Below are 115,343 nucleotides of genomic sequence, written 5' to 3' on the forward strand. Positions count from 1 at the left end.
AGCGTTTTCAGACGCGGCGCGACATCCACACCGAGGTCTTCAGGCCTGATCGTTTCGAGCGGCTTTTTCTTCGCCTTCATGATGTTCGGCAGCGTCACATAGCGCGGCTCGTTCAGGCGCAGGTCGGTGGTGACCACTGCGGGCAGCGTGAGCGACAGCGTTTCGGCACCGCCGTCAACTTCGCGCGAAACCGTTGCCTTGCCGTCGGCCACGACCACTTTCGACGCGAACGTTGCCTGCGGCAGGTTAGCCAGTGCGGCAAGCATCTGACCGGTCTGATTCGAATCGTCGTCGATGGCCTGCTTGCCGAGAATCACCAGTTGCGGCTGCTCCTTGTCGACCAGCGCCTTGAGCAGCTTGGCGACCGCCAGCGGCTGCAACTCTTCCGACGACTCGATCAGGATCGCGCGGTCCGCGCCGATGGCGAGCGCTGTGCGCAGCGTTTCCTGCGATTGCGCGACACCGGCCGACACGGCGATGACCTCGGTCGCCACACCGGCTTCTTTCAGACGCACCGCCTCTTCAACCGCGATTTCGTCGAACGGATTCATCGACATCTTCACGTTCGCAATGTCGACGCCCGTGCCGTCCGACTTGACTCGGACCTTCACGTTGTAATCGACCACTCTCTTGACTGGCACCAGGATTTTCATGCACACGCTCCAAAGTTACGAATACGTCAACCCAACGAACATTATAGCGACTGCCTCACTGCAGCCTTATCGCGGGTGTTCTAGCACGAGGATATCGCTCCCCAGTGGCGTGACGGCAATATCGAACGGTCGTTCTATTTTAATCGCAAAAAAACCCGGGTAGCAACCCCGGGTTCTCACTTACGACTCCAGTTCTCATATCGCCGACGTGTTTTGCCGTTTCTGAAGCCGCTCTGCTCACCAGGCGGTGATGACAGCGCCGCCGAACTTGCCCTCGACGAACTGCTTCACTTCCGGCGAATGGTAAGCCGCCACCAGCTTGGCGACCCACGGCTTATTCTTGTCCGCCTCGCGGATTGCGATGATGTTCACGTACGGACCCTTCGGGTCTTCGATCGCGATCGCGTCTTGCTTCGGCTTCAGCCCTGCTTCCATCGCGAAGTTGGTGTTGATCGCCGCCGCATCCACGTCGTTGAGCGAGCGCGGAATCTGCGCGGCGTCGAGTTCGACGATCTTAAGCTTCCGGGGATTGTCGACGATGTCGAGCGGCGTAGCCTTCAGACCCGCGTCGGCACGCAACTTCAGGAGCCCCTGCTTTTGCAGCAGCAAAAGCGCGCGGCCGCCGTTGGTCGGGTCGTTCGGCACCGCGATCTTCGCGCCCTGCTGCAGTTCGGCCAGCGTCTTTACTTTCTTCGAATAGATGCCCATCGGATACGTGACCGTGTCGGCGACACGAATCAGCTTGTAGCCGCGGTCCTTCACCTGCGCCTGCAAATACGGGTCGTGCTGATAGCTGTTCGCGTCGAGGTCGCCGCCGGCGAGCGCCGCGTTCGGCTGCACGTAGTCGGAGAATTCGACGATCTTGATGTTCAGACCGTTCTTTGCCGCGACAGTCTTCACGACTTCCATGATCTGCGCGTGCGGACCGCCGGTGACGCCGACCTTGATCGAGTCTTCAGCGTGAGCCGCGTTGGCGGCGAAGATCGATACGGCACCGAGCGCCGCGGCGAGCTTGAAAATGAAACGACGTTGCATGATGGACCTTTTGATTATTTATGGCTCAGACGACGCACGAGCCAATCCCCGAACGACTGCACCAATTGCACGAAGACGATCAGAATCACGACGACCGTCAACATGACTTCCGGCAGAAACCGCTGATACCCGTACCGAATGCCGAGGTCGCCGAGACCGCCGCCTCCGATCGCGCCCGCCATCGCCGAATACCCGACCAGCGAGACGAACGTGATCGTCAATCCCGCGACAACGCCCGGCAGCGATTCCGGCAACAACACCTTGAATACGATCTGGCTGGTGGTCGCGCCCATTGCTTGCGCCGCCTCGATCAGGCCGCGATCGACTTCGCGCAGCGCGGTCTCGACGAGACGCGCGATGAACGGCGCCGCGGCAATGGTCAGCGGCACAACGGCCGCAGCCGTGCCGATCGACGAGCCGACCACGAGGCGCGTGAACGGAATCACCGCCACGAGCAGGATGATGAACGGCGTAGAGCGAACCGCATTGACGACCACGCCCATCGCACGATTGACTGCGACGTTCTGCAATACGCCTTGACGGTCCGTCAGATACAACAATACGCCGAGCGGCAAACCCACCAGCGCGCCGACCAGTCCGGAAATGCCCACCATGACGAGCGTTTCCCAGAACGACTGGACGAACATATCGAACATTTCACTCAACATACGAGAGTTCCTCCACCACCACACCTTGTTCGCGCAGATAAGTGAGCGCTTGCGCCACCTTGGTCGGCTCGCCGCCCGCGAGCACCGCGAGCGAGCCGAACGCCTGGCCCTGAATCTCGTCGATCTGTCCGTGCAGGATGTTGAAGTCGAGTTCGTAGCGGCGAATCGTCTCCGAGAGAATCGGCTGATCGACGCCCGAACCCGTAAACGCGAGGCGCAGCAGATGACCGCTGCCGGTTTTCAGACGCTCGGCCACACGCGCCTTCATTGCAGGCGGAAGTTCTTGCGCGATCACGTCGCCGATCAGCGCACGCGTGACTTCGTGATGCGGCTGCAGGAACACGTCGATCACCTTGCCCTCTTCGACCACGCGGCCCGCGTCGAGCACGGCGACGCGATCGCAAACCTGCTTGATCACGTCCATCTGATGCGTGATCAACACGATGGTCAGATTCAGTTCGCGATTGATCCGCTTGAGCAGTTCGAGGATCGCGCGCGTGGTTTCGGGATCGAGCGCGGACGTCGCTTCGTCCGAGAGCAGCACCTTCGGCTTGCTAGCGAGCGCTCGCGCGATGCCCACCCGTTGTTTTTGCCCGCCGCTGATTTGCGCCGGGTAGCGGTCCTTCTGAGCGGACAAGCCCACGAGTTCAAGCAGCGGCAGCACGTGCGCCTCGATCTCGTCGCGCTTCATGCCGGCGAGTTCGAGCGGGAGCGCGACGTTCTCATACACCGTGCGCGACGACAGCAGGTTGAAGTGCTGGAAGATCATGCCGATCTCGCGGCGCGCCTCGCGCAATTGCGCAGCGGGCAGCGTGGTGAGATCCCGGCCGTCGACGACGATGTTGCCTTCCGTCGGACGCGTCAGCAGGTTGATGGTCCGCACAAGCGTGCTCTTGCCCGCGCCGCTGCGGCCGATGATGCCGAACACTTCGCCCGCCGGAATCGACAGATTGACGTTGTGCAGTGCCTCGACCCAGCCCCGGGGTCCCGCGAACCGCTGGGAGATATTGCGTATTTCGATCATGGAAAAACGAAACGGCGGGTTTGTCGACGAGCGTCGTGCGCTCTGCGACCAAGCATCCGCCGTCACTTTTATTGGGATTTGAGCCCGCGATTCTACCGTAGGCGGCGTCATTCCCTTTAATAATCAATTACGATTCTTTCATAACTAATCGACATTAGAGGAAGGCGCAAGGCGCGATTTCGCCGGGCGACCTGGCGGCGGTCTATGATCTGCCGGGACCAGAACCCATGGACGCGCCGTCATGCAGACTTCCCAAAACAGCAGCGTTTTCGCCGCCCCGAGCGGCGCAGAGAGCACCGAGCCTTTTCGCTCGTCAGTCTTTGCAGCCGACAACGTCGAATTGCCGCTGTACCGCTGGCCTGTCATAGGAACGCCGCGCGCAACGGTCGCACTCATTCACGGACTGGCTGAACACGCGGGCCGCTATCGGGCGCTGGCCACGAGGCTCAACGCGGCCGGCGTCGAACTGCTGGCAATCGACTTGCGCGGCCATGGCCGGGCACCCGGCAAGCGTGCATACGTCGACCGATTCGACGATTACCTGCTGGACGCACAGGCTTTACTCGATGCCGCATTCCAGGCACGTCCGCATGCACCGCTTTTTCTGATGGGCCATAGCATGGGAGGCGCCGTAGCCGCGCTTTACGCGACCGAGCGCCTCGGCACCGCTCGCGACGACCTCGGCACACGTTTGAGCGGTCTGATCCTGTCGAGCCCCGCGCTGGCGCCAGGGCGCGACGTGCCTCGCTGGATGCTCAAGCTGAGTCAGGTGATCAGCCGCGTCTGGCCAAACTTCCCGGCTATGAAAATCGACGCCGCCCTGCTCTCGCGCGTACCTGCCGTGGTGGACGCGAACCGCAACGACCCGCTCGTGCATCACGGTCCGATCCCCGCGCGCACCGGCGCGGAATTGCTGCTGGCAATGGCACGCATCGAGGTGGGCCGCGCGGCGCTGCGCTTGCCGCTACTCGTCTATCACGGCACCGCCGACAAGCTCACCGAGCCTGAAGGAAGCCGCGACTTTAGCGAGCACGCCGGATCGCCGGACAAGACGCTACGACTGTATGAAGGCAGCTTTCACGAGACGATGAACGATCTGGACGGCGAGCGCGTGATGAGCGAACTGATCGAGTGGATCGATCAGAGACTGGGCGCACGCGCTAACGCTTCCAGTCAGGTGGGCGTTTGTCGATGAACGCCTGAACACCTTCGAGCGCCGAGCCGTCCATCATGTTGCAGGCCATGGTCTGGCCCGCAAGCTGATACGCGGCTTCGATGCCCATTTCAAGCTGCCGGTAGAACAGCCCCTTGCCGGCAGTCACGGCTTCCACGGGCTTTGCGCAAATACTGGTGGCAAGCCTTGCCACCTCCGCATCCAGGGAGTCCGCGGGCACCACGCGATTGACGAGGCCTTGCCGCTTCGCCTCTGCGGCGTCGATGAAATCGCCGGTCAACAGCATTTCGAGCGCGGCCTTGCGAGAGAGGTTGCGCGACAGCGGCACCGACGGCGTCGCGCAAAACAGCCCGAGGTTCACGCCCGAGACGGCAAACCGCGCGGTGTCCGAAGCCACCGCCAGATCGCACATAGCGACGAGCTGGCAGCCGGCCGCCGTCGCAATCCCTTGAACCCGCGCGATCACCGGCTGAGGCAAGCGCTGAATCGTCATCATGAGTTTCGTGCAGCGCGCGAACAGCGTCTGGTAATACTCGAGCGACGGCGCCGAACGCATCTCTTTCAGATCGTGTCCCGCACAGAATGCGCGCCCCGCGCCGGCGATCACCACCACGCGCGCTTGCGACGCAGCGAGTCCGTTCAACGCTTCCTGCAACGCGTCGAGCATCGGCTCCGAGAGTGCGTTGAACGCGTCGGGCCGGTTCATCGTCAGAAGGACGACGCCCGGCACGCCGTACGCGTCGGCCTCCGTCTCGATCAGCGAAGCGCTCAGTGCATCGGCATTCATGGCTCGCTCCCATTTCAATGTCCGGCAACCGCAGCGTATGCGGCGCGGCGACTGCTTAGATTCCGGCAAGCGCGCGCACGTGCGCGACGACGCTGCGCCCAAGAGCAGACAGGTTGTAGCCCCCTTCGAGGCAACTCACGATCCGCCCGCGCGCATATCGGTTTGCGATGTCGCGCATCTGGTCGGTGATCCACGCGTAGTCGTCTTCGACCAGACCCATGTTGCCGAGATCGTCCTCGCGATGCGCGTCGAAGCCTGCCGAAATGAACAGCATCTCAGGCTTGAATTCATGCAGACGAGGCAGCCACAGCATGTCGACCGCCTCGCGCACCGCCATGCCTTTCGAGCGCGCGGGCATCGGCACGTTGCACATATTGGGCGCCTGATTGTCGGCACCGGTGAACGGATAGAACGGATGCTGGAAGATGCTGCACATCAGCACGCGCGAGTCGCCGGAAAACGCCGCCTCGGTACCGTTGCCATGGTGCACGTCGAAGTCGATGATCGCGACGCGCTGCAAGCCGTGCACCTCCAGCGCATGACGGGCGGCAATTGCGACATTGTTGAAGAAACAGAAGCCCATCGCGCGCGCGGGTTCCGCGTGATGACCGGGCGGGCGCACACTGCAGAAGGCGTTGTCGAAGCGGCCTTCGATGACCGCGTCGGTGGCGGCCACTGCGGCGCCGGCTGCGCGTAACGCTGCCTGCAAGGTATGCGGATTCATCGACGTGTCGGGGTCGATTTCAGCCATGCCCTCGGCCGGCGAACGGCTGCGAATGTAATCGATGTGCGCTTGCGTGTGCACACGTAGCAGCGCCGCTTCGTCGGCGAGCGGCGGCGACTCGCGTTCGATCAACGCGTCGATGCGGCTTGCGATCAATTGATCTTCGATGGCCTGCAGCCGTGCAGGGCACTCGGGATGCCATTGCCCCATGTCGTGCAGCAGACAGTCGGCGTGAGAATAGAAGCCTGTTGCCATGATTTTCTTCTGCGGCGCGTGGCCTTCGAGGCGTGCGCGGCGCGTCTCCATCCAGGGGCGCGCGCCCGCGGCGCGCCAACATCGTCAAGTTACCACACGACGTCGCTGTAACGCGTCCGGCACAGTTTCGCGAGAGGCCTCGGGTATACTGCCCCGATCCGTTTTCCTCATGTCTTTGTCCTTTCGCACTGCGCCCCCAGCTCACTATGACCGTCAAGCTTGCTCTGTCTGCACGAAACCGGCTCAGCACCCGAACCATCGCCACCGCACTCTCCATCGCATCGTGCATGTTCATGGCAACCACTCCGGCACGTGCGCAGATCGCCGGAAAAAAACCGCCGACGCTGCTCGCTCAGGCACAACCGCAAACAGCGGTGCCGCAAGGGCAAACCTTCGAAGAAGAAATCATTCCGCAGCGCTACGCGAACAACCCGAATGTCGATGCATTCATCAACGATATGGTGGCGCGCTACGACTTCGACGAGTCGTCGCTGCACTCGCTTTTTGCCGGCGTGAGCTATTCGGCGACCGCGGTCAAGCTGGTGACGCCGTCGGCATCTCCTTCGGTGAAGAACTGGCGCGCGTATCAGTCGCGCTTTCTCGACCAGATTCGCATCAACGCGGGCATTCGCTTCTGGCGCGCGAATCAGGCCACGCTGCAGCGTGCTTACGAGGAGTTCGGCGTGCCGCCGGAGGTGATCGTCGGCATTCTTGGCGTGGAAACGATCTACGGGCGTTTCATGGGCAACTTCCGCGTCCTCGACGCTCTGACTACGCTCAGTTTCGACTACCCGAACACGCCTAATCGCGCCGACCGTCAGGCAACGTTCCGCAAGAATCTCGAAGACTACCTGGTGTGGACGCGCGATTCGCAGATCGACCCGACCACGGTGCTCGGCTCGTACACGGGCGCGATCGGCATTCCGCAGTTCCTGCCGAGCAGCATCACGCAGTACGCGGTGAGCTACGACGGCAACAAGGAAATCGACCTGCGCACGAGCCAGGCGGATGCAATCGGCAGCGTGGCGAACTATCTGCGGCAGAACGGCTGGGAAAACGGCCGGCCGGTGGTATGGAAAATCGGTACGGACGCTGGCAGCCTGGGCGTCGCGCAAGCCGCCGCGGACGGCGCGCCGGAACCGCATTGGCCGCTCGACCAGTTGTTGCGCGCGGGGCTGCTGCTCAATGAGCCGAGCGTGAATATCGCAGCGGAAGCGGGAACGCCTGTCACGGTGGTCGACCTGCCGTCGCCGGGCCGCGGCACGGAATATATGTTGGGCCTGAAAAACTTCTACGTGCTCACGCGCTATAACCGCAGCTTCTTTTATGCACTCGCGGTTTATCAGTTGGGCGAGCGCATCAAGTCGCAGATGCAAGCCAGCGACGCAGCGAGTCCGGGCAATGCTCAGAACAACGCTGCGCCGCCGAGCGCGGCTTCGCAATAGTTCATAGCGCGGACTGCAGGCCGATACCTGCGTGCTATAGATGTAAAAAAAGCGCCTGCTGGCGCTTTTTTTTAACTGGCGCTATCCGATATTGCGCGTGAGCGACACTACCCGCTTACGCCGGAAACACGCCAGTGGACAAGTAACGGTCGCCGCGGTCGCAGACAATGAATACGATGGTCGCGTTTTCGACCTGACGCGCGACGCGCAACGCCACCTCGCACGCTCCGCCCGACGAAATGCCCGCAAAAATGCCTTCGACGGACGCCAAGCGACGCGCCATTGCTTCGGCAGCGGCCTGACTCACGTTCTCGACGCGGTCAACCCGGCTACGGTCGAAGATCTTCGGCATATAAGCCTCTGGCCATTTACGGATGCCGGGAATGCGCGACCCTTCCTCAGGCTGCGCGCCGACGATTTCGATCGCCTGATTCTGCTGCTTCAGATAACTGGACACGCCCATGATGGTGCCCGTCGTGCCCATGGACGACACGAAGTGCGTGATACGCCCTTCGGTATCGCGCCAGATTTCGGGGCCGGTGCCTTCGACGTGCGCCGCCGGATTGTCCGGATTCGCAAATTGATCGAGGATGATGCCCTTGCCGTCGCGCTGCATCTGTTCGGCCAGATCGCGCGCGTATTCCATGCCGCCCGTTACGGGCGTGAGGATGATCTGCGCGCCGTATGCGGCCATGCTTTGACGGCGCTCTACCGACAGGTCTTCCGGCATGATCAGAACCATCTTGTAGCCGCGGATCGCCGCTGCCATGGCGAGCGCGATACCGGTGTTGCCGCTTGTCGATTCGATCAGCGTGTCGCCCGGTTTGATACGGCCGCGCGCTTCCGCTTTTTTGATCATCGACAACGCCGGGCGATCTTTCACCGAGCCAGCGGGATTGTTACCCTCGAGCTTGGCGAGTACCACGTTGTTACGGCTGCGGATCTCGTCGTCGGGGAGCCGGACGAGTTGCACGAGCGGCGTATTGCCGATCGTGTCTTCAATCGTTTTGTAAGCCATATAGGTTCTGGTGCTGTCGATGCGCGAAGTCTTCAATGCTTTGATTCTAAACCACGGTGCCCATGGTTGCCGCGCGGCCCTTCTGCCCGCATGGATGCAACCTCCGCCACGCAAAAAGCCCGCGGCTGAGTACCGCGGGAGCCAGTCATGCGAGTGACGACTTAAGGAGCGCTGCTGCCGGCTCCGACCATGAAGGGAATACGATGGCGAATCGCGCGCGGCACAACCGGTACCGCGCGCCCGACTCGTGTCTGACTCGCGTCAGACTATTTCTTCACCGCCACTGTGGCGCCGCCTTTAGGCGTATTGGCCGGAACGGTCGCGCCTTTGGTCTGTGAAGACGCCGCAACCTGCGAGCCAGCAGCCGCGCCAGCCGGACCGACAGCGAGACCCTCCGCCTGCAGGCGCTCGACGGTATGCCCGCCCATGCCCTTGACCCGCTTGCCGAGATCGCTCGGGTCCTTGAATGGACCATGCGCTGAACGCTCTTCGAGAATGGCTTTCGCTTTGGCAGGACCGATGCCTTTGATGCCGCGCAGTGCGTCCTCGTTAGCCGTGTTGACGTCGACCGACGCATACGCGTGACCGAAAGCGGCGAGCATGGCCGCGGTAACCAGAATTTTTCGAAACATATGGAATCTCCCTCGTACAACCGGTTGGCGACATCACCAACCGGGAGATTCCAGTTTAAAGAGGTATCCGAATTATTTACACCTGGCCGAACAGCCAACGAACGTAGCGATCGACACCTTCCTGCACGCTCAGGAACGGCGCGTCATAACCGGCCGCGCGCAGCTTCGTGAGGTCTGCTTGCGTGAAGCACTGGTACTTGCCGCGTAATGCGTCGGGAAACGGGATGTACTCGATCAGCCCGCGTTGCACCTGATCCGCGAGAGAGAGCGACGGCTCATTGTTCAACGAGCGCAGCGTGTTGACCACCGTGCTGGCAATGTCGTTGAACGGCTGCGCGCGCCCGCTGCCCAGATTGAAGATGCCTGACTTGTCGGGATTGTCGAAGAAGAACAGGTTGACCTTCACCACGTCTTCCACGGAGACGAAGTCGCGTGTCTGTTCGCCCGCGGCGTAGCCGTTGTATTCGCCGAACAGCTTGACCTTGCCCTCGGCCCGGAACTGGTTGAAGTTGTGGAACGCCACCGACGCCATGCGCGCCTTATGCGTTTCGCGCGGACCGTACACGTTGAAGTAGCGAAATCCGGCGATCTGGCTTCTGGCAGTGGGCAGCACGCGGCGAACGACCTGATCGAACAGGAACTTCGAATAGCCGTACACGTTCAACGGCTGCTCGACTTCGCGCTCTTCGACGAAACGGTTCGAGCCGCCATACGTTGCAGCCGAAGACGCGTACAGGAACTGGATGTTCTGCGCGAGGCAGACGTCGAGCACGTCGCGGCTGTAGCGGAAGTTGTTCTCCATCATGTAGCGGCCGTCGGTTTCCATTGTGTCCGAACAGGCGCCTTCGTGGAAAATCGCGCGCACTTTGCCGAAGTCGCCACGCTTGGAGCGCTCGACGAATTCGGTCTTGTCCAGGTAGTCGTCGATTTCACAGTCGACGAGGTTCTTGAACTTGTCGGCGCGCGTCAGATTGTCCACGGCGATGATGCGTTGTTCGCCACGCTCGTTGAGCGCTTTCACGAGGTTGCTGCCGATAAAACCGGCCGCGCCGGTGACGATAAGGGTCATGATGGTCCCGCGGTAATGAGCCTTGTAAGGACTCGCGTGAGCGCTCAGGCGCCAACGCGAATCGTCAGGGTCAGTCGACGTCCCGCCGATCCATTTTGCACGCAGCCCGAAGGCGTGCGGCAACGAATCTGGCGGGCAGCGTCATTGAAAGAGTTCGTCGTAGTCGACGGTGGCGGTGCCGAGTTTGCCGACCACGATGCCGGCCGCGCGATTGGCGAGGCCAACCGCTTCGACCAGCGTGAGACCCGCGCCCAGCATGGCCGCGAGCGTCGCGATCACCGTGTCGCCCGCACCCGAAACATCATACACTTCACGTGCGACAGCCGATGTGTGCAGGATGCCGTCGTTGGAGAACAGCGTCATGCCCTCTTCCGAACGCGTGAGCAACAAAGCCTCGAACTGAAGATCCGCGCGCAGTTTGCTCACGCGCTCGATCAGGTCTTCTTCCGATTTCCACTGACCGACCACTTCGCGCAACTCCGCGCGATTCGGCGTGATCAAGGTAGCGCCGCGATAACGTTCCCAGTCGTCGCCCTTCGGATCGACAAGCACCGGTTTGCCTGCAGCATGCGCTCTCGCGATCATCTGCGTGACGTGGGTCAGGCCGCCCTTTGCGTAATCGGACATCAGGATCACGTCGTGCGAAGGCAGCAATTCGTCGAAGCGAGCAAGACCCGCGAGCAGCACTTCATGCGCGGGCGAGTTCTCGAAATCGACGCGCAGCAGCTGTTGCTGACGCGACAACACACGCAGCTTGATTGTCGTTAGAAGCGCGGGATCGCGTTCGAGATGCGGGTTCACGCCGCTCTCGCCGAGCAACTGCACGATGCGCTCGCCCGGTTCGTCATGTCCGACGACGCACAGGAGGCCCGCTTGCGCACCGAGCGCCGCCGCATTGCGCGCGACGTTCGCCGCGCCGCCAAGCCGGTCTTCCTGGCGCTGCACGTGCACGACCGGCACCGGCGCCTCCGGCGAAATACGATTGACGTCGCCGAACCAGTAGCGGTCCAGCATCACGTCGCCGACCACGAGGACGCGCGCGGCAGCGAGTTGCGCACGCGGCACCACGGTAAGTGCGGGCGACGTCGTGGAGGTGGGCGTGGACGTGGCGGATGCGGGCATGATCTCAGGCATCGGCCGCACGTTTGGAGGGTTGGGCATAAGGACGTCCAATCGAGTGATAGTCGATGCCGAGTTCGTTCATGGCATCCGGCTCGTACAGATTGCGGCCGTCGAAAATCACCGGCGACTTGAGCACGGATTTCAGATACGCGAAGTCGGGGCTCTTGAACTCCTTCCATTCGGTGACGATCACGAGCGCGTCGGCGCCTGTGAGCGTTTCGTCCTGCGTGCTCGTGAAAGTAAGACGCTCGAGTTGTTCCGGCGAATCGTGCAGATCCATCGCGAAAACGCGCCGCGCTTCTGCCACGGCGACCGGATCGTACGCGCGCACGTTGGCGCCGCGCGCCAGCAGCTCCGCGATTACGCGGCGGCTCGGCGCTTCGCGCATGTCGTCGGTGTTCGGCTTGAACGCGAGGCCCCAAACGGCGAACGTGCGGCCAGACAGGTCGTTGCCCCACTTGTGCGCGATCTTCTGCACAAGCACGTCTTTCTGCGTGTAGTTCACTTCCTCGACGGCCTCGAGAATGCGCAGATTGTGGCCGCTTTCGCTGGCAGTGCGAATCAGCGCCTGCACGTCTTTCGGGAAGCACGAGCCGCCGTAGCCGCAACCGGCATACAGGAAGTGATAGCCGATCCGCGGGTCCGAGCCGATGCCGCGGCGCACCGCCTCGATATCCGCTCCGACGCGGTCCGCGAGATTGGACATCTCGTTCATGAACGAGATGCGCGTGGCGAGCATCGCGTTGGCTGCGTACTTGGTGAATTCGGCCGAACGCACGTCCATGTACAACGTGCGTTCGTGATTGCGGTTAAACGGCGCATACAGGCGCTTCATCAGTTCACGCGCGCGCAAGCCGGCTTCGTCTTCGTCGCTGCCGAGCACGATGCGGTCGGGTCGCATGAAGTCGTCTACTGCCGCGCCTTCCTTCAGGAACTCGGGATTCGACACAACCGAAAAGCGGTGCTGTGCGCTACCGGCAAGCCCGCGCTTCTCCAGTTCTTCTTCGATCACCGCGCGCACGCGCTGCGCAGTGCCGACCGGCACCGTCGATTTGTCGACGATCACCTTGAAGCCGTTCATCGTACGGCCAATGTTGCGCGCGGCTTCCAGCACGTATTGCAGGTCGGCCGAGCCGTCTTCGTCGGGCGGCGTGCCGACCGCGATGAATTGCACGTCGCCGTGAGCGACGCTCGCCTCGATGTCCGTCGAAAACGTGATGCGGCCGGCCGCGCGAGTACGCGCGATGATTTCCTGCAAACCCGGCTCGTGAATAGGCACGCCACCGTTGTTGAGGATTTCGATTTTGCGCGGATCGACGTCGAGACAGAACACGTCGTTGCCGATTTCAGCGAGGCACGCGCCAGTGACGAGGCCGACATAGCCGGTGCCGATAATGGTGATTTTCATACGCTTTCCGGTTGAAGGTTCCGGTGATGATTCCCGGCGGTAAAGAGGCCGGTCATCAGCACGATGTCAAATCCGTCCGCGAACTCAGTTCGTCGCGGTGATCGGTTCGACCCGGCGCGGCGCGTAGGTTTCCCAACCGCTGCAACCCGGGCACTGCCAGTAGAAAAGCCGCGCCCTGAAGCCGCAATTCTGGCACGTGTAGCGCGGCAGATTTTTGGTGCGCTGGCGGATCAGCGTGCGCATCAGTTCGAGTTCGCTGCGCCGCGGCTCTTCCGCGACGGCCTGTTGCGCTTCGAGCAGCCGCGTCATACCCGCGAGGTTGGGCGACTTTTGCATCTGCGAGCGTGCGAGCGCGTGCGCCGCATCTGGCCCGCGCAGCGACGCGACGTGGTGGTACGCGACGTCGAGCAGATCATTGCTCGGATAGCGGTCGACCCACGTGGTGAGCAGATCGGCGCCTTCCTGCGCCCGGCCGAGCGCTTCGTACGCCTTCATCAGCTTCTCGGCGACGAGCGGCAGATAGGCAGGGTTCTGTTCCTCGACCCGCCGCCATTGTTCGATCGCCGCTTCCTGTGCGCCGCCGGCCGCGTCGACGTCGCCAAACAGAATCGTGGCGCGCACGTTGGTAGGGTTCGCCTTCAGCGCGAAGCCGAGTTGCCGGCGTGCTTCGTCGGGCTTTTTCTGTTGCAGCGCTTCCTGCGCGAGTTCGCAATGGAACTGCGCGATTTCCTTGTCGAGCGACTCCGCGCCCATCGTTTCGAGATGACGCGCTGTGTCGATCGACTTGATCCAGTCCTTCTCGATTTCGTAGATCGTAAGCAGCGCGCGCTGCGCACCCAACGCGTAGTCGCCGGTTTCGAGCGAACGGAAGGTTTCTTCCGCGCGGTCCAGCAGGCCGGCTTTCAGGAAGTCCTGCCCGAGTTCGAATAGCGCGTGATCACGCTCGCTGACCGGCAGATCCGCACGACTCAGCAGATTCTGATGCACGCGAATGGCGCGGTCCGTTTCTCCGCGGCGCCGGAACAGATTGCCCAGCGCAAAGTGAAGTTCGACAGTTTCAGGATCGAGCTTGACGACTTCGATGAACGCGTCGATCGCCTGATCCGGCTGCTCGTTGAGCAGAAAGTTGAGTCCGCGGAAATAGGAGCGCGGAAGATTGGCGCTTTCTGACAGCAGCGTCTTGAGGTCGTAGCGCGCAGCCATCCAGCCGAACGCAAAAGCGACGGGTATGACGAGCAGCCACCAGAAGTCTAGATCCATGCGATGAATGCAAATGAGCCTGAAGGCGGAAATGGAATGCCGCGCGCTATGAGCGCGGCGAACGACAAAATCAGATCAGCGGCGGCATGGGCGGCTGTTCAACGACGACCGGCGCCTCGCGGGCCACACGCAGTTCTCGCTTGAGGCGGCCATTCTCCATGCGCAGGCGCACGACAGCCGGCATCGACGAAACGAGCCCCGCGAGCAGCCCAACCCCGAAAAACGCGAGTCCAATCAGGATGAGCGGCGCCGACCACGCGTAGCCAGCGAGGAAATTCAGCGTAGCAGGTTGCGTATTGGAGAGTGCGAGCACCAGCAGCAGCACGAACACCAGTACACGGATCAGCCAGACGATAAATTTCATGAATAGATCTCTTGACGGCATTTGCGGGGTGACGCCGGCCTGATGACGCGTCGCGCCACGGTGTTGCCCGCGCCGAAGTGACCCGTATTGTAATTGAAGCCCTCGCGACTGGGCAGGAACTGGCGGATCCTGCGCTTACAGAAAAGCAGCGGTGATGATGCGGGCGGGGTTCCGGTTTGACGCGATCGTTGTGAGCTTAGTGTGGGTGGATGTGTCGCGGGGATTGGGGCTTGGACGGCGGCTTGACGGCGGCTGGGATGGCGGCTGGACGGCAGCTTGAGACTCGACGTACAAGTGGTCTTGAAGTCGACCGAGAACTCGGCGTGGAAACTGCTTGATATCTTGGCTGAAATCGCGGCTATTAAGGCGCCGGACACTGCGGCCGACAACTCAACCGGCACGTGCGTGTCCGCGGAGGTGGACCGAAAATGCGCAGGCGAAAAAAAAGCGCCCGGAGGCGCATTTCTTCTCTTTGCCGACTGGCACTGGCCGCTGACGCTACCAAAGCCACGCTGCCAAATGCACAGCGTATGGCGAAGCATTTACAGATCGTCGTCCGGCTCTTCCGCCTTCAACGGCTCACCCGCGCGACGATCGACGCGCTCGCGCAATTCCTTGCCCGGCTTGAAGTGCGGCACGTACTTCTCAGGCACCAGCACTTTTTCGCCCGACTTCGGATTGCGCCCGACGCGGGAAGGACGGCGGTTCAGGCCGAAGCTGCCGAAACCTCGAATTTCGATGCGATGACCTTTGGCAAGTGCCTCCGACATCGCATCAAGCATCGTCTTCACTGCGAAATCCGCATCTTTCAGGACAAGTTGCGGAAACCGCGTAGCCAGTTGGGCGACCAATTCCGATTTGGTCATACTGCAGCAGACCTCTCAAGAAAACGCCGAGCCGCCCCCAGGTTTTCCCCGCAAAGGGATACCTGCCGCGCAAAGACGGCAGGTTCGGGGGCGTTCCTCAATTACTGGTTCTGACCGTCGAGCTTGGCCTTCAGCAGTGCGCCGAGGTTGGTCGTGCCGGTAGCAGCTGCGCTGGAATCCGACGAAGCCAGGCCGCGGATCGCTTCCTGTTGCTCAGCCGAGTCCTTCGCCTTGATCGACAGGTTGATGCCACGCGACTTGCGATCGATGTTGATGATCATCGCGTTGACCTTGTCGCCTTCCTTCAGCACGTTACGAGCATCTTCCACGCGGTCTTGTGCGATTTCCGAAGCGCGCAGGTAGCCTTCGACTTCAGCCGACAGCTGAACCACTGCACCCTTCGCGTCTACCGTCTTGACCACGCCGTCGACGATCGAGCCCTTGTCGTTCATTGCAACGAAGTTGCTGAACGGGTCGCCTTCGAGCTGCTTGATACCCAGCGAAATGCGTTCCTTCTCGACGTCGATGCCGAGAACAATCGCTTCCACTTCGTCGCCCTTCTTGTACTTGCGAACAGCTTCTTCGCCCGTTTCCGACCACGACAGGTCCGACAGGTGAACCAGACCGTCGATGCCGCCCGGCAGACCGATGAAGACGCCGAAGTCGGTGATCGACTTGATTGCGCCTTGCAGCTTGTCGCCCTTCTTGAAATTGCGGCTGAAGTCGTCCCACGGGTTCGGCTTGCACTGCTTCATGCCGAGGCTGATACGGCGGCGATCTTCGTCGATTTCGAGAACCATGACTTCGACTTCGTCGCCCAACTGAACAACCTTCGACGGTGCAACGTTCTTGTTCGTCCAGTCCATTTCCGACACGTGGACGAGGCCTTCAATGCCCGATTCCACTTCGACGAATGCGCCGTAGTCGGTGATGTTCGTAACCTTACCGAACAGGCGCGTGCCCGACGGGTAACGACGGGAGATGCCTTCCCACGGATCGTCGCCGAGTTGCTTGATGCCCAGCGAAACGCGGTTCTTTTCCTGGTCGAACTTGAGGATCTTCGCGGTGACTTCCTGGCCAACCGACAGCACTTCGCTCGGGTGACGCACACGACGCCATGCGATGTCGGTGATGTGCAGCAGGCCGTCGATACCGCCGAGGTCCACGAACGCGCCGTAGTCGGTGATGTTCTTCACCACGCCTTCAACGATCGCGCCTTCCTTCAGCGTTTCGAGCAGCTTTGCGCGCTCTTCACCCTGGGTCGCTTCGATCACGGCACGGCGCGACAACACGACGTTGTTACGCTTGCGGTCGAGCTTGATGACGCGGAATTCGAGCGTCTTGCCTTCGTACGGGGTCGTGTCCTTGACCGGACGCGTGTCGACCAGCGAACCCGGCAGGAACGCGCGGATGCCGTTGACCATGACGGTCATGCCGCCCTTGACCTTGCCCGTGATCGTGCCGGTCACGAGTTCGTTGTTGTCGAGAGCCTTTTCCAGCGACAGCCACGAAGCCAGACGCTTCGCCTTGTCGCGCGACAGGATCGTGTCGCCATAGCCGTTTTCCAGCGCGTCGATCGCGACGGAAACGAAGTCGCCCGCCTGCACTTCTACCTCGCCCGCGTCGTTCAGGAACTCTTCGAGCGGGATGTAGGCTTCGGACTTGAGACCAGCGTTGACGACCACGAAGTTGTGGTCAACACGCACGACTTCGGCGGAGATCACTTCGCCGGCGCGCATGTCTTGCTTGGTCAGCGACTCTTCGAACAGAGCCGCAAAAGATTCGGTATTCGGGGTAGAGGTTTGCAGGTCGGACATAAAAATCGAAATTTGCATGGTTCTCGCGCTGCCCGGCTGGCCGGACGGTCAGCAACTACGGCAAGAATGCGAATGCCACGCGGGGTTAAAGGGTTAATACAACGCTTCGCGACCATCGCGAAGCACCAACACACAATGGAACTACGACTGCGGCCGCGCATTCATGTGCGACCGATGCTCGATGCATTCCAGTCACGCCTGCGGAACCAAGGCTTCGTACCATTGGACTACCTGCTCGACCGCCTGATCGACCGATAAGGCGGACGTATCGAGCAGCTTTGCATCCGCTGCGGGCTTAAGCGGCGCGGCTGCGCGCTGACTGTCACGCTCGTCGCGCTCACGCAAATCCCGGAGCAAGTTATCTATGTTAGCAGAAAAGCCTTTTTGTATCAATTGCTTATGCCGCCGCGCCGCGCGGGCTTCCACACTGGCGGTCATGAACACCTTGAGCACGGCGTCCTGGAAGATGACCGTCCCCATATCGCGACCGTCCGCGACGAGGCCCGGCTCCTTGCGAAACGCCCGCTGGCGCGCCACCAGCGCGGCCCTCACCGGGGCATGCACGGCGATCGCTGAAGCGCGGCTGCCCACTTCCTCGGCGCGAATGTCCGCCGAAACGTCCACTCCGTCGAGCTGAGCAAGGCCTTCGCGAAACGTGATATGCAGGTCGTCGATCAGCTTTACAAGGGCTTCGACGTCGTCCGCCGCGACGTTGTAGCGAATGCTGGCGAGCGCGGCGAGGCGGTACAGCGCGCCGCTGTCGAGCAGGTGGAAGCCGAGGCTGGCGGCAACCAGCGCGGCCACGGTGCCTTTGCCGGAGGCACTCGGGCCGTCGATCGTAATGACGGGCGTCTGGTGAAAGGGACGGATCAGTTTCATCGAAAGAGTCGCACGTCAGGCGATTCGCACAGGAATCAGGGTTGGGCAAGCGCGGTGAAGCGCTCGAAATAATCGGGAAATGTCTTGCCGACGCACTTCGGGTCGTTGATCCGGACAGGCACGCCGCCGAGACTCACGAGCGAAAAACACATCGCCATGCGGTGATCGTCGTAGGTGTCGATCGACGCGTTCGGAATCAGTTTCTCTGGCGGCGTGACCACCAGGAAGTCTTCGCCCTCCTGCACCTTCGCGCCGACCTTGCGCAGTTCGGTGGCCATCGCCGCGATCCGGTCCGTCTCTTTCACCCGCCAGCTCGCAATGTTGCGCAGCGTGGTCGTGCCGTCGGCGAACAGCGCGGCAACCGCTATGGTCATGGCGGCGTCGGGGATCAGGTTGAAGTCCGTGTCGATCGGCTCGAGCTTGCCGCTGTCGTGGCCGACGCCGCGCACTTCGATCCAGTCCTCGCCCATTTGCAGATTCGCGCCCATCTTGATGAGCGCATCCGCGAAGCCGACGTCGCCCTGAATGCTTGAACGGCCGACGCCCTCCACCTTCAGCGGCCCGCCGCCGAGGGCGCCCGCCGCGAGGAAATAGGACGCCGACGACGCGTCGCCCTCCACCATGATGGTGCCCGGCGATTGGTAACGCTGCCCCGCCGGCACCACGAACTGATGCCAGCCATTGCGCTCGACCTCGATGCCAAAGCGCGCCATCAGCTTGATCGTGATATCGATATACGGCTTGGAAATGAGTTCGCCGTCGACCTGAACGGTGCTCACGCCGCTTTCGGTGCGCAAAAGCGGCAGTGTCATCAGCAGCGAGGTGAGGAACTGGCTGGAGACGTCGCCGCGCACGCGGATCGGCGCCTCGGCGGAAATCTGCGCCGGGCGGATTCGCAGCGGCGGAAAACCTTCGTTTTCTTCGTAGTCGATTTTCGCGCCGATCTGCCGCAATCCATCGACCAGATCGCCGATTGGCCGCTCGTGCATGCGCGGCACGCCGTGAATGCGATAGTCGCCGCCATTCACCGCGAGTGCCGCAGTCAGCGGACGAACCGCCGTACCGGCATTGCCGAGGAACAGATCGGCCGTGCGCGCCGTGAAAGCGCCGCGCGTGCCGGTCACGACGCACGTGTCGCCGTCGCGCTTCAGACGCACGCCCAGCTTTTCGAGCGCGTCGAGCATCACGCGCGTGTCGTCGGAGTCGAGCAGGTTCGTGATTGTCGTTTCGCCTTCGGCGAGCGCCGCGAGCAGCAGCACCCGATTCGAAATGCTCTTCGAGCCAGGCAAACGAACCGTGCCGGACGCACGAGAAAATGGTCCGAGATCGAGGAATTCCATGATTAAGTCCAGTTTCCGGTTATTTGGACGCGTCGCCCGGCGCGCCGCCGCCCGCGCGTTGCTCCTGCCATTCGGTACGCGCGAGGCGCGAGCGGGCGAACACGGCTTCGAGCGCGGCGCCGTCGGCAGCCTCGATAGCCGTGCGCAGGCGCGCCAGCACCGCAGAATAGGCATCGAGTTCGTCAAGCAGTGCAACGCGGTTGGCAATGCAGACGTCGCGCCACATCTCCGGGCTCGACGCGGCAATTCGCGTGAAGTCGCGAAAGCCGCCCGCGGCGAACGAAAATTTCAGTGCGGCATCGGGCGAATTGAGAATCTGCTCGACGAGCGCGAACGACAATACATGCGGCAAATGACTGACCGAAGCGAACACGCGGTCGTGCTGCTCTGGTGCCATGTCGCGCACGAGCGCGCCAGTCGCGCGCCACATCGCCGCGATGCGCTCGACGGTACCCGGCGCATTCTCCGGCAACGGACACAGTACGACATTGCGGCCGACATACAGGTCCGGCAACGCGGCCTCGACGCCGCTCGACTCGCGCCCGGCAATGGGATGCCCTGGCACGAACTGGCCGATGCGCGCGCCCAGTGCGGCACGGGCAGCGGCGACAACGTCGGATTTGGTGCTGCCGGCGTCGGTCACGATCGTATCCGCGCCGAGAAATGGCGCAATGCACTCAAGAAGCGGCTGAGTCTGCGCGACAGGCGCCGCGAGCAGCACGACGTCGGCGTCGGCAAGCGCTTCGCGCAGCGCGGCGTCGTCGGACAATGCCGCCGAACTATCGATCACGCCGAGTTCGACCGCGCGCCCGGTCGACGCAGCCGAGCGGCCCACGCCAATTACCGTGCGCGCGCCGTCCGCTTCGCCGCGCTCGCGCAGTGCGCGCGCAAGCGATCCGCCGATAAGGCCGACACCAAAAATCACCAGCTTGTTAAAAGAAAACGCGGCCACGTCGGTCACACAAAAAGCGCGCCTTTCATATCGACGAGGCGCGTGGGTCAAGGTTCGCCGCCTAGGCGGTGGCGAGGGTTTTTTCGAGTGCGGCGATGAACGCTTCGTTTTCTTCCGGCAGTCCGATCGTGACGCGCAGCCACTGCGGTAATCCGTAGTTGCCGACCGGGCGCACGATCACGCCCTGCTTCAGCAATTCGATGTTCACGCGATTGCCGGCCGCGTCGTCATTGCCGACACGCACCAGTACGAAATTGCCGTCGGACGGTACGTATTCGAGGCCGAGCTTCTCGAACGCTTCGGTCAAACGGCGATAACCCTGCGCGTTGAGCGCCGCGCTTTTCTCCAGGAACGCCTTGTCGTTGAGCGCGGCGATAGCTGCGGCTTGCGCGAGCGTATTCACGTTGAACGGCTGACGCAGACGGTTCAGCAAGTCGGTCAACTCCGGTTGGGCGATCGCGAAGCCGACACGCAAGCCCGCGAGACCGAACGCCTTCGAAAACGTGCGCGACACGAGCAGGCTCGGATAACGGCGCACCCACTCGATGGAGTCGTAGCGCTTTTCCGCAGGCAGATATTCGGTGTACGCCTCGTCCAGAACCACTGCCACGTTGCGCGGCACCTTGTCGAGAAACGCTTCGAGCTTCGAACCTTCGATAAACGTACCGGTCGGGTTGTTCGGATTGGCGACGAAGATCAGGCGCGTGTCGTCGGTGATCGCGGCCAGCATCGCGTCGAGATCGTGCCCATATTCGACAGCCGGCACCACGATCGCCCGCGCGCCCAAGCCTTGCGTGGCGAGTGCGTAGACCGCGAACGAGTACTGCGCGTAAATGATCGACTGCCCTTTCTCGACGAACGCGTGCGCGGCAATCTCGAGAATGTCGTTGCTGCCATTGCCGAGCGTGATCCAGTCCGACGGCACGCCGTAGCGCTCGCTCAGTGCGGCCTTCAGCTCGAACGCATTCGCGTCGGGATAGCGGCCCAGCTCGCTCGCGGCTTGCGCCATCGCACGTTTAGCGGACTCCGGCATGCCGAGCGGGTTCTCGTTTGATGCGAGCTTCACGATATTCGCTTCGTCCAACCCGAACTCGCGCGCCACTTCAGAAATGGGCTTACCGGCAATGTAGGGCGCTATAGCGCGTACGTAAGAAGGACCGAAGGACGTTGTCATGAAATCTCCGAACGATTATTAGAAAAGTCGCGGCCAGCGCGCCGGCCTGCTGTCTGCGTGAGCTTACTCGCCGACCGGTGACCGTTAGCGCGCACGCGGATACGAGCCGAGAATCTTCAGAAATGCTGCCTTCTGGCCAAGCTCTTCAAGCGCGGCAGCTACAGCCGGATCGTCGCGGTGGCCCTCGACGTCGATATAAAAGTAGTACTCCCACGTACCCACGCGCGCTGGCCGCGATTCGAAGCGGGTCATCGAGACGCTATGACGCGCGAGCGGCTCCAGCAGCTTGAACACGGCGCCCGGCTCATTTGCCACCGACACGATCAGCGACGTCTGGTCGTGTCCGCTCACGCCTGTGCGCTCCTTGCCGATCATGACGAAGCGGGTGCGGTTGTGCGGGTCGTCCTGAATCAGCGCATAGGCGACTTGCAAGCCGTAGTGGGTCGCAGCGCGGTCGCCCGCGATCGCCGCGACGGTCGGATCTTCCGCCGCCATGCGCGCGGCTTCCGCGTTGCTCGACACCGCCTGACGCTCCAGATGCGGCGCATTGGTCGCGAGCCAGCGCTGACATTGCGCGAGCGCCTGCGCGTGCGCACACACGCGCGTGACACCCGCAAGGCCGCCATTCAGCGTCAACAGATTGTGATGAATCGGCAACGCAAGTTCGCCGCCAATGGCCAACTGAGTTTGCAACAGCAGATCCAGCGTGCGCGATACCGCGCCTTCGGTCGAATTCTCGACAGGCACGACACCGAATTCGGCGGCGCCCGCTTCGACCGAGCGAAATACTTCGTCGATCGACGGACACGGCAGCCCCTCGATCGATTGACCGAAGTACTCGTGCATGGCCTGCTCGCTGTAGGTGCCCACCGGCCCGAGGTAAGCCGCCTTGATTGTCTTTTCTAGCGCCCGGCTGGCCGCCATGATCTCGCGCCAGATCGCGCTGATATGCTCGCTCGCGAGCGGCCCCTCGCTCATGTCCTGCAGACGGGCGATCACCTGCTGCTCGCGCTCGGGGCGAAACACCGGCGCGTTGAAATGCTTTTTGACCTCGCCGACTTCGAGCGCCACCGCGGCGCGCTGATTGAGAAGCGCGATCAGCTGCGCGTCGAGCGCGTCGATGCGTTCGCGAAGAGGTTTGAGTCGGTTATTGAGTTCGTCGTCCATGCGTGAAAACGGTCCTGCCGATAGCTGCTGGAAAAAAGCGTGCTGGAAAGGATGCGCGCGCCGAATGCCGAAGCACTCAGGCGCTGCGCTGTTCAAATTCCTTCATGTATTCGACAAGCGCTTTGACGCCTTCGAGCGGAACGGCGTTGTAAATCGACGCCCGCATGCCGCCGACGGACTTGTGGCCCTTTAGCTGCACCATTCCCCGCGCTTTCGCGCCGGCGAGGAATTCTTCATTGCGCGACTCGTCGGCGAGGAAGAACGGTACGTTCATCCGCGAACGCGAGCTACGCTCGACCTTGTTCAGATAGAAGCTGCTCGAGTCGATCGTGTCGTACAACAGCTTCGATTTTTCGAGATTACGTGCTTCGATCGCAGCAAGGCCGCCCTGCTTCTTCAACCACTTGAACACCAGCCCCGCGATGTAGATCGCATACGTGGGCGGCGTGTTGTACATGGAATTGTTCTCGGCGACGGTCTTCCATTCGAACGCCGACGGGCAAATGGCCTGCGCGCGATCCAGCATGTCCTCGCGCACGATCACGACCGTCACGCCGGCCATGCCGATATTCTTCTGCGCACCGCCAAACAGCACGCCGTATTTGGCGATGTCCATGGGACGCGACAGGATGTGAGATGACGCGTCCGCCACCAACGGCACGTTGCCGAGATCAGGAATCTCGAATGTCTCGACGCCGTGGATCGTCTCGTTCGTGCACAAGTGCACGTAAGCCGGATCGTCCGACATTTGCCATTCGGAAAATGCGGGCGCGCGCGTGAAACCGTCAGCCGTCTCGCCGCTTGCCGCAACGTGCACGGTGCCGTACTTCTGCGCTTCCTTCAGTGACTTTTGCGACCACGAACCCGTGACGACGAAGTCGGCGCGCGGCTTCCAACCGAGCAGGTTCATCGGCACGATTGCGTTTTCGCCGAGACCGCCACCTTGCAGAAACAGGATGCGGTGGCTCGCCGGCACGGCCAGCAACTCGCGCAGGTCGAGGAGCGCTTCCTCGTGGATCGACATGAATTCTTTTCCACGATGGCTCATTTCCATCACGCTCATACCGCTGCCTTGCCAGTCGAGCATCTCGTCGGCTGCCTGACGCAGCACTTCTTCGGGCATGGCCGCCGGGCCGGCGGAGAAATTAAAGACGCGCATCGTGAGATCCTGAAAGCGGCGCGAAAACGGAAGATCGCGCACGAGTCGGCGAAGAGGCCGCCGCGAAAATAAGCTGCTGAACCGGCTAGATTTATTGACAGACGAGAAACGCTGTGTCGATCTGCAACGCGGCGATCAAAACGCAGCAGACTCCACAATCTCGCGCCAAAAAATAATGGCCATTTGCGCACACGCGCAAACGGCCATTATCGCACTGTCCCCGCGAACCCGCCAAACCCGGCGGCCCGGCAAGGGGCCGCCACTGGCGCGCGAGCGCAGTATTCGCCCGAGGCTTTACTTAGCCGGCTTGACCGAAGCGACTTCCTTGTCAGCCTGGTCACGCGTCGCCTTGATCGATTGCGGCATGTACTTTTGCATCAAGCCGTTGACGACGTCGCGGCCAACCTGGTCTTGAACCTGGATGAATTTGCGGCCCGTCGGGCTCTTGTAGAACGTGGTCAGATCTTTGATTTCCGACGTGCTGTAGTACTTTGCGTAAGCATCGTACTGAGCTTGCATTGCGTCCTGGCGGAAGCTGTCCGTCGCGAAGACCTGGCCTGCGCCGTCAACCAGCTTCGGCACTGCGTTCTTTTGCAGCGTCGGGACGGAAGCCTGCTTCTGCTTGTCCGTCATCGTCTTGTTCTCGCTCAGCGCGTCCGAGAGGATAGCCGGGACCAGCTGCTTTGCTTGCATTTGCGCGCTGTTGCCGATTGCGCCGACGAGCTTCTGCGCGTCGATTGCGTCCAGCAGGTCCTTGATTGCAGCCTGCTTGGCCGGATCAACCGGTGCTGCGGCAGCAGCCGGAGCCGACGGAGCCTGGCTCTGAAGCGCTTGAGCCATTGCAAACGTCGGCACGAGGGCAGCCAGCAACGCCAGTTGTTTAAATCGTTTCTGCATCATTACTCCCTAATAGAAATTGACTTGAACTGCTTGCCGCGCAGAAAGCATGTCGGCCCGACACGCTATGTTTCCTGCGCAGCTTTCAACCGGTTAACGAATGCGCAAGCTGCGACGCAGGTCAGGCCGCACCGCCGTCTTCGACGTCGTTGCTGCCGTCGGCGGGACCTTCGGCGTCGCCTTCCACATCGACGTCTGCTTCTGCTTCGGCAACCTGTTGCAGACCTGAAAGCTTGGTCCCTTCGTCAAGGCTGATGAGTGTAACACCTTGGGTTGCACGGCCCATTTCTCGAATTTCCGACACGCGCGTACGGATAAGCACGCCCGTATTGGTGATCAGCATGATCTGCGCTTCCTGATCGACCAGCGTGGCCGCGACGACCTTGCCGTTGCGCTCCGACGTCTGGATCGCGATCATGCCTTTCGTGCCGCGACCGTGACGCGTGTACTCGGTGATCGGCGTGCGTTTGCCAAAGCCGTTTTCCGTAGCCGTGAGCACCGACTGCTGCTCGTCGCCCGCCACCAGCAACGCGATCACGTTCTGACCGTCTTCGAGTTGCATGCCACGGACGCCGCGCGCCTCGCGTCCCATTGGCCGCACGTCGTTTTCGTCGAAGCGGACCGCCTTGCCAGAATCGGAGAACAGCATGACGTCGTGTTGACCGTCTGTGATAGCCGCGCCGATCAGGTAATCGCCGTCATCGAGACCGACCGCGATAATACCCTTGCGCAACGGTCGGCTGAAGGCTTCGAGCGGCGTCTTCTTTACCGTTCCTAACGCGGTGGCCATGAACACGAACTTGTCTGCGGAAAATTCCTTGACCGGCAACACGACCGTGATCTTTTCGCCTTCCAGCAGCGGGAACATATTGACGATCGGACGACCGCGCGAATTCCGCGAACCTTGCGGCACTTCGTAGACCTTGACCCAATACACGCGGCCGCGGTTCGAGAAGCACAGAATATGGTCGTGCGTGTTCGCGATGAACAGCGTGTCGATCCAGTCGTCTTCCTTCATGGAAGTCGCCTGCTTGCCGCGACCGCCGCGCTTCTGGGCGCGATATTCGGACAACGGCTGCGATTTGACGTAACCGGCGTGCGACATGGTCACGACCATTTCTTGCGGCGTGATCAGATCTTCGGTGTTCAGCTCAGTTGCGTTCAGCTCGATCTTGGAGCGGCGCGCGTCGCCGAATTCCGACTTGATCGAGGTGAGTTCGTCGACGATGATCGCCGTAATCCGCTCCGGGCGCGCGAGGATGTCCAGCAAATCGGCAATCTGCGCCATGACGTCGCGATACTCGCCAATGATCTTGTCCTGCTCCAGGCCGGTCAGGCGCTGCAGACGCATCTGCAGAATTTCCTGAGCCTGGGTGTCGGACAAACGGTAGAGGCCGTCCGACTGCATACCGAAGGACGGATTCAATCCGTCAGGACGATAGGCTTCGCGGCCACCGGCCGACGCGTTTTCCGTTTCGGCGCGCGACAACATTTCTCGCACGAGGGAGGAATCCCACGGACGCGCCATCAATTCCTGCTTTGCGATCGGCGGAGTCGGCGCGGCCTTGATGATCGCGATGAACTCGTCGATATTGGCGAGCGCAACGGCCAGACCCTCGAGCACGTGCCCACGTTCGCGAGCTTTGCGCAGTTCGTATACAGTGCGCCGCGTCAGCACTTCCCGGCGATGCGACAGGAAGCACGACAACATCTCCTTCAGATTCAGCAGCTTCGGCTGGCCGTCGACCAGCGCGACCATGTTCATGCCGAAGGTGTCCTGAAGCTGGGTCGCCTTGTACAGATTGTTCAGGACGACTTCCGGCACTTCGCCGCGCTTCAACTCGATCACGACGCGCATACCGCTCTTGTCGGACTCGTCGCGGATATCGGAAATGCCTTCCAGCTTTTTCTCGTTGACGAGTTCGGCAATACGCTCGAGAAGCGAGCGCTTGTTCACCTGATACGGCAATTCGTCGACGATGATCGACATGCGCTGGCCGCGATCGATCTCTTCGAAGTGCGTCAGCGCGCGCATTACCACGCGGCCACGGCCGGTGCGATAGCCGTCGCGCACGCCTGCCACGCCGTAAATGATGCCGGCGGTCGGGAAATCGGGGGCCGGAACGATCTCGATCAGTTCGTCAATCGTGGCTTCCGGGTTCCTGAGCAGGTGCTGGCACGCGTCGACAACCTCGTTCAGGTTGTGCGGCGGAATGTTGGTCGCCATGCCGACCGCGATACCCGACGAGCCGTTGATCAGCAAATTGGGAATGCGCGCGGGCAGAATGGCCGGCTCGTTCTCGCTGCCGTCGTAGTTCGGCGTGAAATCGACCGTTTCCTTGTCGATGTCGGCAAGCAGTTCGTGGCCGATCTTGGCCATGCGGATTTCGGTGTATCGCATGGCCGCGGCGTTGTCGCCGTCGACCGAACCGAAGTTGCCCTGGCCGTCTACCAGCATGTAACGCAGCGAAAAGTCCTGCGCCATCCGGACGATGGTGTCGTATACAGCCGTGTCGCCGTGCGGGTGGTACTTACCGATGACGTCGCCGACGATACGTGCCGACTTCTTGTACGCGCGGTTCCAGTCGTTGTTCAGTTCGTGCATCGCGTAAAGCACGCGCCGGTGGACCGGCTTCAGGCCATCGCGAACGTCGGGAAGCGCACGCCCTACAATCACGCTCATCGCGTAATCGAGATACGAACGGCGCATTTCCTCCTCTAGGGAGATTGGCAGAGTCTCTTTGGCGAATTGATCCATTATCCGTATCTTTTACGTGCGAAGGCGACGGGAAGACGGCGCCTTCGCGTAAGCATTGCAGGCGCAACGCATCACGCGATTCTAACATGCCGGTCATCCGCGCCCGACGGTCGCACGTATACCTATTAGCGAGTGCTCGGCAAAGGCGTCAGAGCGGCGTTCAAATGCCCCATATCCGGGCCGGCCAGGCTCGATTAATGCGTGGGGCAATTTCGCGCTCAGCCATGACTGGCGGGACGCTCCGGGGGATCGGTTCTGTTGCGCATGCACCACAATTGGAAGGCGTTTTGATCGGGGGCGGATTTTTTTATCGTCGGAAGGGAACGATATGGCAAAATGCCAACGCACAAAGAGTCAGACACTGCTCGAAGTCTACACACAACGTTTTTTGTTTGGCACCAATGTTATACTTCGAGCAATGTATGACTTGTCTTCGTCAACAGGCTCGCAGTAAACCTGCGGTAATCTCAAATTCGAGAGGAGAAATATGAATAAACTTTCAAAGCTCGCGTTCATTGCAGCTACCGCAGTTATGGCTGCATCCGCAATGGCACAGTCGGTGCCGGCGTCGCGACAAGCTACCAATGACAACTGGGTGAATGGTACTGGCGAATACGTGTGGATGAACGGCACGAACGAGCTTTGCTGGCGCGATGCATTCTGGACGCCGGCAACGGCTAACGCAAAGTGCGACGGCGCACTGGTTGCCCAGGCTCCGACGCCGCCGGCACCGGTCGCACCGGCACCGGCCATCACCAGCCAGAAGATCACGTATCAGGCTGACGCACTGTTCGACTTCGACAAGGCTATCCTGAAGCCGGCTGGCAAGGAAAAGCTGGACGATCTGGCATCGAAGATCCAGGGCTTGAACCTCGAAGTCGTCGTGGCAACGGGTTACACGGACCGCATCGGTTCGGACAAGTACAACGACCGTCTGTCGCTGCGTCGCGCTCAAGCTGTGAAGGCATACCTGGTCAGCAAGGGCATCGAATCCAACCGTATCTACACGGAAGGCAAGGGCAAGCGCAACCCGGTCACGACCGGTTGCAACCAGAAGAACCGCAAGCAACTCATCGCCTGCCTCGCACCGGATCGTCGCGTGGAAGTCGAAGTTGTCGGTACTTCGAAGCAGTAAGCTACAAACTACCGCAGTACAAAAAGCCCCGCTTCGGCGGGGCTTTTTTTTGCGCAGACTGCGCAGATCGCCGATCAATCCAGGCGAGCGCCGCCAACCGCTTGCACGCGCGGGCGGCATTTTGCCGCCCCGGCCCCTCGCCTATATACTCCGGGTTTATCCTCGAGCGCCCGCTCACCGCTCTCATCGAGGCAGCTTCGCCATGACCAACGCCGATCCCCACGAACTACAGAAATTCAGTGACCTTGCGCATCGTTGGTGGGACCCAAACGCCGAGTTCAAACCGCTGCATGAACTCAACCCCGTTCGCTTGAACTGGATCGACGCCCACGCGCATCTGGCCGGCAAGCACGTGCTGGACATCGGTTGCGGCGGCGGCATTCTGTCCGAGTCGATGGCCGGCTTGGGTGCGCACGTCAAAGGAATCGACTTGTCGAGCGAAGCTCTTGGCGTCGCCGATCTTCACAGCCTTGAAAGCGGTGTAACGGTTAATTACGAGGAGATCGCCGCCGAGGCGCTCGCCGCACGTGAGCCGGGCACCTACGACGTGGTCACCTGCATGGAAATGCTGGAACATGTGCCGCAGCCCGCAGCGATCGTCGAGGCGTGCAAGACGCTCGTCAAACCGGGCGGCTGGGTGTTCTTTTCCACGCTCAACCGTAACGTGAAGTCATACCTGTTTGCGGTGATCGGCGCGGAATACGTTGCGCGCATGCTGCCCAAAGGCACGCACGACTATGCGCGTTTTATCCGTCCGTCCGAACTCGCGGGCTTCGTGCGAGCCGCCGGCCTGCGCACTGCAGACATCAAGGGTATTGTCTATAACCCGCTCAGCAAGCACTTCGCGCTTTCCGCAGACACGAGTGTGAACTACATGCTCGCCTGCCGCCGCGACGCCTGATCCGCCCGAACGCCGACCCAATCCAATCGATGAGCGATCCTACGCCCCTGCCCCAACGCGAAGACCACGAAGACGCACTGGGTCTTTGCCAAGCCGTGCTGTTCGACCTCGACGGCACGCTGGCCGATACGGCGCCAGACCTTGCCGCCGCCGTCAACAAGATGCGCCATGATCGCGGGCTGGATATGGTCCCGCTCGAACGACTACGGCCGCTCGCGTCGGCTGGCGCGCGAGGGCTGCTCGGCGGGGCGTTTGGCATTGGGCCTGACGACCACGAGTTCGCATCGATGCGCGAGGAGTTCCTCGCCAACTACGAAGCGGACCTTTGCATCGAAACCACGCTCTTTCCCGGCATCCCCGAACTGCTCGATGAACTCGACGCGCGAGGCGTGCGCTGGGGCATCGTCACGAACAAGGTCGCGCGGCTCACGGAACCGCTAGTCGCGCAACTGGGTCTGGAAGAGCGGGCGGGCTGCGTGGTCAGCGGCGATACGACTCCGCACTCGAAACCACACCCGGCGCCGTTGCTGCACGCCGCTCGCGAACTCGACGTGACGCCCGAGCGCATCGTCTACGTCGGCGACGATCTGCGCGATGTGCAGGCGGGGTTTGCTGCCGGCATGAAGACGGTGGCTGCGGCCTACGGCTACTGCGGCGACGATATTCCGCCGACGCAATGGCATGCCCAGCATGTCGTGCAGTCGCCGGCCGAGCTGCAGAAGCTGCTTCGCGACATCGGTTAGCGACCGGCCTCGGCACGGGCCCGAACGGACAGCTCACATCCACCAGGAATGGGCCAAGACACGGCCGTCAAACTATTGTAAAATATACGTTGGCTCGAAGTTCTGAGCAACGAACCGCGGGGGCGACCTGGTTTCGACAGGGGTTGCGAAGCGGCTAGGGCATGTCGAGGACCCGTAACCTCGTTAATCAATGGGAAAAACGTAACTGCAAACGACGATACGTTCGCACTGGCAGCCTAAGGGCCGCCGTCCTCTGCCTAGTTCACTGACGGGCTAGAGTCGCAAGACCGGTAGCAATACCGACAGAGGTCATATACGTCAGTTAAGCCTTGACGGAGTCACGACGTCCGGGTCGAAAATCTAGTGAATCGCCGTAGTGCAGCGTGTTCGTCCGCGTCACTATGGTTAAATCAAATGACAGAACTAAACATGTAGAACTGGTCGTAGAGTGCTTCTGGACGCGGGTTCGATTCCCGCCGCCTCCACCAGACACCTTTCAGGCAAATGGCAATGCCTTAACGAATACCCCGACGGCGCTAGCCGCTCGGGGTTTTTTGTCTTTAGATCGCCAGCGCTTCGGCATGGCGATCCCACCCACCACGAACTGTGCAGCGCAGATTGCGTCGGCGCTCATTGCTGACGAATAGAGCCCAGCGCGCGTTGCACGGCCGCATCAATCGCTGCCGGCTGCGGATCCGTGCCGGCTACGCTTTGTGGAGGCTGGGTACCAACCACCGCCAGCGGCATCTCATTACCCGCTGCAGCCGTCTCTATCTTTGCCTCAACCGCCACCCGCTCCACCTTGGCATCCACCACCGCGTGTTGCACATCCACGCGAGTCGCCGGCTGACGGTCTCTAACGTTCAGCACGAGTTCATTAACGCGCGCCACTTCGTCGAGATCAAGGCTCGCCGTTGCCGCCTTCAACTGAAGAAGCCCAACAACTGTTGCATACCGTGCCCGAATAAGATCGCGGCGATTCGCGAAAAACGCGTCGGATGCCCGCAGTACATCTGCGCTCCCGCGACTGCCCACGCGATAGCCGACCTTCGTCGCGTTGAGCGCGGCGCGCGAACTCTGCACCAATCGCGACAGTGCTTCCACGCGGGCGACGCCGGCAAGAAAGCGCGACCAGTATTCCCGCGCGCTAGCGCCCGCCGATCGTGTCGCCGCAACCAGTTCGTCCTGTGCCCTGTCTTCGAGTGCCAGTTTTTCGTCGATGTTCGCGCTCGTTGCACCGCCTTCGAAAATGGGGATGCTCATCGACAGCATCGCCGTCGTTGTCGTCGTCGGGCGGACGTAGCCGGACGCTGCGCCGGCTGGCGTATGGCTCGCCGTCAGATTCACGACCGGTAACCGAGCTGCGCGAGCCTTCTCGACCTCGAGTTCTGCAATGCGCCGATCGATCTGCCTCAGTTGCACCGTGTAGTCGTGCGCCTCGGCTTGCGAGGCCCAGCTTTCCATATCTTCCGGGTACAGCCCTGGCATGACTGCGGCGTCCGACAAGCGCGACAGCCCCGCAAACCGCTGCCCCGTGAGGTGTTCCAGCGCGAGCCGTTTCAACTGCAAGTCGTCCCGGGCGTCCAATTGTTGCGATCGCGCCTGTTGGCAAGCCGCCTCGGCTTCCTGCACATCGATCACCGTGGCCTCGCCGGCACGCCGCCGACGCCGCAGTTCTTCCAGGTGCACATCCAGCGCCGCCGTGTAGTCGTCGGCGCGTGTCAGTTCGTCTTCGGCTGCGAGTTCGTCGAAGTACGTTTGCACGGCTCGCAGAATGGCCGATTGCTGCGCACGCGCGAGATCGACCGCGCCGCGCGCCTGAACGAAATCTGCCTGCTTATAAGTGGTCCACCTGCTCCAGTCGAAAACAGGCTGCGTGAGCGCGACAGTCCACCCGTTCTGCCAGTAGTGGGTGTTCGGAACGCCCTCGGTCACCGTGCTGTTGTACGCCCGCCCCCAACCCGCCGCCACTTGTGGCAGCAGCGCCGCGCGGGCTTTCGGCAATGCCTCTCCCGCGGCTCTCGAGCCGGCGCGAAACGCCGCCAGATCCGCGTCGTGATCGGTGCTCTGCTCCACCACGGTGAGCAGATCGACAGCCTCTGCGGCCTCTGCGTAAACCACGCTGCTGAACATAAGCAGTGCGCTCGCGATCGTGCGTTTATTCATCCGTCAGAACTCGCTCGCGAGCCTCGCATCGCAGTTCACCGTCGACCAATCGATAGCGCGTGTCGAACGCCGAAGCGAGCGACATGTCATGCGTAATCACGACCACCGTGCGTTCGAGACGCAGCAACAAGTCGACAACATGCCGCACGGATGCGGGGTCGAGGTTCGAAGTCGGCTCATCGAGCAGCAGCAGTTCCCGCTGCTGATACAACGCGCGGGCCAGCAGCAGCCTTTGCCGCTGGCCCGCTGAAATATTCGCGATCGTGTCGCTAATCACCGTGCGCGTGCGCATCGGCAGGCGCATCACATCGGGCAGCAAGCCGACGTCGTCTAGCAATGCATGAATGCGCGCCTCGTCCGCATTGCCCGCGAAAAGTGAGACGTTGTCGGCAATCGAGCCGTGCAGGATCAGATCGCCCTGCCGCATATGAACGGCATGTCGTCGGATTTCATCGACGCTGAGATTTGGCCACGCGATCCCGTTTAGCGTGATCTCGCCTTCCTGCAGCGGCTCGGCTGCGGCAAGCAACTTGAAGAGCGTCGACTTGCCGGTTCCCGAGGCGCCGGTAATCACAATCTTGTCGCCCCGCCGGATCACGATGTTCGCGTCCTTCAGCACCGGTTGATCGGAAACGCCGTAGCGGAACGTGACGCCGCGCACGTCGATGCGCTCGAACGTTCGCACCTCGACGGCCTTATGCATCTCGCCGGGCTCGGTGTACCGCTCCGCTTCGCCATCGACGATATCGCCCACGCGCGCAACCGGAACACTCAGCATGAAATATTCGAAGGCTGCGTTGACGGCTCGCGCAAAGCGCTCGGACAGCAGCGACTTGTAGATCAGAAACGAATAGAAGACGCCCACCGAAATCGTGCCGCTCAACATCAGACGCGCGGCGAACCAGCTCACCGCGATCATGTCCGCGTAGTCCACAAGTTTCAGGATCGCGTCGCGTGCGCTCGCGAAGCGGCTGTTCTTCACCAACGCCGCCATATACGCGCGATATTTCCCCATGAAGATCGCTGTGCGCCGCGCCTCGCCCTGCGACAGCTTGATCAACGAAGCCGCGCGGATCGTTTCGATAAGCGTGTCGTCGCAGCGCGCCGACTCCTCCAGCACCAATGCATGGGTGTCGCGCATGCGCGAAAACAACGCGAAGGACACCGCCACGTAGACCATGAAAATCAGCACGGCGATCAGCGTGAGTTGCCTGCTTTGTACCAGCATCAATGCGAGCGCGAGCATGCCCACCGCGACGTCGATACCTGACGAGATCGTAGTGCGCGTGGTGAAGGCGCTGATTTCGTCTTGCGCCTTCACGCGCGCAAACAGATCGCCGACGTGACGCTTCTCGAAGTACGGTATGGGGTTGCGCAACAGTTGCGCCACGATTCCCTCGGTCATGTTCATCTGCACCAACCCGTGCAGAAGCTCGACGAGGTAGGTCTGAACGTACTGGCTCAACGCACCGACGATAAAAATACCGGCGAACGTCAGCATCAATACATTGAGCAGATTCAGGTTGTCAGCGGCGACGACGTCGTCGAGCAACAGATTGCCGAGGTACGGCATGGCGAGAATCGCGAACTGGCTGCCGAGCGCGACGAACATCACCTTGGCGATCTGCGCGGTGAGTTGCGGATTGAGCGCACGCACGCGAGCCAGCGCGCCTGGCACACGCGACTTGTTGCGCACACGCGGCATGGCTGGCGTCGGCGCACATTCGAGCAGGTAGCCGGACACATTCGCGACAAAGGTGTCCATGGAGATGCGCCGCCGCCCGCTCGCCGGATCGATCACTTTCACATAGCCGCGCCCGCAATTCTCGAAAACGACGAAATGCGCGCCGCCGAAATGCAGAATCGAACCGCGCTTGATGCTCGGCAGATCGCCGGCGTCAAAGCGGTACGCCTGCACGGCGAGACCGAATTCGACTGCCACGTCGTACAGGTCCATCAGCGAGAGGCCGTTGGCTGAGATCGGCCTGAATGCCTGCAACTCACGCACTTCAATGGCTCGGCCGAAGTGCGACAGGACCATGGCCAGACACGCGTAGCCGCACTCGGCAACTTCGTTTTGATAGATCGCGCGCATCGTCAAGCTCGCAACATGCGGAAAAATGGCGCGAGCACCCATTCGGCGATGGTGCGCCGTTCGATCACGATGCTCGCCGTCGCGGCCATGCCGGGCAGAATGTCGAAGCGTTGCTGTTCGAACTTGAACTTGTCGTCGCTCAACGTGGCCCATGCCATATAGTCGCCTTGCGCACCGCGCGGCTCCGAAGCGCCCGCCGGTGACATTCCTGATCGCACCGTGGTGCGGGAGATCGAATCAATGCGCGCCGCGTAGCTGCCGAATTTTGCATAGGGAAACGCGTCGAACTTGAGCCGCACAACTTGCCCTTCGCGGATAAAGCCACGCCGTCGCGAAGGAATACGCAATGCAGCGCGCAACGGCCCCTTCTCGCCGGTCGATATCACGAGTGCGACGTCGTCCGTGGCCAGCGTGCGGCCGGGAACGAGCCCAGAAAAAGTAACGACGCCCGCCTTCGGCGCGGAAATGGTCGCGTCCTGGCGAATCTGCTCGAACCGCACACGAATGTCCTGGAGTTCGCGCGCATGGCGCGCTTCGAGTTCAGTCAGCTGCGCACCAAGCCCGGTTTGGGTTCCGAGTGCCGCGCCGAGTTCGGCGTTCAATTGTTGACGGCGCGCGGCGCTCTGCGCAACTGATACCTTCGCCTGATGCGTCACCGCCCTCGCCTGTTCGACGCGGTCTGCGGTGACGTAGTCCGCCACCGATTCGAGCCGTGCGACCGTACGTTGCGCTTCGTTGGCTAATTGCTCGTTCTGGCTCAATTGCTCATCGAGCGCGAGGATCTCCGCCCGACGGCTTTGCGCGGCAAGACGTGCGGCATTCAGTTGCGCGCTGAGGTCGGCTTTGCGCTGCGTGTATTGCGCTTCGCTCGTACGAATCTGCTCGTCACGGTCATGCGCGTCAAAAGCCGGGCGCTGCCGGCCGTCGCTCGCCAGCGAAAGATCGCGCTCCAGCCTGAAGAGCGGTGCGCCCTGCCCGACGCGCGCCGAGGTGCTGACATAGATGTCCGAAACCAGTCCGCTCAGCCCCTGGATCTTGATTTCCGACGGCGACACGATTTCCGCGCGCACGTCCTGTTTCAGCTCCACGTCGTGAACGAACGCGAAAACGACCGCGACAACGATGAGCGTGGACGCCGCATAAGCGAGCCAACGCCACGAGACGTCCCTGAATTGTGGGAGATAGATCGGTTCCATAGCCTCGTTGCTGCCGGATGCCAGCCGGTGCTGGTCTGTGCGCATTTCTATGCCTGCGCGCTTTTGGGACGAATGCAATACCGCGGCTCATGCGCTGGGCGGGAAAGCTTTAGCGAACGGGCGCGAACGAGTACATCGAGGGATGGCCGGCAACCAGCCAATCCGAATAGTTGTTCGCGGCCGCGGCTTCGATGTACCTCGCAACCTGCTGAACGGCACCTGTCGCGGCAAGCGGCAACGGCTCGAACATTTCGGCGCCGAAGCGGCCGCGCTCAAAGCGCAGATAGAACGGCAGCAATATCGCGTCGAACTGCGCGCCCAACCGGAACACACCGTTATGAATTCGCGCGTTGCGCCCAAACATGGAGACGCTCACCGTCTCCATGGGATAACGGTGCAGTGCGAACGGAGGCACGTCGGCAAATAACACCGCGACGCCACTGCGCTTCAACGCGCGCGCGACACGCAGGCCGAGGCCATTGCGATCGTCTTGCCCGTAGGTATACAGCACGTTCACGCCTGGTATGAGCGAGTGATCATCGCCATACATATCTCGTGGCACGCCGGACACCACGGCGATCGATTCGAGTCCGAGCAACGCCCGCAATTCGTCGATGACATAAATGTTCGCGTATTGCGACACATAGTGAAACGGCGACACGATGACCGGGCGACCGGGTTCGTTTGCCTGCAACTGCCTGATTCGTGCGGCGAGTGAACTCGCGATCTGCTGCAGGTCGGACCATGCTTCGCTGCCCCGCGACAGCCGGCCAAAATAAATCCGCTGGTCGATCAGGCGCTCGCGGAAGCGGCCGGCGGCAACGCGGCCCGGGTTGCGCAGTGGCAAGTCAAGTACGTCGCGGCCCATCTCGTAACGGCACAGGCCTTCCCACCGGGCACGCGCATCGACGAGCCGATAGACCCTCCATAAAACGGCGGACAGCGGCTCGATTGCCGATCGCGGCATGCGCGCAATCAACGCGACCTGTACGCTGCGCCTCGCACTCGCGATCCGGTTGCGCAGGAAAGTCAGCACGTTCCACCCGACGACCCACGGCTTCATGTTGGCGTTCGTTCGTGTGCCGGGACCTCGCCAGCGGGCGCGGTTCCGGCACGGTCGAGCATTAGGCGCGCGACTTGACCGGAGCAGCGCTCTTCAGCGTCGTCTGCGTCGTCTTTGCGGTGCTGCTCTTGCAGCAGCCGCCGGCAACAGCTGATTTGGCCAGTTCATTACGGTTGATTTTTTGCATTTTTGTTTACTTAAGTTAACTGAATAAATGATTAGCTCGAGAGTAATTTCTTGCTCATCGAGCGGCGCAGATTCTAGCACTCGGGTTTTTTTAAAAAACGGCATCTTGACGGAATTTTTCATTTATCTTTATTCATCAGAATTTTCTTTGTTTAATCCATGAATATTCCGGATTACGTTGCCCGGCGGCGTACATGGCGAGCCTGCCCCGGCTATGACGGCTGTGACCATCGGATCGACCAGTCGGTTCTATTTCCAGGCGTGGTATGGGCGCACGCTAAAAATACCATCAATCATTTTTGTTAATGACCGCGTGTTCATGAAAAACATACACCCGGCTAATTCGCTGCCCCTACATACAATGCGAAACATTCCTACATCAAAATAGGAATTAACCTAATTCAACAAAGCCGCGATAAATCGCGCCTTGCAACATCGCGACGCGTTGCTAAACCCGAATCCGTCGCCTACTGTGACAGTGCGAGCGCAAACGCACCGGGAACGAGATGACGACGCGAATGAACATCGGGCCGCAAGTGAATAGCGAACACATCCGGCACACGTGGAATAAACCTCCCGGCTCGTTCGTTGATACCTCGCGCGCGGACGCGAGCCGCCCTGCGCGCTAACAACTCACACGATCACAAACAACAGGAGCCGACATCATGCGCAAAACCCTCTTCTGCCTCGCCTTGCTGGCACTGCAACAGGCCGCTTTTGCCGAACCCCCGAAGGTTGTCGACGGCCGCTTCGTTACCGCCGACGGCATGACGCTCTACACGTTCGACAAGGACACGACGCCGGGCGTCAGCGCCTGCACGGGCGGCTGCATGAGCTATTGGCCGGCTGCCGTGGCGAGCCCCTCCGACAAACCGTCCGGGGACTGGACACTGATTCCGTCGGCGGACGGCAAGCAGCAATGGGCGTACAAAGGTCATCCGCTTTATCGCTACTCGGCGGACAAGCAGGCGGGGGACGCAAAAGGAGACGGCTTCAAGGACGTCTGGCACACGGCAAAGCCCTAACCGGCGCCCAGGCGCATAACCAACGAAAAACGCCGGCAAAGCGCCGGCGTTTCAACTAGCAGAAATGCACTAGCAGCCTACTCGTCTTTCGGACAGCGCAGGTTGCAGCCATTCGGGTCGCCCAGGTCGCCGCGCTTGCGCATGGCCGACTTCTTGTCCGACTGATATTTGTCCGACGGCGCGGAAGCCGCGAACGGCATTTGCGGATGTTCAGCAAGCCGGAACTGCTCCTGCAGAATTCCGCCCGGCACGCCCGGCGAATTCTGCGCGAAAGCGACCGGAATGGTCACGAGGAGCAAACCAGCCGACGCTGCGGCGGCGCATGCATGTACAAGAGCTTTCATATCGATTCGTAGCGCGGCCTGGCGCGCGGTTGGGCAAAAGCGGAAGCTTAGAGAGTATCCCAAACGAAAGCCATACGCAGCGTCGAACGCGCCACGATGTTTACAACCGCTTACGCGCCTGCTCCGCTCAATCCTGCCTCGAGGTCCACGACTTTGCCGCACTCGCGCGGATCGTAGCCTTGCAGTTGATCGACGCTTTCGTGAAACGCGCTGCCGCGCAACAGTTCGATCACCGTGGACAGCGGCTCGCGCTCGAGCCGCGCGCGGTCGCATGCGAAGTAATAGTCTTCGTCGACGGCAGGAATGAAGTCGAGCCCAAAATGATGCGCCGCCGGTTCCACGCCAAAGCCCACGTCGGCCATGCCGCTCGCAACGAATGCGGCGATCGCCGAATGCGTAAGCTCCGCCGACGCATAACCATTCACGCGATCCGGGTCGATGCCGAGCTTCGTCAGCGCCAGATCCAGCAGCATGCGCGTGCCGGAGCCATGTTGACGATTGACGAAGCGGATATCGTCGCGCGCGAGGTCGCTCAGGCCGCCGATGGTCTTCGGATTACCCTTGCCCAGAAAAAGCCCCTGCTTGCGCCGCGTCAGATGCACGAGCACATGGCGTTGCGGATCGAGCCAGCGCCGGTACGTATCGGCGCAAGCCTCGCGAAACTCGCCGAGCGGCAAGTGGAAGCCGGCCAATTCACACTCGCCGCGCGCGAGCGCACTCACGGCGTCCGCACCGTCGCGGTATTTGATTTCGACGGGCAGCTCGTTCGCGACCAGCGCGGTCACGAGCGCCGCCACGGCATAGCCATGCGATGCGTGAATGCGCACGTGATCGACGGGCGGCGCGAGCCAACGATTCAGATCGCTTGCCACCTCGCTCGCCAGCGCCTGCATATTGCCGTCGAGCCGCTCGCCGCATAAACGCTGGGCACGCAGCACCGCGTGGCCGAGCTCCGATAGCACCGAACCTCGGCCACGCTCCTTCGCGATCAGCGGACCGCCCAGACGCTCCTCGATTCCGCGCAACAAACCCCACGCGTGACGGTAGGACAAACCCTTAAGCGCCGCCGCCTGCGCAATGCTGCCCGACTCGTTCACGAGAGCGAGCAACGGCACGACGTCCGACAGGCTTGCCTCCCGACCGTCCGGACCCTTCAACACCAGTTGCGCGTGGCACTCGATTCTGATCATATATGTACAGGTTTCTCCTATTGCATAGGCCGTTTCGCCCGCCTATCGTTCGGCTATCCCATATCGAATAAACGAAGCATAAGTGCACACATTATGAATAACAAGTGCATATATGACTTTGGAGGAGCCCCCACTTGGACGATCTCATCGCCTTCGCGCCGGAACAGCTCGTAGAGCGTCATGCGCTGCCTGGCAAGTCGCTGCTAGCGGTGCTGCACGCGATTCAGGACGAACTCGGTTACGTGCCGCCCGCCACGGTGCCATCGCTCGCTCGCGTGATGAACCTGTCGCGCGCGGAAGTGCACGGCGTCATTACCTACTACCACCATTTCCGCACGAGTCCGGCGGCGCCCGTCACGGTGCAACTGTGCCGCGCGGAAGCCTGCCGCAGCATGGGCACCGAGGCGCTCGCGCAGCACATCGAGGCGCACACGGGCTGCCGCTTCGATGCGGGGCATGAAACCGGCGACGCGGTCGAGCTCGAGTCGGTGTACTGCCTTGGCCAATGCGCGCTGTCGCCTGCGATGATGGTCAACGGCACGCTCCATGCCAAGGTTACGCCGCAGAAATTCGACGCCATTTTCGCGGCCGCCAGCAAATGCGTGGAGGTGACGGCATGACGCGCATCTATGTTCCCCGCGATTCGTCGGCGCTCGCACTCGGCGCCGATGCGCTGGCCGACGCGATCAAAGCCGAGGCCGCACGCCGCGGCATCGCGATAGACCTGATTCGCAACGGCTCGCGCGGCTTGCTGTGGCTCGAACCGCTCGTCGAAGTGCAAACGGCCGAAGGCCGCGTCGGTTATGCGAACGTCGAGGAAAGTGACGTAGGCGCGCTCTTCGACGCGGGCTTCGTCGACGGTGGCGAGCATGCTCGCCGCGTCGGCGTGGTGGACGAGATTCCGTATCTGAAGAAGCAACAGCGTCTGACGTTCGCGCGCATCGGCATCACCGACCCGCTTTCCACCGACGACTACGTTGCGCACGGCGGTCTCGAAGGCTTGCGCCAGGCGTTGCAAACCGACGGCGACGCGGCATGCGAAGCGCTGATCGAATCGGGCCTGCGCGGACGCGGCGGTGCCGCGTTCCCCGCCGGCATCAAATGGCGCACGGTGCGCGCGGCGAAAGCCGCGCAGAAGTACATCGTCTGTAATGCGGACGAAGGCGACTCCGGCACCTTCTCCGATCGCCTCGTGATGGAGAGCGACCCGTATGTGCTGATAGAAGGCATGATCATCGCGGGCGTCGTGACCGGCGCAACGGCCGGCTACATCTACGTGCGCAGCGAATATCCGCATTCGATCGCGACGCTGGAAGCCGCAATTGCAAAAGCGCGCGCCGCCGGCTGGCTTGGCGACAGCGTGCTCGGCTCCGCGCATCGGTTCGAATTGTTCGTCGCGAAGGGCGCCGGCTCGTACGTCTGCGGCGAAGAAACCGCGCTGCTCGAATCGCTCGAAGGCAAGCGCGGCATCGTCCGCGCGAAGCCGCCGGTGCCCGCGCTGGTCGGTCTGTACGGCCAGCCGACGGTGATCAACAACGTCATCACGCTCGCCACGGTGCCGATCATCTTCGCGCGCGGCGCGGCGTTCTACAAAGATTTCGGCATGGGCCGTTCGCGCGGCACGCTGCCGTTCCAGCTGGCAGGCAACGTCAAGCAAGGCGGACTCGTGGAACTTGCCTTCGGCGTGACACTGCGCGAACTGATTCACAACTACGGCGGCGGCACGGCAAGCGGCCGGCCCGCGCGCGCCGTGCAAGTCGGCGGCCCGCTCGGCACCTATCTGCCGGAAAGCCAGTGGGACATTCCGATGGATTACGAAGCGTATGCGGCGGTCGGCGCCGTGGTCGGCCACGGCGGTCTCGTCGTGCACGACGACACGTCGAATCTGGCCGAACTCGCGCAATACGCGATGCACTTCTGCGCGCTCGAATCCTGCGGCAAGTGCACGCCGTGCCGCATCGGTTCCACACGCGGCGTCGAAGTGATCGCACGAATCCGTAACGGCGACACGTCCACGCGGCAAGTGCAGTTGCTGCGCGATCTTTGCGACACGATGGTGTCCGGCTCGCTGTGCGCGATGGGCGGCATGACACCTTACCCCGTGCTGTCCGCACTCGACCATTTTCCTGAAGACTTCGGTCTCGCCGACGCTCGCGCCGACGCACCGAAAGCCGCGGCCTGAACGAGGAGCCCAACCATGTCAGACATGCTCAACACTCCTGCCGGCGGCTGCGGCTCCGGCAACTGCGCGTGCAAATCGCAAGCGCAAGCACAATCGCGCACCCCGCGCTCCTACTTCGACGACACCGACTACGGCACGCCCGAGCGTCACGCCGACATCGACGTGACGTTAGAAATCGACGGCCAGGCGGTAACGGTGCCGGCCGGCACGTCGGTCATGCGCGCCGCTATCGAAGCCGGCGTGAATGTGCCGAAGCTCTGCGCGACCGATTCGCTGGAACCGTTCGGCTCGTGCCGCCTGTGTCTCGTCGAGATTGAAGGCAAGCGCGGCTATCCGGCCTCGTGCACGACGCCGGTCGAAGCGGGCATGAAGGTGCGCACACAGAGCGATCGTTTGCAATCGCTGCGCCGCAATGTGATGGAACTGTATATCTCCGATCACCCGCTCGATTGCCTGACCTGCCCCGCGAACGGCGACTGCGAACTGCAGGACATGGCAGGCGTTACCGGCCTGCGCGAAGTGCGCTACGGTATCGACGGTGCGAATCACCTGCAGGACAAGAAGGACGAATCGAATCCGTACTTCACGTACGATCCGGCGAAATGCATCGTCTGCAATCGCTGCGTGCGCGCATGTGAAGAAACCCAGGGTACGTTCGCGCTGACCATCGCGGGCCGCGGTTTCGAATCGCGCGTGGCGGCGAGCGAAAACCAGCCGTTCATGGAATCGGAATGCGTGTCGTGCGGCGCGTGCGTCTCCGCGTGCCCGACCGCCACGCTTCAGGAAAAGACCGTGGTCATGCTCGGCCAGGCCGAACATTCGGTCGTCACCACCTGCGCGTATTGCGGCGTCGGCTGCTCGTTCAAGGCCGAAATGAAGGGCAACCAGGTCGTGCGCATGGTGCCGTTCAAGAACGGTCAGGCGAATGAAGGTCACGCGTGCGTGAAGGGCCGCTTTGCATGGGGCTATGCGACGCACAAGGACCGCATCACCAAGCCGATGATCCGCGCGAAAATCACCGATCCGTGGCGCGAAGTCAGCTGGGAAGAGGCGATCAATTACGCAGCTTCCGAATTCCGCCGCATCCAGGCTAAGCATGGACGCGATTCGATCGGCGGCATTACATCGTCGCGTTGTACGAACGAAGAAACGTACCTGGTGCAGAAGCTCGTGCGGGCCGCGTTCGGCAACAACAACGTGGACACCTGCGCACGCGTCTGCCATTCGCCGACCGGCTATGGCCTGAAGACGACGCTCGGCGAATCCGCGGGCACGCAGACGTTCGCCTCGGTCGATAAGGCCGACGTGATCATGGTGATCGGCGCGAATCCGACCGACGGCCATCCGGTGTTCGGCTCGCGTCTGAAGCGCCGCGTGCGCGAAGGCGCGAAACTGATCGTGGTCGATCCGCGCCGCATCGATATCGTCGATACACCGCACGTCAAGGCGTCGCATCATCTGCAATTGCGTCCGGGCACGAATGTCGCCATCGTCAACGCGCTCGCTCACGTCATCGTGACCGAAGGGCTACTGAACGAAGCATTTATCTCCGAGCGCTGCGAGGGACGCGCGTTCGACCAATGGCGCGATTTCGTCGCACTTCCGGAGAATGCGCCTGAAGCAACGGAAGCCGTGACCGGCGTGCCGGCCAAAGACGTGCGCGAAGCCGCGCGCATCTATGCAACGGGCGGCAATGCCGCGATCTACTACGGCCTCGGCGTCACTGAACACGCACAGGGTTCCACGATGGTGATGGGCATTGCGAACCTCGCGATGGCCACCGGCAACATCGGCCGTGAAGGCGTCGGCGTCAATCCGCTGCGCGGCCAGAACAACGTGCAGGGTTCGTGCGACATGGGCTCGTTCCCGCACGAGCTGCCGGGGTATCGACACATCAGCGATACGATCGTGCGCTCGCAGTTCGAGGACGCGTGGAATGTCACGCTGCAAACCGAACCGGGTCTGCGCATTCCGAACATGTTCGAAGCAGCACTCGACGGCAGCTTCATGGGCCTGTATTGCCAGGGCGAAGACATCGTACAGTCGGACCCGAACACGCACCACGTGGCCGCTGCGTTGTCGTCGATGGAATGCATCGTCGTACAGGACATTTTCCTGAACGAGACCGCGAAGTATGCGCATGTGCTGCTGCCCGGCTCGACGTTCCTCGAAAAAGACGGCACGTTCACGAATGCGGAGCGCCGCATCTCGCGCGTGCGCAAGGTCATGCCGCCGGTGCCGGGCTACGCCGACTGGGAAGTCACGCTGCTGCTTTCACGCGCACTCGGCTATGAAATGGACTACGCGCATCCGTCCGAGATCATGGACGAAATCGCGCGTCTCACGCCGACCTTCCACGGCGTGTCGTACAAAAAAATCGACGAACTCGGCAGTATCCAGTGGCCTTGCAACGAAGAGGCGCCCGACGGCACGCCGACCATGCACATCGATACGTTCGTGCGCGGCAAGGGCAAGTTCGTGATTACGAAGTTCATCGCGTCGCCGGAAAAAGTCACCCGCAAATTTCCGCTGCTCCTCACCACCGGGCGCATTCTGTCGCAGTACAACGTGGGTGCGCAAACGCGCCGCACGGAGAACTCGCGCTGGCACGACGAGGACCGCCTCGAACTGCATCCGCACGACGCGGAAGAACGCGGCATCAAGACCGGCGACTGGGTCGGCATCGAATCGCGCGCGGGACAGACCGTATTGCGTGCGAAGGTCACCGAGCGGATGCAGCCCGGCGTCGTCTATACGACGTTCCACTTCCCCGAATCGGGCGCGAACGTGATTACGACCGACAGCTCGGACTGGGCGACCAACTGTCCGGAATACAAGGTCACGGCGGTGCAGGTCATGCCGGTCGAACAGCCGTCGCAATGGCAGAAAGAGTATTCGCGCTTTAACGCGGAGCAACTCGAACTGCTGAAGCAGCGCGAGATGGCCAACGCGACCGCGGGTAAGTGAGGCGAGCCATGGACACACAGAATCTGATCGACATGGCAAACCGCATCGGCGACTTTTTCGATTCGATGCCGGATCGGGAAGAAGCGGTGACAGGCGTCGCCGACCACATCCGCCGCTTCTGGGAGCCGCGCATGCGGCGCGCGTTGCTTGCGGCGCTCGATAACCCGGACGCAAGCGGCATCGCGATGTCGGCGATCGTCAGGGAAGCGCTCGTCAAACACCGCGAACGCCTGACGCCTGCGGAGCCTTCGATCGCCTGAAGCGGCATGTAGCAGTTGCACGCTCTACGCGGTCTGCACGTACAGGCGGCGGCTCCGACCGGGGCAGCCGCCTGCCGCAGTTTTACACGGCTGTCTGCTCGGGTATCTGTCCGCCAACCGTGAACCACGCTTCGCAATGCCTCAAGAGGCCGTTCAGGTCCGAGCCGGTGCGCCCGCGCGCGCTGATGTAGCCGTCGGGCCGCAGCAGATAGAACGACGGCCGCGTTCGTCCATACGACTCGGCTAGCGACGGACCGCCGTCGCCGGTCGTATCCGTCACGCGCCAGATGCGCACCGCGCCTGGCAACAATCTCTCCATGTCGGCCACGAGACGCTCGAATTCGGCGTCGCGCGGCGGCTCGTGCTTTGCATCCGGATCGAGCGGCTTTTCGTCGACGGGCAATGGCGGCACGAGCACGAACAGCGAAAAAAACGCGGGGTCGTGCAGATCGAAAATGCAGCCGATGCCAGGCGCGCGTCCGAGCGGACCGTCGACCACGTGCACCACCGCATCCGGCGCGCGCTCGCCCGCGCGCGGACCGCCGTCGAGCACGCGTTCGAGCGTGAGCGGACTGCGGCGATACTGGACCGACAATTCGCTGATCGTGAGTCGCGCGGCGTCGCGCAACGGACCGAGCGCGGCGAGAACCGGCATCACGCGCTCGCGCAGCAGCTTGAGCGGCCCATGATCCGCCTCGGCCATCTGCGTGATGAAGCCGGTTTGCCGCAGCACGTCGCGCTCAATGGGATGCCGTTCGAGATGGTAGGTATCGAGCAGGCGATCGGGCGCCGCGCCCTTCAGAACGCGCGCGAGCTTCCAGCCGAGATTGAACGCTTCCTGCATGCCGGTGTTCATTCCCTGCGCGCCGGCCGGACTATGCACGTGCGCGGCGTCGCCGGCAAGGAAGACGCGCCCCACGCGCAGCCGCTCGACCATCCGGCTGTTCAGGTGGAAATACGAAGACCACGCCAGTTCCGAGACATCGACGCGTTCATGCACGCGCCTCGCGAGCAGTGCCTTGCATTCGTCGATCGACGGTCCGGGTGCGCGATTGAGCGGCGGTTCGCCGAGCACTACCGGCGACACCGGCGCGGCTTCGGCGACGCGCTCGACTGCGTGATCCGCGATCAGCCGATGCCGGCCGTGGCCCATTGGAAAGAGTGCGACGAGACCTTCGCCGGAAGCGAAGATGTGGAATTCGTCCTCGGGCCAATCCGTCTCGGCATGCAGATCGGCTAGCAGGAAAGTCTGCTCGAGTGTCTTGCCCTCGAAGCTCAGTCCGAGGCCATGGCGGATCATGCTGTGCGCGCCGTCCGCGGCGATCATGTAGGACGGACGCAGCGTTTGCGTGTGACCGTCGGCGCGCCGCAGCGTCGCCTGGATGCCGGCCGAGCCTTGTGTGAACATGGTGAGTTCGACGCCCCGCTCGACCGTGACGCCGAGCGTCGCGAGATGCTCCGTCAGCAGACGCTCGGTCACCGACTGATCGAGAAACAGCAGATACGGATAGCGCGTGTGCAGCGGATCGAAGTCGAGTTGCGCGAGGCGCATGCCGTGCGAAAACAGATTGGCGACGCGGGCGCGATGGCCCAGTTCGAGAAACCGCTCGACGAGCCGATGCTGCTCGAGCAGTTCGAGTGTGCGCGCCTGAATGCCGATTGCCCGCGAATAAGGGTTCGGCTGCATCGCGCGGTCGATCAGACGCACGGGAATATGAGCGCGTGCGAGGCTCATCGCAGCAGCGAGGCCGGTCGGACCCGCTCCGACGATCAGGACCGGCGACGCATTATCAGCAGCAGCGTCCATGCGAAACTCCGCAGAGCACAGTGCGCTCTAGTGTACGCCCCGAGCCCCCGGGCTGAACGGCGCGGTGCATCAATTGCGAGGTGTATCGCGCAGAGCCGGGCTTGTCGTAGACCGGCACTGCGGCGTTGTGCTGTGGCGGGTCAGTGCTTCAGTGTTTCCGCGGGCTGCTGCGTCGGCAGATGTCAGTGCTGTTCTGCCGGATGTTCCATCGCGCAACGATGACTGGTCGTGCCGAGGTCGACTTGCAGCGTCGCGTGTTGCATCGAAAAGCGTTCCCGCAACGCGAGCACGATGCCATCGAGCCGCTCGTCGCCGGGATGCCCGGCCGGCATCACGAGGTGCACGCTGAGCGCGTTGCCGGTGGTCGACAGCGCCCACACGTGCAGATCGTGCACGCCCTCGACGCCGGGCAGGTCTGCCAGATAATCGCGGATGCTCTGCAGGTCGACGCCTGACGGCACCGCATTGAGCGCGAGCCTCACCGAATCGCGCAACAGACCCCAGGTCCCGTAGACGACGACCGCCACCACCAGCAGGCTCATTACCGGGTCGAGCCACGTCCAGTTGGTATAGAGAATCACGAGACCGCTTATGGCCACCGCAGCGGACACACCGGCATCTGCTGCCATATGCAGGAAGGCGCCGCGGATGTTGAGGTCTTCCTTCTGGCCACGCATGAAGAGCCACGCGGAAATCCCGTTCACGACAACGCCCACGGTCGCAACGACGAATACGGCGAGCCCTGCGACCGGCGCCGGATTCATCAGGCGGCCGATCGCTTCGGCGACGATCACGCCGCACGCGAACAACAGGAGCGCCGCATTGGCCAGCGACGCGAGAATCGACGAGCTGCCGTAGCCGAACGTGTAGCGTGCGGAAGGACGGCGCGTCGTAAGCCAGGCGGCGCCCCAGGCGAGCAGCAGGCCGAGTACGTCGGACAGGTTGTGACCGGCGTCGGCGAGCAGCGCTGTCGAGTGCGCGAGCACGCCATATAGCGCCTGAATCACGACGATCGCGACATTCAGGGCGACAGCCAGCGCGAACGCGAAGCCGTGGCCGGCGACGGGCGCGTGATGGTGATGGTGGTGGCCTGCGTGGGCGTGGCTGTGTCCGTGGCTGTGGCCACCGCCGTGACTGTGACTGTCGTCGTGGCCGTGGTCATGGCCGTGGTCATGGCCATGGTCGTGACTGTGGTCATGGCCATGGCCGTGACTGTGGTCGTGGCCATGAGGCTGGTCGTGGCTGCCGCTGTGGTCGTGGCTGTGGCCCGCGGCATGGCTGTGATCGCGACCGTCGCCATGGCCGTCCTGTTCAAACCCACGAGCAGAACGCTCCCCCGCTACAACCCCGCGATCACTGTCCTCATGAACCCGCGTGCCGGCAACGCGACTCTGCGTGCCCGCGACTTCGTTGTTATCCGTCGCGTCGAGCCACACCGGGGCGTGTTCGTCTTCCCTTTCTTCGATTTTCTTCATGGCAGATCCAATGCGTCATCACGGGCGGGTTCAGCCACGTGTTCAAGCATGCCGGCCAGCATCGTGCTGATGTGGCGGTCGGCGGCGAGATAGAACACCTGCTTGCCCTGCCGCTGCGCCCGCACGATTCGCGCCGCGCGCAACAGCCGCAAATGATGGCTCACGAGCGACGGCGACAGATTCAGTTCTTCGGCAATGGCACCCACCGCCCGGCGTTCGTCGACGCAAGCCAGCACGATGCGCAAGCGCGTCGGATCGCCCAGCAGGCGAAACAGGTCGGCGAGCGGCGCGATCCTGTCCGCCAGGCGCGGTTCGAAACTTGCCGGCGAAGGCGGCAAGGGCGGCGAAGCCGTAGCGGGAATCATGGGCGGCAGATATATGAACAGGTGTTCACATGTTAGCGAAACAGTCACGCCGGGTCAAACCGGGGTGCAGTCTGCGAGTGTGGGAAAATGCGGCCTTTGCCTCACCCGACTACCATCCCCGTCATGCAACCTGTATTTGACCGCGCTTTCGCGGCGCATCGTGACGGCCGGCTCGAAGATGCCGAACGCGGCTACCGCGCGACGCTCGACGGCAACCCGGTGCACGTCGATGCGCTGCACCTGCTGGGCGTCCTGCGCCACCAGCAGGGCCAGCACGCCGAGGCCGCCGAACTCGTGCGGCGCGCGGTAGACCTGCGCCCGCAGGACGCTGCGCTGCAACTGAACCTCGGCAACGCGCTGAAGGCGCTCGGCCAGATCGACGAAGCCATCGACCAGTTCCGCAACGCTCTTACGCTCGCGCCGTCGTTCCCCATGGCGCACTACAACCTCGGTAACGCCTACACGGCGGCAGGTCGTCACGAAGACGCCGCGGACGCATTCCGCCGCTCGTTGCGCCTGCAGCCGGACGACGCCTCGTCGCATAACAACCTGGGCAACGCATTGCACGCGCTCGGTCGTCACGAGGAAGCCATCGCCTCGTTCCGGCGCACGCTGGAGTTGCGCCCAGGTCACGCCGGGGCGCTCAACAACATGGGCATGTCGCTCAATGCGCTCGGCCGCGCCAACGAAGCGATCCCCTGCTTCAAGGCTGCACTCGCCGCCGAGCCGCGCTTCGTTGCCGCGCATTTCAACCTCGCGAATACGTTCGACGCAACCGGCCTTCACGCAGAAGCGGTTGCCTCATTCGAGGCGGCGCTTGCATTGCAGCCGAACCTGCCGCCCGCCATCTTCGGCATGGGCAACGCGCTGGCTGCGCTCGGGCGTCACGCTCAAGCGATACCGTATCTCGAACGCTCAGTCGGACTGGATCCGCAATTCGCGCTCGCGTGGCTGAGCCTTGGCACCGCGCACCAGGCGCTGGGCGCGCACGCCACCGCCGTACGCGCATTCGACCAGGCGTTGCGCGTGCAGCCGGATCTCGCGTCCGCGCATATGAACCGGGCGCTAGCGTGGCTCGCGCTGGGCGACTTCGCGCGTGGGTTGCCTGAATACGAATGGCGCCTGCAAACGGTCGCCGAGCCGGCCATCGAAACCTTGCCGCGCTGGCACGGCGAGCCGGTCTCACAACGCACGCTGCTGATACACGCCGAACAGGGTTTCGGCGATACGTTGCAGTTCGTGCGCTTCATCCCGCTGGCCGCGCAACGTGCGGCGCGTGTGGTGCTCGAACTACAGCCGCAGTTGCTGCCGCTGCTCGAGCCGGCCGCGCAGGCGTGGCGTGTGACGCTCATCCCGCGAGGCGCGCCGCGCCCCGCCGCTGATCTTCAGTGTCCGTTGCTGAGCTTGCCGCTCGCGCTCGGCACGACGTTGGACACGATTCCCGAGCGAACGCCCTATCTCACAGTGCCACCCGCGTACCGGCGAAAATGGCGCGGCTCGCTGGGCGGCCAGGCAAAGCGCAAGATCGGACTCGCGTGGTCGGGGCGCATCCACCAGAACGAAACGCGTTCCATGCCGCTCGCCGAGCTCGATCCGCTTTTCGCGATAGAAGGCATCGACTGGATCGTGTTGCAGCCTAATCTCAGTGCCGATGAATGCGCCGCGCTGGACGCGCATCCGCGAGCCGGGTCGATTCATCGGTTCGACAAGCGGATCGACGACTTCGCGGATACGGCGGCGATCATCGAACGCCTCGACGCGGTGGTGTCGATCGATACGTCAATCGCGCACCTCGCCGGCGCGCTGCGCAAGCCGCTCTGGCTGATGCTGCCGTTCGCGCCCGATTGGCGCTGGTGCGCCGACGACACGCGCAGTCCGTGGTACGCGAGCGCGACACTGGTACGTCAGCCGCAGCCCGATGCATGGCGCGAGGTCGTGCAGGCGGTCGCAAACGAATTGCGCCGGAGCTAGCCGCCCGGTCGTGTGATTGCTACGGCAACAAAAAACCCCGCAGTCTGACGAGCGCGGGGTTTTCTGTTTTTGTTGCACCGACGTCGCAAGCGGCGTCAGCACACACTCAGAGTCATGCTGCTTTGTATTGATCGCGCGATTCAGGCGTGCGGTACAGCACGAGCGTTGCAATCAGCCCGCAGATCGCGGCCACGCCGAGGAACAGGCCCGGCGCCGCCTTGTTGCCGGTGGAATGGATCAGCAGCGTGGAAATGGCCGGCGTGAAACCGCCGATCGTCGTGGCAAGGCTGTACGCGAGCGAGAAGCCTGCGGTGCGCACTTCGACCGGCATGACTTCGGTCAGCGCCACGACCATCGCGCCGTTATAGCTGCCGTAGAGGAACGACAGCCACAACTCGACAGCGAGCAGGCGCGCGAACGACGGCTCGGCGACGAGCCATTGCAGCGCCGGGTACGCGGTGACGATGGTGAGCGCCGTAAAAGCGAGCAACACCGGACGACGGCCGATGCGATCCGACAGCGCGCCCGCGAGCGGCAGCCAGATCAGGTTCGACAGACCGATGCAGACGGTGACGACAAGCGTGTCGATCGAGGACAGCTTCAGCACTTCCTTGCCGAAGGTCGGCGTATAAGCCGTGATCATGTAGAAGGACACGGTGGTCATGATCACCATGCCCATGCCGCCCAGCACGGTGCCCCAGTTCGCGGCCATGGTCTTCATGATCTCGCCCATTCCCGGACGATGCTTGCGCGCCGAGAACTCCTCGGTTTCCTTCAACGAGCGGCGAATCATGAACAGAAACGGAACGATCAGGCAGCCGATCAGGAACGGCACGCGCCAGCCCCATGCGCTCATCTGGTCGGCGGGCAGCATCTTGTTGAGCATCACGCCGAGCAGCGCGGCGAACACCACGGCAACCTGCTGGCTGCCCGACTGCCACGCGCAATAGAAGCCTTTGTTGCCTTTGGTGGCGATCTCGGACAGATACACCGACACGCCGCCCAGTTCCACGCCCGCGGAGAAGCCTTGCAGCAAGCGGCCCAGCAGCACCAGCACCGGGGCAAGCAGGCCGATCGTCGCGTAGCCGGGAATGGACGCTACGGTCAGCGTGCCGAGCGCCATCAGGCCCAGGGTGAGGATCAGCCCCTTGCGGCGACCGTGATGGTCGATATAAGCGCCGAGGACGATCGCGCCGAGCGGCCGCATCAGGAAGCCCGCGCCGAATACCGACAGCGAAAGCATCAGCGACGCAAACTCGCTGCCGCTCGGAAAATAGGTCTTGGCAATCGCGGACGCGTAGTAGCCGTAGACCATGAAGTCGTACATCTCAAGAAAGTTGCCGCTGACTACGCGGAACACTGTCTTGGCTTTGGATTCTTGCGACGAGGAGATAGCGTGTGACGCTGTTGACATGACGTTCTCTGATAAGCCCACGCCCGGCGAGCCGCGGCGATCTGGCAGTTGAAACGATCCGCGCCCGGTGAGAATGCGGATGCCACAGGCAAATGGTTGGCCGCAGGTTGGGCCGCGCCGGGGGCGCTGAATTCTGCGACCCAATACACTTTAGCGGTATCAGGGTAAACGTTGAGGTCCGCCGGAAACCGCGCCACAGCATGTTACCGTCGATACTGCTGTTGCGTATTCCCTACATTTTCATTACAGCCGGCTGCGCCACTCGCGACCGTTAGAATTGCAACTCGTCATTGCCGTGATGCCCTTCCCGATGCCAACCGCCTCTGCCCTTTCGCTGCGCCCCGCAACCATCGCCGACGCAGCGCTTATCGCGTCTATTCACAGCACGAGCTGGCGCGCCACTTATCGTGGTCTGTTGCCCGACGCTTTTCTGGACGGTGAAGTCACTCAGGAGCGCGCCGCCTATTGGGAAGCCCGCATGAGCGCGCCGGGCGGAGAGCGTCGCATGGTGGCGATTGCAGAACTGGGCGGCGAGCCCGTTGGCTTCGTATGCGTGGAGAGTCAACCGGAATCCGCGTGGGGCGTGCTGCTGGATAACCTGCATGCACTGCCGGAGCATCAGGGCATTGGCGTCGGCAAACTGCTGATGCGCGCCGCCGAAGACTGGGCCCGCGCGCAAGGCGAGACCCAACTCTATTTGTTCGCGCTAGAGGGCAATCTGCCGGCTATCGGCTTCTACGAACGGCAAGGCTGGCAGTATGTGGGCGCAGAGCCGGATCGCATGGGCGGCGTGGATATCACGGCGCTGCGCTATGTTTATCGATTGGACAAGTCGAGCGCTTGAGTTGCGTCTTGAGTTGCGTCTTGAGTTGCGTCTTGAGTTGCGTCTTGAGCTGCGCGTTGAACTGCGTCTTGAGCGCTGCAATCCCGGACAGATCTGCACTCACGTTGCGAAGCGTCTGAGCGTTGCCGGTTTCGTTCGGGCGCATCATGCTTTCTTCCCGACGATGGCTTTCCTGTTGAAGTGCTAATGCATTCGCGGAGGCTCATGCACGTCCCTGCTTTTGCGCGTGGACGCATGAAGCGTTTTCCGCTTCGCGTACTGCTCCGAGGCCATCGTCTCTCCGACCTACGGGACGCCAGGCGGCGTCCGTCCCCGAGGCGCTGGAAGAGATCGATGCCCACCACACCTTTAACCATAATTGACGGCGCGATGGCGTTGCCTCGCTCCCGCCCGTTCAATGATGTGCCGGCGCCCTTCGGCCGCGGGTGGACGTTGCTCGTGCCAAGCCACCGCCTGGATAAAGGGCTGCACGGGCTTTACGGAGCGGTCCTCAAGACATTTGACTTACGCGACCAGCCTATTCGCTCGTTCTGTCGATGGGTGGCGCCGAATCATCAGCTTGCCGACGTTAACGCGGCGATGACTATGGGCGCCAGGATACCGGAGGCAGTGGGCGAGCATGAGGCGGAGCCGTTGCGACTTCGGGGCGGCTTGCCTCCGGGGCACTCGGTTTTCGCGAACAGTCTGGCTGCGCCTAAGGCTTCCCCTTTTCAGCATGCCTTTGCGCCAGTGAAAGCGCATGTCGCAGGACCCGCGGCACGCGCGCCCCTCATGCCGCGGTGGGCCTTGGCGGGTGGCGCCTGCGCGTTGAGCGGCGCCGCACTGCTCGCATGGACGGCGTTCGGCCATGTCGACGTCCGAGGTCCGCGCAATGGCAACCCTACGAAGCGGGCTGACATAGATGTTGTCGAGCGCCAGACGCCGGCCGCGCAGATTCCGCGGCGCGATACCGTTGACGTTTCGAACAGCGTCGCCGAAATAGCAAACACGAGCGGTGCAAGCGCTGTTTCTGTACGGCAGCATGCGCAGACCGCACCGGTGTCCGGCAAGGCTCGCACCGTTGCTGTGGGCGGCTTAACGTTGCACTCGCCGACAACCGCGTCGATCGAAACGCACCGGTCAGCGACCATCGTCCGCACACGCACGCCGGTTGCCGTGAGTAATGACGGCGATCGCCGGATCGTCTATGGACATCGCCCGAGAGCTGACGCTGTGAACCATCGCCGGCATGCAGTCGGCAGCGCGTCGACTATCGCAACGTCAGCGCCTCTAACGCGGATGTTCGTCAAACCATCGGTTGCGGGTTCATACTCGCCGCCCGCGCCAACGCAGCCAGACACGAGCGACTACACGTTTGTCGACATGTCCACGAGCATTCGCCACGGCAGTGCGGTGCAGCAGGCGCGGCAGGCACCATCCGCGAATCTGGACGGGAGCGCCGGGCAGCAGTGGAGCGCCCGTCTCACACATCGGCGCGTGACGGAAGCCCCAGACCAATTCATCAAATAGCCGCGCGAAAAGCGGCATAAAAAAGCCCGGCTACCAAAGCCGGGCTTCTTCCGCATTCAAGCGCATCTACTTCTGGCCTGCCAAGCCCATTTCGGCCTGCCGTTGCAGTTGCATGACCTGACCTTGCACCTGCCGCAGTTGCGCCTGCGCCCGCTCCTTCTCCTCGCGTAACGCGGCGGCTTCGTTTAGCGTTTGACGCTGGTAGTCGTTGACCTTGGCCTGCTGGGTGCGGGCGACTTCGAGGTCGGCTTGCAGACGCTTCGCACGATCTTCGGATAACGCGATAGTGTCCTCGATGTATGCCTTCTGCGCCTGCAACTGCGTTCGGTGAATCTCTACCTCAGCCAACTGCGCGGTTTGCTGTACGAATCCCGCGTAAATCGCTTCAGCCCGGCCCGCGTCCGCCGACTTGATTACCCGCCAGAAATGCTTGTCCTGAAACAACGCGACGTAGTACGTCATCTCGCGAGGATAAAAGAAAAGGCTCGCGCCATAACTGCCGTTGTACGTGGTGCGCAATTCGCTCAGCTTCGTGTCCTGAATCATTTGCATTAACTCGGCCACGTTGCCTTGCGCGTCGCCAGACATGGGCGACTCGGGCGATGACGCGGACTGAGCTAATGAAGCTGACGAACCTGAGGCACCTGGCGCAAGCGACACAGCCGAGGCCGAGGCGCCCCCGGATGCCGCGTCGCGCAGCGCAGCGACGACAGGCTGCGGCGTCAGAGTATTCATGGCCGGCCGCGTGCCGACCATGGGCGCGGCCATTTCGCCTTGCGCGGCCAGCACGAACCCGCCATGCTGCAACAGCGCACACGAAGTCGCGAGCAGCATGGCGCGCCGTATCAATAAGGTGTACTTCATACGTGCATGCTCCATGCGGATCCAGAAAACAGCTTTGGATTATCGCGCGGATTGTCGCTTAAGCGAAGCATTGAAGCATCGCAAAATTGGACTTTAAATTGAGATAAAACTACGTTATCCGAAAGACATGACATGCCCGCCTATCGCGAAATAAAACATATCTGGACAAGGCTTGAGACGCAGGAGAAATATGGCGTCCATCGACAAGACGTTACGCCAGACGCCACGCGCAAGTGATAACGGCGAGCGCATAAATAACGAGGCGCCACTTACGCAGTGGCGCCTCTGACTAATCACATTTTCCAGCACCGGGCCACGCCGGCAATACGCAAGCCCGAACTGCCGTCACCCCGTGCCTAGAAGCGCGTTTCGCGCGCCACTCGCAGGAATGTATCGAGCAGCGGCGTGCAATCCAGCAGTTCCGGACCGCCCGCGCGATGGAACTCGGGATGCCATTGCACACCCATCACGAAAGGCGCGCGCCGGTAGCGCACGGCTTCGATAATGCCGTCCGATGCCGACACCGCCTCGATATTCAGATCGCGGCCGAGCGTCTTGACCGCCTGATGGTGAATCGAGTTGACGATCGCATCGCGCCGGGCGGGGAACATATTGGCGAGCGTCGAGCCGTCGGGGAAATGGATGGCGTGCCGATGCTGATCGTAATCTTCGTTCACGTGCGCACCGGCGGTCGGCACGTCGGTGGCAATATCCTGATACAGGGTCCCGCCGAACGCCACGTTGATCAGCTGGCAACCGCGGCACACGCCGAGCACCGGCTTGCCAGACTCGATGAATTCATGCAGCAGTTCGAGCTCGTACATGTCGCGCACGCGGTCGCCGGGCCATTCGGGACTTGTCGCCGCCTCCGCATACGATTGGGGCGAAACGTCCGCGCCGCCTTGCAGCAACAGGCCGTCGAGATGCTTCGCGTAGTCGCGCAAACGGATGTTGCTCGGATGCAGCATGCCCTGGTGTCCGACCGTCGGAATCATGAAGACCAGCACGTCGCGCGACATCACCCAGTGCGCAATTGACTCCTCGAGATATTGCAGCGTCTTGCCGCGCAGCCCTTTCGCCCCCGGCTCCGGGTGAAAGATTCGCGCCGATACGCCGATGCGCAGCGTCCGCTGCGTGATCCGCTGACCGGCCCGATCGAACAGCTGCCGCGCGCGCGCCGCGATGATGCGGCCAAACACGGACCACGCCGAGTCCGTCTGCTTCAGATAGCGCGGTGGCGACGGCGGCAACGCATTCGGCGGCGGCGGGTTGGTCGCGGTGAAATCGGGCGCGGCGCCGAAGCCCGGCGGCGAACCAGCCGGACGCGCGGCGGATGCAGCGGCGTCTTCGGCGGCGAGCACGTCGTCGGCCGAAGTGATGAGTTCGCCTTGAATCGGTTCACTCGTCAGCGGCGTCGCGCTATGAGTGGACGGAACTTCGCGCCCGCGAACCGGGCGCGAGTCGCGCTCATGAACCGCGGCCTCCTGCTTCGCGGTGGAAGCCGCAGCGGAACTGCGCGCCTCGGCCGCGTCGCGTTGCTGGGCGGTCCGCTTGACGACTGGCGTAACGGTGGACGCGCTTTCGGGGTCGTCGGTCGATGACCTCGCCGCCGCCTCCGACGAAGTGGCCGGCGCCGAAACCGATGCCGTAACGGGCACAGACGACGGCGCCGCCTTCGACGCGACCGGATCTTTCACGGGCGACTGAATGGCGTCTTCATGCGAGAGGGGTAACGATGTGGTCGGCTCGGCCGGGGTTTGGCTGAAGCTTTCCGGCGATGCCGCAGGCGGCGTTGCACTGCCGGGTTGACCAGCGTTTTCGGGTTTGTTTTCGCTCATGACTGTTGGACAGGCGCCTTCCACGCGAACGAATGAATATGCCCTGATTATCCGCCAGCGTGCCTGACCCGGCAAACCCGCACACAATTGCTCACATTGTCGGGCCGCCTCGCGCAGTTCCGTCTAACTTAGGGATCCGGCTGCTCGTCAAAAGTTTCGCGCAGCGCGATCTGCATTGCCGCGTGAATCTTCACGCACCAGCGCCACACGAGCGCGAGCAGCAGCGCCGCGCAGATCAGCACCGCGGCGAGCAGGCCGGTCGGCGGCAGGATACCGCCCGAAAGCGCTGCGACGAGCAGAAACACGCCGACCATGCACACCACCGGCACGAGATCGGAGATCGCATAACGCAGCGCGCTGGTAAAGCGCCCGGCGGTCGCCGGCTGCACGCTCACTTCGGCGAGCAGCAACGCAAGCGACTTGGTCTTGCGATAAACCGCCACCAGAAACGGCATCGACACGAGCAGTGCGACGCTCCACAGCACGACGCGCTGCATGGGCTCGGAACTGACCCAACGGGTCAACACCGTACTGATGTAAGGCGCGCCGTAGGACACAATCAGAAAAATCGCGGCAACCAACGCGAGATTCACCGCGATCTGCAGGATGATTCGCCGCGTCATGCTGAAAAGCGTCGGCTCGCCGCTTTCTGTGCTGAGGCTGCTCAACCACTGGCTATACATGCCGAACACATTGACGAGCGTGCGCGGCATCGCGTCGGCGAAACGCCGCGTGAGCGGATCTGCAGCGCGTATCAGATAAGGCGTGAAAAGCGTCGTCAAAGCCGATACGGCCACCGCAATCGGATAAAGAAACGCGCTCGTCACCTTCAGCGTCAAACCGAGCGACGCGATGATGAACGAGAACTCACCGATCTGTGAGACAGTCATGCCGACGCGCATCGCCGTGCGGCCATCTTTGCCCGCGAGAAAAGTGCCGAGCCCGCACGAGACGATCTTGCCGACGATGACCGCGACCGTGATGACGGCAATCGGCCAGGCATAGTCGACGAGCACCGCGGGATTCAGCATCAAGCCGATGGTGACGAAAAAGATCGCAGAAAACGCGTCGCGCAACGGCGCAATCAAATGCTCGATTCGATGCAGATGACGCGATTCGGCCATGATCGCGCCGATCAGGAACGCGCCCAGCGCAATGCTGTAGTCGAGCTTGACTACCAGCAGGCAGAAACCGAAACAGAACCCGAGCACGGCGACGAGCAACATCTCGTCGCTGCGGGCAAGCGCGACATAGTTCAGCGCGCGCGGCACGACGAGAATGCCGACAACCAGCGACACCGTCATGAACAGCAACAGCTTGCCCAGCGTGACAGCTGCAACGCCCGCGCTCAACTGCCCTGTTTGCGCGATGCCGGACAGCAGCACGAGCATTGCGATGGCGAGAATGTCTTCGACGATCAGAATGCCGAATACGAGTTGCGCGAAACTCTCGCGTTTCAGGCCAAGCTCAGACAACGCCTTGACGATGATGGTCGTCGACGAAATGGCGAGTATCGCGCCGAGGAACAACGAATCCATCGGGCTCCAGCCGAATGCGCTGCCGATCTCATAGCCTAGCCACAGCATCAGCACGATTTCGGAGAGCGCCGCGACGATCGCGGTCGCGCCTACCTTGAAAAGCTTTCGCAGACTGAATTCGAGACCGAGCGAAAACATCAGGAACACAACGCCCAGTTCGCCTAGCGTCTTGATGGTCTGCTCGTCATGGATCAGCTGGAACGGCGGCGTGTACGGCCCAATGATCACGCCCGCCGCGATATAGCCGAGCACCACCGGCTGCTTCAGGCGATGGAACAGCACGGTAACGACGCCGGCGAGCGCCATCACGACCGCCAGATCCTGAATGAAGCCGATGCCTTCGTGCATGCGTCCTTCCCTTACAAAAAGTAATGTTCAAAGAAGCGCAGTGTAACAAACCATCTTCGGCGCCGCGGCTTGCGCGCCCGTCGGCGATCGGAAGCCAATGTTTTTGACACGCTGGACGCCTGTGAAATATCACAATAATATTTGCCGCATATCGTTCCGGAGTTCACTCATGCAGCAGGTGTCTTTCAAGGTTGTAGACCGTTCCGGCGCCGAGCGCGCCATTTCAACCGATGTAAACCGCCTCACGATCGCCGGCTGGGCAGGCCGCGATCAGGCCGCAATCGAGCACCACATTGCCGAACTTGCCGAACTCGGCGTGAAGCGGCCGTCCACCACGCCGTGCTTTTACCGTCTCGGCTCCGAACTGCTGACTCAAGCCGAACAGATCGACGTCGTCGGCACGAAGTCGAGCGGCGAAGCGGAATGCGTGCTGGTGCATTCCAGTGCGGGACTGCTCGTCACGGTCGGCTCCGACCACACCGACCGCGAAGTCGAGGCCTACGGCGTGACCGTCTCCAAGCAGGTGTGTCCGAAGCCGGTTGCGCGCGACGCGTGGCAATTCGAGGACGTCGCCGACCATTGGGATCAGCTCGAACTGCGCGCCTATGCGGTCGCGAACGGCGAGCGCCGCGTGTATCAGCAAGGCAGCGTCGCCTCGCTGCTCCCGGCCGCCGACCTGCTCGCGCGCGCGCCGCTCGCACAAGGCGCGGCCATGTTCTGCGGCACGCTCGCGGTTCAAGGCGGCATTGTCGGTATGGTCGACGGCGACGCGCTCGAACTCGAATTGCACGACCCCGTCCTGAACCGCACGCTGCGCCACGCCTACCGCGTGCGCGCGTTACCTGTTGTCGAATGAGCTATCGTTCAATGAGGCATTCATGAGCACCCCATTGCCATCCGCTGCCGACGCGTCCTCCGACGCCTCGCTCGAAGCCGCCGCCATCCACAAGATCACGTGGCGCATCATGCCGTTCCTGTTCCTTGTCTACGTGCTGTCGTATCTGGATCGCGTCAACATCGGTTATGCGAAGCTGCAGTTCACCGGCGATCTCGGACTTTCCAACGCCGCGTACGGACTGGGCGCGGGAATTTTCTTCTTCGGCTATTTCGTATTCGAGGTGCCGAGCAACCTGCTGCTGAAGAAATTCGGCGCGCGCGCCACCATCGCCCGCATCACGATGCTGTGGGGCCTGCTGTCGTGTCTGATGATGTTTGTCCGCAGCGAGACCATGTTCTACGTGCTGCGCTTTTTCCTCGGCGTCGCCGAAGCCGGACTGGTGCCGGGCGTCGTGCTGTATCTCACTTTCTGGTTCCCGTCCGACCGCCGCGCGCGCATGGTCGCCGTGTTCATGGCTGCAATTCCGGTAGCGGGCATCATCGGCGCGCCGTTGTCGGGTTTCCTGATGTCGGCGCTGCACGAAGCACACGGTTTGCGCGGCTGGCAGTGGATGTTCCTGATCGAAGGCATTCCGTCGATTCTCGCCGGCTTCTGGGCGCTCGCGGTGTTGCGCAACACGCCCGCCGAGGCCCCGTGGCTGAGCGACGACGAAAAACGCGTAATCCTCGCCCGCATCTCGCGCGAGAATGCCGCGGCTGCGGCGGAAGGCGCCGAACATAGCCTCTCGGTCGCATTGCGTTCGGGCCGCTTCTGGCTGCTCACGCTGATCTACTTCTGCCTCGTCACCGGCAATGCGGGTTTTTCGTTCTGGCTGCCGCAGATCGTCAAAGACCTGGGCGTGACGAATCTCGTGACCAATGGCTTCGTTACCGCGATTCCGTATCTGGCTGCCGGTATCGGCATGATTCTGATTGGCCGTTCGTCGGATGTGACCGGCGAGCGCCGCTGGCACTACGCCGTGTGCTGTTTCATCGGCGCGGCGGGCCTGCTCGGCAGCGCGTCGGTTACGAACTCGATTCCGCTTGCCGTCACCGGTTTGTCGATTGCGTATATCGGCATTCTCGCGGGCTTCGGCATCTTCTGGTCGATGTCGACGAGCTTCCTGCAAGGCACCGCTGCGGTCGCCGGCATTGCGGTGATCAATTCGATCGCCAACCTCGCCGGTTATGTCAGCCCGTATGTACTCGGTATCGTGAAAGACGCGACGCATAGCGTGACGTTCGGACTCGTGCTGATTGCGGGCGCGCTGATCGTGGGCGGCCTCGTCACGCTGATGATGCCGCGCGTCAGGGTTCAGCACGCTGCGACAACGGTGGCGGGCAGCGCGTGAGGTATCAATAGTTGGTGTGGCGTGGCGGGCACGAGCCACCCTGACAGGCCAGGTTCACGCAGCTTGCATCGGACCGAAGCCCGCGCCCGCCGCGCCCGCGAAAAGCTCGCTCGACCTTGCTCTACAATGCGCGGACGACATCGTCCGCTCCTTCTTCACATGACGCTTTTGCAGACCGCCCGCCCTCCACGGCCCACCCGAGCGACCGCCAACGCGAGTCTCGCCGAACAGGCTTATGCGTTCGTCAAGCGCGAAATCATCACGATGCGTTTGCGGCCGAGCGAGGTGCTCAACGAAGCGGAGTTGATGGCGCTGACCGGCATCGGCAGGACGCCGGTGCACCAGGCGCTGCACCGGCTCGTGCACGAAGGGATGCTGACCATCATGCCGCGCAAGGGCATCATGGTGCGCCCGGTTTCGCTCGACGACGTGCTTGCGATCATCGACGTGCGCCTCGTCAACGAAAGCTACTGCGTCGAACTCGCCGCGCGCCACGCGCAACAGCACGACTACGACGCGATGCAGACGCTGCTGGAGCGCTCGGCCGTGTGCGTCGCCGCGCACGACATAGAAGGCATGATGGACATTGACCGCGAGTTCCATCTGGCCATTTCGGCCGCCTCACGCAACGCGGTGCTCGCCGACATTCTGCGCGGACTGCATGAGCGCTCGTTGCGCTTCTGGTTCATTTCACTCTCCGAGCCGCATCATCTCGAAGACGTGCACGAAGAACACCTCGAACTGTTCCGCCTGCTGCGCGAGCGCGACGCCGAAGGCGCGAAACGCTCGGTGCAGAAACATATCGAGGCATTCCGCGCGACGCTTTTCAACCGCATGTAGGACCCGCATGTAGAAACATTACGTAAGCGGCTTCACGCAGACCCACCGGATAGAACGACATCATGGCCACTGAATTCACGCCCTTCCCGCCGCTTGCCCAACTCGCCGCCGACCTTGCCGCGGGGCGCACCACGAGCCGCGCGCTCGTCGAAACCGCGCTCGAACGGATCGCCGATCCGGCCGGCCAGGGCGCGGTCGCCTTCATGCACGTCGATGCCGACGGCGCCCGCCAGGCCGCCGACGCGCACGACCGTTTGCGCGCCGCCGGCACAGTACTCTCGCCGCTCGCCGGCATCCCGGTCTCGGTGAAAGATCTGTTCGACATCGAAGGACAGCCGACCCGCGCCGGCTCGACGGTTCTTGCCGACGCACCCGCCGCCACGCAGGACGCCGTGGCCGTCGCGCGCCTTAAGCGGGCGGGCGCGGTGATCGTCGGACGAACCAATATGAGCGAATTCGCGTTTTCCGGGCTCGGACTCAATCCGCACTACGGCAACCCGCTGTCGCCGTACCGGCGCGACGTAAAGGGCGACGAGCGGATCTCGGGCGGCTCGTCGTCGGGCGCGGCGGCTTCCGTCGCGGACGGCATGGCCGCCGTCGCGCTCGGCACCGACACGGGCGGCTCGCTTCGCATTCCGGCCGCGCTGTGCGGTCTGACCGGCTTCAAGCCGACCGCCGCGCGCGTTCCGAAGCAAGGCGGCGTGCCGCTTTCGCCGACGCTCGATTCGTTCGGCCCGATCGGCGTCTCGGTCGCGTGCTGCGCACTGGTGGACCGCATGCTCGCCGGGCTCGAACCGCGCGTGCCGGCTGCGCGGCCGCTCGAAGGCGTGCGCCTCGGTGTGCTGACCAACTACGTTACCGACGGCGTCGAGCCCGAGGTCGCGGCCGCTGTCGACACCGCACTGAAGCACCTCGAAGCGGCCGGAGCGATTGTCAGCGAAGTGCGCTTTGCATCGCTCGACCGTCTGCCGGACATCAACCGCTTCGGCTTTTCGCCGATCGAAGCGTATGCGTGGCATCGTCCTTTGCTGGAGAAACACCGCGAACAATACGATCCGCGCGTGCTGGTGCGCATTCTCAAGGGCCAGCCGGCGAGCGCCGCCGACTATCTGGACCTGCTCGCCGAACGCGACGCGATGCTCGCCGAAGCGGCCCGCACGTTGTGGCAGCGCTTCGACGCGGTAGTCGCGCCGACCGTGCCGATGCTGCCGCCGCGCGTCGCCGAACTTGTTTCCGACGACGACCTCTTCGGCCGCACCAACGCACTGATGCTGCGCAACCCCGGCGTGTTCAACTTCCTCGACGCCTGCGCGCTGTCGCTGCCCTGCCACCTGCGAGGCGACGCGCCGGTCGGCCTGATGCTGGCAGGCGCGCCGCACGCCGACGACGCGCTTCTCGCCATTGGCCGGGGCGCCGAAGCGGTGCTCAACGCGATTCGCTGAGCGGCGTCACGGTTTGCGTGCGGGTGTGGCGTCGTGTGGGCGGGGGTTCGCGCTAAAATCGCGGGCACTCGCCGTTTCCGCTGATTAGCGGCCACACAACAGCTACACAACCGCCACACGATCCATGAACAACGACAATGCAATGCTGCGCCGCGAGCGCTCCCTGCTGGTCCTGCTTGGCCTGATCTGCGTCGGCCTCGTTGCCGGCGCGCTGTATCTGCAGTACGTCAAGCACGAGGACCCGTGCCCGCTGTGCATCATCCAGCGCTATTTCTTCCTGCTGATCGCAATCTTCGCGTTCCTCGGCGCGCGGTTCAACAGCTGGCGCGGCGTGCGTCTGCTCGAAACGATGGCAGCGTTGTCGGCGCTGGCGGGTATCGTGACCGCGGCCCGGCACGTGTATGTGCAGGCGAATCCGGGCTTTAGCTGTGGCTTCGACGCGCTGCAGCCTATCGTCGACAGCTTGCCGCCTGCGCATTGGCTGCCGGGCGTGTTCAAGGTGGCCGGGCTATGCGAAACCGCCTATCCGCCGATCCTGGGGCTGACGCTGCCGATGTGGGCACTGGTCGGCTTCGTGCTGGCTTTTGTTCCGCTGGCGATTAGCCTCGTGCGCAACCGCAGACGGATTGCTTGAGGCAATTCGCCGGTTTAATACGGCGCTGGCATCTATCCCGCGCCTGCCGGCGCGGCGACATGGCGGACACCGGCGCAGTGATACCGCCTATGTGGATCGGGCCGCCTCTGCGCTGTGTCGGTTTTTTGCCGCTTTTCTTTCTGCTGATTCTCTTGCTTCCGCCGCCGCGCCCCGGTTTCCGGCGGTTTTGAACCGCAGGCACGGCGCTTCCCCTGGTCCGCAGTCCAACTCCTGCCCATTCGCCTGTTTCGCGCCAGCTTCCGCCGGTGCGCCTCCTCCCCACCCGACGCAACTTCCCCGCACGAAGCGAATCCGACTCAAATCGGACTGATCTCATTGCATCTTCCGAATAAGCTTCATGCGACATCGGAAATATTTTTGGGGCGCCGTAATGCTATCTTCGGATATGGATGGCGATCTACGTGCGCGAGGCCGGCTTTGGCGCGACCCCATGCGTAACGCGCGCCCGGTCCGCACTGTCTTCTGGATTCGCCATGACAACGCAAACCATCCGCTTTTATCGCCAAGGGTCCGTCCACGAGGTCTCCGGCGTACCCGCATCGCGCACCGTGCTCCAGCATCTGCGCGAAGACCTGCATTGCACCGGCACGAAGGAAGGCTGCGCTGAAGGCGACTGCGGCGCCTGCACGGTCGTCATCGGCGAACTCGACGCGCAAGGCGCGCTCGCGCTGAAAGCGGTCAACGCCTGCATCCAGTTCCTGCCCACGCTCGACGGCAAAGCCCTGTTCACGGTCGAAGACCTGCGCGCCGCGGACGGCACGCTGCATCCCGTGCAACAGGCAATGGTCGACTGTCACGGCTCGCAGTGCGGTTTTTGCACGCCAGGCTTCGTGATGTCGATGTGGGCACTCTACGAAAACCAGCCGGCGGCTGCCGGCCTGCCGACGCGCGACGAAATCAACACCGCGCTGTCCGGCAACCTGTGCCGCTGCACCGGCTACCGTCCGATCGTGGACGCATCGCAGAAAATGTTCGACTACGCGCAATATCCGCGCGTGACGCTCGATCGCAAGGCTGTCGAAGAAACGCTGCGCGCACTGCAACGCAACGACACCTTCGAGTACCGCGCGCCCGACGCGCGCGGCGCCGCCTTCGGTGCGCCAGCGTTTTACGCGCCGCTCACGCTCGACGCGTTCGCGCGGCTTCGCGCCGAACATCCGCAAGCCCGGCTCGTGGCCGGCAGCACTGACGTCGGCCTGTGGGTCACCAAGCAGTTCCGCGATCTCGGCGACGTTCTCTACATTGGCAATGTCCGCGAACTGAAGACGATCGAGCGCGATGCGCAGACGCTCACTATCGGCGCGGCCGTCACGCTTGAAGACGCGTATGCGGCTCTAGCCGCCGACTACCCCGAACTCGCCGAACTTTGGACGCGCTTTGCGTCGCTGCCGATCCGCAATGCCGGCACGCTCGGCGGCAATGTCGCGAACGGCTCGCCGATCGGCGATTCGATGCCCGCGCTGCTTGCGCTCGGTGCCGAAGTGGTGCTGCGCCACGGCACGAAAACGCGCACGCTGCCGCTCGACGGGTTCTATCTCGGCTACCAGAAAACCGCGCTCGCGGCGGGCGAATTCGTCGCCGCGCTGCGCGTGCCGCGGCCGGCGGGCAATCTGCGCTTTCGCACCTACAAAGTGTCCAAGCGCTACGATCAGGACATCTCCGCGGTCTGCGCGGCATTCGCTCTGCATATCGACGAAGGCAGCACGATCGTCGCGGCTCGCGTCGCATTTGGCGGCATGGCTGCAACGCCGAAGCGGGCCACGCAAACCGAAGCTGTGCTGAGCGGCGCGACGTGGAACGAAAGCACCGCGCGACAGGCCATGAACGCACTTACCGCCGACTACCAGCCGCTCACCGACATGCGCGCATCGAGCGCCTATCGGCTGAAGGTGGCGCGCAACCTGCTGTGGCGCTTCCATCTGGAAACGCGCGAGGACGCGCCGCTCGCGCTCTTCGACGTGAATGCATTCGCGTTCGAAGCCGGCACGCCGGACGCGGTCGTGAAGGAGCCGTCGTGATGAATCGCACCGATGCTTTTGTCGAACGCGCTGCAAAACAGGCGGAAGGCCCTGCTGGAAACCCCGCCGACCTGCATCGACCCGAAGCCGCGATCGGCGTCGCGCTGCCGCATGAATCGGCCGCACTGCACGTGAGCGGCGAGGCGACCTACACCGACGACATCGCCGAACTGCAAGGCACGCTGCACGCGGCGCTTGGCTTGTCGCGGCATGCGCACGCGCGCATCGTGTCGATGGATCTCGACGCGGTGAAAAAAGCGCCCGGCGTCATAGCGGTGCTGACCGCCGAAGACATCCCAGGTGAAAACAATTGCGGCCCCGTGCTGCACGACGACCCGATTCTCGCCGTCAATGAAGTGCTGTACCTCGGTCAGCCTGTGTTCGCCGTGATTGCGCAGAGCCACGAGCTCGCGCGCCGCGCCGCGGCGCTCGCGAAAAGCGACGACGTGATCCGCTATGAGCCGCTCGACGCGATTCTCACGCCGGCGGACGCGAAGGCCGCCAAACAGTTCGTGCTGCCGCCGCTGCATCTGAAGCGCGGCGATCCGGACGCGAAGATCGCGGCCGCGCCGAATAAAATTCGCGGCACGTTCGAAGTCGGCGGCCAGGAGCAGTTCTATCTCGAAGGCCAGGTCGCATATGCGGTGCCGAAAGAGATGGACGGCATGCTCGTCTACAGCTCGACGCAACATCCGAGCGAAATGCAGCAGGTCGTCGCGCATATGCTCGACTGGCCCGCGCATAACGTGGTGTGCGAGTGCCGCCGGATGGGCGGCGGCTTCGGCGGCAAGGAATCGCAATCGGCGCTGTTTGCCTGCGTGGCGTCGCTCGCGGCGAAGCTGCTGCGTCGTCCGGTCAAACTGCGCGCCGATCGCGACGACGACTTCATGATCACCGGCAAGCGGCACGACGCGATCTACGAATACGAAGCGGGCTTCGACGACAATGGCCGCATTCTCGGCGCGCGCGTAGAAATTGCGTTGCGCGCAGGCTATTCCGCTGACCTCTCCGGCGCCGTCGCCACGCGCGCCGTATGTCATTTCGATAACGCGTACTACCTGTCCGACGTCGACATCGTCGCGCTGTGCTGCAAAACGAATACGCAGTCGAACACCGCGTTCCGCGGCTTCGGCGGCCCGCAAGGCGCACTCGTGATGGAAGTGATGCTCGACAACATTGCGCGTCAACTGAACCACGATCCGCTAGACGTACGCCTCGCCAACTACTACGGCGTAGGCGAGCGCAATACGACTCCGTATGGACAGTTGGTCGAAGACAACATCATCGCGCCGTTGACCGACGATCTGCTCGACTCCAGCAACTATCGCGCGCGCCGCGCGGCGATCGCCGCGTTCAACGCCAGAAGCCCGGTACTCAAGCGCGGCCTCGCGTTTTCGCCGGTCAAGTTTGGCATCTCGTTCAATGTGCCCTTTCTGAATCAGGCCGGCGCACTGGTGCATGTGTATAAGGACGGCTCGGTGCTCGTCAATCACGGCGGCACCGAAATGGGCCAGGGGCTCAACACGAAGGTCGCGCAAGTCGTCGCGAACGAGTTCGGCTTGCCGCTCTCGCGCGTGCGTGTGAGCGCAACCGATACCTCGAAGATCGCCAACACGTCGGCGACCGCGGCTTCCACCGGCAGCGATCTGAACGGCAAGGCCGCGCAAGACGCCGCGCGAACCATTCGTGCGCGGCTTGCCGAACTCGTGGCGAAACAACTCGGCGGCAACGCAGACGACGTGCTGTTCGCGAACGGCGAGGTAACGGTGAACGGCGGTGCGATGCCCTTCGATCAACTGATCGGCGCCGCTTACCTCGCACGCGTGCAGTTGTGGTCGGACGGTTTCTACGCAACGCCGAAAGTGCATTGGGATGCGAAAACGCTGACCGGTCATCCGTTTTATTACTTCGCGTATGGCGCGGCTGTGTCCGAAGTGGTGATCGACACACTGACCGGCGAATGGAAACTGCTGCGTGCCGACGTGCTGCACGACGCCGGTCAGTCGATCAATCCGGCGATCGATCTGGGTCAGGTCGAAGGCGGCTTCATTCAGGGCATGGGCTGGCTTACGACCGAAGAGTTATGGTGGAACCGCGATGGCCGTCTGATGACGCATGCACCGTCCACGTACAAGATTCCGGCTGTGAACGACACGCCCGCCGCTTTCCACGTGCGGCTTTACCCAAACCCGAACGCAGAGCCGACTGTGTTCCGCTCGAAGGCTGTCGGCGAGCCGCCTTTGCTGTTGCCGTTCTCCGTGTTCCTCGCGATTCGCGACGCGATCGCGGCCGCGGTACCGTGCGCACAGCATGCGCCGATGTTGCGCGCGCCCGCGACGCCCGAAGCGATCCTCGATGCACTGGATGCGCTGCACACACAAAGCGCGAGCGAGCCGGCATCCGGGCAAGGAACGAGCATAGAGGCGTCGACCAGCGACACGACTGCCTGACATGCGCGAAACAGACAACTCAAGCTCAGATCCGGGCGCAGCGCAGCGAACGCAAGTGACTTGCAGATACGCCCGGTGCGACACAATCGCCTCGCACCAGGTTCAACCGGCCGCACGGAAACCCCGAGCGGCACTGTACGGAGATTCGTCGGATGCAAGCATGGCTACCTGACCTGCAACAACTGCTCGCGCACGGCGACGCCGCCGTGCTGGTGACGGTCGCGCGCGTCGAAGGTTCGGCGCCCCGCGAGGCCGGGACCAAGATGATCGTGACGCGCGATTCGGCGAAACATACGATCGGCGGCGGACACCTCGAATGGAAAGCGATCGAGACCGCGCGCCAGGTGCTGCGCGACGGCATGCGCTCGCCGCATATGCGTCGGCTCGAGCGTTTCGCGCTTGGCCCGAGTCTCGGGCAATGCTGCGGCGGCGCCGTGATACTTGCGTTCGAACGGCTCGACATCGGCGATCTCGGCTGGATCACGTCGCTTGCTAAGCGCGTGGCCGCAGGTCAATCGACGGTGCGTAGCGTATCATTCGGCCCCGCACCGGATGCGGTGATGCTGTCCGACCCCGAGCCGGGCGTCGATGCCGCCGACTGCCTGCTGTGGGACGGCGCCGGTTTCGACGACAGCGGCGCGCTGCTCACCGAGACGATTGCGCCAGGCGACTTCCCGGTCGTGCTGTTTGGCGCGGGGCACGTGGGCGCCGCTTTGGTTCGCGTGCTCGCCACGCTGCCTTGCACGGTACGCTGGGTGGACGAACGCGATGCGCAGTTTCCGCCCGTTGAATCGCTGCACGCGCATAACGTAAAGATCGACGCGAACGACGCGCCTGACGAAGCCGTCGACACGGCTGCGCCCAATACGTACTTCATCGTCATGACGCACAACCATACGCGCGACCTGGAACTGGCCGAGCGTATTTTGCGGCGTGGCGATTTTGCGTTCTTCGGCATGATCGGCTCGCACAGCAAGCGCAAACAGTTCGAACACCGGCTCGCCGCGCGCGGCATCGATCCTTCGCGGATTGCGCGGATGAAGTGCCCGCTCGGCGTGGATGGCATCGTCGACAAGTCGCCGGAGATCATTGCGATTTCCGCGGCCGCGCAACTGCTGCAAGCTGTCGAAGCGAACGCGAGTGTGCATCGCGCGGCGCAGACGGTTTGACGAAGCGAGTCGACATCACGCTTACGCATCCGGCGCACAACGACACCAACAAACTTCTGACCGACCATGAACACAACAACCGCTACGTCCCTCATCGAAAAGGCCATGCTCGCACCGAAGGCCGAACTGCATATTCACATTGAAGGCTCGCTCGAACCCGAGCTGATTTTCGCGCTTGCCGAGCGCAACGGCGTGAAGCTCGCTTACGACTCGATCGAAGCACTGCGCGCAGCCTATGCATTCACCGATCTGCAATCGTTTCTCGACATCTATTACGCCGGCGCGAGCGTGCTGCTGCACGAGCAGGACTTCTATGACATGACGATGGCGTATGTCGAGCGCTGCCTCGCCGACAACGTGATTCATAGCGAGATTTTCTTCGATCCGCAGACGCACACCGAGCGCGGCGTGCCCATCGCGACGGTGGTGGCCGGCATCGAGCGCGCGCTCGCCGACGCGGAAAAACGCGGCATGTCGAGCAAGCTGATTCTGTGTTTCCTGCGTCACCTGTCCGAAGAAGACGCACTTGCAACGTTCGAAGAAGCACGGCCGCTGTTCGACCAGTACAAGCATCGCCTGATCGGCGTGGGGCTCGATTCGTCAGAGCGCGGCCATCCGCCGTCGAAGTTCGAACGTGTCTTCGCGAAAGCGCGTGCACTCGGTTTGAAGCTCGTCGCGCACGCGGGCGAGGAAGGACCGCCGTCGTATATCTATGAAGCGCTCGATCTGCTCAAGGTGGACCGCGTCGATCACGGCGTGCGAAGCATCGAAGACCCGGCGCTCGTCGCGCGTCTTGCCGACACGCGCGTCGCGTTGACGGTGTGTCCGCTGTCGAACCTCAAGCTTTGCGTGTTCGACGACATGACAAAACACACGCTGAAGGACCTGCTCGATCGCGGCGTCGCCGTCACGGTGAATTCCGACGATCCGGCGTATTTCGGCGGCTATGTGAACGCCAACTATGCGGCGACCATCGACGCATTGAAGCTCGACGATGCCGAGGTCTACACGATCATCCGCAACGGTTTCGAAGCGTCGTTCGTTACGCCGCAAGAGCGCGCGGAACTGATCGCGAAGCTCGACGCGCACTGGAATCAAAGCGGCCCACATTAAAGGGCCGACGTATTGCAGCGCGGGCATCGCAACACGGCCCTCCACGCTGCTCAGCTTTTCACATTCGGAGACGGTTTTCTCATGACTCACCCGGCTACAACGGCTAACCCGGCCCAATCGGCATTCCGCGCGCAGTTGCTGACTTTCAACGGCGATCCGTCGCGCTCGCCCGACGCGGCGATCTTCAATGAAGACGGCCTTCTGATCGTCGAAGACGGCCATGTCGTCGCAGCGGGCGCGTATGCGGCGCTCGCGTCTCGACTCGCGCCGGGCACGCCGGTTCAGGACATGCGCGACAAGCTGATCGTGCCGGGCTTCATCGACACGCACATTCATTACCCGCAAACGGACATGATCGCGTCGCCTGCGGCTGGCCTGTTGCCGTGGCTCGACACGTACACGTTTCCGACCGAGCGCCGTTTCACCGATCAGGCCTATGCACGCGATACAGCAAGCTTCTTCCTTGAAGAACTGCTGTCTTGCGGCACGACCACCGCGCTTGTCTATTGCACCGTGCACAAGGAGTCGGCCGACGCGCTCTTTGCCGAAAGCGAGGCGCGCAATCTGCGCATGGTGGCAGGCAAAGTGCTGATGGATCGCAACTGTCCGGAGTTCCTGCGCGACACCGCGCAGTCCGGTTATGACGACAGCGCCGAGCTGATCGGCCGCTGGCACAACCGCGGCCGTCAGATGTACGCGCTCACGCCGCGTTTCGCGCCGACTTCGACCGAAGCGCAACTCGAAGCTTGCGGCGTGCTGGCGGGCAAGCATGCGGATGTGTTCATCCAGAGTCACGTCGCCGAGAACACCGACGAAGTGAAATGGGTCAACAGTCTCTTCCCCGGTCACCGCAGCTATCTGGACATCTACGACCACTACGGCCTGCTACGCCGCCGCGCGGTGTACGGGCATTGCATTCATCTCGACGCGCAAGACCGGCAACGCATGGCTCAAACTGGCGCGGTCGCGTCGCATTGCCCGACGTCGAACCTGTTCCTCGGCAGCGGTCTGTTCGATTTCGACAAGGCCGACGAAGCTAGCATGCCGATCGCACTCGCCACGGACGTCGGCGGCGGCACGTCGTTCTCGATGCTGCAGACAATGAATGAAGCGCACAAGGTCGCGCGATTGACGGGCCACCATTTGACGGCCACGCGCATGTTCTATCTCGCAACAGCGGGCGCGGCCGAAGCGCTCGATCTCGCAGACAAGGTGGGCACGCTCAGGCCGAAGTCGGAAGCGGACTTCGTCGTGCTCGATCCTCGAGCAACGCCGCTGCTCGCGCGCCGCACGGCGCGCACGGAGTCGCTCGAAGAATTGCTGTTCGCCTTCGCGCTGCTCGGCGACGATCGCGCGGTCTATGAAACGTATGCCGCAGGCAAGCGCGTGCATCGCCGCGACGACGTGCGGCAGCACGCGCCGCGCGTCGCTCGATTCGCGGCCTGATTGCCGCTCGAATGCGGCCTGATGGTCTTCGCTGCTTCTAAATAAAAACGGCGCTTCCTTGCATGACGAGGAAGCGCCGTTTCAATTTCTACGTTCAGTGCATGCCCCACCCGCGGGGACTCAGCGCTGCGTGCAAACCTCATGCAAGGCATTGAGCCTGCGCACCGGGTCGGCGACATACGGGTTGGATTCGTCCCACGCATAGCCCGCCAGCACCGCGCTGATCATGCGGCGGATCGACGGTGTCTGGTCGGGATAGAAAATGATGTCCTGCAATTCGCCTGTGTACCAGCGCTCGACAAACGCGCGGAATGTGTCGATGCCCTTGCGCAACGACACGTCGTAATTCGCGGACCAGTCAACCTGCTCGCCATCCAGTTGACGGTTCAAGGTCTGCACCGCCAGATGCGCCGAGCGTAGTGCGATCGTCACGCCCGACGAGAACACGGGGTCGAGAAACTCGCCCGCGTTGCCAAGGAGCGCATAACCCGGTCCGTGCAGACGCTCGACATTCGCCGAGTAGCCGCCAATATGCCGCACAGGCAACAGGAAAGGCGCGTCGCCGATCAACCGGTTAAACGTCGGCTCCTTCTGGATCAGCGCACGCAACTTCGGCTCGCGCTCCGTTGGCGGCACGTCGAGGAAACTCGACTCGGCGACGCATCCCACCGACGACCGTCCGCCCGCAAGCGGAATCATCCAGAACCACACGTCGCGGCGCTCGGGATGCGTTGCCACGCAGATCTTGTTGCGGTCGTGGGCGCCCGCGGGGAGGCCGTCGTAGACATGCGAAAAGAGCGCGGCGCGCGTGGGCATGCGCGTGGGCGCCTCCAGGTTGAGCAGACGCGGCAGCACACGGCCAAAGCCGCTTGCATCAAATATGAAACGCGCTTCGACCTGATACGCATGACCGGCCTCGTCGATTACGTCGACGCGCGGCGCGGCACCCGTGCCCTCGCCGGTATGCACGGCCTGTACCGTATGCCCGAAGCGCACATCCGCACCTTGCTCCGCTGCGCAGCGAATCAGGATCTCGTCGAACACCGCGCGTTCCACCTGATACGTCGTGCCCCACCCCGCCGTGTGCTTGTCGCGGAAATCGAACGACGAAGATTGGCCGCGATACACGAACTGCGCGCCGTTCTTGTACTGGAATCCGGCCTCGATCACCGCTTGCAGCATGCCGGCTTCTTCCAGATAAGCCATGCTTTGCGGCAGCAGGCTTTCGCCAATCGAAAAACGCGGAAAGTGCTGGCGCTCCAGCACGAGCACCGAGCGGCCCGCTTTGCGCAGCAACGCGGCCGCGACTGCACCGGCCGGGCCGGCGCCAATGATCGCGACGTCGACCGTCGTGTGTTCCGCCGTGTGCTTCATGTCATGTGTACTCAAGTTCGCCTCAATCGTTTGCTTGCCCGACGCAGCAATACGCTGCATCCTTACGTCCTGTTACATTGCATCTCTAGCAGCAATACATATTTCACCGGGGAGTCCAGCGTGCCGCCGTCTCAAACATCCAGTGTGCCGTTCGTGCCGGAAACGGCATTTGGAATCTGGTTCCTGCGTACTCACACATGGGAACATCATGTGTTGCGCGTCGCGATCAACGACCTCAAGCGCCTGATCGATACGCCGTTGCCCGCAGCGCCCGTTATCGTCGACGTTGGCTGCGGACAAGGCATTTCGTTTCGCCTGCTTGCCGATGCGTTCGAGCCGCGCCGCATCGTCGGCATCGACTATCACGAACCGTCGCTTGCGCTCGCGGCCGATGCGGCCAACTCCTGCCGCGACAAGGTCGCCGACATCGAACTGCTGCACGGCGACTGCGCGGCGCTGCCGCTGCCCGATGCGAGCGCAGACATCGTGTTCTGCCATCAGACTTTCCATCATCTCGTCGAGCAGGACCGCGCGCTCGCCGAGTTCCGCCGCGTGTTGAAGCCCGGCGGCGTGCTGCTGTTCGCCGAATCCACTGACGCGTACATCAGGTCGTGGGTGATCCGGCTGCTGTTTCGTCATCCAATGCACGTGCAAAAAAGCGCGGACGGCTATCTCGACATGATTCGTCGCGGCGGCTTCAGCTTTACCGACCGCAACGTGTCCCTGCCGTACCTCTGGTGGAGCCGCGCGAAAGACTTCGGTCTGCTCGAACGGCTCGGCCTTTACCGTCCGCAACCCGGCAAGCGCCGTGAGACGCTCGTCAATGTCGCGGCGGTGAAGACCGTCTGAGCCGGCCCAGGTTGCGTTACTTGCGCAGCGTGACGACGTCGCCCTTCAGCGCCACGCCCGCAATCACCGCACCCGCGCCGCAGGTGAACTCGGTCGCGCTTTCGCGCACTTCGTTCTTGTAGTTGCTCTTGATGTTGATCACCGCGTTGCCGCCTTCCTTGCGCGCGCGATCCTGCAACTCGATCACCGCCGACAGGAACACGTGCTGGCATGCGGCCTCATCGCTCTTGCCGAACGCGTTAGTCTTCTTGTTCGTCGCAAATTCGCCGATCGTTTTCGCGACGGCCGGATGCCGCTGGCCCGCGAAATACAACTGGATATCGTCGCCGACTTTGCCCGGCTCGCTATGCAACGCTTCGTTGATCGGATAGGTACCCACCGAGTCCCGCGCAAAAGCCGGTGCGGCGCTCAACATCGAAAATGAAGCGGCGAGTGTGACGAACATCAGATGACGTTTCATTGATACTCCTTCCTGGTTGTTATGGGTTTTACGATTCCCGCATTCACTGCCCTGCAAATCAGTTCGCCTCGAGCACAGCGAGCCGGCCGCTGATCGCGATCGCGGCGGCACTCGGGCTCACGCCGCAAGTGAACTCGCTGGACGAATTGCTTTCGCTGCTGTGAAAGCGCGTCGTCACGTCGATCACCGCATTCGCATTGCGCTCGCGCGCCGCCGCGCGAAGCTTGCCGATCGCCTCGGCAAGCGCCTCGCGGCATGCGTCGTCGGGGCCCGCGACCTTGCGCGCGATGCGCACCGAGTACGAGACGTCGCCCAACCCGCGCTTCACGGCCGGATGGCTTTGCTCACCGAAATACACGGGCACGCCGCCGCGCGATTCACCGCCCGCGGCCGCGAGCGGCAGCGACTTCACCTGTGTCGCACAACCCGTCAGCGTCGCGGCTGCAATCGTCAATGCACCCAGCACCAATGTTCTTTTCATTTTTATCACCCTCGTTTCTAAAATCGCGACCGTTTCAGCCGCCCTGCCATGCCTCGAACATCAGGCTCGCGCAACTTCCCCCGAAGCCGAACGACACCGACATCGCCGAGCCGATGCGCGCGTCACGCGTCTCACGCACGAGCGGCATGCCGTCGATTTCCGGCTCCGCCGAATCGATCCCCGTGGTGCCTGCAATAAACCCGTCGCGCATCATCAGCAACGTATAGATCGCCTCGTGTGCGCCGCATGCGCCAAGCGGATGCCCGGTCATGCCCTTGGTCGACGAAAACGCGGGCACACCGCGCTCCGATGCGGCACCGAACACCTGCCTCAACGCATGCAGTTCCTCGACGTCGCCAAGCGGCGTGGAAGGTGCATGCGTGTTGATGTAGTCCGGACGCTTGCCCGCTTCGTCCAGCGCGCCGCGCACGGCGCGGGCGATGCCTGCCGCGCGCGGCGTGACCATGCCGGCGTCCGTGCAGTCGCCGAACCCCGTGAGTTCCGCGTAGATGCGCGCGCCCCGCGCCAATGCGTGGTCCAGCGCTTCGAGCACGAGCACGCCGCCGCCCGACGCGATCACAAAACCGTCACGCGCCGTATCGTAAGGACGCGACGCGCGCTCGGGCGCGTCGTTGGAGCGGCGCGACAACGCGCCCATCGCGTCGAACATCAGCGTCATGTTGTCGTGCAGCGACTCGCTACCGCCCGCGAGCAGGATCTGCTGACGGCCGCTCTGAATCAGTTGCATCGCCTGGCCAATGGCGAGCGCGGAAGTCGTGCATGCCGACGACGGCGAATAGCCGACGCCTTCGAGCCCGAACACCTGCGCGACGTTCGCGGACGCTGTGCTGCTCATTGCATGCGGCACCGTGTAAGGCGGCACTTTATCGACGCCGCGCGTGTTGGCAACGGTCATCGCGGCGTCGTAGCTCGACATCGTGCCGACGCCCGAGCCGATCACGGTGCCGGCAAGCGGCGAGCGCAACATCGCGGCATCGAGCCCGGCATCGTCGATCGCCTTGCGCGCGGCATGGCAGGCAAAGCGCGCGGTATCGCCCATGAAGCGCTCCAGCTTGCGCTCGAAAGGCGCTTCATTAGCGACCGACGCCACGCCAGCGACTTGCGACGCAAAGCCGCGCTCACGCCATGCTTCGACTCGTTCGATGCGCGACTTCCCCGCGCGCAATGCAGCCGACACTTCGTCGAGCGAATTGCCGAGGCACGACACGATGCCCATGCCGGTAACGACCACGCGTTGCAACGCCACGCTCATTGAACACGCCTGAAAATAAGCGACGTGTTGATCCCGCCGAACGCGAAGTTGTTGCTCATCACCAGTTCGGCGTCGATCTCGCGCCCCGTCCCGATGATGTAATCGAGCGGCGCGCAGGCCGGGTCCACGTCCTGCAGATTCAGCGTGGGCGCGTACCAGTTGCGCTTCATCATCTCGATGGTCCACCAGGCTTCGAGCGCGCCGCACGCGCCCAGCGTGTGGCCCACATAGCTTTTCAGCGAACTGATCGGCATGCGCTCGCCAAATGTCTGCGCGGTTGCGTGGCTCTCCGCGACATCGCCGCGATCCGTGGACGTGCCATGCGCGTTCACATACTCGATCGCTTCGGGCGGAAGCGCGGCGTCTTTCAGTGCAAGCTGCATCGCGAACGCCATGGTTTCCGCCGTGGGCTGCGTCATATGCGCGCCGTCCGAGTTACAACCGAAGCCCACGATCTCCGCGTGAATCCGCGCACCGCGCGCCACCGCGTGCTCGTATTCCTCGAGCACGAGCGTAGCGGCGCCTTCGCCGACCACGAGGCCGTCGCGCGCGGCGTCGAATGGACGCGGCGTCAGATGAGGCTCGTCGTTGCGCGTGCTGGTTGCGTACAACGTATCGAATACGGCGACCGCCGGACCCGACAATTCTTCCGCGCCGCCCGCCAGCATCAGCGTCTGCTTGCCCGTCTGAATTGCTTCATATGCGTAGCCGATTGCCTGGCTGCCCGACGCGCATGCGCACGACGTGGGAATGATCCGCCCTTTCAGATCCCAGAACAGGCTGACGTTGACGGCTGTTGTGTGCGGCATCATCTGCACGTAGCTGTTCGACGTGACGTCGCTCATCGAGCCGCTTTCGAGCATCGTGCCGAACGCGCGGATCGGCTGCACCGAGCCCGACGACGAGCCGTACGCGACGCCCATGCGGCCGTCCTTGATGCTCGCGTCGTCGGCGAGGCCCGCATCGGCGAGCGCGAGTTCGCTTGCGCGCACCGAATACATCGACACGGGGCCCATCGAACGTGTCTTCTTGCGCGGATAATGCGCGGGCGTGACGAACTGCGGCAACGGACATGCGAGCCGCGTATGCAACGATTCGAAGTAGTCCCACTCGGGCATGCGCCGCACTGCGTTCACGCCGCTTTTCAGACGCGCTTCGATTACGTCCCAGCTATCGCCGAGCGCCGTGACGCCGCCCATGCCGGTAATGACGACTCGCTTCATCAGACCATCCCGCCGTTGACGCCGATCACCTGACGAGTCACATACGAGGCCGCATCCGACATCAGGAAGCTGACCACGGACGCTACCTCGGCAGGCTGGCCGACGCGGTTCATCGGCACCGTCTTCAATGCGTGTTCGAGCGGCATCTCGTCGAGCATGCCGGTTTCGATAAGGCCCGGCGCCACGCAGTTGACGGTGATGTTGCGCGTCGCAAGTTCCACCGCGAGCGCCTTGGTCGCGCCGATCAGGCCGGCCTTTGCCGCGCTGTAGTTGACCTGACCGCGATTGCCCATCACGCCCGATACCGACGCGATAGTCACGATGCGCCCTCCGTTGCGGGCACGCACCATCGGCATGGTCAGCGGATGAACGACGTTATAGAACGAGTCGAGACCGGTTTCGATCACGACGTCCCAGTCTTCGTCGGTGAGCGCGGGGAACGCGGCGTCGCGCGTCACGCCGGCGCTGCATACGATGCCGTAATACGGTCCGTTCGCCGCCACATCGGTTTCGAGCACATCGCGGCACACTGCGCGCTCGCGCACGTCGAACTGCAGCACCCGCGCAGTGCCGCCCTGAGCGGCGATGCCCGACGCCACTGCCTCGGCTTCAGCGCGCCCCGTGCGGCAGTGCACGGACACTGCAAAGCCGTCGGCGGCCAACTGGTACGCAATCGCGCGGCCAATGCCGCGGCTTGCGCCGGTAACGAGAACACGCCGGCTCATGAATTGAAACTCCCTTCGATGAATGACTGAAAATCGGACGGCTGGAAGACCTTGATCACCGCCTCGGCGCAACACACGTCGTCGTGATGAATCGTGCATTCGTATGCACCGTGGCCTTCGTCGCTGCGCAGCAGTTCCGTGGCGCGAATCAGCAATTGCGCGCCGCCTGCGAACGACGGCTGCAACGCCTTGTAGCTGCGCGAGCCGAGCAGCACGCCGGGCCGCGCGCGGCCACCGCCACGCATGGCGAGCAACGCAACGTGTGCGGCGATCGATTGCGCCATCAACTCGATGCCGATCCACGCGGGCATCGCGCCTTGCGCGTCCGCATACCATGCATCGGCATGCACGGTTGCGCGCGCGCTCAGCGTCTGTTCGTCGAACGCGGTGACGGCGTCGATCAGCAGCATGGTGCCGCGATGCGGGATGATCGCTTCGATAGGTTGCTGCAGCAGTTCGTCAATGCTTCGTGTCGAGTTCATCGCGCCTTACCGTGCAAGAATCAGACTGACATTGCTGCCGCCGAACGCAAACGAGTTGCTCATCACGTATTGAGCGCCCTCGCCGCGCGGCAAAAACCGTTCGCTTTCGACGAGTTCCAGCGCGGGCAGCGCGGGGTCCGCTTCACCGTCCCAGATATGGCGTGGCAGTGCAACGTCGTCGCGTGCGAGCGTGAGCCAGGCGAAGCCGAGTTCGGTCGCGCCCGCCGCGCCCAGTTGATGGCCGGTCAGCGGTTTCGTGCCGCTCGTCGCGACGCCGTCGGGAAACACACGCGACATCAGGTTTGCTTCCATCTCGTCGTTCTTGCGCGTGGCCGTGGCGTGCAAGTTCACATAACCAATCGACGACGGCGCGATGCCCGCATCCGCGATTGCTTCGCGCAGCGCCATTTCGCCACCCACGCCTTGCGGATCGGGGGCCGAAATATGATGCGCGTCGCTCGATTCGCCGACACCCGCAACGCGCACCGCCGCTTCGTCGCGGCTCATCAGAAACACGGCCGCGCCTTCGCCGACATTGATGCCGCAACGATTGCGGCTCATCGGATTGGTGCGCTCGCCGCTGGTCGATTCGAGCGACGCAAAGCCTTGCACCGTCAGCTCGCACAATGAATCGACACCGCCCACCACCACCGCATCGCACATCTGCAATTGCAACAGGCGCCGGGCCGACGCGAACGCTTTCGCGCTCGACGTGCAAGCTGTCGAGATCGTAAACGCGGGGCCTTTCAAGCCGAGTGCCGCCGCCGCGAAGGGCGCGGCCGTGCCGATTTCCATCTGCCGGTAGTTGAAGTTCGCGGGCAGGTCGCCCGCTTGCGCCTGATACACGAACGCGGCCTCAGCCGCTTCGATACCGGATGTGCTGGTGCCGAGCACCACGCCGATCCGATGCGCGCCGTAGCGCTCGCGCGCGGCGTCGACGGCAGGCGAGATCTGCGCGAGCGCGGCGAGCAGCAAGCGGTTATTGCGGCAGTCGTAGCGCGTGAGATCGGCGGGCGGAGCGAGATCGAGCGGCGTCAGGACGCTGCCCACAAACGCGTCGCCGATGCCCGTATGCACGGCCGCCATGCCTCGCGCGTGGCTCGCGGCGAGCGCCGGCACGATGCTGTCGAGGTCGCCGCCGAGCGCGTTGATCATGCCGAGCGCGTGCAAATAAACTGGTGGCGCTTTCATGCGGCCCTCCTGGATTCCGATGGCATGCCGATCGGCGCGAGCAGCACCGAGACCGCAATGCCGAGCGCGAGCGTCGCGCCAAAACTCTTTAACGCAGGCATCGCACTCATGCCGAGCATGCCGAACGACAGCAGCGTGGTGGCGGCCGAAAGCAGCACGCCCGTCCACACCGCGCCGAGATCCGCGTCCGTACGCATGCACCCTTCACGCAGAAAGACGGCGTAGTTCGCGCCGACGCCGAGCACGAGCATAAGCGCCAGCCAGTTGAACAGATTGAGCGGCACACGAGCGTAGCCGAATACCGCCAGCGTGACGCCTACTGCGAGCAGTACGGGCAGCGTCACAGCGATGCCGCCGCGCATGCGGTGTGCGAGCGGCACTTCGTTCGCGGCATGCCCCGAGTCCGGTTGCTTTCGGGCGTAGCGCACGATCAGCAGAATCAGCACCAATGTCAGCGCGCCGCCGAGCCACCAGCCGCTGTCCACGCGATACGCACCGAACAGCTTCGACACGCTCGCGGCCTTGTCGACGAAAGCCACGCCTGGCACTGAACGCGCGGTCGCGATCAAGGCGGCCTCGTTGCGCGATGTCACGCCTTGCGGAATCACGACGGCGGCATACGCCTTCGTCGCCGCATCGACCTGGCCGAGCCACAAATGTCGGTATGGTTGCGACCACGGCGCGGCAAGCCACTGGTCGACGGTCAGAAGAGATTGCGGTTTCGTTTGCGCATTCTTTTCCGCTGCGATCCACGCGTCGGCGACTTCGTCCTTGAAGCCCGCTTGCAGCAACGTGGCGCGCAATGCCGCCGTGTCGTCGAACACATGCTGCGCGAGCAACGCGCGGTCTCTGTTCTGCTGCTGCGCGGACGGCACGAACTGCGCGACCGATTGATAACCGCCCACCCCGTTCGGCGTGCCGCCAAGTGCGTCGAGTTTTGCACCCAGCGCTTCGGCACGCTCCAACACGAGCTCCGGCGTCTCACCGCGCACGACGAAAAACTGCGCGCTGTTGTCGATCCCCACCGCGTTGCGCACCTTGTCCTCTTGCGCGACGAGCGACGGGTCGCGCTGGATCAGCAGATGAACGTCGTCGTCGCTCGTGAGACGCAACCAGCCGGGAATCGCGACGATCAGCAACAGCGCGGCGACGATCCAGGCACGCTTGCCGCCGATCAATCGATGCCATGCGCTCAACAAACGCGCCGAGCGTTCGAAGAGTCGCCGGGGACTGCGCTTCGGCGCGTGCGGCAGCAACGCGGGCAACAGCCACATCACCGAGGCGAACGCCGTCACGATGCCCGCCATCGCAAAACATGCGATCTGCTTGAGCGCGGGAAACGGCACCCACGTGAGAATCGCGTAACCAAGCAGGCTCGTGGCAAGCGCTACGCTCAACGCGGGACGCACCGCACGTGCGCCCCGTCGCGCATCCCAATCGCGCCCGGCACCGAGATAGACGACAAAATACTGGATCGAATAGTCGACAGCTTCGCCGATCAGACTTGCGCCGAATACGAGCGTCAGCAGATGCAACTTGCCGAATACGAGCAGCGTCACCGCAAGCGCGCAGACGATGCCGAGCGCGGTCGAGACGAAGCCGAGCAGGAGCAGACGCGGCGAACGGAACACCCACATCATCAACAACGCGATGCCGATGAGCGACGCGACGCCGATCAGATGCACTTCGCGTTCCGATGCACTGCGCGCCGACTCGGCGTAGAACACGGCGCCGGTTCGTGCGACCGACACGTCAGGGAATGCCTGCTTCAACGCGCTTTCGCCTTGCGACAGCGCCGCGAGCACCGCGTGCTGCGTTTTGGTTTCATAAGCGGAGCCTGGCAAGGTGGCCACGATCAGTACGCTCGTCGCAGTGCCTTGATGCCCGTCTTGATGCGATACCAGCAACCCGTCTTCGAGTTCGAGATTCGATGTGGCGAGTGGCAGATTGCCGAGCCAGTGTTCGAGCCAGCCGAATGGATCGTCGGCGAGCGACGTGGTGAGTCCGCCCCGCACCGGGCTATAGATGCGTTGGGCGAGCGCGTCGCGCAACGCGGCGTCGGGCGCCTTACTGCCCGCGATTGCCGCGCGGTCAGCAGGCGTCAGCAAGCCGAAACGATATGGCAGATACAGCGCCGTAATCTGCGACAGATCGAATGGCGGCAACTCCGCCGTCACCGAAGCGAACGCCCCGCTTTTTTGCAGCGAAGCGCCAAGTTGCTTTGCCGCCGCTTTGGCGTGCGCATCGTCGTGACTGGTGACGAGAAAAACCGTGCGGTCGCCCAGAGCGCTCGCCAGCGTATCGACCGCTTTCTCGGCGACCGGATCTGCCTCAGTTGCCGGCAGCAGCGCAAGCAAATTCGTCTGCAACGGCGACGGTCCGGAAAAACGCCAGCCGCAATACAGCGCCGCGACGAGCGCGAGCAGCAGCCACGCGGCGCGCATGCCCCACGCGTTTTTCGCGGACCTGTGTTGCAGGAGGTCCATCAGGGCGCCCCGAGCAGACTGCGTTCGGCCGCGGCCGGTTCGCTCACCGCCTCGCTCTTGCTGAATTCGAGTTGCGTCGTATCGCCGTTGGCGAGCGCGATACGCAAACTCTGCAGGAAGTCTCCGCCGCTCATCTGCAAGCCTTTGATCGACTGCGCAAGCTGCGGCTGGTTCGGCGTCAGCTGCATGCGCCAGTGCGCGGCGCTGCCCTCGGCCTGCACGTCGAATTGGGAATACAGCGCGGACAGATCGCCGCCGAGCATTGCACGCATCATCTTCGAAACTTGCGCGACGCCGCGCGTGCCTTGCGCGCTGTGCGCCGTGACGCGCTGACCGTTGGCATTGATTTCGGCGACGCCTGCATCGGTGATGACATAAGTGGCTTTGTACGGCGTGTCGATATGCCAGATCACGCCGCGCTCACGCAGGAACAACAAGGATCCGGTACTGACGAGCGGCTGCTTCATCGCGGCCAGCGTCTGCGTTTGCGTGAATTGCGCGCGCACGCCTTTGGCTTGGGCGAGATGCGATGCGACCTGCGAGACCAACGCGGGATTGCCGTCTGTAGACGCGGCACACACCGGCCACGCCGGCATGCTCAACGCGCTGGCCACCGCAAACGAAAACGCACAGGCACGCAGTCCGTTCAACAATCGCACGCCGGAATTCGTTATCGCCATACGCGCTCCAGTTTCTCGAAGACCACCGGCGGCGACACGAACTGCAACTCTTGCGTGGCGGCATCGACCGCCACCTGGATCGTATAGCCCTTGGTGAGCCTCGTCCCCGATTCGCAATCGATAATTTCGTAGCCTATTTTCAGGCGGTTTTCGTGTTCGAGCAGTTGGGTGCGCACGTCGATCTTCTGACCGTACGTAGCCGGGCGAACGTACTTGAGATGCGCTTCGACGATCGGCCACAGATAACCGGACGCCTGCATCTCGCGATAGTCGTAATCGAATGCGCGCAGCAGCGCCGCACGGCCGATCTCGAAGTACTTCAGATAATGGCCGTGCCAGCACACATTCATCGCATCCACGTCGTGGAACGGCACTTCCACCATTGCACTTGCGCTCAGTACCTTGCGGGTCGCGCTTTCCGTCATGCTCATGCTTGCGGCCCTCCGCGATAATCCTGCAACAACCCGCATGCGGCGATGCGCGCGGTCAGCGCGCGCAAATCGTGTTCGAGCGCGCGGTCTTCATCGACGAAAGGCGATTGCGCGCCGACGTTTTCCATGAACGTTCGCAACGCCGCAGGCACCGGCGTCGCGCTGTCGATGCGCAAACGCAAACGCGCGGCCTGAACCGTTGCCAGCGTATGCGCGGCAGCAACCTGCTCGGTCAACTCCAGCACGCGCAAACAGTCGCGCGAGGCGATAGTGCCCATGCTGACCTTGTCCTGATTGTGCGCCTCGGTCGAGCGTGAGAACACGCTTGCGGGCATCGTGTTCTTGAGCGCTTCGCCAGTCCACGCGGACGACGAAATCTGCACGGCCTTGAAGCCGTGATTGATCGCGGCGCGCGCGGGCGCGGCGCCAGTCAGATTGCGCGGCAGGCCATTGTTGAAATTGACGTCGACGAGGAGCGCCAGTTGCCGGTCCATCAGATCGGCGAGATTGGCGACTGCGACCTTCAGCGAATCCATCGCGAATGCGATATGACCGCCGTAGAAGTTGCCGCCGTGCAGTACCCGCTCGTTGTCGGGATCGATCAGCGGGTTGTCGTTTGCGCTGTTCAATTCGTTTTCGATATCGCGACGCACCCAGCTCAACGCATCACGCGCAACGCCGATCACATGTGGCGCGCAGCGGATCGAATAGCGGTCCTGCAAACGGTGGCCGGGCGTATCGTCGCGGCCTTCCAGATCTTCGCGTATCCATGCGGCGGCCTGCGCCTGGCCGGCGTGCGGCTTCACTTCGAAGAGCGTGGCGTCGAAATGCGCGGCGCGGCCGTCGAGCGCGACGGTGCAAAGCGCGGTCAGGCGCGCAGTGAGCCGGGTCAGATGATCCGCGCGAGCGAACGCCAGACACGCGAGGCCGGTCATCACCGCTGTGCCGTTCATCAGTGCGAGGCCTTCTTTCGGCGCGAGCGTAAGCGGCGTTTGTCCGAGTTCGTTCCACACTTCACGCACGTCGCGCAGACGTCCTTCGAACATGACTTCCCGTTCGCCCGCGAGTGCTGCGGCGACATACGAGAGCGGCGTCAGATCGCCGCTCGCACCGACCGAACCTTCAGCGGGAATGCGCGGCAGCACGCGATGATTGACGAGGTCCGCGAGGCGTTCGAGCAATACCGGCCGCACGCCTGAGAAACCATAGGCGAGCGAGTTCAGACGCGCGGCGATGACGGCGAGCGTCTGTGCGTCGTCGAGATATTGGCCCATGCCGCAGCCGTGGTAACGCGTGAGTTGCAGCGGCAACGCTTCGACGAGCTCCATCGGCACGTCCACCACACAGGCGTCGCCGTAACCGGTGTTGACGCCGTAGACCGTCTCGCCCGCGGCAAGATGGCGGCGCAGAAAATCCGCGCCGCGTTGAATACGGGCGCGCCATGCCGGGTCTGCGTTCAACGCAACCGGCGCGCGATGCTGAGCAATCGCGACGACTTCTTCGATACTCAGCTTGCGCCCGCCGATCACGACGCGAGCCGCGTGGCTATCGCCGTTGGAAGCCGCATGCGCGCCGGCATCCGGCGCGTCGATCAGTTCATGTTCGGCCATTCGCGTCTCGCTTGGGGCGAGCCCAGAAATCGAAGAAGTTGAACCATTGATAAGGTGCCTTGCGACAGTAATGTTCGAGACGCACTGCATAACGCTGCGCCCAGGCCGCGAGATGCTGCGTGCGTTCGCGGCGCGGCAATTCGATGCGCTCGGCGAACGGCTCGAAATAAAGACGATAACCGTCGTGTTCTTTCAGACAGAAGAACAGGTAGACCGGACAGCCGAGTGCATGCGCGAGCACATATGGACCTTGCGCGAAAGGCGCAGTCACGCCGAGGAAACGCGCCTCGGTGGTGCGGCCGGCTTCATGCGCAGGCACACGGTCGCCGACGATCACCAGCAACTCGCCCGCGTCGACGCGCTCCTGCATCATCATCGCGGTTTCGGGCCCGAAGTCCGCGACTTCCAGCAGGTGCCGCGTGAACTCGCTATTCGCGGAGGCCAGCACGCTGTTAAAGCGGCGCGCATGTTCGGTATAGACGACTGCCGTGACTTTCGCATACGCGCCCTGTGCGGCGAGCGCACGGGTCATCTCCAGATTGCCGAGATGCGCGCCGATAACCAGCGCGCCCTTGCCGCTCGCAACCAATGCTTCGAACGCCGAAGGATCTTCGAACTGGACGTCCGCATTGTTGACGCGCCCGGACCACGCGGCGAGCTTGTCGAAGCCCGATTGGGCGAATGCGAGCATGTGACGATACGCGGAGAGCCAGCCTGGGCGAGGCGTATCGCCACGCGGTTCGGCCTCGTGCAGACGCCTGAAGTAGTTCGCCGACGCCTCGCGCGCGGCACGTCCCGTCAAAAGGAAATATGCAACGATCGGATGCAGCCACAGCCCGGTGAAGCGGCGGCCGAACAGCTTGCAGCTGAGCGCGAGCAATGACATGCCCAGATGACTGCCACGTTCGGCAATACGCCACCAGTCCTGAGCCTCGGCGCCGCCGCTTTGTTTGCTTCGTGCACCGGCTGGCGCGGCACGCCGTGGCATGAACTTGTGCGCGAGCAGCATCGGCAGACGCGCCAGCATGCCGCACACGAGCCGCGTGTGGCTGCGGCTGATGCGCACGTTGTCCCACAGCACGTCGAAATGCGAAACGCCGTCGCTCGCGTAGGTGACGCGCGTGGGAATCGAGCGGAATGCGGCGCGACGCCAGTAAAGGCGCACGAGAATTTCGATGTCGAAGTCCATGCGCGTGGGCAACTGCACGCTGTCGATCAGATCGCAAGCCAGCGCAAGCGGATACAGGCGAAAGCCGCACATGGAATCGCGAATGGTCAGCGAAAGCGTTTCGATCCACACCCAGACATGCGTCAGATAACGGCCGTAGAGACGCGCTTTCGGCACGCTCTCGTCGTAAACGGGACGGCCGAGAATCACCGCACCCGGTTCGGCGCGCGCCGCTTCGATGAAACGCGGCACGTCGGTGGCGTCGTGCTGGCCGTCGGCGTCGATCTGCAACGCGTGCGTGTAGTGGGCGTCGCGCGCGGCGCGCAACCCCGCCATCACCGCCGCGCCTTTGCCGCCGTTGACGGGCAGGCGCAGTAACGTGAGCTGCGCCGCGTACTCGCTCGCGAGTTCTGCGAGCACCTGCTGGGTGGCCTCGTCGCTGCCGTCGTCGACGACAAAAATCGGCAAGCCGTGCACCGCGAGATGCGCGACGGTCGCACCAATTGCGTCTTTGTGGTTGTAGATCGGGATCACGATGCAGGGAGCGAAGTTCATCATGCGTCCGCCCGATAAACGATCACGCCCGACGCGCATTCGCGCTCGTTCGCCCGGTACGCGAACTGCACGCGCTGACGTGCGGGATCGTGCGCGAGCGTGAGCTTGAGCACCGCGCCCGGCCCAACCGGCGCCATGAACTTCAATCGATCGATCGACGTGAAACCGCGCACGCAAGGCAGTTGCTCCGCGGCCAGACGCATCGCCCAATCGATCTGTACAACGCCCGGCAGAATCGGCAAGCCCGGAAAGTGGCCGGCGAAATGCGTGAGCGTGGCGGGCACGCGCAACTCGTAATGCAGTGTCTCCCCAGTGTCCCCACCGCGCGCTTCGGCCAGCACTTCGACGCCTTCGGCACGCGGCTCGAACGTCGCTGCGACCGCCGAGACCGGCAGCTTGCCACGTGCGTCGAACGGCAACGCGAGACGAAAGCGCCAGTGACGCGGCAACACGACGACATCGAAATAATCGGCGAGATGTCGGCGCAGGGTTTTCGCGAGCAGCACGCGGCCTTCGTCGCGCAATGCTTTATTACCCGCTTCGGTCAACGCGACGACAGCGCCGACGCGCTCACGCACGCCACCCTCGAGCGGCACGATTGCCGCTTGTGTGACATACGGATGCAGCGCGAGTCGCGCTTCCAGTTCCGGCAGCGACACGCGCTTGCCATCGAGCTTCATCACGCGATCGAGGCGGCCTTGCAAACGGAAGCGGCCTTGCTCGTCGAATGCGATCCGGTCGTCGGTGCGATGCCAGCCGTCGTGGTCCAGATGCGGCGAGCGCACGCTGAGCGCACCGTCTTCGTCGCGGCGCACTTCGATGCCGGTCACCGGTTGCCAAGCATCCGTCTGATCCTGGCGGCGCCACGCAATGCCACCGGTCTCAGTGCTGCCATAGATTTCGAGCGGCGCGGCGCCGTAGGCCGCCGCATATTCGTGCGCGGCTTCGAGCGCGAGCGGACCGCCCGACGAGAAAAAAGCGCACGGTGCGGGCGTCAATCCGGCGAAGCCAGGCAGCGCAGGCCAGCGCGATAACTGCGCGGGCGTCGACACGATCACCGCCGCGCCGCACTGCGCGAGTTGCGCTTGCAGATGCAGCGGTTCGATGCTGATCTCACGGTCGAATGCGCGGCCGGCGGCGAGCGGCCACATCACGCGAAACAGCAGACCGTAGATGTGATGATGCGGCACGCTCGCAAGCATCGTCGCGTTGCCAACTAACGTGCCCCACTGCTTTTCGAGCGTATGCACCTCGGCGTTGAACTGCGCGAGCGTTTTGCGAATCGGCTTTGGCCGGCCGCTGCTGCCCGACGTATAGAGCGTGAGCGGTGCTTGCGGGTTGATATGTGTGCCCAGAGCTTGAGCGGCGTCGGCGGCGGCTTGCACATGCGGCGCCAGCGTGGCGTCGGTGAGCACGACGTCGTACGCATCGGCGAGGTCGGCGAGATAGCCGGGCGTCGCGTTCGCCGGAATCACCGGCTCCTTGCCGCATGCGAACAGCGCAAATAAGGCGCAGGCGAAATCGAATGGATCGTCGATACACAATGCGTAGCGTTGCGCGGCCTGCGATTGCACGGCCGCCCGGAGCGTCGCAACGCGCGCGCGAAACGCGGCGCGATCGAGCAGCAAACCGCGATCGCGGCATACGGGCGTAGCGGCAGCCGCTGTACTCAACGGAGTCGACAACAGGTCGTGCAACGCGATCATGCCGCCTCCGAACGTGCTGCGCGCGGCAGCACCACGAGGTAGCGCCATATGACCTCGGCGATCAGCAAAACACCGATCAGCACGTAAGCAATCGCGCCGTTATAGAGCGACCAGCTCGCGCGGCTCCAGTAGAGCGCGGTATAAGCGGAGAAAGCACCGTTCAGCAGAAAAAACACACACCACACCTGAGTAACGCGCCGCGTATGGCGCACTGCGCCCGGTGGCAGATCGGGGTTGCCGAGGCGCGCGAACTTTTCGATCATCGACGGCCCGTGCACGAGCGTCGCGCCGAACGCGATCAGCAGTCCGAGATTGACGAGCGATGGATACAGGCGCAACAACAGCTCGCTGTTGGTCCACACGATTGCCGCCGACGCGCAGCTCAGCAAGCCGACCACCGTCCAGTCGATTGCGGAAAGGCGGCGCAGCGATGTCGCGACCGGGCCGCTGCCGGCCCAGCGCTGCAACCACAGGATCGCGAACAGCATGCAGCCGACATAACGCGGCGTGTCCCAACGCCACGCGCACAGGATCAACGCCGGATAGGCGAGCTTCACCAGCACTTGCACGACTGCCTTGACCCAATGACGCCCGCCGGTGGACGAGGCGCCGGAAGCAGGCGCTTCAGTCGCAGCCGCCGGCGTTCCCGAGCGCACTGCCGGCATCAGCCTTGGGCCGCCAGCAGGGATTCGACAGCACCGATCACGTCGCCGACCGTGCGCACCGACTTGAACTCTTCGGGCTTGATTCGGCGGCCGGTCATTTCCTGCAGCTTGATCGCGAGATCGACAGCGTCGATGCTATCCAGATCGAGGTCTTCGAACAGATGGGCGTCGGGCGTCACGCGCTCGGGCTCGATTGCGAAGTTCTCTTTGAAGATGGCGCGGATGCGTTCAAGAATCTCTGCCTCGGACACGTTTATTCCCCTTTTCTGTTGGTTTCGTTCGCAGCGTGCGCCGCTTCGCGCTGACTCTCGACCAGCGCGGCCAGCGTGCTGATCGAGCGGAAGTGTTCGCGCGTGCGTTCGTCGTTTGCCGCAATGGTCAATTGGTATTGTTTGCGCAGCACGATGCCGATTTCGAGCGCGTCGATCGAATCGAGACCGATGCCGTCGGTATCGAACAACGGCGCGTCGTCGTCGATATCGGCGGGACTCAGGTCTTCCAGATCGAGTGCTTCGATGAGGAGCTGCTTAATTTCCAGTTTTAAAGAATCCATAATCGAACAGGTGCTGAGTAATGTGTGCTTCGACGGCACTCGTCACGCTGCGCGCAGCGAGAGCCGGTGTGGTGTCGTCTGCCTTGAGCTGGTCCACGCCCAATGGTTCCAGCACGTTCACGCGCATGCGGAACGCTCGCGCGGGCACGTGGTACCAGCGCATCTGCTTCGTGAACGCGGGCGGATCGCAATCCATCAGCACAGGCACGATCGGCGCGCCGACCTTCAACGCCATATGCGCGAAACCGCGCGAAAACGCATGCAACCGGTTCGGCGCGGGGCTGCGCGTGCCTTCCGGAAATATGATCATCGTATAGCCCGCGGCCAGCTGCCTCGCGCCGGCCTCGACCAGTTCCGCGGGATCGACATTGCTGACGTATTCCGCCGAGCGCACGATGCCCCAGAAACACGGATTGCTCCAGTGCGCGTTTTTCACGACGCAGCATGCATGCGGCGTGAGCGAGAGCAGCACCATCACGTCCAGATACGTGGGGTGATTCGCTACCACGATGGACGGTGTGCGTGCACGCAACGCATCCACGCCCGACACTTCGAGTTCCATCACGCCGATGCGCTGCAGGACGGCGACAAGCGCCCGGAAGAACCAGTGGATCACGCCCGTCACCGCAAACTGTCGCGACGCGCGATGCGGCCACAGCCACGCGAGCGGAAACACGAGCACAGAAAATAGCACGCCGCAAATGCCGAACACGACGAACGCCATGCCGGTGGCAAAGAGTCGCCAGGCGTAATCAAGCCGCGCAGTCATGCCATCCCCAATGCCAGAGAGCGCCGGCGCCCTGCCAGGCCGCCGGCCTGCCGGTTTCGAGACAGTGCAGCAGCGCCTGGCTTTGCGTGGCGAAGCGCGTTTCCGCTTCGGCGGTATCGGGCGGCTGCGCCGCGCCAGTTGCACCTGTTGCCGCGCTGTGGCCCGGCGCTACGCTTGTTTCAGCCGTCGGGCCGGGGTCGCGCTGGCCGACTGCGCGCGCGGCATCCGGGGCGACAACTGAGGATCGCGCGCACACGAGATGGCCCAACGCGCCTTCGCTGCTCAGCAGAATAGCGATCGCGCCGCCCTGGACTTCGTCTTCGATGGTGCCGTATGCGGGATCTGCGGGCTCGTCCGCGTAGACGAGCAATACCGGCGACGCAGGTTGCGTCGCGAATTGGGCAAAGGCCTCGAGGAGCGCATAGCCGAGCGTTTCGGGCCCGGCGGAGATCGCGCTCGCCGCCGAGCGGTCGCCGCGCGCAATGCCGAACACGCCCGTCATGGCGTTGAGCACCGAGAGGCTGAAGGCGGTCGGCGAGACGGGCTCGCCGGAACTGATCGCGCGGAGGATGTCGGTAGTGCGGCGCAATTCTCCGTGCCGCGAGGCGAACACGACGCGGGCCTCGTCGGCGCCGACACAATCGTGCGCAACCTTCAGCGCGACTCTGGACAGAGTGCTGAGACGCCGCCGCACGATCGGCTCGATAAAGCCGATGTCGGGTGCGGCAGAAGCGGCGGCAGGCCAGCTAGACCAGCGAGCGACCGGAATGGTCCAGTGCGGATCGGGCATATCGGTGTTCGCGCGTAGAAGCAGGGAGAGGTTGAAGCGCCTGACGGAACACGCAGCCTTCATAGCGTATGCGCGCCGCGCGGACCGGCAACTCCAGCCGCGGGTCGATCAGTCTTTTTGTAGGTTCACCGAAATTAACGGCACATCGGCCAGATTATTTAGGTGCCTCTGACAATCGACCTTATAAATTGGCTCCGGCTCCCGCAGTGGCCGGAATCATACTGAAGATTTTCGTTTAAATCAGCCAAAAAAGACGTATCCATCTGTATCCGTGTCGCGATTGCCACGGTGCCGTTCAGGCGATATTAGATTTCGCGGACGTTTCAAGAGACGCTTGGGAATCTACCTATGGCGGTGTGTTTTCCAGTCGGATTGCAGTGTTGCGCGACGCGGCTTACGTTGAAAGTCGCTTGAAACTTTCAATAAACTTTCTGCGAAGGCTGTTGCACTTCAATACATTCATTTTGCCGGCCGATGCAAGGGCCGGCGCTGCGGCCGTCATGCCTCGCCTGCTATAATCCGCCCCTCATTGGGGAGTAGCCGCCCCGCAGCGCGTTCGTCCGGCAAGCAGGCCGGGCTCGTGGGACGCGAACTCGCGGGGGCGCCTGTCAACAGACTTGGCCGTCACGGCCATGGCAGCCGCAGCCTCAGGCCTGGCGAGACCGATGACCCACACCCCGCCGCAATTGGGCCCGGCGTGTCGTGGGTCGTCGCTCGTTCAATCTCGGCCCGGGAATTCAAAACAACGTGATCCACGCTTTTCTCATTTCGACCGGAGCGGTCGCGCTCGCCGAAATCGGCGACAAGACGCAATTGCTGTCGCTCGTGCTTGCCGCGCGTTATCGGAAGCCAGTGCCAATTATTCTGGGCGTGCTGGCGGCGACACTCGTCAATCACGCGGGCGCGGGCGCACTTGGCGCGTGGCTCGGCTCGCTGCTCACGCCGACCGTGATGCGCTGGGCGCTGGCTATTTCGTTCATCGGCATGGGTTTGTGGATTCTCGTGCCCGACAAGCTAGCCGATGACGAGGCCAACACGAACCGCACCCACCTCGGCGTCTTCGGCGCAACTGTCGTGGCATTTTTCCTGGCGGAGATGGGCGACAAGACGCAGATCGCGACGGTGGCGCTGGCCGCGCGGTTTCACGATTTCTTCGGCGTGGTGGCCGGCACCACGCTCGGCATGATGATCGCCAACGTGCCGGCGATCCTGCTCGGCGACCGTTTCGCTCACCGTCTGCCGACCGGCGTCGTGCATGGCATCGCCGCCGTGCTGTTCGTCGTTCTCGGGACAATGGCGTTGTTCGGCGCAGGAATCTGAAGCGAACCGCGCGATCCGGGCGCCAGCCGGATTGCGCGCCGCCCCGCTCACCGCTCCGTCACCGCTCCCTCACCGCTCCGTCACTGCGCGGCTTTCGCGCCGGACGCGGGCGCGGGCGCCATTGCCGATGCCGGGGCAGCGGCGGGCACAGGCGTTTCGTTCGGAGCGCCTGCGCCGGTGCCTAGCGGAATCTTGACCGTACGCACAACGCCATTGCCGAGCGGGAAGTCTGCGAGCGCGCTGCGAGCAAGATACGGCATGGCCCTCACCAGTGACGACTCGCCGCCCGAATTGCGCGCGGTCACGTTGTAGACCTCCTTGCCGGTCGCGCGCTCCGTGATCCGAACACCGAGCAGATGCGTGAAGATCGGATAGCTCTGGTTCACGTATCCGGCGGGAAACGGTCCCCATGGCCCCCACGGATCGTACGGACGCCCCCACCCCCAGTAAGGCGCCGGCCACGGGTTGTAATAGACCGGCTCGGCCACTGTCACCACGTCCGAGCGAATTCCATACGAGAGTCCGACCAGATAGCGCGCCTGCGCGCCGTCCACCTGGCGAAACGCGTGCGTGGCCAGTTCATTGGCGACGATGCGCTCATACGTGGTCAGTTCGAGATTGTTCCGCTGATCGGGTTCGCGCATGAACGCGTAAGTGCGCGTCGCGTCGCCGCCGCTCCAGTCGGAGAACGCGGTGACTTGCGTCGTCACATAAGTCGTGCAGCCGGACAGCAGCACGGTCAGCGCCGCCAGCAGCAGCATGGCGCGGCGCGTCCATCGATTCGTTTTCATGGTCTACCTCGTGAAGCGTTTGGGTCGGCTCGGGTTCGTATTGTACGTAGACCGTAGGCCAGGCCTCACGTTCCGGGCCCCGCCGCGTGGGCCTATGTTTGTCTGGACGGCCGCTCGCGCGCCGGCCTTGCGGCGCGTTGGGAACGGTCGAAAGTTCGCTCCGCACGATTCGCCGAGGCTTTGTACAATGGCTCGACAAGCCCGGCTCACACGCCTTCGTGCGCCGGCCGCTCGAGTCCCATCACTACAGAACGCCATGGCCGATACCGCAACGCCCAATGTGATCCGCCGCGCCGATTATGCGCCGCCCGCTTTCCTGATCGACACCGTCGCACTCGAATTCGACCTGCTGCCGGAACGCACGGTCGTGAAGAACACAATGCGCGTGCGCCGCAATCCGGACGCGTCGCGCGCCGCGCATCTCGAGCTAATGGGCGAACAGCTTGAATTCGTCAGCGCTACGCTCGACGGCCAGCCGTTCGCCAACGCGCATGCGCACGAACACGGGCTGGTCCTCGACAACGTGCCGGAGAAGTTCGAGCTCACGCTCACGAGCATCTGCAATCCGGCCGCAAACACCACGCTCTCCGGCCTGTATGTTTCGAGTGGGAATTTCTTCACGCAGTGCGAGGCCGAAGGCTTTCGCCGCATCACGTACTTCCTCGACCGGCCGGACGTCATGGCCACTTACACGGTGACGCTGCGAGCCAGCAAGGCCGATTACCCCGTGCTGCTGTCCAACGGCAATCTGCTCGAAGAAGGCGATCTGCCGGACGGCCGCCATTTCGCGCGCTGGGAAGATCCGTTCAGAAAGCCGAGCTATCTGTTCGCACTTGTCGCCGGCAAGCTCGTTGCGCTGGAAGAGCGCGTCAAAACGGGTTCGGGCAAGGAGAAGCTGCTGCAGGTATGGGTCGAGCCGCACGATCTCGACAAGACGCGTCACGCAATGGATTCGCTGATTCACTCGATCCGCTGGGACGAGGAGCGCTTCGGGCTCGAACTGGATCTGGACCGCTTCATGATTGTCGCCGTGAGCGACTTCAACATGGGCGCGATGGAGAACAAGGGGCTCAACATCTTCAACACGAAGTATGTGCTGGCGAACCCCGAAACGGCGACCGACAGCGACTTCGCGAATATCGAGGCGGTGGTCGGCCACGAGTATTTTCACAACTGGACCGGCAATCGCGTGACGTGCCGCGACTGGTTCCAGTTGAGCCTCAAGGAAGGCCTGACAGTATTTCGCGATCAGGAATTCTCGGCCGACATGGCCGCCGGCGAGGCCGACGGCAGTGACGAAGCCGCGCGCGCCACCAAGCGCATCGAAGACGTGCGTGTGCTGCGCCAGATGCAGTTCGCCGAAGACGCCGGACCGATGGCCCACCCGGTGCGTCCCGAAAGCTACGTCGAGATCAATAACTTCTACACGATGACGGTCTACGAGAAAGGCTCCGAAGTCGTGCGGATGTATCAGACGCTGTTCGGCCGCGAAGGGTTTCGCAAAGGCATGGACCTGTATTTCAAGCGGCACGACGGCCAGGCCGTGACTTGCGACGACTTCCGTCACGCGCTCGCCGACGCGAACGGCCGCGACCTCGCGCAGTTCGAGCGCTGGTACAGCCAGGCGGGCACGCCGCGGGTGACGGTGCGCACGCGTTACGACGCGGCGCAGCAGCGCTACAGCGTAACGCTCACGCAAGGTTATGGCGACGCGGCACCGGCCGCACGCGAAACGCAAAAAGGCCCGCTGCTGATTCCGTTTGCGATCGGCCTGATCGGCAAAGACGGAAAAGACTTGCCGTTGCAACTGGAGAGCGAGCCGAAGGCTTCGGACTCGACCACTCGCGTGCTCGAATTCACGCAGACCGAACAGACCTTTACGTTCGTCAATGTGGCGCAGGAACCGTTGCCATCGCTGCTGCGGAATTTCTCGGCGCCGGTGATCGTCGAATACGATTACTCGGCGGATCAACTGGCGTTCCTCCTCGCGCACGACAGCGATCCGTTCAACCGCTGGGAAGCCGGTCAACGGCTCGCCACGCGCGAGTTGCTGACGCTAGCCGGACGGGCCGCGAGCGGCGAGCAGCTGCAGCTCGACGACTCGGTGGCGGCCGCGTTCGCACGCGTACTCACGGACGAGTCGCTCTCTCCAGCCTTCCGCGAACTTGCATTGATGCTGCCGTCCGAAGCGTATCTCGCCGAGCAGATGGCCGAATCCAATCCGGCGGCCGTGCATGCTGCGCGGCAGTTCGTACGCAAGCGCCTCGCCAATGCACTCAAGAACGACTGGCTCAAGATTTACGAGCAACATCGCACGCCCGGCCCGTACGAAGCCACGCCGGCGGCGGCAGGCCACCGTGCGTTGAAGAACCTGGCGTTGTCTTATCTCACGGAGCTCGACGATCCGTCGGAAACGGTGCGGCTCGCGTCCGCGCAGTACGATGCGGCGAACAACATGACGGACCGCGCGGCGGCGCTGTCCGCGTTGCTCAATGCATCGGCGGCAAACGGCGGCAGCGCCGAAGCGCAGCATGCGCTCGACGACTTCTACCGGCGCTTCGAGAAGGAGCCGCTTGTGATCGACAAGTGGTTCGCTTTGCAGGCCACGCAGCGCGGCAGCGCGCAGCGTCCGGTCATCGACGTCGTACGCAAGCTGATGACGCATCCGGCCTTCAATCTGAAAAATCCGAACCGCGCGCGCTCGTTGATTTTCAGCTTCTGCGCGGCCAACCCTGCGCAATTCCACGCCGAAGACGGATCGGGTTACGCGTTCTGGGCGGACCAGGTAATCGCACTCGACGCGATCAACCCGCAAGTGGCCGCCCGCCTCGCGCGGTCGCTCGAATTGTGGCGCCGCTTCACGCCGACGCTGCGCGAAGGCATGCGCGCGGCGCTGGAAAAAGTGGCGTCGCAGGTCAAATCGCGCGACGTGCGTGAGATTGTCGAGAAAGCGCTCGCATGACGCTCCGCTGACGCGGTCCTCCGTACGAAAAGCCGGCACACGTTGCCGGCTTTTTTTTCGCCCTTTGTTTAGCGACGACTTCGGGTCTCAGGCGCGCATCGACGTTAGCCGTCTGGCTGACTGGTCGGCCGCGTCCCGACGGGTGAAAGTAAACGCATCCATTTAACGGTTTACGTTTAACGCGATGCGTTATATCATCCCATGATCACGACATTTGGCGACAAGGCTACGGCGAGAATCTTTCAGGGCAAGTTCGTGCATACGTTGCCGCGTCATATCCAGGCGCTCGCGTACCGCAAGTTACTGATGATCGACGCTGCAGACTGCATCCACAGCTTGCACACGCCGCCCGGCAACCGGCTCGAAGCACTGCAAGGCCAGCGCAGCGGGCAATGGAGCATCCGGATCAACGCGCAGTGGCGCATCTGTTTCCACTTTATCGAAGGCGAGGCGCTGAATGTTGAGATTGTCGACTATCACTGATTATTGGGAGACCGGCATGGTCATCAAACGCTCCGATCTGGACAGTATCGATTTCTCCGACATCGACGCGGGGAACAGCATCGAGGACATCCATCCGGGTGAGATTCTGCGCAGCGAGTTTCTGGAACCGCTCGGCATGTCAGTCAACGCGCTTGCGCTCGCGTTGCGCGTACCGGCGCCGCGCATCAACGACGTGGTCCGCGGCAAGCGCGCGATTTCCGCCGACACTGCACTGCGCCTCGAGCGCTATTTCGGCGCGAGCGCGCAGTTCTGGCTCAACCTGCAAATCGCATACGACCTGCGCGTTGCCACGGCGGCAGCGGGCGAGCAGATCGAACGCGAGATAGAACCCATGCCTAAGGCGGACCGCCCGAAGCTGCCGAAGGTATCGGCGGAACACGCCCGGGCTGCGGCGCTCGCAGCAAGCGTGAGCGGCAACGCGACGGGCGGAAAGGCCCGGCGCAAAGGCTGAACGGCTCGCTCACGCAGCGCCGCTGGCACCGATCGGGCGCCATTGCATGCGCGCTCCGATGTCAAAAGCACAGAGCGGACACACCGAGCGGTTAAAATCGGGATATTCCTCAAGCCTCCTGGAGTACAGCAATGTCCTTGCAACGTCGTACCACTCTCACGAAGTACCTGATCGAGCAGCAGCGGGAAACCAATAACCTGCCGGCCGACCTGCGGCTTTTGATCGAAGTTGTCGCACGCGCATGCAAGGCGATCAGCTATCACGTTAGCAAAGGCGCATTGGGCGACGCACTCGGCACGGCGGGCAGCGAGAACGTCCAGGGTGAAGTACAGAAGAAGCTCGACATTCTGTCGAACGAAATCCTGCTCGAAGCCAACGAATGGGGCGGCAACCTGGCGGGCATGGCGTCGGAGGAAATGGAGCAGTTCTTCCCTATCCCCGCGAACTATCCGAAGGGCGAGTACCTGCTGGTGTTCGATCCGCTCGACGGCTCATCGAACATCGACGTGAACGTTTCTATCGGCACGATCTTTTCGGTGCTCCGCTGCCCAGATGGCCAGCAGCCCACCGAACAGTCGTTCCTGCAGCCAGGCACAGAACAGGTTGCTGCGGGTTATGCGGTGTACGGACCGCAAACCGTGCTGGTGCTGACCACCGGCAATGGCGTGAACTGCTTCACACTCGACCGTGAACTCGGTTCGTGGGTGCTCACGCAAAGCGACATGCGCATTCCTGTCGAAACGCGGGAGTACGCAATCAATGCGTCGAACGAACGTCACTGGTATCCGCCGGTTGAGCAGTACATCGGCGAACTCAAGCAGGGTAAAGACGGCCCGCGTCAAAGCGACTTCAATATGCGCTGGATCGCGTCGATGGTGGCAGACGTGCACCGTATCCTGAATCGTGGCGGCATCTTTATGTATCCGGCCGACAAGCGCACGCCGGAGAAGCCGGGCAAGCTGCGGCTCATGTACGAAGCGAACCCGATGGCGTTCATCGTCGAACAGGCGGGCGGCGCTGCAACCAACGGCGAAAAGCGCATCCTCGACATTCAGCCCAAGAGCTTGCATGAGCGCGTTGCGGTGTTCCTCGGATCGAAGAACGAAGTGGACCGCGTGACCCGCTACCATCTCGAAACAAAAAAGTGATTCGAGGGCTTGCCAAGCCAATAAAGAAGTCCCTATAATCTCGTTTCTCCTGATGCCGGAATAGCTCAGACGGTAGAGCAGCGCATTCGTAATGCGAAGGTCGGGGGTTCGATTCCTCTTTCCGGCACCATCAAGATTCAAGCAAAAAGCCCAGTCCTCGTGACTGGGCTTTTTGCTTTTCGTCGACCTTTTTTGCTTTTCGCCGACCTATCCTCCTCGCTTCCTAGCCCCGCAAGTCAGGTCTACCAAATTGCGCGACTGTTCCCAGGTTGCGCGCGACGATCGTGTCGCTCATCTGAATCTGAACGGCGTCTTTGCCTTCCGTGCGTTTAGCGTCGCCGTACGCAGCGACTGCTTCCTTCGGCGCTGACGGAAACCACGAGATGCGGCCATCGCATTCGATTCCGACCTGCCGTCCATTCCAGTACACACCGTTTTCCATGACGAACCCTCTGAAGGCGAAGACAACCATCTTCCGCGTTGGCTGGCCGGGATCAGTTGTCCACCGCACTGTGGCCGACCGAAACCAGCCACCTTCATCATAGGATTCGACGCTGATGCGGCGAGGCTCGTCACTCAAGCAGACGAAGTTTTGGCGCAAAGTGCGCGACGTCGATGCCGGCAAACACGACACGGCTAACGCACTCGCATGCGAGGAGAGCCTTATGGCGCATCGCGCTTTAAAATTTGGCGCCTCGTCAACGAGGTGACAAATAAATCGTTTACAAAGTAATCACCGCGGTTACGACAGAATAAATGTCCGATCGGCAATAAACGAACGTTCGCTTTTTACCGGGAAGATTATGCCGATATCGCAATGCACCAATTGATCACCAATCGGGGAATACCCGGCCCATACTGACGACTTATACCGCGAGGGTGCCGCTCACCTTCGCAACAGCCCGCCGGATAAGGCTCGCGAGAGAATTTTGAAACATTCGACGTCGAAACTGTACGCAAGACCACGAACGACGACACAAGCAAACCTATAAATTTCATCAGAAGCTCTGCTGAAATGGTGCGCTGTGCCGTTAAAGCAACAAAGATGGTGTGATGCTAATCGGACACTGGTGCGAAACGGGGCACGAGGCCGATAATCGGTTTGTAAAGGAGAACGATCATGGATGCCAAACCACCGAAGATCCCGACCCCGGACAAAGTCTTTAGCCCGGATCCGGAACCTGTCGGCGTCGAGTTTCTCGGGGCGGAATTGCCGGAGCATGTGCGCGCCTTCTTCGACGAACAACGCAAGTCTTGCGACGCAAAGTAAGTGTGCAGCGGCGCGACTCGGTAGCGGTCCTTGTGCTTATGGCACGAGGCGCGGTGCCGCGCGGCTCGCTGATTTCTTTGGATCACTCTCACCAGGCCGACTAGCGCTGACTGGCGTTGACGCTCGCACTCGAGCCTGCGACCGCCTCTGCTCGCGTGAACTGGCTGTTCTGCCGCGACCGGCAGCACCGCTTTGATGCCGGCGAAAACGCTTGGGCAATGAAGCATCGTCTATGCTTCAGCTTTTCCTTCCACAGCCGCCCGGCCATCGTCCACCTTATGAATCGCCTGTTTCGCTTCGCCGCGCCGTGCGCGCTCGCCCTTCTCGCATCACTCCTGGCTGCCCCTGGTTCTGCCCTCGCCGACGGCGACGATACCGCGCTCACGAATCTGATCGCGCTCGCGTCGCAGCGACTCGCCCTCGCGGAACCGGTCGCGCGCTGGAAGTGGGCTAATCACCAGGCAATCACCGATACGCCGCGCGAGCAGGCGTTGCTTGCTGATGTGGAGAAACGAGCGGCAGCCGCCAACGTCGATCCGGCGTTCGCGCGCGCGTTCTTCCAGGATCAGATCGACGCGAGCAAAGACGTGCAGAACGCGCTTTTTGCGAGCTGGCGCGCAACGCAGCCGCCGCAGGAGCCGGCTCCCGACCTCGCAACGAGCACGCGTCCACAACTGGATCGCTTGACGCAATCGCTCGTCGCCGGCCTTGCTCGCGTGCAACCGCTGCGCGCGGCACCGGATTGTCCGTCGCGCGTCGCGCAATCGCTGGCTAGCTGGAAGTCTATGACTCGCTACGATTCCGCGCGCTCAACTGCATTGAATCGTGCTCTTGCGCATGTATGCGAAAGCGGTGGCGTCGGCGCAACCGGCTGACGGTGCGGTAGACGCAAGAAGCGGGCGAAGGACGAACGTTGCGCGGCGAGGGATAACGAGGTCTCGCCTGGCCACGCGTAGCAGCCGCGCAATCAGGCGAGAGCGGTCAAACGACGCCTACGACGGGCGCGGCGGCCAGCACGCTGAGCGGCATGATCCGCAACCCGCGCGCAAGGTGGCTCTGAAGAATCTTGTAGGTCGACGCTTCGAAGCCGCCGGCCAGACTGGCCGCATGCAGTTCGGTCGCCTGCGCCAACGACGGCGCATGGCCGATGTAACACCATTGGTCGACGACATGGAAAGCGCGCGCCTGCGAAGCTTCTTCATGCTCCTCGAAAACGACGGGCCCCTGGAACGGCCACGGCGCGCCGGCAGGATCGCTCTTCGAAACGCGCGGCACACGGTTGTGCCCCGGCCGCAGCGTCGCGATCCACTGCGCCTCGGCGAGCATCGCACCCAACTCGCCGCCGGTGGCGCGCCACTCTACGCGCCTCACTTGCTGCGCAAGCCGTATATCTTTCGACGAACGTCGTTCGCCTGTCAGATGCGCACGAAGTCGCTGACGGACGCGCACGCTCCGCCCGACGTACAGCGGCAAGTCGTCGTCTCCATAGAATGCGTAGACGCCGCATCCCGCAGGCGCGGTCTCAAGCAGATCTTCGGTGATGTCGCCTGCCAACCGATAGCGCCGCGTCGTGCGCTCGATATGCGCGCGCAGAACGTCTAGCGGCACGAGGCCGTGAAGCCGCTGCCAGAACTGCCAGATCAGATCGGCGTCGGCAAGCGCGCGATGCCGGTCGGACGGCACCAGCGAGTGCCGCTCGACCAGCGCATCGAGCCCGTGGCGCTTTTCAGACGGGAACAGCGCGCGCGACAGGCGCACGGTGCACAGCACGTCCGGGTCGAAAGACAGGCCGGCACGGCGGAACTCGCCGCGCAGAAACCCTCGGTCGAAGCTGGCGTTATGCGCGATGAACAGTTTGCCGTTGAGTCGGGCGAACAGTTCGGGCGCGATGGCGTCGAACGTCGGCGCGCCGCGCACCATCGCGTTCGTGATGCCGGTGAGCTGCTGGATGAACGACGGGATCGGTTGCTGCGGATCGACGAGGCTGCTCCAGCGCGAGACGCCGGCCGGCCCTACTTCGACGACGCCGACTTCGGTAATACGGTGCTCGTTAGTCGAGCCGCCGGTGGTTTCCAGATCGACAAAGACGATGGGATCGCTGAGGGCCGGTTCGGACAAAAACTGTTCGGACATGAAAGGAATGCTTGGACGCGTGACTTTGCGCCAAGTATGCACTAGTTAGCGGCCGGTGACCTGTAGGCATGGGCAGTGCCTTGTCCGTCCTTCGTCGGCAATGGGTTTCCGGGAGTCGGCGGCAGCCTCATCTCGCAACGCGGCGGGGGCTTGAAAAGTACGCGCGTTATATCGACCGTGGGTAATTGAGTCGCAGGTTTTAGTAAGGCATTTGGAAATTCTTTTTCTTGTGCGCTTAACAAATTGTTCATCGGATGGATTTCGCGCCCTTATTTGATAGGTCCAATGAAACTCCGGCGATATGCACTTTTTTCTGCGATGCGATAGATCGGCGTTCATATCTACCGTGTAATCGCATCGCTCCACGCGCTTACGTCAATATTACTCAGACCGAATAACGATTGAATAAAAAGAAAGAAGTATTTTCCGACCGCCAGTGCCTGTAACGCTCTGCAACGTTGATAAGTGTTTCTCCGACTTGTTCGCGGACCGACGCAATCGGATCATGAAACCAGCGTTTGCGGTAATGCGCATCAGGAGGTTGCCATGCAGTTCAGTGAAATCCGCCGAATCCTTTCTAATCTGATTCCTCATCTGGAACGATCGCCGGCCGCCTCACCTCTCCCGCCTGAGCCAAGTCAGCCATCGGCGTTGGAATTCGATCCGATGTGGCACGGCGACCACTGGCAGAACCTGCTGTCCTCCCCAATGGACGCCCGACGCTACGTCATGGAAGATTGGAGCGCGACCACAGCGGATGAGTGGAGTGCGGACCGCGCCGCATCTGCGCACTGATCATCGCCCGGCGCCATAACGCCAACTCGCCGCCGACTCGCGGCCGACTCGCGGCCGACTCGCCGATTAGCGGACGAAAAAAAAAGCGCGACTGGGAAGTCGCGCCGACAAAGGTTTGGAGATCTTTTTCGTCAACGAAAAAGTCCGCTTCGGAAAGCAGAACTTTCAGTATAGCGTTTAATCCCAATCCGATTATTCACACAAAATACAATCGTCTGTTGCTAGAACGACAACAATAAGTTGACGGCTGGATTTCGTTGTTTTTTCGCATCGAATTACCGTCGCGATTTCGCAACGCCACTTCGCATTCATCAGTTCGGATACTTGCTGGCATGCCCGCAGCCATTGACCAGCAAGGCTTTGGCGGAATTCTTTCATCGTTTCGAATCAGGTAATTCTTTATTGCGAGAATCGAAACGTCCATTGAATCAACGCTCTCTCTACACTTTGCGTAACCGGAAATCAGCGCTCTACCTTCAAGCGCACCTTGACACGGATACGCCTCTCGCAGCGCCCGCGTGAAGGTTTCCGAAGCACGATTCACCGCTCACTCTCGCTTTCGGAGTAACAAAATGAAAAAGACTCTCATGGTCGCGGCCCTGACGGGCGTTTTTGCAACTGCGGCGCACGCTCAAAGCAGCGTCACGCTGTACGGCTTGATCGACGCCGGCATTACGTACACCAACAACCAGCACGGCCACAGCAACTGGCAACAGACGAGCGGTTCGGTGAACGGCAGCCGTTGGGGCTTGCGCGGTGCGGAAGACCTTGGTGGCGGCCTGAAGGCGATCTTCACGTTGGAAAACGGCTTCGGCATCAATGACGGCTCGCTGAAACAAGGCGGTCGCGAATTCGGCCGTCAGGCATTCGTTGGCCTGTCGAGCACCCAGTTCGGCGCCGTCACGCTTGGCCGTCAATACGACAGCATGGTTGACTACGTTGGCCCGCTGGCGCTGACCGGTACGCAATACGGCGGCACGCAGTTCGCCCACCCGTTCGACAACGACAACCTGAACAACTCGTTCCGTATCAACAACTCGGTCAAATACACGAGCGCGAACTACGGCGGCTTCAAGTTCGGCGGCCTGTATGGCTTCTCGAACCAGGCTGACGGCTTCGCAAACAACCGCGCCTACAGCGCGGGCGCGTCGTACAACTGGGGCGGCCTGAACGTCGGCGCAGCATATTTGCAACTGAACAGCAACGGCGCGAACGGCGCGGCTGCGGCGTTCAACTCCGGCGGTGCCGTGTCTAGCGACAATACGTTCTTCGCTCGCCGTCAGCAGACGTGGGGCGCAGGCGCCAGCTACGCGTTTGGTCCGGCAACCGTCGGCCTCGTCTATTCGCAGACGAACCTGTCGGGTCTCGTCGGCATCGGCGCAGGTGCATCGGGTCAACCCGGCGGCATCGGCCTGCCGAACAACAGCGCGCACTTCCAGAACTACGAAGCAAACGCTCGTTACGCTCTGACGCCGGCTGTCAGCATTGCCGGTTCGTACACGTACACGCGCGCGAGCCTCGCGGGCACCCGTCCGCACTGGAATCAGTTCAATCTGCAAACGGCGTACGCACTGTCCAAGCGCACGGACGTTTATCTGCAGGGTGAATACCAGCAGGTCAACGAAGGCGCGATCGTTGGTGCAGACATCAACGGCCTGGGTGCTTCGAGCAACAACAAGCAGGTTGCGGTCACGGCAGGTCTGCGTCACCGCTTCTAACGCGGCGGGCAGGACCCGCAGCATGGAAGGCGCCGTTCGCGGCGCCTTTTTTATTGCCTGAAGACGCTCCGTGCGGACAAATCGGCACGAGGTGACAGACTAGATGTCGCTCTTTGCAGGCGGATATTTGACGTCGAGAATGTCGATTGGCTGCGGACCGGCCGGCGTGTACAACGTCACGGTGTCGCCGACCTTCGCCTTCAGCAACGCCCGTGCGATCGGCGAGATCCAGCTCACGTGTCCGATATCGAGATCGACCTCGTCGATGCCGACAATCGTCACGGTGTGCTCTTGACCGTCCTCTGTCGCATATTCGACAGTCGCCCCGAAAAAAACCTGATCGACGTTCTCCTGCTTGCTGCTGTCGACAACCTCGGCGAGGTCCAGACGCTTGGTCAGAAAGCGGATGCGCCGATCTATCTCGCGCAGGCGGCGCTTGCCGTAGATGTAATCGCCGTTCTCGGAGCGGTCGCCATTCGACGCAGCCCATGACACGAGCTTCACGACCTCTGGCCGGTCGACGTCGATCAAATGCAGCAGTTCATCGCGCATGCGGTGGTAACCGGCAGGCGTGATGTAGTTTTTGGTTCCGGCGGGGATTTCCGGCTGGGCGACGTCGAGATCGTCGTCATTATCGTCGCTCGACTCTTTGACAAAGGCCTTGTTCATGATGATCCATAAGCTGCAGCAAACGGCTGCTCCACTAGGGTACACGATCATGGCAATGAGACAAATCGCAGTTACACGCTTCCCTTTTTTGAAACCTTTGCTATAATCTCGTTTCTGCGTGCGGCTGTAGCTCAGTTGGATAGAGTACTTGGCTACGAACCAAGGGGTCGTGGGTTCGAATCCTGCCAGCCGCACCACTTATTCGAGGGCCTCCCTCTGGGGAGGCCCTTATGTTTTACCCAGTTTTTGTGAAGTAGTGCACCACCTGTTTCGCGTGCGGCTGTAGCTCAGTTGGATAGAGTACTTGGCTACGAACCAAGGGGTCGTGGGTTCGAATCCTGCCAGCCGCACCACCTCTAAAGGGCCTTCCAGTTGGAAGGCCCTTTGTCTTTCCGGCGCGTTTCTGCATCAACCGCTCGCACGACAGCATGATGATCGCCGCGTCGCCGTCATGGCCGCGGCGGAGACTGAATATCGCCGATGTGCCCGTCCGGGCTCGGAACCTCTTCAAAAGTATCGCCTGCTGTCGCTTCGGCTATGCGCCGAGCCGTGTTGTCGACCAGCATCTGCGACTCGTGCAGCATTTCGCCCACGCTATCGCCGAACCGGCTTTCCACGAACGCCCGCAGCAACGCCACGCGCAACGAGTCGCCACGCCCCTCCACCTCACCGCGGCCGCCTTCGAATTCCGCCACGCAGTGCGCAGGGCTTTCCCCGCTACGCTCGCGCATTTCGAGCCGACGCGCGCGCTCCATCACTGCCGCAGCGGCGTCCCATGAGGTGGTCGGTGTGAAACGGCCATCCCACGGACGGCCACGATCGTTCCCGCGGATGGCGACGGTCTCGCCGCTGTCGGTGAAGTGAATTTCTCGCACGAAATCGTGCAGGCTGCGGGCCACCCAATAATCCAGCGCGATGCCTTCGAGGTCAGCTACTTTCATCAGCGTTCTCCCTGAGTTTTCAGGTGAGACTCGCTAGCGGCGCCGGCGTTCCGGCAGAAAGAAGCAGCGCCTCTCCGCCCGATGGGCGGCAGAGGTCAGTAATCGGCCCGCTCGCGGTCGATTCGCATGCCGCCGTCATGCCGGTGATGCCCGTCGTCGCTCGGCCGCTCACGCGCGATGCGCATTACGTCGAGATTTGTACGCACGCGGCGCATGACGTTGGCCAGATGAACGCGATCGCTGACCTGAATCACGAAGCGCAAGATCGTGGATTCCTGCGACAGGTCTTCGTCCATCGCGATATGCACGATGTTCGCGTCTGCAGAAGTAATGTCTGCGGCCACGCGGGCGAATACGCCCTTCGTGTTCTTGACCAGCACCTTGATTGCGACGTCGAACAGACGCCCCGGTTGCGGCGCCCACGCCACGTCGATCCAGCGGCCGGGATCGCGCCGGTGGATTCGCTGCGCAACGCGGCAGTCGGTAGTGTGGATGGCCATGCCGAGGCCAATGCCGATATAGCCCATGATGTCGTCGCCCGGAATCGGACGGCAGCATGCGGACAGTTGCACCGACATGCCCTCGGTGCCGGTGATCACGACCGGCGGCGCATGCGGCGTGGAACCGGACTCGGAGCGCGAACCGTCGTCGTCGGCATCGCGGCCGCTCATCAACACTTCGATACGCTTTGCCATGACCGCCGCGACACGCCGGCCGAGACCGATGTCCGCGAAAATTTCCTGGCCATTTTTGTTGCCCGTCCACTGCACGAGCTTTTCCCAAGCTTCGGGCGTCACGTCCGACAGCGCCAGGCCGTAGCCCTTCAAAGCCTGATCGACGAGACGCTCGCCAAGCTGAACCGATTCGTTCAGCCGCATCGTCTTCAGATAATGGCGGATCGCGGAACGGGCCTTGCCGGTGCGCACGAAACCCAGCCACGCCGGATTTGGCTTCGAATACGGCGCCGTGATGACTTCGACGATATCGCCGCTCTTCAACTCGGTGCGCAGCGGCAGCAATTCGTTATTGATCTTGACCGCGACGCACTGGTTGCCCAGGTCGCTGTGGATCGAATACGCGAAGTCGAGCGCCGTGGCGCCGCGCGGCAGCGCCATAATCTTCGACTTCGGCGTAAAGACGTAGACCGCGTCCGGGAACAAGTCGATCTTTACGTGCTCGAGGAATTCGCTCGAGTCGCCGGCTTCGCTCTGAATGTCCAGCAGCGACTTCAGCCACTGATGCGCGCGCTTTTGCACATCGTTCAGATCCGCACTGCCGTTCTTGTACAGCCAGTGCGCCGCCACGCCGGCTTCGGCGATCTCGTGCATCTTGCGAGTACGCACCTGGAACTCGATCGGCGCGCCGAACGGACCGACGAGCGTAGTGTGCAACGACTGATAGCCGTTGACCTTCGGGATCGCGATGTAGTCTTTGAACTTGCCCGGCACCGGCTTGTAGAGCGCATGCAATGCGCCGATGCAGGTGTAGCACTCGAGCGCGCTGTCCACCACCACACGAAAGCCGTACACGTCCAGCACCTGCGAGAACGACAATTGCTTGTCGCGCATCTTCTTGTAGATGCTGAAAATGGTTTTCTCGCGACCGGTCACTTCCGCGTCGATCTTCGCGTCGGCGATTGCGCGCTGCACCGATTCCAGAATCTTGCCAACCACTTCCCGCCGGTTGCCGCGCGCCGCCTTTACGGCTTTCTCGAGCGTGGCATACCTATGCGGATTGAAGTTCGCGAAGCTCAGGTCTTGTAGCTCGCGATACGTATTGTTCAAGCCGAGCCGGTGCGCAATCGGCGCGTAGATGTCCAGCGTTTCGCGCGCCACGCGACGACGCTTTTCGGGCGGCACCGCGCCGAGCGTGCGCATGTTGTGCAGCCGGTCGGCCAGCTTTACGAGGATTACGCGGACGTCGCGCGCCATGGCGAGCAGCATCTTGCGGAAGTTTTCCGCCTGCGCTTCCTCGCGATTGCGAAACTCCATCTTGTCGAGCTTCGACAAACCGTCGACCAGTTCCGCGACCTTCGCGCCGAAACGCTCCGCGAGCTCGGCCTTGGTCACGCCCTGGTCTTCCATCACGTCATGGAGCAACGCGGCCATGATTGCCTGGCCGTCGAGATTCCAGCCGGCGCAGATTTCCGCAACGGCAACCGGGTGCGTGATGTAGGGCTCGCCGCTCTGGCGATACTGGCCGAGGTGGGCTTCGTCGCTGAAATGGAAGGCCGCCTTGACGTCTTTGATCTCTTCCGGCTGCAAATAGCCGGACAACGCGGACGTCAGCTTGGCAATCGATACGACGTCATGCCGGCGCGGCTGCTCCGGCGTGGCGGTCGGCCCGAACAGATGGCGAAACGACTGTTCGAGGACCGCGTCGATGTACTTGCGTGCAGACGAGGGCGAGTCGGCGTCATGCTCCGCTTCCGTGGCGGTGGGCGGGGTAGTACTCATGGTCGCCTCCGTAGCGGTTGAGAGTTGACGCCGGTCTGCACGTTGATGCAATCAGGTGACGCAAAAACTATGGCAAAGATGCTTGCCAACCGAAAACAGAAACAGTGCGCCTTAGACCGGCACCTTCTTCAGCATTTCGACGCCGACCTGGCCGGCCGCGATTTCGCGCAGCGCGACGACCGTGGGCTTGTCACGGCTTTCGATTTTCGGCGTGTGGCCTTGAGCGAGCTGACGCGCGCGATACGTTGCAGCGAGCGCGAGTTCGAAACGATTCGGGATCTGTTTGAGACAGTCTTCGACGGTAATGCGGGCCATGTTGAGTTCCTTCTCAGTATGTTGCTTATTCTACCTTATGTGCTCGAATCGCCGCCGCGCTCAGGGGTGCGGAAGGTGAATGCCGAGCTGCACGAAAAGCTGCGTATGACGCGCGTATTGCGAGGCGAAGCGCGAACGCGTGGCAGCCACGAGACACTGCAGTTCGCCGAGCGCGCGATCGAAGTTCTCGTTGATCACCACATACTCGGCTTCGGCCGCGTGCGCCATCTCGCTGCCTGCAGCGAGAAGCCGGCGCGTAATCACATTCGGCTCGTCCTGGCCGCGCTTTTTCAGACGCTCTTCGAGCGCTTCGAGCGATGGCGGCAGGATAAAAATTTCGACCGCGTTGTGAAACTGCTTCTTCACCTGTTGCGCGCCCTGCCAGTCGATTTCGAGCAGCACGTCATGGCCGCTCTTCATCTGCTCCTCGATCCACACGCGCGAAGTGCCGTAGTAGTTGCCGTGCACTTCGGCGCTTTCCAGAAACTCGCCCTCGTCGTGACGCCGCATGAAATCGTCGACGGACGTGAAGTGATAATGCTCGCCGTCCTGCTCTTTCGGGCGCGGCGGGCGCGTCGTGTACGAGATCGAGAGACGAATCGCGTCGTCGCCGGCAAGCAGCGCGTTCACGAGCGTCGACTTGCCGGCGCCCGACGGCGCGACGACCATGAACAGGTTGCCCGGATACGCTCCGGCATACGGGTTGCGCGGTGCGCCGCTTTCGCGTGTGTGGTGATCGGTCATGTTGTGATGCTCCAGCCTTATTCCAGATTCTGTACCTGCTCGCGCATCTGTTCGATGAGCAGCTTCAAGGTCATCGACGAATCCGCCAGTTCCTTCGCCGCCGCCTTCGAGCCGAGCGTGTTCGCTTCGCGATTGAGTTCCTGCATCATGAAGTCGAGCCGCTTGCCGACCTTGCCGCCCTTCTGGATCACGTGACGCGTTTCGTTCAGGTGAGCCGTGAGCCGCGACAGTTCTTCGGCGATGTCGATGCGGATACCGTACATCGTCACTTCCTGGCGAATCCGCTCGTTGATCTCTTCCCGCGACACGGTGGTCGCCGCCGTTTCGGGCGCGGCAATGCCGAGCGCTTCCTGCAGTCGCTCGACGATCTTCTGCTGATGCTTTGTGATCAGTTCCGGCACGAGCGGCGTGATCTTCGTGACGATCGCTTCCATCTCGGTGACGTTGGCGAGCAGCATCGTGGCCAGTTGTGCGCCTTCGCGGGCGCGCACGTCGATCAGATCGGTAATGGCCTGTTTGCCGCATGCAAGCACTGCGTCGCGCAGCACGTCCGGCGCCACGCCCGTCTCGGCGAGCACGCCGGGCCAGCGCAGAATTTCGCCCGAGCGCAGACGGCCCGCTTCCGGAAACGTCGCCAGCACGGTGCGCTCCAGCAACGCAAGCTGCGTCAGCGCGTCATGATTGATCGAACCGGCGTTTGCCGTCTGTTCGCTACGCTGCAGATTGATACGAATATCCACCTTGCCGCGCGACAGCTTGTTCATCAGCATTTCGCGCAGTGTGGGTTCGCACACGCGCACGTCCTCGGGCATACGGAAGTTCAGGTCGAGAAAGCGCGAGTTCACCGTGCGCAGTTCGACCGACACGCTTACGCCGCCCGTGCCGGAGGCCGCGACGAGTTCGCGTGTCGCGCTCGCATAGCCAGTCATGCTGTAGATCATCGTATTTCTCGCGATGGTGGCCATGCGTGAGACGCTGGCCGAAGAGTCGAATCGCCCGGCGTGTACGAGACGCGAGGCGGGGAAACGGCATTATCCCATTTTTGGCGATGGGACCCCTTGGAGAGCCCCGGCCGACGCGGCGCGCCGACGGGGCGCATCCCTGCGCGGATCGGCTGTAAAATCGTGCTTTCCCCTCCCGCTTCCTTCCCGACCCAATCGACATGACCGACACCACTCAACGCCCTAGCGGCCGTCTCGCCAATCAGCTGCGCGACGTGCGCATCACGCGCCACTATACGAAGCACGCGGAGGGTTCGGTGCTGGTCGAATTCGGCGACACCAAGGTGATCTGCACGGCGAGCATCGCTGAGACCGTGCCGTCGTTCCTGCGCGATCGCGGCCAGGGCTGGCTCACCGCCGAATACGGCATGTTGCCGCGCGCCACGCATACGCGCAGCGACCGCGAGGCTGCGCGCGGCAAGCAGACCGGGCGCACCCAGGAAATCCAGCGTCTGATCGGCCGCGCGCTGCGCTCGGTGTTCGATCTGGAGAAGCTCGGCGCGCGCACGCTGCATATCGACTGCGACGTGATCCAGGCCGACGGCGGCACACGCACCGCGAGCATCACCGGCGCTTTTGTCGCCGCGCATGACGCGGTGAACAAACTGCTGGCTGCGGGGCGCATCGAGAGTTCGCCGATCACCGACTACGTCGCGGCGATTTCAGTCGGCGTGTACGACGGCGTGCCGGTGCTCGATCTCGATTACGACGAAGACTCGCAATGCGACACCGACATGAACGTGGTCATGACGGGCGCGGGTGGCTTCGTCGAAATTCAGGGCACCGCAGAAGGCGTGCCTTTTTCGCGCGATGAAATGAACGCGCTGATGGATCTCGCGAGCGACGGCATCGCCACGCTGATCGCGAAACAGAAAGAAGCATTGGAGTATCGAGGTGAGTGAAGTTCGTGAAGGCAATGGCGCGTCTCTGTCGGGATCGCCGTTGAACAAGGTCGTGCTGGCGTCGAATAACGCCGGCAAGCTGCGCGAGTTCGCCGCGCTGCTCGGCGCGGCCGGCATCGAGTTGATTGCGCAGGGCGAACTGGGTGTGCCGGAAGCGGAAGAACCGCATCCCACTTTCGTCGAAAACGCGCTGACCAAGGCACGGCATGCGGCGAAGCTCACCGGGCTGCCCGCCCTCGCCGACGACTCCGGTCTGTGTGTGCGCGCGCTGCGCGGCGCACCGGGCGTCTATTCGGCGCGTTACGCGCAACTGGCCGGCGGCGAGAAGAGCGACGCGGCAAACAACGCGCGGCTCGTCTCCGCGCTACAAGGCGAGAGCGATCGCCGCGCGTACTACTACTGCGTGCTGGCACTGGTGCGTCACGCCGACGATCCCGAGCCGCTGATCGCCGAAGGCCGCTGGCATGGCGAGATTCTCGATGCGCCGCGCGGCGCGAACGGCTTCGGTTATGACCCGTACTTCTTTTTGCCGTCGCTCAACGCAAGCGCCGCGGAGCTCGAGCCGGCGCTGAAAAACGCCAGCAGTCATCGCGCGATTGCGTTGCGCCAACTGCTTGCGCGTTTGACGGAGGAAGCGTGATTCCGATCAAGCCGACTCCCGCCGATGTCGGAAACGGCGTGATCAAGGCATTCACGTCGCCGGGCAGCATCCGTCTGACGTCGCTGCCGCCGCTCTCGTTGTACGTGCATTTTCCGTGGTGCGTGCGCAAGTGTCCGTACTGCGATTTCAACTCGCATGAATGGAAAGGCGATAGCTTCCCCGAGAACGAGTATCTCGACGCATTGCGTGCCGACCTGGAGATGGCGTTGCCGCTCGTGTGGGGACGGCAGGTGCATACGGTGTTCATCGGCGGCGGCACGCCGAGCTTGCTGTCAGCGGCCGGACTCGACCGCATGCTGTCGGACGTGCGAGCGCTCTTGCCACTCGACGCCGATGCGGAGATCACTCTCGAGGCCAATCCCGGCACGTTCGAGGCCGCGAAGTTCGCGCAGTTTCGCGCGAGCGGCGTGAACCGGCTGTCGGTGGGCATACAGAGTTTCAACGAGGCGCATCTGAAGGCGCTCGGCCGGATTCACAATTCGACGCAAGCGCGCCATGCGGTGGAAGTGGCCGCCACTACGTTCGACAATTTCAATCTGGACCTGATGTTCGCGCTCCCGCAGCAGACGCTCGCCGAGTGTCAGGCCGATGTCGAGACTGCGTTGTCGTTCGCGCCGCCGCACCTCTCGCTGTATCACCTGACGCTCGAGCCGAACACGCTGTTTGCGAAATTCCCGCCTGCGCTGCCGGACGACGACGCGTCCGCCGACATGCACGACTGGATTCACGAGCGCACGTCGGCGGCGGGATATGAGCGCTACGAAGTGTCCGCGTATGCCAGGCCGCATCGGCAAAGCAAGCACAACCTGAACTACTGGCGTTTCGGCGACTACCTTGGCATTGGCGCCGGCGCGCACACGAAGCTGTCGTTTCCGAATCGTGTGTTGCGTCAGGCGCGCTACAAGCATCCGACCGCGTTCATCGAGCACGCCAAGGCCGGAGCGGCGGTGCAGGAAGAACACGAAGTCGGACCGCGCGACCTGCCGTTCGAGTTCATGCTGAATGCGCTGCGACTGGTGGAAGGCTTTCCGGTGCATCGGTTCATCGAACGCACGGGTTTGTCGATGACCTCTATCGAGCCGGCTTTGCAGGAGGCGGAACGCCGCAAACTGATTACGCGAGACCACGAAAAGATTGCGCCTACGCCGCTTGGACAAGCGTTCCTCAACGATCTACAGGCGTTGTTTCTGAAAGATCCGCAGTGAATGCGGATCAAGAGAGCGCCGCAGCGAGGTTTTTTCAGGTTACAATTTGCGGCTTGGAGGTGTGGCCGAGCGGTTTAAGGCACCGGTCTTGAAAACCGGCGAAGGAGTGATCCTTCCGTGAGTTCGAATCTCACCGCCTCCGCCAGGACACCCCTCGCCTCTCATCCGAATCAATCCGATTCAACCGCGCTGAGCCTTACCAGCTAAGGCGCTCAGCGCAAAATCCCAAAAGCTATTTCTCTGATTTCCGAACGAACGTCTGCCGAGAGATATTGCAAGCGGTGAGTCGGTAGAGCGGCTTCATGACCTCGTTTTTCAGTTCGCGAAGGATCTAGCTGGCTCAAATGATGCGAAAGAATGTGTTACTTGGGGACTCGCGATGGGCCGTTCGTGAAATCCTAAACCGGCAAAGTAGCTACCCGCGACTTCTTTACAAATATTGGCATGCGACGACGCAACACTTGGAACCGCTGTTGCTGAGTTCGACCTTCTATCTATCGTCCCGTGAGCAGTTTAACGATCCGTTTGATGCTCAGTGTATCGCTCGCGTAAGCCCCGATCTGCGGGATCGCGAACGGCAACTGGAGCAGCTCAAGGCGAGGGTAAGGGCGAGCCGGGGCAGTCAATCTATCAGCAGGGGGGTTAAGCATCGCAACGAACTCTACCGCGACATGCTGACTCCGGGACGGGCTCAAGCGCGAGCGCAACGAAGCTTCGACATGAATGCAAACGCCTTTGGAATTTTTTCGATGGCAGAAACGCCGCGCAGCTTGCTGATGTGGGCACATTATGCAAATAGCCACACTGGCGTCTGCCTAGCCTTCTATGTGCCGGCCGATCCCGATGTTTTTATGCGGGCATTTCCTGTCGAGTACGGCAATGACTACCCCTCAATGGAGTGGACCGACCTTGAAAGAGTCGATGCTATACGGGCACTTTTGAAGAAAAGTACTGAATGGGGTTATGAGCAAGAGAGTCGGATTCTCGTGCCCAATGCAGCGAAGACCATTTTCGCCATTTGACCGGGCCGCCTTAGTTGGAATCATTTTCGGCGCCCGCTGCTCTGAGGAAAACAAGGCGATGGTGCAAGAGTTGATTGATCGAAGAGCACGTGTCGGTGGCAGTCGGCCTCAGTTGTTCAACGCGCACCTCGCCCGCGAAAAATATTCGATCGGCATCTTTCCATGCGGAAACATGCCGCCGGCGGACTGGAAGGGGAGACCACCGTCTGGCCGTCGTTCAAAACGAACCGCGCTTCCGCCGCGCCCCGAAACGGCAGCGCCTAGTTTTTCCCATAGCGCGGGATCTGGCTTCCCCTAGCCTCGATCCGGTGGTCACCCACTCTATCGAATACGCGTGCCTGCAGTCCGAGAGGGCTATTTGAGTCACGGAGCAAAAAGTTTGCAGGTGGCTAGGGAACGTTTCCCGGCAGACGGAACGGACAACTGCTGT

104 protein-coding genes, 4 tRNA genes, 1 other RNA gene and 1 riboswitch (1 of these 110 running past the window's edge) are annotated in these 115,343 nt (G+C 62.5%); of the genes, 42 read left to right on the forward strand and 67 right to left on the reverse strand.

Translation table 11 applies throughout. The annotated features are described in order from the left end of the window. The 4 genes from H281_RS0120100 to H281_RS0120115 all read right to left on the reverse strand — a co-directional run. Positions 1-653: electron transfer flavoprotein subunit beta/FixA family protein (locus tag H281_RS0120100; protein WP_020068956.1), on the reverse strand; the 653-nt coding region annotated here is incomplete at its 3' end. Between the two features lie 237 nt (positions 654-890). Then, on the reverse strand, positions 891-1,688 hold the full coding sequence (locus H281_RS0120105) for a MetQ/NlpA family ABC transporter substrate-binding protein (RefSeq protein WP_020068957.1): 798 nt from the start codon (positions 1,686-1,688) through the stop codon (positions 891-893). A gap of 14 nt (positions 1,689-1,702) precedes the next feature. After that, entirely contained in the window at positions 1,703-2,356 is a 654-nt protein-coding gene (locus tag H281_RS0120110) for a methionine ABC transporter permease (RefSeq protein ID WP_020068958.1), read from the reverse strand. Beyond that, the gene (locus H281_RS0120115) at positions 2,346-3,380 is read right to left on the reverse strand and encodes a methionine ABC transporter ATP-binding protein (RefSeq protein ID WP_020068959.1); all 1,035 of its coding nucleotides are present in this window, start codon (positions 3,378-3,380) and stop codon (positions 2,346-2,348) included. The genes H281_RS0120110 and H281_RS0120115 overlap by 11 nt, the downstream gene beginning before the upstream one ends. A 241-nt stretch (positions 3,381-3,621) precedes the next feature. Here H281_RS0120115 and H281_RS0120120 point away from each other — a divergent pair, with 241 nt between their 5' ends. Further along, a complete protein-coding gene (locus H281_RS0120120) occupies positions 3,622-4,575 on the forward strand; it encodes an alpha/beta hydrolase (RefSeq protein WP_020068960.1) in 954 nt (317 codons plus the stop codon). On the opposite strand, the gene H281_RS0120125 is transcribed toward H281_RS0120120, so the two are convergent. Both H281_RS0120125 and H281_RS0120130 read right to left on the reverse strand, forming a co-directional pair. Next, positions 4,541-5,341, reverse strand: a complete 801-nt coding sequence (locus H281_RS0120125; protein WP_020068961.1) for an enoyl-CoA hydratase — start codon at positions 5,339-5,341, stop codon at positions 4,541-4,543. The genes H281_RS0120120 and H281_RS0120125 overlap by 35 nt on opposite strands. A 55-nt stretch (positions 5,342-5,396) precedes the next feature. Then, entirely contained in the window at positions 5,397-6,320 is a 924-nt protein-coding gene (locus tag H281_RS0120130) for a histone deacetylase family protein (RefSeq protein ID WP_027804782.1), read from the reverse strand. A gap of 287 nt (positions 6,321-6,607) precedes the next feature. Between H281_RS0120130 and mltB the strand changes: the two genes are divergently transcribed. Next, on the forward strand, positions 6,608-7,765 hold the full coding sequence (gene mltB, locus H281_RS0120135; protein ID WP_020068963.1) for a lytic murein transglycosylase B: 1,158 nt from the start codon (positions 6,608-6,610) through the stop codon (positions 7,763-7,765). Positions 7,766-7,880: 115 nt separating this feature from the next. Here the strand turns inward: mltB and cysM are convergent, their stop codons facing one another. The 17 genes from cysM to gyrA all read right to left on the reverse strand — a co-directional run bounded on the left by cysM (position 7,881) and on the right by gyrA (position 27,647). Continuing rightward, positions 7,881-8,783 carry a cysteine synthase CysM gene (cysM, locus tag H281_RS0120140; RefSeq protein WP_020068964.1) on the reverse strand — a complete coding sequence of 301 codons (903 nt, stop codon included), beginning with the start codon at positions 8,781-8,783 and terminating at the stop codon, positions 7,881-7,883. A 266-nt stretch (positions 8,784-9,049) separates the two neighbouring features. Beyond that, entirely contained in the window at positions 9,050-9,415 is a 366-nt protein-coding gene (locus H281_RS0120145) for a ComEA family DNA-binding protein (RefSeq protein ID WP_020068965.1), read from the reverse strand. Positions 9,416-9,491: 76 nt separating this feature from the next. Beyond that, the gene (rfaD, locus tag H281_RS0120150) at positions 9,492-10,484 is read right to left on the reverse strand and encodes an ADP-glyceromanno-heptose 6-epimerase (protein WP_020068966.1); all 993 of its coding nucleotides are present in this window, start codon (positions 10,482-10,484) and stop codon (positions 9,492-9,494) included. Positions 10,485-10,625: 141 nt separating this feature from the next. Further along, entirely contained in the window at positions 10,626-11,645 is a 1,020-nt protein-coding gene (rfaE1, locus tag H281_RS34760; protein ID WP_084690147.1) for a D-glycero-beta-D-manno-heptose-7-phosphate kinase, read from the reverse strand. Then, positions 11,611-13,014: a UDP-glucose dehydrogenase family protein gene (locus tag H281_RS0120160; protein WP_020068968.1), complete on the reverse strand. Its 1,404-nt coding sequence runs from the start codon at positions 13,012-13,014 to the stop codon at positions 11,611-11,613. The genes rfaE1 and H281_RS0120160 overlap by 35 nt, the downstream gene beginning before the upstream one ends. 84 nt (positions 13,015-13,098) lie before the next feature. After that, positions 13,099-14,274 carry a lipopolysaccharide assembly protein LapB gene (gene lapB, locus H281_RS0120165; protein WP_020068969.1) on the reverse strand — a complete coding sequence of 392 codons (1,176 nt, stop codon included), beginning with the start codon at positions 14,272-14,274 and terminating at the stop codon, positions 13,099-13,101. Between the two features lie 70 nt (positions 14,275-14,344). After that, entirely contained in the window at positions 14,345-14,638 is a 294-nt protein-coding gene (locus tag H281_RS0120170; protein ID WP_020068970.1) for a LapA family protein, read from the reverse strand. A gap of 542 nt (positions 14,639-15,180) precedes the next feature. Further along, on the reverse strand, positions 15,181-15,504 hold the full coding sequence (locus H281_RS0120175; RefSeq protein WP_006050255.1) for an integration host factor subunit beta: 324 nt from the start codon (positions 15,502-15,504) through the stop codon (positions 15,181-15,183). Between the two features lie 101 nt (positions 15,505-15,605). Further along, complete coding sequence (gene rpsA, locus H281_RS0120180; protein ID WP_020068971.1) at positions 15,606-17,339, reverse strand: 30S ribosomal protein S1; 1,734 nt, start codon at positions 17,337-17,339, stop codon at positions 15,606-15,608. Between the two features lie 174 nt (positions 17,340-17,513). After that, positions 17,514-18,200, reverse strand: coding sequence for a (d)CMP kinase (gene cmk / locus H281_RS0120185; RefSeq protein ID WP_020068972.1), 687 nt, complete (start codon positions 18,198-18,200; stop codon positions 17,514-17,516). Positions 18,201-18,235: 35 nt separating this feature from the next. After that, positions 18,236-19,540, reverse strand: a complete 1,305-nt coding sequence (gene aroA / locus H281_RS0120190; protein ID WP_020068973.1) for a 3-phosphoshikimate 1-carboxyvinyltransferase — start codon at positions 19,538-19,540, stop codon at positions 18,236-18,238. A 19-nt stretch (positions 19,541-19,559) separates the two neighbouring features. Beyond that, positions 19,560-20,501, reverse strand: a complete 942-nt coding sequence (locus H281_RS0120195; protein WP_020068974.1) for a prephenate dehydrogenase — start codon at positions 20,499-20,501, stop codon at positions 19,560-19,562. A gap of 52 nt (positions 20,502-20,553) precedes the next feature. After that, a complete protein-coding gene (gene hisC, locus H281_RS0120200; protein WP_020068975.1) occupies positions 20,554-21,666 on the reverse strand; it encodes a histidinol-phosphate transaminase in 1,113 nt (370 codons plus the stop codon). Positions 21,667-21,750: 84 nt separating this feature from the next. Next, positions 21,751-22,833, reverse strand: a complete 1,083-nt coding sequence (pheA, locus tag H281_RS0120205) for a prephenate dehydratase (protein ID WP_027804783.1) — start codon at positions 22,831-22,833, stop codon at positions 21,751-21,753. Between the two features lie 76 nt (positions 22,834-22,909). After that, complete coding sequence (serC, locus tag H281_RS0120210; protein ID WP_027804784.1) at positions 22,910-23,992, reverse strand: 3-phosphoserine/phosphohydroxythreonine transaminase; 1,083 nt, start codon at positions 23,990-23,992, stop codon at positions 22,910-22,912. Between the two features lie 294 nt (positions 23,993-24,286). Next, complete coding sequence (locus tag H281_RS0120215) at positions 24,287-24,889, reverse strand: DUF2059 domain-containing protein (protein WP_027776416.1); 603 nt, start codon at positions 24,887-24,889, stop codon at positions 24,287-24,289. A 121-nt stretch (positions 24,890-25,010) separates the two neighbouring features. Next, positions 25,011-27,647, reverse strand: coding sequence for a DNA gyrase subunit A (gyrA, locus tag H281_RS0120220; protein WP_027804785.1), 2,637 nt, complete (start codon positions 27,645-27,647; stop codon positions 25,011-25,013). Between the two features lie 487 nt (positions 27,648-28,134). On the opposite strand from gyrA, the gene ompA reads away from it, so the two are divergent. The 4 genes from ompA to ssrA all read left to right on the forward strand — a co-directional run bounded on the left by ompA (position 28,135) and on the right by ssrA (position 30,914). Beyond that, the gene (ompA, locus tag H281_RS0120225) at positions 28,135-28,782 is read left to right on the forward strand and encodes an outer membrane protein OmpA (RefSeq protein WP_013340148.1); all 648 of its coding nucleotides are present in this window, start codon (positions 28,135-28,137) and stop codon (positions 28,780-28,782) included. Between the two features lie 202 nt (positions 28,783-28,984). After that, a complete protein-coding gene (gene ubiG / locus H281_RS0120230; RefSeq protein WP_020068980.1) occupies positions 28,985-29,683 on the forward strand; it encodes a bifunctional 2-polyprenyl-6-hydroxyphenol methylase/3-demethylubiquinol 3-O-methyltransferase UbiG in 699 nt (232 codons plus the stop codon). 29 nt (positions 29,684-29,712) lie between these two features. Next, entirely contained in the window at positions 29,713-30,426 is a 714-nt protein-coding gene (gph, locus tag H281_RS0120235; RefSeq protein ID WP_020068981.1) for a phosphoglycolate phosphatase, read from the forward strand. 118 nt (positions 30,427-30,544) lie between these two features. Further along, positions 30,545-30,914, forward strand: a transfer-messenger RNA (tmRNA) gene (gene ssrA / locus H281_RS35730). 142 nt (positions 30,915-31,056) lie between these two features. On the opposite strand, the gene H281_RS0120240 is transcribed toward ssrA, so the two are convergent. From H281_RS0120240 to H281_RS36915, 5 genes are all read right to left on the reverse strand, one after another. Beyond that, a complete protein-coding gene (locus tag H281_RS0120240; RefSeq protein ID WP_020068982.1) occupies positions 31,057-32,592 on the reverse strand; it encodes a TolC family outer membrane protein in 1,536 nt (511 codons plus the stop codon). Next, complete coding sequence (locus tag H281_RS0120245) at positions 32,585-34,687, reverse strand: peptidase domain-containing ABC transporter (protein ID WP_033379641.1); 2,103 nt, start codon at positions 34,685-34,687, stop codon at positions 32,585-32,587. Before H281_RS0120245 ends, H281_RS0120240 begins: the two co-directional genes overlap by 8 nt. A gap of 2 nt (positions 34,688-34,689) precedes the next feature. After that, a complete protein-coding gene (locus tag H281_RS0120250) occupies positions 34,690-35,883 on the reverse strand; it encodes an HlyD family secretion protein (protein WP_027804787.1) in 1,194 nt (397 codons plus the stop codon). Positions 35,884-35,992: 109 nt separating this feature from the next. Further along, positions 35,993-36,946, reverse strand: a complete 954-nt coding sequence (locus H281_RS0120255; protein WP_020068985.1) for a lysophospholipid acyltransferase family protein — start codon at positions 36,944-36,946, stop codon at positions 35,993-35,995. Between the two features lie 93 nt (positions 36,947-37,039). Next, positions 37,040-37,255, reverse strand: coding sequence for a hypothetical protein (locus H281_RS36915; protein ID WP_164701916.1), 216 nt, complete (start codon positions 37,253-37,255; stop codon positions 37,040-37,042). Positions 37,256-37,797: 542 nt separating this feature from the next. Between H281_RS36915 and H281_RS0120265 the strand changes: the two genes are divergently transcribed. Continuing rightward, positions 37,798-38,157, forward strand: a complete 360-nt coding sequence (locus H281_RS0120265; protein WP_020068987.1) for a COG4315 family predicted lipoprotein — start codon at positions 37,798-37,800, stop codon at positions 38,155-38,157. Between the two features lie 77 nt (positions 38,158-38,234). Here the strand turns inward: H281_RS0120265 and H281_RS0120270 are convergent, their stop codons facing one another. Both H281_RS0120270 and H281_RS0120275 read right to left on the reverse strand, forming a co-directional pair. After that, positions 38,235-38,501: a hypothetical protein gene (locus H281_RS0120270; protein ID WP_020068988.1), complete on the reverse strand. Its 267-nt coding sequence runs from the start codon at positions 38,499-38,501 to the stop codon at positions 38,235-38,237. Between the two features lie 110 nt (positions 38,502-38,611). Further along, on the reverse strand, positions 38,612-39,691 hold the full coding sequence (locus H281_RS0120275) for a substrate-binding domain-containing protein (RefSeq protein WP_020068989.1): 1,080 nt from the start codon (positions 39,689-39,691) through the stop codon (positions 38,612-38,614). 134 nt (positions 39,692-39,825) lie between these two features. On the opposite strand from H281_RS0120275, the gene H281_RS0120280 reads away from it, so the two are divergent. From H281_RS0120280 to H281_RS0120295, 4 genes are read left to right on the forward strand one after another with little or no spacing between them, the layout of a single operon-like run. Next, complete coding sequence (locus H281_RS0120280) at positions 39,826-40,311, forward strand: NAD(P)H-dependent oxidoreductase subunit E (protein WP_020068990.1); 486 nt, start codon at positions 39,826-39,828, stop codon at positions 40,309-40,311. Next, positions 40,308-41,873: a formate dehydrogenase beta subunit gene (locus H281_RS0120285; protein ID WP_020068991.1), complete on the forward strand. Its 1,566-nt coding sequence runs from the start codon at positions 40,308-40,310 to the stop codon at positions 41,871-41,873. Before H281_RS0120280 ends, H281_RS0120285 begins: the two co-directional genes overlap by 4 nt. Before the next feature lie 15 nt (positions 41,874-41,888). Further along, complete coding sequence (fdhF, locus tag H281_RS0120290; protein WP_020068992.1) at positions 41,889-44,840, forward strand: formate dehydrogenase subunit alpha; 2,952 nt, start codon at positions 41,889-41,891, stop codon at positions 44,838-44,840. Positions 44,841-44,848: 8 nt separating this feature from the next. Continuing rightward, entirely contained in the window at positions 44,849-45,100 is a 252-nt protein-coding gene (locus tag H281_RS0120295) for a formate dehydrogenase subunit delta (protein WP_020068993.1), read from the forward strand. An 82-nt stretch (positions 45,101-45,182) separates the two neighbouring features. On the opposite strand, the gene H281_RS0120300 is transcribed toward H281_RS0120295, so the two are convergent. The 3 genes from H281_RS0120300 to H281_RS0120310 all read right to left on the reverse strand — a co-directional run bounded on the left by H281_RS0120300 (position 45,183) and on the right by H281_RS0120310 (position 48,747). Beyond that, the gene (locus tag H281_RS0120300) at positions 45,183-46,907 is read right to left on the reverse strand and encodes an FAD-dependent monooxygenase (RefSeq protein WP_020068994.1); all 1,725 of its coding nucleotides are present in this window, start codon (positions 46,905-46,907) and stop codon (positions 45,183-45,185) included. 182 nt (positions 46,908-47,089) lie between these two features. Further along, a complete protein-coding gene (locus tag H281_RS0120305) occupies positions 47,090-48,382 on the reverse strand; it encodes a cation diffusion facilitator family transporter (RefSeq protein WP_020068995.1) in 1,293 nt (430 codons plus the stop codon). Further along, on the reverse strand, positions 48,379-48,747 hold the full coding sequence (locus H281_RS0120310) for an ArsR/SmtB family transcription factor (RefSeq protein ID WP_020068996.1): 369 nt from the start codon (positions 48,745-48,747) through the stop codon (positions 48,379-48,381). Before H281_RS0120310 ends, H281_RS0120305 begins: the two co-directional genes overlap by 4 nt. Before the next feature lie 123 nt (positions 48,748-48,870). Here H281_RS0120310 and H281_RS0120315 point away from each other — a divergent pair, with 123 nt between their 5' ends. Then, positions 48,871-50,718: a tetratricopeptide repeat protein gene (locus tag H281_RS0120315; protein WP_020068997.1), complete on the forward strand. Its 1,848-nt coding sequence runs from the start codon at positions 48,871-48,873 to the stop codon at positions 50,716-50,718. Positions 50,719-50,830: 112 nt separating this feature from the next. On the opposite strand, the gene tcuC is transcribed toward H281_RS0120315, so the two are convergent. Beyond that, positions 50,831-52,132 (reverse strand): MFS transporter, encoded by a 1,302-nt coding sequence (gene tcuC / locus H281_RS0120320; protein WP_027804790.1) that lies wholly within the window; start codon positions 52,130-52,132, stop codon positions 50,831-50,833. 310 nt (positions 52,133-52,442) lie between these two features. Between tcuC and H281_RS0120325 the strand changes: the two genes are divergently transcribed. Continuing rightward, positions 52,443-52,976 (forward strand): GNAT family N-acetyltransferase, encoded by a 534-nt coding sequence (locus H281_RS0120325; protein WP_027804791.1) that lies wholly within the window; start codon positions 52,443-52,445, stop codon positions 52,974-52,976. Here the strand turns inward: H281_RS0120325 and H281_RS0120330 are convergent. Beyond that, positions 52,930-53,124, reverse strand: coding sequence for a hypothetical protein (locus H281_RS0120330; protein WP_020069000.1), 195 nt, complete (start codon positions 53,122-53,124; stop codon positions 52,930-52,932). The genes H281_RS0120325 and H281_RS0120330 overlap by 47 nt on opposite strands. Before the next feature lie 623 nt (positions 53,125-53,747). Between H281_RS0120330 and H281_RS36065 the strand changes: the two genes are divergently transcribed. Then, positions 53,748-54,485: a hypothetical protein gene (locus H281_RS36065; RefSeq protein ID WP_020069001.1), complete on the forward strand. Its 738-nt coding sequence runs from the start codon at positions 53,748-53,750 to the stop codon at positions 54,483-54,485. A gap of 66 nt (positions 54,486-54,551) precedes the next feature. On the opposite strand, the gene H281_RS0120340 is transcribed toward H281_RS36065, so the two are convergent. From H281_RS0120340 to H281_RS0120350, 3 genes are all read right to left on the reverse strand, one after another. Further along, a complete protein-coding gene (locus H281_RS0120340) occupies positions 54,552-55,349 on the reverse strand; it encodes a DUF2968 domain-containing protein (RefSeq protein WP_020069002.1) in 798 nt (265 codons plus the stop codon). A 356-nt stretch (positions 55,350-55,705) separates the two neighbouring features. Continuing rightward, positions 55,706-57,187 carry a gamma-glutamyl-gamma-aminobutyrate hydrolase family protein gene (locus tag H281_RS0120345; RefSeq protein ID WP_020069003.1) on the reverse strand — a complete coding sequence of 494 codons (1,482 nt, stop codon included), beginning with the start codon at positions 57,185-57,187 and terminating at the stop codon, positions 55,706-55,708. Between the two features lie 128 nt (positions 57,188-57,315). Beyond that, on the reverse strand, positions 57,316-59,073 hold the full coding sequence (locus H281_RS0120350) for a cation:proton antiporter (RefSeq protein ID WP_020069004.1): 1,758 nt from the start codon (positions 59,071-59,073) through the stop codon (positions 57,316-57,318). Positions 59,074-59,242: 169 nt separating this feature from the next. On the opposite strand from H281_RS0120350, the gene H281_RS0120355 reads away from it, so the two are divergent. The 10 genes from H281_RS0120355 (at position 59,243) to guaD (ending at position 72,434) form a co-directional block, all read left to right on the forward strand. Further along, positions 59,243-59,929 carry a DUF2848 domain-containing protein gene (locus H281_RS0120355; RefSeq protein ID WP_020069005.1) on the forward strand — a complete coding sequence of 229 codons (687 nt, stop codon included), beginning with the start codon at positions 59,243-59,245 and terminating at the stop codon, positions 59,927-59,929. Between the two features lie 22 nt (positions 59,930-59,951). Further along, positions 59,952-61,301, forward strand: a complete 1,350-nt coding sequence (locus H281_RS0120360; protein WP_027804793.1) for an MFS transporter — start codon at positions 59,952-59,954, stop codon at positions 61,299-61,301. A gap of 159 nt (positions 61,302-61,460) precedes the next feature. Next, complete coding sequence (locus tag H281_RS0120365; protein WP_020069007.1) at positions 61,461-62,141, forward strand: GntR family transcriptional regulator; 681 nt, start codon at positions 61,461-61,463, stop codon at positions 62,139-62,141. A 62-nt stretch (positions 62,142-62,203) separates the two neighbouring features. Continuing rightward, a complete protein-coding gene (locus tag H281_RS0120370) occupies positions 62,204-63,583 on the forward strand; it encodes an amidase (RefSeq protein ID WP_020069008.1) in 1,380 nt (459 codons plus the stop codon). Between the two features lie 124 nt (positions 63,584-63,707). Continuing rightward, complete coding sequence (locus H281_RS0120375; protein ID WP_020069009.1) at positions 63,708-64,217, forward strand: disulfide bond formation protein B; 510 nt, start codon at positions 63,708-63,710, stop codon at positions 64,215-64,217. A 494-nt stretch (positions 64,218-64,711) separates the two neighbouring features. Then, complete coding sequence (xdhA, locus tag H281_RS0120385; RefSeq protein ID WP_020069011.1) at positions 64,712-66,256, forward strand: xanthine dehydrogenase small subunit; 1,545 nt, start codon at positions 64,712-64,714, stop codon at positions 66,254-66,256. After that, on the forward strand, positions 66,256-68,706 hold the full coding sequence (gene xdhB, locus H281_RS0120390) for a xanthine dehydrogenase molybdopterin binding subunit (protein WP_020069012.1): 2,451 nt from the start codon (positions 66,256-66,258) through the stop codon (positions 68,704-68,706). The genes xdhA and xdhB overlap by 1 nt, the downstream gene beginning before the upstream one ends. Before the next feature lie 152 nt (positions 68,707-68,858). After that, complete coding sequence (xdhC, locus tag H281_RS0120395; RefSeq protein WP_020069013.1) at positions 68,859-69,875, forward strand: xanthine dehydrogenase accessory protein XdhC; 1,017 nt, start codon at positions 68,859-68,861, stop codon at positions 69,873-69,875. 66 nt (positions 69,876-69,941) lie between these two features. Further along, positions 69,942-70,988, forward strand: coding sequence for an adenosine deaminase (locus H281_RS0120400; protein ID WP_027804794.1), 1,047 nt, complete (start codon positions 69,942-69,944; stop codon positions 70,986-70,988). A gap of 81 nt (positions 70,989-71,069) precedes the next feature. Then, the gene (gene guaD / locus H281_RS0120405) at positions 71,070-72,434 is read left to right on the forward strand and encodes a guanine deaminase (RefSeq protein ID WP_020069015.1); all 1,365 of its coding nucleotides are present in this window, start codon (positions 71,070-71,072) and stop codon (positions 72,432-72,434) included. 120 nt (positions 72,435-72,554) lie between these two features. Here the strand turns inward: guaD and H281_RS0120410 are convergent, their stop codons facing one another. Continuing rightward, entirely contained in the window at positions 72,555-73,808 is a 1,254-nt protein-coding gene (locus H281_RS0120410) for an NAD(P)/FAD-dependent oxidoreductase (RefSeq protein WP_033379643.1), read from the reverse strand. Between the two features lie 120 nt (positions 73,809-73,928). On the opposite strand from H281_RS0120410, the gene H281_RS0120415 reads away from it, so the two are divergent. Then, positions 73,929-74,657, forward strand: coding sequence for a class I SAM-dependent methyltransferase (locus H281_RS0120415; protein WP_027804796.1), 729 nt, complete (start codon positions 73,929-73,931; stop codon positions 74,655-74,657). A gap of 16 nt (positions 74,658-74,673) precedes the next feature. Here the strand turns inward: H281_RS0120415 and H281_RS0120420 are convergent, their stop codons facing one another. From H281_RS0120420 to H281_RS0120505, 18 genes are read right to left on the reverse strand one after another with little or no spacing between them, the layout of a single operon-like run. Next, a complete protein-coding gene (locus H281_RS0120420) occupies positions 74,674-75,117 on the reverse strand; it encodes an excinuclease ABC subunit A (RefSeq protein WP_020069018.1) in 444 nt (147 codons plus the stop codon). 58 nt (positions 75,118-75,175) lie between these two features. After that, positions 75,176-75,598 (reverse strand): hypothetical protein, encoded by a 423-nt coding sequence (locus H281_RS0120425; RefSeq protein ID WP_027804797.1) that lies wholly within the window; start codon positions 75,596-75,598, stop codon positions 75,176-75,178. Between the two features lie 34 nt (positions 75,599-75,632). Beyond that, positions 75,633-76,871, reverse strand: a complete 1,239-nt coding sequence (locus H281_RS0120430) for a beta-ketoacyl-[acyl-carrier-protein] synthase family protein (protein ID WP_020069020.1) — start codon at positions 76,869-76,871, stop codon at positions 75,633-75,635. Continuing rightward, positions 76,868-78,094, reverse strand: coding sequence for a beta-ketoacyl-ACP synthase (locus H281_RS0120435; protein ID WP_020069021.1), 1,227 nt, complete (start codon positions 78,092-78,094; stop codon positions 76,868-76,870). Before H281_RS0120435 ends, H281_RS0120430 begins: the two co-directional genes overlap by 4 nt. Then, positions 78,094-78,819, reverse strand: coding sequence for a 3-ketoacyl-ACP reductase FabG2 (locus H281_RS0120440; RefSeq protein ID WP_020069022.1), 726 nt, complete (start codon positions 78,817-78,819; stop codon positions 78,094-78,096). The genes H281_RS0120435 and H281_RS0120440 overlap by 1 nt, the downstream gene beginning before the upstream one ends. Next, positions 78,816-79,301, reverse strand: a complete 486-nt coding sequence (locus H281_RS0120445) for a hotdog family protein (protein WP_020069023.1) — start codon at positions 79,299-79,301, stop codon at positions 78,816-78,818. Before H281_RS0120445 ends, H281_RS0120440 begins: the two co-directional genes overlap by 4 nt. Positions 79,302-79,307: 6 nt before the next feature. Further along, positions 79,308-80,492: a beta-ketoacyl-[acyl-carrier-protein] synthase family protein gene (locus tag H281_RS0120450; RefSeq protein WP_020069024.1), complete on the reverse strand. Its 1,185-nt coding sequence runs from the start codon at positions 80,490-80,492 to the stop codon at positions 79,308-79,310. Continuing rightward, positions 80,489-82,978, reverse strand: coding sequence for an MMPL family transporter (locus H281_RS0120455; protein WP_020069025.1), 2,490 nt, complete (start codon positions 82,976-82,978; stop codon positions 80,489-80,491). The genes H281_RS0120450 and H281_RS0120455 overlap by 4 nt, the downstream gene beginning before the upstream one ends. Beyond that, positions 82,978-83,658 (reverse strand): LolA family protein, encoded by a 681-nt coding sequence (locus H281_RS0120460; protein WP_020069026.1) that lies wholly within the window; start codon positions 83,656-83,658, stop codon positions 82,978-82,980. Before H281_RS0120460 ends, H281_RS0120455 begins: the two co-directional genes overlap by 1 nt. After that, positions 83,649-84,089: an acyl-CoA thioesterase gene (locus H281_RS0120465; protein WP_020069027.1), complete on the reverse strand. Its 441-nt coding sequence runs from the start codon at positions 84,087-84,089 to the stop codon at positions 83,649-83,651. Before H281_RS0120465 ends, H281_RS0120460 begins: the two co-directional genes overlap by 10 nt. Next, entirely contained in the window at positions 84,086-85,699 is a 1,614-nt protein-coding gene (locus H281_RS0120470) for an HAL/PAL/TAL family ammonia-lyase (RefSeq protein WP_020069028.1), read from the reverse strand. Before H281_RS0120470 ends, H281_RS0120465 begins: the two co-directional genes overlap by 4 nt. Further along, a complete protein-coding gene (locus H281_RS0120475) occupies positions 85,686-87,422 on the reverse strand; it encodes a glycosyltransferase family 2 protein (protein WP_027804799.1) in 1,737 nt (578 codons plus the stop codon). The genes H281_RS0120470 and H281_RS0120475 overlap by 14 nt, the downstream gene beginning before the upstream one ends. Then, on the reverse strand, positions 87,422-89,128 hold the full coding sequence (locus H281_RS0120480) for an AMP-binding protein (protein ID WP_020069030.1): 1,707 nt from the start codon (positions 89,126-89,128) through the stop codon (positions 87,422-87,424). The genes H281_RS0120475 and H281_RS0120480 overlap by 1 nt, the downstream gene beginning before the upstream one ends. Then, positions 89,125-89,793: a COG4648 family protein gene (locus tag H281_RS0120485; RefSeq protein ID WP_020069031.1), complete on the reverse strand. Its 669-nt coding sequence runs from the start codon at positions 89,791-89,793 to the stop codon at positions 89,125-89,127. The genes H281_RS0120480 and H281_RS0120485 overlap by 4 nt, the downstream gene beginning before the upstream one ends. After that, complete coding sequence (locus H281_RS0120490) at positions 89,793-90,044, reverse strand: acyl carrier protein (RefSeq protein ID WP_020069032.1); 252 nt, start codon at positions 90,042-90,044, stop codon at positions 89,793-89,795. Before H281_RS0120490 ends, H281_RS0120485 begins: the two co-directional genes overlap by 1 nt. A 2-nt stretch (positions 90,045-90,046) precedes the next feature. After that, the gene (locus tag H281_RS0120495) at positions 90,047-90,346 is read right to left on the reverse strand and encodes a phosphopantetheine-binding protein (RefSeq protein ID WP_020069033.1); all 300 of its coding nucleotides are present in this window, start codon (positions 90,344-90,346) and stop codon (positions 90,047-90,049) included. Continuing rightward, positions 90,321-91,115 carry a lysophospholipid acyltransferase family protein gene (locus H281_RS0120500; RefSeq protein ID WP_020069034.1) on the reverse strand — a complete coding sequence of 265 codons (795 nt, stop codon included), beginning with the start codon at positions 91,113-91,115 and terminating at the stop codon, positions 90,321-90,323. The genes H281_RS0120495 and H281_RS0120500 overlap by 26 nt, the downstream gene beginning before the upstream one ends. After that, positions 91,099-91,905 (reverse strand): beta-ketoacyl synthase chain length factor, encoded by an 807-nt coding sequence (locus H281_RS0120505; RefSeq protein WP_027804800.1) that lies wholly within the window; start codon positions 91,903-91,905, stop codon positions 91,099-91,101. The genes H281_RS0120500 and H281_RS0120505 overlap by 17 nt, the downstream gene beginning before the upstream one ends. Positions 91,906-92,424: 519 nt before the next feature. Then, positions 92,425-92,641: riboswitch (yybP-ykoY riboswitch) on the forward strand. Positions 92,642-92,652: 11 nt separating this feature from the next. Here H281_RS0120505 and H281_RS0120510 point away from each other — a divergent pair. Beyond that, positions 92,653-93,225, forward strand: a complete 573-nt coding sequence (locus tag H281_RS0120510) for a TMEM165/GDT1 family protein (RefSeq protein ID WP_027804801.1) — start codon at positions 92,653-92,655, stop codon at positions 93,223-93,225. Positions 93,226-93,305: 80 nt separating this feature from the next. On the opposite strand, the gene H281_RS0120515 is transcribed toward H281_RS0120510, so the two are convergent. Then, complete coding sequence (locus tag H281_RS0120515) at positions 93,306-94,016, reverse strand: DUF4136 domain-containing protein (protein WP_020069037.1); 711 nt, start codon at positions 94,014-94,016, stop codon at positions 93,306-93,308. Positions 94,017-94,272: 256 nt separating this feature from the next. Between H281_RS0120515 and pepN the strand changes: the two genes are divergently transcribed. The 5 genes from pepN to H281_RS0120540 all read left to right on the forward strand — a co-directional run bounded on the left by pepN (position 94,273) and on the right by H281_RS0120540 (position 99,211). Beyond that, entirely contained in the window at positions 94,273-96,978 is a 2,706-nt protein-coding gene (gene pepN / locus H281_RS0120520) for an aminopeptidase N (protein ID WP_020069038.1), read from the forward strand. Between the two features lie 201 nt (positions 96,979-97,179). Then, the gene (locus tag H281_RS0120525) at positions 97,180-97,461 is read left to right on the forward strand and encodes a type II toxin-antitoxin system RelE/ParE family toxin (protein WP_020069039.1); all 282 of its coding nucleotides are present in this window, start codon (positions 97,180-97,182) and stop codon (positions 97,459-97,461) included. 16 nt (positions 97,462-97,477) lie between these two features. Further along, on the forward strand, positions 97,478-97,933 hold the full coding sequence (locus tag H281_RS0120530) for a HigA family addiction module antitoxin (protein ID WP_020069040.1): 456 nt from the start codon (positions 97,478-97,480) through the stop codon (positions 97,931-97,933). A 131-nt stretch (positions 97,934-98,064) separates the two neighbouring features. Next, a complete protein-coding gene (locus tag H281_RS0120535) occupies positions 98,065-99,081 on the forward strand; it encodes a class 1 fructose-bisphosphatase (RefSeq protein WP_020069041.1) in 1,017 nt (338 codons plus the stop codon). A 54-nt stretch (positions 99,082-99,135) separates the two neighbouring features. Next, positions 99,136-99,211: transfer RNA gene (locus H281_RS0120540), tRNA-Thr, on the forward strand. Positions 99,212-99,304: 93 nt separating this feature from the next. Here H281_RS0120540 and H281_RS0120545 read toward each other — a convergent pair. Further along, positions 99,305-99,523: a hypothetical protein gene (locus H281_RS0120545; RefSeq protein ID WP_020069042.1), complete on the reverse strand. Its 219-nt coding sequence runs from the start codon at positions 99,521-99,523 to the stop codon at positions 99,305-99,307. A 678-nt stretch (positions 99,524-100,201) separates the two neighbouring features. Here H281_RS0120545 and H281_RS36920 point away from each other — a divergent pair. Both H281_RS36920 and H281_RS0120555 read left to right on the forward strand, forming a co-directional pair. Then, complete coding sequence (locus H281_RS36920) at positions 100,202-100,351, forward strand: hypothetical protein (protein WP_006050185.1); 150 nt, start codon at positions 100,202-100,204, stop codon at positions 100,349-100,351. 278 nt (positions 100,352-100,629) lie between these two features. After that, positions 100,630-101,226, forward strand: a complete 597-nt coding sequence (locus H281_RS0120555; protein WP_027804803.1) for a chorismate mutase — start codon at positions 100,630-100,632, stop codon at positions 101,224-101,226. Positions 101,227-101,332: 106 nt separating this feature from the next. On the opposite strand, the gene H281_RS0120560 is transcribed toward H281_RS0120555, so the two are convergent. Next, positions 101,333-102,484 carry an exonuclease domain-containing protein gene (locus H281_RS0120560; protein WP_020069044.1) on the reverse strand — a complete coding sequence of 384 codons (1,152 nt, stop codon included), beginning with the start codon at positions 102,482-102,484 and terminating at the stop codon, positions 101,333-101,335. 546 nt (positions 102,485-103,030) lie between these two features. On the opposite strand from H281_RS0120560, the gene H281_RS34765 reads away from it, so the two are divergent. Beyond that, on the forward strand, positions 103,031-103,279 hold the full coding sequence (locus tag H281_RS34765; protein WP_033379632.1) for a hypothetical protein: 249 nt from the start codon (positions 103,031-103,033) through the stop codon (positions 103,277-103,279). 572 nt (positions 103,280-103,851) lie between these two features. Next, positions 103,852-104,997: a porin gene (locus H281_RS0120570; RefSeq protein WP_020069046.1), complete on the forward strand. Its 1,146-nt coding sequence runs from the start codon at positions 103,852-103,854 to the stop codon at positions 104,995-104,997. A 99-nt stretch (positions 104,998-105,096) separates the two neighbouring features. Here the strand turns inward: H281_RS0120570 and greB are convergent, their stop codons facing one another. After that, entirely contained in the window at positions 105,097-105,666 is a 570-nt protein-coding gene (gene greB, locus H281_RS0120575; protein WP_020069047.1) for a transcription elongation factor GreB, read from the reverse strand. A gap of 120 nt (positions 105,667-105,786) precedes the next feature. Here greB and H281_RS0120580 point away from each other — a divergent pair. Both H281_RS0120580 and H281_RS0120585 read left to right on the forward strand, forming a co-directional pair. Further along, a tRNA-Arg gene (locus H281_RS0120580) sits at positions 105,787-105,863 on the forward strand. Positions 105,864-105,942: 79 nt separating this feature from the next. Continuing rightward, positions 105,943-106,019 (forward strand) — tRNA-Arg (locus H281_RS0120585). 96 nt (positions 106,020-106,115) lie between these two features. Here the strand turns inward: H281_RS0120585 and H281_RS0120590 are convergent. The 5 genes from H281_RS0120590 to H281_RS0120610 form a co-directional block, all read right to left on the reverse strand. Then, the gene (locus H281_RS0120590) at positions 106,116-106,607 is read right to left on the reverse strand and encodes a phage protein NinX family protein (protein WP_020069048.1); all 492 of its coding nucleotides are present in this window, start codon (positions 106,605-106,607) and stop codon (positions 106,116-106,118) included. 95 nt (positions 106,608-106,702) lie between these two features. After that, positions 106,703-109,063 (reverse strand): RelA/SpoT family protein, encoded by a 2,361-nt coding sequence (locus tag H281_RS0120595; protein ID WP_020069049.1) that lies wholly within the window; start codon positions 109,061-109,063, stop codon positions 106,703-106,705. Positions 109,064-109,174: 111 nt separating this feature from the next. Next, a complete protein-coding gene (rpoZ, locus tag H281_RS0120600; RefSeq protein ID WP_006025620.1) occupies positions 109,175-109,378 on the reverse strand; it encodes a DNA-directed RNA polymerase subunit omega in 204 nt (67 codons plus the stop codon). A 60-nt stretch (positions 109,379-109,438) separates the two neighbouring features. Continuing rightward, positions 109,439-110,122, reverse strand: coding sequence for a guanylate kinase (gene gmk, locus H281_RS0120605; RefSeq protein WP_020069050.1), 684 nt, complete (start codon positions 110,120-110,122; stop codon positions 109,439-109,441). 17 nt (positions 110,123-110,139) lie between these two features. Further along, entirely contained in the window at positions 110,140-111,063 is a 924-nt protein-coding gene (locus H281_RS0120610) for a YicC/YloC family endoribonuclease (RefSeq protein ID WP_027776353.1), read from the reverse strand. A 221-nt stretch (positions 111,064-111,284) separates the two neighbouring features. Between H281_RS0120610 and rph the strand changes: the two genes are divergently transcribed. The 5 genes from rph (at position 111,285) to H281_RS0120635 (ending at position 114,913) form a co-directional block, all read left to right on the forward strand. Then, positions 111,285-112,025: a ribonuclease PH gene (gene rph / locus H281_RS0120615; protein ID WP_020069052.1), complete on the forward strand. Its 741-nt coding sequence runs from the start codon at positions 111,285-111,287 to the stop codon at positions 112,023-112,025. Continuing rightward, the gene (rdgB, locus tag H281_RS0120620; RefSeq protein ID WP_020069053.1) at positions 112,018-112,665 is read left to right on the forward strand and encodes an RdgB/HAM1 family non-canonical purine NTP pyrophosphatase; all 648 of its coding nucleotides are present in this window, start codon (positions 112,018-112,020) and stop codon (positions 112,663-112,665) included. The genes rph and rdgB overlap by 8 nt, the downstream gene beginning before the upstream one ends. After that, entirely contained in the window at positions 112,662-113,891 is a 1,230-nt protein-coding gene (hemW, locus tag H281_RS0120625) for a radical SAM family heme chaperone HemW (RefSeq protein ID WP_020069054.1), read from the forward strand. The genes rdgB and hemW overlap by 4 nt, the downstream gene beginning before the upstream one ends. Positions 113,892-113,946: 55 nt before the next feature. Next, positions 113,947-114,036: transfer RNA gene (locus H281_RS0120630), tRNA-Ser, on the forward strand. A 316-nt stretch (positions 114,037-114,352) separates the two neighbouring features. Continuing rightward, positions 114,353-114,913, forward strand: coding sequence for a DUF2971 domain-containing protein (locus H281_RS0120635; RefSeq protein ID WP_164701919.1), 561 nt, complete (start codon positions 114,353-114,355; stop codon positions 114,911-114,913). A gap of 389 nt (positions 114,914-115,302) precedes the next feature. Here the strand turns inward: H281_RS0120635 and H281_RS0120640 are convergent, their stop codons facing one another. After that, on the reverse strand, positions 115,303-115,343 hold the 3' portion of the coding sequence (locus tag H281_RS0120640; protein WP_020069056.1) for a hypothetical protein. The gene runs 601 nt beyond the window's last position; the window shows 41 of its 642 coding nt (coding positions 602-642); its start codon lies beyond the right edge, outside the window; its stop codon occupies positions 115,303-115,305.

Origin of the sequence: Paraburkholderia caledonica, assembly GCF_000383275.1 — a bacterium.
Lineage (GTDB): Bacteria > Pseudomonadota > Gammaproteobacteria > Burkholderiales > Burkholderiaceae > Paraburkholderia > Paraburkholderia caledonica.

Coding starts and splice junctions, on each gene's coding strand:
- rfaD (WP_020068966.1), bottom strand. CDS start 10,484: ATGACCCTTATCGTCACCGGCGCGGCCGGTTTTATCGGCAGCAACCTC.
- H281_RS0120285 (WP_020068991.1), top strand. CDS start 40,308: ATGACGCGCATCTATGTTCCCCGCGATTCGTCGGCGCTCGCACTCGGC.
- H281_RS0120505 (WP_027804800.1), bottom strand. CDS start 91,905: ATGCCCGATCCGCACTGGACCATTCCGGTCGCTCGCTGGTCTAGCTGG.
- H281_RS0120170 (WP_020068970.1), bottom strand. CDS start 14,638: ATGAAATTTATCGTCTGGCTGATCCGTGTACTGGTGTTCGTGCTGCTG.
- H281_RS0120105 (WP_020068957.1), bottom strand. CDS start 1,688: ATGCAACGTCGTTTCATTTTCAAGCTCGCCGCGGCGCTCGGTGCCGTA.
- H281_RS0120430 (WP_020069020.1), bottom strand. CDS start 76,871: ATGAGCGTGGCGTTGCAACGCGTGGTCGTTACCGGCATGGGCATCGTG.
- H281_RS0120310 (WP_020068996.1), bottom strand. CDS start 48,747: ATGATTCCCGCTACGGCTTCGCCGCCCTTGCCGCCTTCGCCGGCAAGT.
- xdhA (WP_020069011.1), top strand. CDS start 64,712: ATGACAACGCAAACCATCCGCTTTTATCGCCAAGGGTCCGTCCACGAG.
- H281_RS0120250 (WP_027804787.1), bottom strand. CDS start 35,883: ATGGAACCGATCTATCTCCCACAATTCAGGGACGTCTCGTGGCGTTGG.
- H281_RS0120410 (WP_033379643.1), bottom strand. CDS start 73,808: ATGAAGCACACGGCGGAACACACGACGGTCGACGTCGCGATCATTGGC.
- gph (WP_020068981.1), top strand. CDS start 29,713: ATGAGCGATCCTACGCCCCTGCCCCAACGCGAAGACCACGAAGACGCA.
- H281_RS0120530 (WP_020069040.1), top strand. CDS start 97,478: ATGGTCATCAAACGCTCCGATCTGGACAGTATCGATTTCTCCGACATC.
- H281_RS0120275 (WP_020068989.1), bottom strand. CDS start 39,691: ATGATCAGAATCGAGTGCCACGCGCAACTGGTGTTGAAGGGTCCGGAC.
- H281_RS0120450 (WP_020069024.1), bottom strand. CDS start 80,492: ATGAAAGCGCCACCAGTTTATTTGCACGCGCTCGGCATGATCAACGCG.
- rpsA (WP_020068971.1), bottom strand. CDS start 17,339: ATGCAAATTTCGATTTTTATGTCCGACCTGCAAACCTCTACCCCGAAT.
- xdhC (WP_020069013.1), top strand. CDS start 68,859: ATGCAAGCATGGCTACCTGACCTGCAACAACTGCTCGCGCACGGCGAC.
- H281_RS0120570 (WP_020069046.1), top strand. CDS start 103,852: ATGAAAAAGACTCTCATGGTCGCGGCCCTGACGGGCGTTTTTGCAACT.
- H281_RS0120365 (WP_020069007.1), top strand. CDS start 61,461: ATGACGCTTTTGCAGACCGCCCGCCCTCCACGGCCCACCCGAGCGACC.
- H281_RS0120255 (WP_020068985.1), bottom strand. CDS start 36,946: ATGAAGCCGTGGGTCGTCGGGTGGAACGTGCTGACTTTCCTGCGCAAC.
- H281_RS0120295 (WP_020068993.1), top strand. CDS start 44,849: ATGGACACACAGAATCTGATCGACATGGCAAACCGCATCGGCGACTTT.
- H281_RS0120270 (WP_020068988.1), bottom strand. CDS start 38,501: ATGAAAGCTCTTGTACATGCATGCGCCGCCGCAGCGTCGGCTGGTTTG.
- gyrA (WP_027804785.1), bottom strand. CDS start 27,647: ATGGATCAATTCGCCAAAGAGACTCTGCCAATCTCCCTAGAGGAGGAA.
- H281_RS0120610 (WP_027776353.1), bottom strand. CDS start 111,063: ATGATCTACAGCATGACTGGCTATGCGAGCGCGACACGCGAACTCGTC.
- H281_RS0120160 (WP_020068968.1), bottom strand. CDS start 13,014: ATGAAAATCACCATTATCGGCACCGGCTATGTCGGCCTCGTCACTGGC.
- H281_RS0120120 (WP_020068960.1), top strand. CDS start 3,622: ATGCAGACTTCCCAAAACAGCAGCGTTTTCGCCGCCCCGAGCGGCGCA.
- H281_RS0120145 (WP_020068965.1), bottom strand. CDS start 9,415: ATGTTTCGAAAAATTCTGGTTACCGCGGCCATGCTCGCCGCTTTCGGT.
- H281_RS0120465 (WP_020069027.1), bottom strand. CDS start 84,089: ATGAGCATGACGGAAAGCGCGACCCGCAAGGTACTGAGCGCAAGTGCA.
- H281_RS0120345 (WP_020069003.1), bottom strand. CDS start 57,187: ATGAGCGAAAACAAACCCGAAAACGCTGGTCAACCCGGCAGTGCAACG.
- cmk (WP_020068972.1), bottom strand. CDS start 18,200: ATGAAACTGATCCGTCCCTTTCACCAGACGCCCGTCATTACGATCGAC.
- H281_RS0120480 (WP_020069030.1), bottom strand. CDS start 89,128: ATGATCGCGTTGCACGACCTGTTGTCGACTCCGTTGAGTACAGCGGCT.
- H281_RS0120340 (WP_020069002.1), bottom strand. CDS start 55,349: ATGAAGTACACCTTATTGATACGGCGCGCCATGCTGCTCGCGACTTCG.
- H281_RS0120115 (WP_020068959.1), bottom strand. CDS start 3,380: ATGATCGAAATACGCAATATCTCCCAGCGGTTCGCGGGACCCCGGGGC.
- H281_RS0120460 (WP_020069026.1), bottom strand. CDS start 83,658: ATGGCGATAACGAATTCCGGCGTGCGATTGTTGAACGGACTGCGTGCC.
- H281_RS0120495 (WP_020069033.1), bottom strand. CDS start 90,346: ATGGATTCTTTAAAACTGGAAATTAAGCAGCTCCTCATCGAAGCACTC.
- mltB (WP_020068963.1), top strand. CDS start 6,608: ATGTTCATGGCAACCACTCCGGCACGTGCGCAGATCGCCGGAAAAAAA.
- H281_RS0120305 (WP_020068995.1), bottom strand. CDS start 48,382: ATGAAGAAAATCGAAGAAAGGGAAGACGAACACGCCCCGGTGTGGCTC.
- H281_RS36920 (WP_006050185.1), top strand. CDS start 100,202: ATGGATGCCAAACCACCGAAGATCCCGACCCCGGACAAAGTCTTTAGC.
- H281_RS0120330 (WP_020069000.1), bottom strand. CDS start 53,124: ATGATGCGCCCGAACGAAACCGGCAACGCTCAGACGCTTCGCAACGTG.
- H281_RS0120545 (WP_020069042.1), bottom strand. CDS start 99,523: ATGGAAAACGGTGTGTACTGGAATGGACGGCAGGTCGGAATCGAATGC.
- aroA (WP_020068973.1), bottom strand. CDS start 19,540: ATGGAATTCCTCGATCTCGGACCATTTTCTCGTGCGTCCGGCACGGTT.
- H281_RS0120130 (WP_027804782.1), bottom strand. CDS start 6,320: ATGGCAACAGGCTTCTATTCTCACGCCGACTGTCTGCTGCACGACATG.
- xdhB (WP_020069012.1), top strand. CDS start 66,256: ATGAATCGCACCGATGCTTTTGTCGAACGCGCTGCAAAACAGGCGGAA.
- rpoZ (WP_006025620.1), bottom strand. CDS start 109,378: ATGGCCCGCATTACCGTCGAAGACTGTCTCAAACAGATCCCGAATCGT.
- H281_RS0120240 (WP_020068982.1), bottom strand. CDS start 32,592: ATGAATAAACGCACGATCGCGAGCGCACTGCTTATGTTCAGCAGCGTG.
- H281_RS0120360 (WP_027804793.1), top strand. CDS start 59,952: ATGAGCACCCCATTGCCATCCGCTGCCGACGCGTCCTCCGACGCCTCG.
- H281_RS0120535 (WP_020069041.1), top strand. CDS start 98,065: ATGTCCTTGCAACGTCGTACCACTCTCACGAAGTACCTGATCGAGCAG.
- H281_RS36915 (WP_164701916.1), bottom strand. CDS start 37,255: ATGAAAAATTCCGTCAAGATGCCGTTTTTTAAAAAAACCCGAGTGCTA.
- H281_RS0120440 (WP_020069022.1), bottom strand. CDS start 78,819: ATGAGCCGGCGTGTTCTCGTTACCGGCGCAAGCCGCGGCATTGGCCGC.
- H281_RS0120455 (WP_020069025.1), bottom strand. CDS start 82,978: ATGGACCTCCTGCAACACAGGTCCGCGAAAAACGCGTGGGGCATGCGC.
- cysM (WP_020068964.1), bottom strand. CDS start 8,783: ATGGCTTACAAAACGATTGAAGACACGATCGGCAATACGCCGCTCGTG.
- H281_RS0120500 (WP_020069034.1), bottom strand. CDS start 91,115: ATGACTGCGCGGCTTGATTACGCCTGGCGACTCTTTGCCACCGGCATG.
- H281_RS0120265 (WP_020068987.1), top strand. CDS start 37,798: ATGCGCAAAACCCTCTTCTGCCTCGCCTTGCTGGCACTGCAACAGGCC.
- H281_RS36065 (WP_020069001.1), top strand. CDS start 53,748: ATGCCGCGGTGGGCCTTGGCGGGTGGCGCCTGCGCGTTGAGCGGCGCC.
- rfaE1 (WP_084690147.1), bottom strand. CDS start 11,645: ATGCCCAACCCTCCAAACGTGCGGCCGATGCCTGAGATCATGCCCGCA.
- H281_RS0120485 (WP_020069031.1), bottom strand. CDS start 89,793: ATGCCGGCAGTGCGCTCGGGAACGCCGGCGGCTGCGACTGAAGCGCCT.
- H281_RS0120355 (WP_020069005.1), top strand. CDS start 59,243: ATGCAGCAGGTGTCTTTCAAGGTTGTAGACCGTTCCGGCGCCGAGCGC.
- greB (WP_020069047.1), bottom strand. CDS start 105,666: ATGAACAAGGCCTTTGTCAAAGAGTCGAGCGACGATAATGACGACGAT.
- gmk (WP_020069050.1), bottom strand. CDS start 110,122: ATGACCGATCACCACACACGCGAAAGCGGCGCACCGCGCAACCCGTAT.
- H281_RS0120525 (WP_020069039.1), top strand. CDS start 97,180: ATGATCACGACATTTGGCGACAAGGCTACGGCGAGAATCTTTCAGGGC.
- H281_RS0120375 (WP_020069009.1), top strand. CDS start 63,708: ATGAACAACGACAATGCAATGCTGCGCCGCGAGCGCTCCCTGCTGGTC.
- guaD (WP_020069015.1), top strand. CDS start 71,070: ATGACTCACCCGGCTACAACGGCTAACCCGGCCCAATCGGCATTCCGC.
- lapB (WP_020068969.1), bottom strand. CDS start 14,274: ATGGATCTAGACTTCTGGTGGCTGCTCGTCATACCCGTCGCTTTTGCG.
- H281_RS0120175 (WP_006050255.1), bottom strand. CDS start 15,504: ATGACCAAATCGGAATTGGTCGCCCAACTGGCTACGCGGTTTCCGCAA.
- H281_RS0120515 (WP_020069037.1), bottom strand. CDS start 94,016: ATGAAAACGAATCGATGGACGCGCCGCGCCATGCTGCTGCTGGCGGCG.
- fdhF (WP_020068992.1), top strand. CDS start 41,889: ATGTCAGACATGCTCAACACTCCTGCCGGCGGCTGCGGCTCCGGCAAC.
- H281_RS0120470 (WP_020069028.1), bottom strand. CDS start 85,699: ATGGCCGAACATGAACTGATCGACGCGCCGGATGCCGGCGCGCATGCG.
- serC (WP_027804784.1), bottom strand. CDS start 23,992: ATGCGCGTCTTTAATTTCTCCGCCGGCCCGGCGGCCATGCCCGAAGAA.
- H281_RS0120435 (WP_020069021.1), bottom strand. CDS start 78,094: ATGAAGCGAGTCGTCATTACCGGCATGGGCGGCGTCACGGCGCTCGGC.
- H281_RS0120400 (WP_027804794.1), top strand. CDS start 69,942: ATGAACACAACAACCGCTACGTCCCTCATCGAAAAGGCCATGCTCGCA.
- H281_RS0120595 (WP_020069049.1), bottom strand. CDS start 109,063: ATGAGTACTACCCCGCCCACCGCCACGGAAGCGGAGCATGACGCCGAC.
- H281_RS0120590 (WP_020069048.1), bottom strand. CDS start 106,607: ATGAAAGTAGCTGACCTCGAAGGCATCGCGCTGGATTATTGGGTGGCC.
- H281_RS0120315 (WP_020068997.1), top strand. CDS start 48,871: ATGCAACCTGTATTTGACCGCGCTTTCGCGGCGCATCGTGACGGCCGG.
- H281_RS0120555 (WP_027804803.1), top strand. CDS start 100,630: ATGAATCGCCTGTTTCGCTTCGCCGCGCCGTGCGCGCTCGCCCTTCTC.
- H281_RS0120125 (WP_020068961.1), bottom strand. CDS start 5,341: ATGAATGCCGATGCACTGAGCGCTTCGCTGATCGAGACGGAGGCCGAC.
- H281_RS0120560 (WP_020069044.1), bottom strand. CDS start 102,484: ATGTCCGAACAGTTTTTGTCCGAACCGGCCCTCAGCGATCCCATCGTC.
- H281_RS0120325 (WP_027804791.1), top strand. CDS start 52,443: ATGCCAACCGCCTCTGCCCTTTCGCTGCGCCCCGCAACCATCGCCGAC.
- pheA (WP_027804783.1), bottom strand. CDS start 22,833: ATGGACGACGAACTCAATAACCGACTCAAACCTCTTCGCGAACGCATC.
- H281_RS0120445 (WP_020069023.1), bottom strand. CDS start 79,301: ATGAACTCGACACGAAGCATTGACGAACTGCTGCAGCAACCTATCGAA.
- H281_RS0120300 (WP_020068994.1), bottom strand. CDS start 46,907: ATGGACGCTGCTGCTGATAATGCGTCGCCGGTCCTGATCGTCGGAGCG.
- H281_RS0120370 (WP_020069008.1), top strand. CDS start 62,204: ATGGCCACTGAATTCACGCCCTTCCCGCCGCTTGCCCAACTCGCCGCC.
- H281_RS0120420 (WP_020069018.1), bottom strand. CDS start 75,117: ATGAAACGTCATCTGATGTTCGTCACACTCGCCGCTTCATTTTCGATG.
- pepN (WP_020069038.1), top strand. CDS start 94,273: ATGGCCGATACCGCAACGCCCAATGTGATCCGCCGCGCCGATTATGCG.
- tcuC (WP_027804790.1), bottom strand. CDS start 52,132: ATGTCAACAGCGTCACACGCTATCTCCTCGTCGCAAGAATCCAAAGCC.
- ompA (WP_013340148.1), top strand. CDS start 28,135: ATGAATAAACTTTCAAAGCTCGCGTTCATTGCAGCTACCGCAGTTATG.
- H281_RS0120425 (WP_027804797.1), bottom strand. CDS start 75,598: ATGAAAAGAACATTGGTGCTGGGTGCATTGACGATTGCAGCCGCGACG.
- H281_RS0120110 (WP_020068958.1), bottom strand. CDS start 2,356: ATGTTGAGTGAAATGTTCGATATGTTCGTCCAGTCGTTCTGGGAAACG.
- H281_RS0120215 (WP_027776416.1), bottom strand. CDS start 24,889: ATGCAGAAACGATTTAAACAACTGGCGTTGCTGGCTGCCCTCGTGCCG.
- H281_RS0120475 (WP_027804799.1), bottom strand. CDS start 87,422: ATGAACTTCGCTCCCTGCATCGTGATCCCGATCTACAACCACAAAGAC.
- hisC (WP_020068975.1), bottom strand. CDS start 21,666: ATGACAACGTCCTTCGGTCCTTCTTACGTACGCGCTATAGCGCCCTAC.
- H281_RS0120245 (WP_033379641.1), bottom strand. CDS start 34,687: ATGCGCGCGATCTATCAAAACGAAGTTGCCGAGTGCGGCTACGCGTGT.
- rph (WP_020069052.1), top strand. CDS start 111,285: ATGACCGACACCACTCAACGCCCTAGCGGCCGTCTCGCCAATCAGCTG.
- ubiG (WP_020068980.1), top strand. CDS start 28,985: ATGACCAACGCCGATCCCCACGAACTACAGAAATTCAGTGACCTTGCG.
- H281_RS0120350 (WP_020069004.1), bottom strand. CDS start 59,073: ATGCACGAAGGCATCGGCTTCATTCAGGATCTGGCGGTCGTGATGGCG.
- H281_RS34765 (WP_033379632.1), top strand. CDS start 103,031: ATGCAGTTCAGTGAAATCCGCCGAATCCTTTCTAATCTGATTCCTCAT.